This window comes from Actinoplanes sp. NPDC023936, assembly GCF_040639325.1.
GTDB lineage: Bacteria > Actinomycetota > Actinomycetes > Mycobacteriales > Micromonosporaceae > Actinoplanes.
In genome coordinates, this window is sequence record NZ_JBEZZR010000012.1 from 54868 (window position 1) to 167078 (window position 112211).

The following is a 112211-nucleotide window of genomic DNA, read 5'->3' on the forward strand; positions in this document are numbered from 1 at the left end:
AATCTCAAGCAGATCGCCAACATCCCGAAGGTCGCTCCGTTCGCCGCCGAGAACGCGCTCGGCTCGGACTGGGCGTTCCAGGGCAAATACGCGTACGGCGGCAACTACAACGGTTTCACCGTCTACGACATCCGTAACCCGCGGAGCCCGCAGGTCGCGGCCGTCGTGGTGTGCCCCGGCTCGCAGAACGACATCACGGTCTGGGGAGACCTGCTCTTCCTCTCCACCGACTCGCAGCGTTCCGACGACTCGTGCCAGAGCACTGCCGTCCCCTCCACCGCGCCGGCCGAGACGCCGCGCTGGGAGGGCATCAAGGTCTTCAACATCAAGGACCCGCGGAACCCGCAGTACGTGGCGGCCGTGAAGACCGACTGTGGCTCGCACACGCACACGGTCGTCCCGGGCAAGGGCCGGGACAAGTCGGTCTACCTCTACGTGTCGTCCTACAACCTGTCCGGCGTGAGCCTGCCGAACTGCGCGTGGCCGCACGACAAGATCTCGATCGTCAAGGTGCCGCTGAAGAACCCGACGGCTGCCAAGGTCGTTGCCACGCCGGTGCTCTTCCCGGACGGCGGTTTCCCGGGCAGCAGCTACGGCACCGCGACCAGCGGCTGCCACGACATCACCGCGTACCCGGCGAAGGACATCGCGGCCGGCGCCTGCATGGGTGACGGCGCGCTGTTCGACATCTCCAACCCGGCGGCGCCGAAGGTGATCACGACGGTGCGGGACACCGAGAACTTCGCCTTCTGGCACTCGGCGACGTTCGACAACGACGCCGACAAGGTCGTCTTCACCGACGAGCTCGGCGGCGGCGGCCAGGCCACCTGCAACCCGGTGATCGGCCCGAACCGCGGCGCGAACGCCATCTACGACATCAAGGGCAAGGGCAAGAACCTCAAGCTCGAGTTCCGCAGCTACTTCAAGATCCCGCGGGAGAACGCCGCGACCGAGAACTGCGTGGCCCACAACGGCTCGCTGATCCCGGTCAAGGGCCGCGACATCATGGTCCAGGCGTGGTACCAGGGCGGCATCTCGGTCTGGGACTTCACCGACTCGCGCAAGCCCAAGGAGATCGGGTACTGGGAGCGCGGTCCGCTGAGCACCGAGCGTGCCATCACCGGTGGCTCGTGGTCGGCGTACTGGTACAACGGCTTCATCTACTCCAACGACATCCAGAAGGGTCTGGACGTCCTGGAGGTCAGTGACCGCCGGATCGACAAGGCGGAGCACAAGCGCACCTGGCAGTTCAACGCGCAGACCCAGGACGACTACCGTCGCTGGTAAATCTGGGTGAGCAACACTGATGGGACCGTCCGTCCGGGCGGTCCCATCAGCGTCAGCCCAATCGGGTGATCAACCCGCGCGGCGCAATCGGACTTTCGGCTCAAATCGGTACGTTCGTTCCATGGCCACGACACACCGCAGCGCTCTGCTCCGGTCGTTGCCTGTTCTGCTGGCGCTCGTTCTGGCCTTCTTCACCGCGCCGGCCTCGGCCGGTCAGCCCTCCCGCGGCCCGGGCGCACACAGCATCTCCGCTTCTGCCGTGGCGGTTTCCGCGGCCTCCGCCGATCTCGGTGACGCGTCGGCGCGTACCCCCGAATCGCCGGCCACCGTGCCGGCCCCGCCCTGCTCGACCACCTGCGCTGAGCGCGTGCTGCGCGCTCAGATCGTTCCCGGCGTCGCCGGCTCGCGGGCCCCGCCCGCCGCTCTCGCCTGACCCTTATCGGACAGCACCCCGTGCTGCCTGTGGGTCCACGCATGCCGAGAGCGCAGGACTGGTCACAGAACCTCGCTCCGGCCATTTCTGACACCAGCCCCCGGACCGAGACGAGCGGACGGAACTCCTGCGATGAACATCCTTGCCGACATGCTGCTGACCGAGCCGGCCCCGATGGCGATCTGGGCCACCCTGATGCTGCTCACCCTGCCGGCCCTGGTGGTGCTGGCCAGCCCGCACAACGTGCGCAACCCGGGACGGGCCCTGATCGACACGGTGGGCTTCCTGCGCCGCCGTGCCGAGCGCAGGGACGCCGAGCGCCTGCGGCGCATCGAGGAGGCAGTCCAGGCGGTGCGTTACGCCGACGAGGTGGGTGTGGCGGCGGAACAGGCGGGGTACGCGGCGCAGCGCTGGCAGGGGCACTGGGAGGCGGCCGGGGAGTGGGTGGACGCGGCCTGGCAGGCGTGGCAGGCCGCGGACGCGCGCTGGGCCAGGAGCCGGGCCACGGCGGCCTTCGGCACGCCCTACACGGTCAAGACCCCTGCCGAGTACGCCTACCGGGAGCGCTTCCTGCACCGGGCGGTGCAGGCCGCTGCCGGCCGTGGCGAGTTGCCCGCGGTCGCGGTCGCCGACGCGCTGAACGGGCGGAACGGGTGGAACGCCCGGCTGCACCCGGCCGAGCAGGAGATGGTGGTGCACCGGGTGATCGCCGCTCACCTGGAGCGGGTGCACGAGCGGGCGGTGGAAGCCGAGCGGGCCGCCTGGCAGGACTGCCTGCGGGCCGGCCGCAACCGGGACAGCCTGGCCCGGGAGGCGGCGATCGCCACGGCACGCGCCGAAGCGGTCCGGCACCTGATCCCGGTGCGCGGCGCCGCGGCCACAGTCTTCCGGCCGGCCTTCGCCTGACCCTTCGCGGGGTCTCCGCCCGACCCTTAGCGGGTCTCCGCCCGACCCTTAGCGGGGTTTCCGCTTGACTCTTCGTGGGGTCGAGGTGACCGATTGTCATCACCTCAGTGGCGCGGCGGGGTGTCCCGCCGGCGCGTGGTGGACCGGCGCCACGGCGCCTCGCGGGGAGGCGCCGTGGCTTCCTCAAGTCGCACATCGCGAAAGTCGATCACTTGTTCACGACTTCCATCGCTGCGCGACTATCGGTTAGGCTCTCACGAGTCGATATCGAATTCGCCGTCCTTGGCGGAGTCCACGAAAGCGGTCCACTCCGCTTCCGTGAACACGAGAGCCGGGCCCGTCTGGTCCTTGCTGTCACGGACGGCAATTCCCTTGTCGAGGATTGCCACCTCGACACAGTTGTTGCCGCCGCTGCCGTTACTGCGACTGCCTTTTTTCCAGACGGCACCGTCGAGTTGGTGCGCGAGCATACTCGAGCACCTCCCTTCGATATGAGATTCTTTCGGGAGCGCTACGCGACGAGCAGACTCTCGATCATCTTTATCGTAGTCCGATGATCGAGCGCCTTCGCGCTCATTCGCTCGAACTCCTGTCGGTACCGGGCAACCTCGTCTGGTTGCTCTTCGTAATAGTCTCCCGCAAGGCCTTCGAGGTAGACAACATCCAAATGGGTAGTCTCCCGAAACTCCAAAAGTGCTGCTGACCCGCCCAGGAACGGATGTTCCCCGGCGCTGAAGGGCAAGATCTGCAACATTACATTCGGTAATCTAGCTGTATCGATCAGGTGTCGCAGTTGATCCGCCATGACGTCCTCGCCGCCGATGACCCGGCGGAGCACGGACTCGTCGATGATCGCGGAGAGCTCCAGCGGCCGATCCCCGCCGAGCCGGCTCTGCCGGGTCAGGCGCAGCGCGACGCGCCTGTCGATCTGCTGGGGCGTGTCGGTGGAGCGACCGGTGTTGATCAGGGCCCGCATGTACGCCTCGGTCTGCAGCAGCCCGGGCACGATGATCGGCTCCCAGGCCCGCATCGAGGACGCGGCCGCCTCCAGGCCCACGAAGTTGCCGGGGCGCATGATGTCGCGGTAATCAGTCCACCAGGTGCGCTCCCGCGAGAGCCGGGCCAATTCCACGAGCGCTTCGCGATATCCCTGGTCGCGCACGTTGTACAGGGTGAGCAGATCACGCACGTCGCGCGGGGTGACCGCCACGCGCGCGGTTTCGATCCGGGTGACCTTGGCGGCGTGCCATTCGAAATGCCGGGACACGTCCTGTTGCGTCAGGCCGGCGGCTTCCCGGCATCGTTTGAGCTCCGCTCCCAGTCGGCGGCGTCGTAGCGTCGGACCCTCGATATCGGACACCTGGACTCCCTACGGTCCTGATGCGGTCGATATTACGACCGGTACCTCACGATCCAGTAGCCCATTGATGATCACGCGCCCCATGATCGCCATTCTGCATGATCCATTTAGGAGTGTCAGACTGCAGGGCCTGAATAAGAAGTCTAGTACTTCTTGTATTGACCTTGGTGTTGGGTACATGATGCTGCGGACATCGAGTTCTGTCTTCTTTCCTACACATAGAGAAATGATCATTCGGAACTGGCGTCTAAGGGGCGTGGCGCAAGTGTTGGCTGACCAGTACTACCTGATCGCACACGAGGACCGTACCGGCCGGTCCAGACTCCATCCCCGCGCGACCGGTCTCGGATTGGCCGCCGCTCTGCTCTCCGAGTTAGTCCTCGAAGGCCGTGTCGGTGTGGCCGACGGCGAGCTGTTCATCGTCGATCGTCACCCGCCGCGCGACGCGCTCTCCCACGACGTCCTCGATCTGCTCAGTGCTCAGTCACAGCACACCGACGTCCGGACGTGGCTCGCCTTCCTGTCCCAGGACGCGGCTCTGCGGGTCGCCGAGCGCCTGATGCGCGTCGGCGCCGTGGAGATGGTCACCCGCCGCCGGATGCTGGGCTCGACCCAGACGCTCTACATGCCCAACACCGCACGGCAGCGCAACGCCGCGGCCTGGGCCTCCACCCGGATCGCGAACATCCTGGTCCGGGGCATGGACCTCAATCTCTCCGACCGCATGCTCGTCGGCCTGGTCGTGGCGACCGGACTCACCCGCCACGTCATGTACGGGTTCGAGAACTACCCGCACATCTACCACGCCCTCCCCAGCATGATCGCTTCGCTGCCCAACGACCTGCGTGAGCTCGTCGAATGCACCGAACAGTCGGTGGGCACCGCCCTCGCGGTGGGCCGCCGGTGAGCCCGGCCGGCCGCCATCAGCGCCGGCGCAACAACGTCGACCAGTGGGCCGGCACCATGCTGATGGATCTGCAGCGGAACTCCCGGAACGGCCCGGACATCGTCAGCCAGTCGCTGGCGAGCAACCGGCTCGGCGTCTCGTCGGTGGTCTTCTTCGGCGTGGCCGGAGCGGCGCCGCTCACCGTGATCATCGGGGCCATCTCGACGATCTACGCGGTGGTCGGCAACACGGCCGTTCCGCTGGTCTACCTCGTGGTGGCGGGCATTCTCTCGATCTTCACGGTCGGGTTCGTCGCGATGAGCCGGCACATCGTCAACTCCGGGGCGTTCTACGCGTACATCAGCCATGGTCTCGGCCGGGAGCTCGGCGTCGCGGCGGCGTTCGTCGCCCTCGCCGCCTATTCGCTCATGCAGATCGGGCTCTTCGGCCTGTTCGGGGTGGTGGCCTCGGGCATCCTCGAAGCGGTCGGCCTGACCGCGTCCTGGCTGGCCTGCGCCCTGGTGGCGTGGGCGCTGATCGCGGTGCTCGGCATGCTCTGGGTCGACCTGAGCGGCAAGGTGCTCGGCATCCTGCTGATCGCCGAGATCGCGGTGGTGCTGATCTACGACCTGGTGATGGCCGGAAACCCGGCCGAGGGCTCGGTCAGCTTCGCGTCGCTGGCGCCGCAGCAGCTGCTCACGCCCGAGGTGGTGGCCATGATGGTCCTCGCGATCGGCGGATTCACCGGCTTCGAGGCGACTGTCGTGCTCTCCGAGGAGGCGAAGGACCCGAAGCGCACGATCGCCCGGGCCACCCACCTCTGCGTGATCCTGGCCGGCATCCTCTGCGCCCTGTCGGCGTGGGCGATGTCCGTGGCCGCCGGTCCGACGCAGATCGTGGCGGCCGCCCGCACCGAGCAGACCGACCTGGTCTTCACCCTGGTCGCGCCCCATGTGCCGGACACCCTGATCACCATCGGCTATCTGCTCTTCATGACGAGCATCTTCGCCGCCCTGCTGGCGTTCCACGCCGCGGTCTCCCGGTACCAGTTCGCCCTCGGCCGGGAGCGGGTGCTGCCGAGCCGGTGGGGGACCGCTCACCCGCGTACCGGAGCTCCGGTCGTCGGCTCGATCACCCAGAGCATCCTGGCGCTCGGCGTCCTGCTGACCTACGGCCTGCTCGGCATCGACCCGCTGGTGCACCTGTTCGCCTGGCTCACCGTGGTCGGCGGACTGGGCGTGCTGATCCTGATGTGGAGCGCGTCCGCCGCGGTGATCGCGTTCTTCGTCCAGCACTCGCGCGGGGAGAACGTCTGGCGTGGCCGGGTCGCTCCGATCATCGCGTTCTTCCTGCTCAGCATCATCCTGCTGGCGACCGTCATCGGCTTCGGTGACCTGTTGCAGGTGGGCAGCGACTCGGTCTTCCACTGGGTGTTCACGGTGGGATACCTGATCTGTGCGCTCATCGGGTTCTGCTGGGCGCTGATCGTGAAGCGCACCAGACCGGACGTGTACGCGGGGATCGGCCGGGGAGCGGACGGCCGGAACGTCGTCGACTACGCCGAGCTGGCCCGGCCGCACTCACACGCACACGCGCAGACCAACGCGCAGCACACGCACGAGCATCGTGACCACCTTCCGTCGATCAAGTAGGGAAGATCCATGACGTACGCCATCCAAGAACTCGTGATCCGGAATGTGTCACCATTCGACACCGATGAGATCACTGCCCTTGTGGCCGAGGCGATGTGTGACGGCCCGGTGGCTCGTTGGATGCAGCCGGACATGCTGGTGCGCAGGCGTAACTCGCCGCGATACTTCGAGATCTTCGTGGAGCACGCCCTGCAGCACGGCGAGGTCTACAGCACCGCCGACGCCGACGGCCGGATGAGCGGGGTGGCGCTCTGGTTCCCGCTCACCGCGATGATCCCGGCGCCGGTCGACTACGAGCGCCGGCTCAAGGAGGCCTCGGACACCGCGTTCGACAGGTGCCAGCAACTGGACGCCACGCTCGACGAGCACCACCCGCTCGAGCCGCACCACTATCTGGCGTTCATGGCGGTCCGTCCCGGCCAGCAGAACCGTGGCATCGGGAGCGCGTTGCTGGACCGCCATCACGCGCGACTGGACCGGGCCGGGCTTCCCGCCTATCTCGAGGCCAACGATCCGCGCAACCGTGACCTCTACCTTCGGCACGGATACCAGGTCCGGTCCGTGATCGAGCTACCCGACGGGCCCCCGCTCTGGTGCATGTGGAGGACGCCTATGGTGTGACTGCCTCAGGAAGCCGCTGGAAACTCGTAGATCCAGAACGACTGCTGGTCCATGCACGAGGCTTGCAACGTGCCGCCGGAGAGCCGGCGCAACATCAACCGGATCACCTTTGACATGTTGCGACTGTCGTCGTTGTAACTGCAGAAGTCCAGTGCGATGATCCCGTTTCGATCCGTGGCGGTGCGGTACATGGCCTCGACCAATTCCGCGAAGGCACGGGTGGACCGGGCGTCTTCCGCGACAGCTACGAATCCGCAGTACCAGATCTTGTTCTGCGCGTAGAGGTCGGGCCACCGGCGTTCGAAGTACTCGGGTGCGATCAGCGGCATTGCGAACAGATCATTGGTGTACGTGGACAGGCCGCAGAGCTTGCCGCCGTCGTCGAGGCAGAGGTACTTGTCGACTCGGGGATCGAACATCACCTGGTCGAACTCCGCCCGATACATCAGATGGCGCTGCACGGCGAGGGCGCGAACCTCTTTGAACGCGCCTTCGTAGAGATCCCACGCGGTCTCGTGCATGTCGTCGGTGATCTGGTCGATGACTTTGACAAGCATGGCTGCTCCCCCGCGGGCCCGTGCCGAGCGGTCCCGCTTTAGTGCTCATGTGATCGCACTCAAGTCGATCGATAACAGGTGACCACAGAGTACGAACTGTAATAGGGCCACGACAATGCGTATTCCCCAAAATCATGTGCCAATCCAGTTTGGAGGGATGCCCTTGGCTACCCGATCGTGCAACTTGCGTCTTTGCAGGTAGTCGCAAGATCGACCCGTCTGAGCCCGCGCCGGCCATTCTCATCGGAGTTGCTGGAATCGGTATTCGGAAAGTGCAGTCTCTCGTGGATCAGCCTTTCTGTGGAATGCACCGAGTACTAGCCTTCGCGTTATGAGCATCGTGCGCTCGCCCGGGCGCACCCTTCGACGACGCGACGGGTCGTGGTGCGGCTGTCCGTCTGCGGGCCATCCCGGCGAGGTGCGCATCCCCCGCTCGCCCCCGGATGGCCCGCCCTCATGCGTTCATAGCCGCCGCTGCTCCGGCCGCCGCCGTGCAGCCCGGCTGGAAGCTCGGCAATACGTTCGACTCGACCGGCCGGCGACGAGACCTCGTGGGGCAAACGCCGGGTCACCCGGGAGCTGATCGCCGGCATCGGGGCACGGGGTTTCCGGCGCATCCGGATCCCGGTCATGTGGGGCCGGCACCAGGAACCCGATCGGGTGACAGGCTCGGCGCGCCTCACCCGGGTGAGGGTCGGCCGGCCCTCGATCAGGGTCTCCACGTGGACCCGGCGTGACATGCGGCGGCATCGGCACGCTGCCGGGCGGGGTCAGGTGAAGCGGATGGTCGCCGCTGTGGTGCCGCTGTCGGTGAACTGGACGAAGACGTCGTGCCGGCCGGTGCACCGCGGGATCGGCGCGGACACCTCGATCAAAGGATCCGCGCCGGCCGCCACCGGTACCGGTAGCACCGCCAGCACCGGGCCGGAGAGCGGGTCGTCCAGGCGAATGGTGATCGTGGACTCGGCCGGGGCGGCGACGGTGGCCGGGGCAGTGACGGTGGCTGAAGCGGCGACGGCGGCCAAGGCGCGGGTCGGGCCTCGCCCGAAGTCGACACCGTCGAAGACCGCCCACGCGCCGGGCATCAGGCTGCGCAGGGCCTCGCCACCGTCCGAGGCAGCCGCTCCGGGGATCGGCACGGTGGTGGTTCCGGCGTAGCCGTCGTTGTCAGTAAGGCGCAGCGTGGGGGAGCGGGCCGGTACCCGCTCCCCGTGGACGCGGAGTGTCGTGGTCTGGCGCCAGTCGGTGCTGGACCGGCCCGCCGCGACCGTGTGGGTGGCGTCCTCGATCACCCAGCGGGAGCGGGTGACGTCCCAGAACGCGAGGTCGGCGGCGGGAAGCGGGAAGCGGGCGGTGGCGCGTTCACCGGGGGCCAGGTGGACTCGCCGGAAGCCGCGGAGCTGCCGCAACGGCTGCTTCACCCGGGATCGCTGCTGGCGGGTGTAGAGCTGCACCACCTCGTCACCGGGCCGGTCACCGGTGTTGACCACGTCGACGGTGACCGTGACGGTGCCGGCCGGGTCGGTGGCCGGGGTGTCGAGCCGCAGGTTCTCGTAGCGGAACGAGGTGTACCCGAGCCCGTGGCCGAACGGGAAGAGCGGGGCGCCCCGGTAGTAGAGGTAGGTGGCGTCCGACGCGATGATGTCGTAGTCGAGCAGGTCCGGCAGATCGCCGTCGTCGGCGTACCACGTCTGGGTGAGCCGCCCGGACGGCTCGGCGAGGCCGAAGAGGATGTCGGCGAGCGCGCCGCCGTGTTCCTGGCCGCCGTGCGCGGACCAGAGCAGGGCCGGCAGGTGGTCCCGGGCCCAGCCTACGGCGTACGGATAACTGCTGGTCAGCACGAGAACGGTACGCGGGTTGACGGCTCGCACGGCCCGCATCAGATCGTCCTGGGTGCCGGGCAGGTCGAGGTCCCGGCGGTCCGCGGTCTCCCGCCCGGCGACCAGGGGATGGTTGCCGAGGGCCAGCAGCACCACGTCCGCCGCCGCGGCCACCTCGGCAGCGGCGGCGACCCCGTCGACCAGCAGGTCCACGGTGAAGACGGTGGCGCCGGCGGCCTCCTCGGCGGCGGTGCGGACCAGGCCGTCGTCGCCGGCTACCAGGAAACTGTCACTCTGGAGGTGGTGCAGCAAGACCCCGTCGGGTACGGGCACGAAGCGGAACGTCTCACGCACTTCCCAGCCGTTCGGGCCGGGGCGATCCGTCACGAGCAGATCGGCGTCGGAGCCGACGACACCGCCGGTGGACGCGGCGCGCAGCGAGATCGTCTCCTCGCCCCAGTCGAGCACGTCGAAAAGGGCTTCTTCCGGGATGTCGGCCGCCTCGGTGCCCCGTACCCCCAAGGGGTTTGCGGGGGACGCCCAGAGGAGGCCGGACGCGCAGCGCAAGGCCACGCGGTCCACGCCCTCCGCGAAGAGCGCCGCCTCCGCGCCGATCAGGCGGGTGACGCCGGCACGCAGCGTGGTGCGGTACGGCGGGGTCCCGCTGTACCAGTCCTCGAAGACCTGATCGCCGAGCGGCCCGATCACCGCGACCCGGCCGGCGGCCTGCCTGTCGAGTGGCAGGATCCCGTCGTTGCTGAGCAGCACGGCCGAGGCGCGGGCGGCTTCACCGGCCAGGTCGCGGTGCTCGCCGCAGTCGATCACCTCGGGGCCGATGTGCCGGTACGGGTCCTCGTCCGCGTTGAACTCACCCAGACGCACCCGGATCGACAGGATGTGCCGGACCGCCGCGTCGACGTGGGACTCGGTGATCAGACCCCGGTCGATCGCCGCGGTGAACCGTTCCCGCGTCGCCGTGACGTCCTCGGTCACGCAGTCGACCCCGGCGCGCAGCGCTGCCGCGAACCCGGCCACCTGATCGTCGAACCAGTGCTGGTCGCCGGCCAGATTGTGCACCGCCCACGCGTCACCGACCACCAGCACGTCCTCGTCGCACCAGGACCGCACCGTCTCGTCGATCAGCGGGCTGAGGTGCGCGGGTCGGCCGTTGACCAGGTTGTACGACGCCATCACGGCCACTGCCGCGCCGTCGGCCAGGGCGGGCCGGAACGCCTGGAGCTCGTACTCGTGCAGCACCCGCGGTGGCAGGTTGCTCGACGTCAGGCAGCGATCGGTCTCGTTGTTGTAGCCGAGGAAGTGCTTGAGGGTCGGCGCGGTGCGCAGCCACAGTGGATGGTCGCCGCGCAGCCCCCGGGAGTACGCGGTGCTGAGCACTCCGGTGAGCCACGGGTCCTCGGCGTAACCCTCCTCGTTGCGTCCCCATCGCGGGTCGCGGAGCAGGTTCACGACCGGCGCCCAGACGTTGAGGCCGACGTTCTCCCGGTCGCGGTGGTGCATGGCCCGGACCTCGGTGCCCACGGCTTCGCCGACCCGCCGCACCAGGTCCGGGTTCCAGCTGCTGGCGAGTCCGATCGCCTGGGGGAAGGCGGTGGCGGTGCCGAGCCAGGCGACGCCGTGCAGCGCCTCGGTGCCGGTGCGGAACGAGGCGACGCCGAGCCGTGGCACGGCGGCCTGGTGCTGGTTGAGCAGGGCGATCTTCTCGTCGAGGGTCAGCCGGTCGAGCAGGTCGGCGACCCGGACCGCGACTTTGTGCTGCGGGTCGCGAAAGGCGGGGGCGGGCTCATGGTCGGTGGGGGACTCGGTCACGACGCGTTCCTTCGGGGACATGTCGAAGCGCTTCGACAACCAGGCGCGCGAATGGATTTCGCGAATGTTTCGGTCGGGGTTCCCTGAGGCTCGCACCCGCGCTCGCCCGGGTCAAGCAGTAACGGGTATCGATCTGCCGTGGTCCACCCGGTCCAGATGCGACAGTGCGCCGCCCAGCGCCGCGGCGTGCAGACCCAGCTCGGAGGCGACCACGCGAACTCCGTCCGGCGCCAGCGTGTGCCCGGCCACCTCGGCCTCGGCGGTCGGGATCAGCCACTCGGCGAGTGTCGCGTAGTGGTCGCCCAGCATGATCACCGCGGGATCGGCGACGTTCGCCAGGATCGCCAGACCCTGCCCGAGGTGCCGGCCGGTGTCCCGGAGCGCGGCCAGCACGCCCGCGTCGCCGGACCGGGCCAGCACGGCGACCTGCTCGACGGCCGGCCCGAGATCGGCGAGCGACTCCGTGTCGAAGCCGGGCAGCGCGCGGCGGACCAGCGGCTCGACGCCGGCCAGGTCGTGCAGGGTGGGTGAGCCGGCGGGGCCGAGGGTGAGCCGGCCGATCTGGCCGGTGAAGCCCCGGGCGCCGTGCAACGGCCGGCCGTCGACGACGATGCCCGCCTCGATGCCGGCCGCGCCGGTCACCACGACGAGGTTGTCCTCCGCGGCCCGGTCGCGCTCCGCGAGCGCGGCCAGGCTTGCCTGATGAGAAACGGTCACGACCAGGTCGGGCTGCCGTAGCGATCCGGCCACCGGCCCGCGCAGGTCCAGGTCCGACCAGCCCAGTGCCGGGGAGAGCCGCACCGTGCCCCGATCGTCGACGAGGCCGGGAACGGCGATGGTCAGGCCCAGGACGGAACGGCCCTGTTGCCGTACCCGGGTCGCGGCTCGTTGCGCCAGCGCGATGATCGCGCTGATCGCGCGGCCGGGACCGGCCGCCTCCGGCGGGGAGGCGAAGGCGCGGTGCCAGAGCAGCAGCTGGTCACCGGCGAAGTCGAGGGCGAGCGCGGTGATCCGGTCGGCCGCGACCTGCAGGCCGATCGCCGCGTACGCGGAACCGTCCAGGGTCAGCGCGGTCCCCGGCCGCCCGATCCGGTTGCCGCTCGCGCCGGTCTCGCGCAGCAGCCGCTGGTCGATCAGGTCGCTGGTGAGGCTGGAGACGGTCGCCTTGTTGAGGCCGGTGGACGCGGCGATGGCGGCGCGCGAGCTCGGCCCGCTGGTCCGCAGGTGGCGCAGCACCACGGCGAGGTTGGTGGCGCGCACGTCGGTGAAGCCCATGGTCCTCACATCCGTCATCTTGCCATCCCCATTTGGGCGCGCTCCCATTTCGTTCTTGTCGCCCGCGCCACACGTCAGTTAGCTTGTCATCGATGTACTTAGTTTAGACGCTAACCAAACTTAGGCCATTTCGGAAGGTAGGTGCGCCGTGGGCGCGTCGACGAACAGGCGTAATTTCCTCGGGCTGGTCGGCCTCGGCGCGGCGTCCGTGGCCGGCGGCGGGCTGCTCACCGGATGCAGCAAGGAGCCGGGTGGCTCCGGCTCCGCGACCACCGCCGAGCAGGCGGCCGGTGTGGTGCCCACCTTCAAGGACTCGACGCTGGTCCCGCCCGACATCAAGGGCATCCGGCCGGTCGCCGACGGTTACCTGAAGTACCCGGCGACGCTCGCCGACGCGGTGGGCGAGAAGGCGATCACCAGCGGACAGCCGATCTCGGTGACCACGCCGTGGTGGGGACCGGCCCCGCCCACCGGCAACAAGCTCGTCGGTGCGGTGAACGCCGACCTCGGCGGCACGATTAACTTCAGCATCCAGGACGGCGTCACCTACGGCGACAAGCTCAACACCATGCTCGGCGCGCGCGACGTGCCGGACCTGACCTGCATTCCCGGCTGGGAGATCAACAAGCTGGCCCGGTTCAACGACGCGGTGCACGTGCTCTTCGAGGATCTGACGCCCTATCTGGCCGGGGACAAGGTGAACGCGTACCCGATGCTGGCCGGCCTGGACACCAAGGCCTGGGCCGACTCGGTCTGGGCCGGCAAGCTGATGGGCGTCCCGTTCCCCTCGGACAACCCGTTCCCGACGCTGCTCTTCTACCGCAAGGACGTCGCCGACCAGCGCGGCGTCGCGGTGCCGACCACGCTCGACGAGCTCTACGACTTCGGCAAGAAGATGACGAACCCGGACAAGGGCGAGTGGGCCTTCGGCGACCTCTTCCAGGAGGTGCTCCAGATCTGCGGCAACACCGGCTCGCAGAACGGCTGGGCCAAGGGCGCCGACGGCAAGGTCTACCACCGGTACGAGACCGAGAACTACAAGCGGGCCGTCGAGTTCATGACCCGCGTCTACGCCGAGAAGCTGATCCACCCGGACATCGCCAGCAGCAAGGGCGGTGACGTGAAGACGCTCTTCAAGGGCGGCAAGATCTTCATGTTCTGGGACGGTGGCGGCGCCTGGAAGGAAGTCTGGCGCCCGGCGATCCAGAACGACCCCGGGTTCACCATGCAGGCGGTCAAGGTGTTCGGGGCGGACGCGAGCACGCCGCCGGTGCGCTGGTGCAGCACCCCGTCGATCATGTGGACCTTCGTGAAGAAGGGGCTCGGCCAGGAGCGCACCCAGGAGCTGCTGCGGGTGCTCAACTACACCGCGGCGCCGTTCGGCACCAAGGAGTGGGAGCTGCAGAACTACGGGGTCGAGGGCACCCACTTCAAGCGGGACGCCAGTGGCTCCCCGGTCACCAACGACCTGTACGTCAAGGAGTTCGCCAACCAGTTCGTCTTCACCGGTGGACGCCCGCCGGTGATCGTCGGCGGGCCGGACATCCCCACTTACGCCGAGGACTTCGTGAACTGGGGCAACGACGCGACGAAGCACCTCGAGAAGAACCCGTGGGAGGGCATCAAGGTCGAGGTGCCCACCGAGCAGGCGGCGCTCGAGCAGCCCACCCAGGACAAGGTCACCGACATCATGCGCGGGCGGCGTCCCCTCTCCGACCTGGACAAGGTGGTCACCGAGTGGCGCAACGGCGGCGGTGACAAGGCGCGCGACTTCTACGCCAAGGTCCTGGCAGACAACGGCCGATGAGCGCGATCCCCTCGGTTTTCCGGAAGGCGGCGCGGTCGGAGCCGCTCCGGCAGCACATCACCGTGCGAGCGCGTCTGCGGCGGGACTGGCCGCTCCTGCTCATGTGCGTGCCGGCGATGGCGTTGCTGCTGGTCTTCCACTACGTCCCGGCGCTCGGCAACGTCATCGCGTTCCAGGACTACAACCCGTACGTCGGGGACAACCCCCTGGAGGCGTTCCTCTACAGCGAGTGGATCGGGTTCGGGAACTTCGAGTACCTCTTCACGACGTCGGCGTTCTGGGACGCGGTGCGCAACACCCTCACCATCACCGCGTTCCAGCTGATCTTCTACTTCCCGATCCCGATCGCCCTGGCGATGCTGCTCAACAGCATCCTGTCGCCGCGGATCCGCTCGCTGGTGCAGAGCGTCGTCTACCTGCCGCACTTCTTCAGCTGGGTGCTGGTGGTCTCGCTGTTCCAGATGATGTTCGGCGGCGCCGGCCTGATCGTGCAGACGGCGGGCCAGGCCGGCTTCACCGTCCCGGACATCATGACCAACCCGGACACCTTCCTGTTCCTGATCACCGCACAGTCGCTCTGGAAGGACGCCGGCTGGGGCATGATCGTCTTCCTGGCGGCGCTCGCGGCGATCGACACCAACCTCTACGAGGCGGCAGCCGCCGACGGCGCGGGTCGCTGGCGCCGGCTCTGGCACATCACCCTGCCGGGTCTGCGGCCGGTCATCATCCTGCTGCTCATCCTCCGGCTCGGCGACGCGCTCAACGTCGGCTTCGAGCAGTTCGTCCTGCAACGCGAGGCGGTCGGCCGGGACGCCGCCGAGGTGCTCGACACCTACGTCTACTACCAGGGCATCGCTGTCCAGCAGTGGGGCGTGGGCGCGGCAGCCGGCCTGTTCAAGGCGATGGTCGGGCTGCTGCTCATCGTGGGCGCCAACAAGGTGGCCCATCGGTTCGGCGAGCAAGGGATCTATTCGAAGTCATGAGCGTCCGACCAGTCTGGGAAGAGAAGCCGAGCCTGCTGGGCCGATTCGGCAAGGGGACGATCCTCACCGTCGTGGTGCTGGCCGTGCTGGTGCCGCTCTGGGTGGTCCTGGTCACGAGCCTGTCCTCGGAGACGACGATCAACGAGGCGGGCGGCTACGTCTTCCTGCCCCGAGAATTCGACCCGTCCGCCTACATCGTGATTTTCACGGGCGGGCAGATCACTGACGCGATCATGGTGAGCACGGTGGTGGCGCTGGCCGGGACCGCCCTGAGCCTGGTGGTGACGGTGCTGGCCGCTTACGGCCTGTCCCGTCCGGGCTCGCTGGGACACCGGCCGATCCTCTTCTACTTTCTTCTGACGTTCCTGATTTATCCCGGCATGATTCCGTCGTACCTGGTCGTCACCGGCCTGGGCCTCAAGGACAACCTGCTGTCCCTGATCCTCCCGACCGCGATCAGCGCCTTCAACCTGGTGGTGCTCCGCGCCTTCTTCATGAACATCCCCGGCGAACTGCTGGACAGCGCCCGCATCGACGGCGCCGGCGAACTCCGGATCCTGTGGCGGATCGTGCTGCCGCTATCAAAAGCGGTCACAGCGGTGGTGGGTCTGTTCTACGCGGTCGGTTACTGGAACGCCTTCTTCAACGCCGTCCTCTACATCGACCGCAATGATCTGCAGCCGGTACAGCGTGTCCTGCAGCAGTTCATCCTGGCCGGGCAGTCCCCGACATCCTCCGGCACCGCCGTCTACGTACCGGGCCTGGGCTCCGCCGTCCCACCCACCCTGGCGATCAAGATGGCGGTCGTGGTGGTGACGATCATTCCCGCGCTGCTGGTCTACCCGTTCATCCAGCGGCACTTCACCAAGGGCGTCATCATCGGTGCGGTGAAGGGTTAGCGGTGAAGGGTTAGCGGGGGAGTGTCACCTCGTGGGGGATGCCGGCCCGCACGGCGACGAGCTCGCGTCCTCCCGGCCAGGTCAGCTCCACCTCCCGGTCGCGGGGCGATGTCAGCGTCACCGACACCGTGCCCGGCGACCACGACAAGCCCACTGTCACCGGGCCGCGCGCGACAAGTCCGCGTACGCTGCCGGACGGCCACGCCGCCGGGAGGGCCGGCAACACGGACAGGCGCGCCTTTCCGTCCGCGCCGGCGTCGCGGCTCTGCAGCAGCATCGCCACCACCAGGGCGGGCAGCCCACCCGCCAGATCCACGTTGAACATGTGATCCCGGTTGTGGGTCGGCACCAGGTTGGACCGCCAGTACGCGTCAGCGATCCGGATCAGCGCCGCGTGCGCCTCCGCGGCCAGCCCCAGGTGCGCCGCGGCGATGCCGAGCAGGGCCAGCCCGTACCCCATCTCGTCGGAATCGGAACTCAGCCACCAGCGCAAGCGGGCCCGCACGGCCCGCACCGCGGCGGCGTGCAACGCCGGGTCTTCGCTGATCGCCGGGTCGCCGGCGTACCAGAACGGGTAGAAGTGGCTGCAGTGCCGATGCTCGTGGTTGTCGGCAAGTCGCGGGTCCAGCCATTCGGCCAGCTCGCCGGATGCGGTGATGCGGTACGGCGGCAGCGCGCCGAGCAGCGCCCGCCAGCGCGGCGCGTCGGTGGCGGCCGGGTCGAGCGTCAGCAGGGAGCGGAGCAGGTCGCCGACCACCTGCATGTCCATGGTCGCGTCGGCGCACGCCTGGGAACCGGTGCCGGCCGGGTGGTTCTCGGGGGAGTACGACGGGCTGAACCGGGCCCGGCCGCCGTCGACGACCGCGAAACTCAGGTAGAACTCGGCGGCTTCGCGGAGGAACGGGAGGGCCCGCGACTCCAGGAACTCCCGATCGCCGGTGTGCTGCCAGTGATCGACGTAGAGGCGGCCGAGCCAGGCCGCGCCGGCGGTCCAGAACGTCAGGCACCAGATCGGCCCGAAATGGTTGTGCCGGCCGTGCGTGCTGAAGTGCGCAGGAACCATGAATCCCGGCAGGCCGTATAAATCGCGAGCGTTCTCCCGGAAGTCGGGGATCAACTCGTCGACCAGGTCGAACAGCGGCTCCATCAACGATGGCGTACCCGTCGAGTGCACCGCGAGCACCGCCGCCTGCAGGTTCCCGTCCACTGTCCACCCGCTGCGCCACGGCGGCGAATACGTCCCGGTCCACACTCCCTGCAGCGTCGGCGGGCGCTCCCCGGTGCTGCTGATGATCGCGTAACGGCCCGCGTCGAAGAGCCGCTGCACCGGGTCCCCACCGAGATCCAGGCGCACCCGTCCGAAGAGCTCACCGTGGACCGCCACATGCCGGGCCAGCAGCACATCGAAGTCCCAGTCGCCCTCCGGAAGAGCTGGCTCTCCCAGGGAGACCCGAGCCACGATCAGAACCTCTTCACGGGTACGGCGGATCCGCGTCTCCACGGTCCACCCCCGCACCGCAGCCCACGGCGCGTCCGTGAACCGCCCGAGCAGCAAGCCGCCGTCCACACTGAACGAGATCGGTCGCTCCGGTTCCCCGGCAGCCGGCCCGAGAGTGACCGTCCCGGCGCATCCCGACACTCGGATCACCACCACGTCGTCGGCCCGGGAGACGAACGCGTCGCACACCACCCCGCCCCAGGACTGCCGGACCACGCCCGTGGTGAAGTCGGTTCCGCGCACGTAGTCACCGGCGGCGATCGGGGCGAGAGGCGTGAACGTCAGCGTCGCGGCGGGAATCAGCGGGTCGATCCAGCGCGTGTCCCGGTACCCATCGTGGTGGTGAACGGCGAGGTCGCAGACCGCCTGCGCCGCCTCGGTGAAGCGCCCGGCGCCGATCAGCTCGCGCAATCGCGGCAGCGCCGCAGCGGTCGGCGGCGCCGGAAGCGGTTCGGTGACCGGCTGGAAGAGGTATTCGTGGGCGAGCGTGAAGCGCAGCGCGGTGGGGGAGCCGTAACAGAGCGCGCCCTGCCGCCCATTGCCGCAGATCAGCGCGCGTTCCCAGTCCCCGGTGGCGTTGGCGTCCTGGAAGGAAGCATGGAAGGAAGCATGGAAGGACGGATTGACAGGGATCTGCACTCCTCCTACTTTGTTTAGACCTCAAACTAAAGTCAAGGCGGCAGGATGTTCTTCGGCGGCGACTACAACCCCGAGCAGTGGCCGGAAGAGGTGCAGGAGTCCGACGTCGAGTTGATGCGGCAGGCCGGCGTCACGGCCGTCACCGTCGGCGTCTTCGCGTGGTCCCATCTGGAGCCGGCCGAGGGGAAGTACGAGTTCGCCTGGCTGGACCGCGTGCTCGACCGGCTGCATGCCGGCGGTGTCAAGGTCGTCCTCGCCACGCCGACCGCGTCACCGCCGCCCTGGTTCACGCTGGCTCATCCGGAGGCGCTGCCGGTGACGGCCGACGGGGTGCGGCTCACGCACGGTAGCCGTGACACGTATTGCGTCTCGGCCCCGGCCTATCGCGAAGCCGCCCGGAACATCGCCCGTGAGCTGGGCAGACGGTACGCCCGCCACCCGGCGCTCGCGATGTGGCACGTGCACAACGAGTACGGCACGGACTGTCGCTGCGACCTGACCGCGGAGGCGTTCCGCGGCTGGTTGCGGGAGCGGCACGGCAGCCTGGACGCGCTGAACGAGGCGTGGACAACGGCGTTCTGGAGCCAGCGCTACTCGGACTGGGCGCAGATCATGCCGCCGCGCGCCACTCAGTACCTGCCGAATCCCGCGCACGTGCTGGACTTCCGCCGCTTCCTCTCGGACGAGATGCTCGGCGCGTACCGGGAACAGCGCGACCTGCTCCGCGAAGCCGGCCCGGACGTGCCGATCACCACGAACTTCGTGCAGGGCGGCTGGGTGAGCGTGGACCACGCACGATGGGCAGAATCGGTCGACGTGGTAGCGGTCGACCACTATCCGGACAGCGCCGGCATCGGCGCCGAGGAGGAGACGGCGTTCGCCGGCGACCTGGCGCGTGGCTGGGGCGGCGGATCGTGGCTGCTGATCGAGACGGCGCCGAACCTGATCTACACGCGCGGCCGGATGCACGCCAAGGAGCCGGGCCGATTGACCAGGCACAGCCTCGGTTACGTGGCCCGCGGTTCGGCCGGCGCGATGTACTTCCAGTGGCGGCAGCCGCGCGGTGGCGCCGAGTTGTTCCACTCGGCGCTGGTGCCGCACGCGGGCCCGGACAGTCCGGTCTTCCGGGAGGCGGTGCGGCTCGGGCGTACCCTCGCGGTCCTCGCACCGCAGCTCGCCGAGCTCGAGCCGCCCGCCGCGCAGGTCGCGCTGACCTGGGACGCGCCCTCCTGGTGGGCGTTGCAGGGCGCCGGCCTGCCATCCGCGGGCATCGATTACCTGGGTGCCGTCCGGCAGGCGCACCGCGCGCTGTTCCGCTCCGGCATCACCACCGACTTCGTCTTCCCGGCGCTCGCCAGCGATCTCTCCCGATACAGGATGATCGTGGTCCCCCACCTCTATCTGGCGCCGCCCGAGGTGACAGCGCTCCTCCGCGACTTCGTCGCGTCCGGCGGCCACCTGGTGGTGGGTCATCTCAGCGGCATCGCGGACGCCTGCGCGCGGGTCGGTCTGGGCGGTTACCCGGCGGCTTTCCGCGATCTCCTGGGGGTACGGGTGACCGAATGGCACCCCACGGACCCCGGGACTCCGGTCGCCCTGGACGACGGCACCGCAACCTTCGGGTGGACGGAACGGGTCGAAACGACGGGCGCCGAGGTGCTGGCGCGTTACGCGGAGGGCGTGCTCGCCGGGGTGCCGGCCGTGACCAGGAACGGCACCGCCTGGTACGTCTCGGCCGGTCTGGACGACGCCGGCTGGCAGCGGATGCTCCGGTCGGTGGCCGCCGAGGCCGGCGTCGTGCCGGTGCTCGACGACCTGCCGCCGCACGTCGAAGCGGTCCGCCGCGGCCCCCTGTTGTTCCTGCTCAACCACGGCCCGGCGGAGGCCGTCGTGCCGCTGCCCGAGCCGGGAACGGACGCTGTCACCGGCCGGCCCGTCGGCCGGTCGGCGATCGTGGAAGGCGGCGGCGTCACCGTGATCAGGACCGGTCAGGACTGAAGGCCCGGCGATAGGCGGACGGTGACGTCCGCATCGCCTGGGTGAAGTGGTGCCGGAACGTCACCGCCGTGTCGAAGCCGACGGTGGCCGCCACCTCCTCGATCGGCGCGCTGCCGGACTCCAGCAGCGGCAGGCTGGCGTGCACCCGCTGGGTGATCAGCCAGCGGATCGGGGTTGTCCCGGTGGCCCGGGCGAAGTGCCGCAGGTACGTGCGCGGCGACATGTGCGCCCGCCGGGCCAGCACGTCGACGGTGATCGGGGCGGTCAGATTCGTCATCGCCCACTCCATGCTGCGCGCCACCCGGTCGTCCTCCGGATCGGCGGGGACCGGCGCCTCGACGAACTGGGCCTGGCCGCCGTCCCGGTGCGGCTGGACGACCAGGCGGCGGGCCACCATGTTGGCCACTGTCGGACCGTGGTCGAGGCGGATCACGTGCAGGCACAGGTCGAGTCCGGCGGCGCTGCCCGCGCTGGTCAGGACCGGTCCGTCGTCGATGTAGAGGACGTCGGCGTCCACCTCCACCGCCGGGTACCGGGTGCGCAGGGCCTCCGCGTACCGCCAGTGCGTGGTGGCCCGGCGCCCGTCGAGCAGGCCCGCGCCGGCCAGGGCGAACGCGCCCGAGCAGATGGACATGATCCGGGCGCCGCGGGCGTGTGCGGCGCGCAGCGCGTCGACCAGGGCCGGTGAGACGTCGGCGTGCACGTCCGGAACCCCGGGAACGATCAGCGTCTCGGCGGCGGCGAACGCGTCGAGGCCGTGCTCGGTGTGCAGCGCCGCGCCGCCCACCACGCGCACCGGACCGGGTGTCTCGGCGCAGATGGTCATCTCGTACCACGGGAAGTCGAACTCGGGACGGGGCAGGCCGAAGACCTCGCTGACGATGCCGATCTCGAAGACCGACATCCCCTCGAAGGCGAGCACCGACACGGTCGGGCCGCGGCGACTCACACGCAGCATGGCGGGATCTTAGCGGTCGGCGTCGTTACCGCCACTGGGCCGGTCTCCGCGATCCCGGCAGGATCGGTGGCATGACCACGGATAACGCTGACGCCATCGCCTACTTCACCGCCCGGCTCCGGTTCGAGACCGACGTGAGCGACGTGCACGCCGACCTGGAAGCCGGCGTGCCGGGCATCGTCCTGATCGACACCCGCAACGACGCGTCCTGGGAGCAGGGCCACCTGCCGCAGGCGGTCCACGTCCCGACCGCGCAGATCGCGGCGCGGGCCGCCGAGGTGATCCCGCCCGGCAGCCGGGTCGTCACCTACTGCTGGGGTCCCGGCTGCAACGGGGCGACGAAGGCCGCGCTGGAGTTCGCGCGGCTGGGCTACCCGGTCCGGGAGATGCTCGGCGGGTACGAGTACTGGGTCCGGGAGGGTTTCCCGGTCCGCGACCGGAACGGTGTCAGCGCGCGGCCGGCCGACGAGCTGACCTCGCCCGCCGGGGTGGCCTGCGGCTGCTGATCCCTGTCCCAGGAACCGGTCCAGCCAGTCGTTTCCTATCCCAGGAACCGGTCCAGCCAGTCGTTGCGGAACGTGCCCTTCGGGTCGAAGCGCCGGACCAGCTCGGCGAAGTCGCCGAAGCGGGGGTACGCGGCACGCAGGTCGGCCTGCGCGGTCGTGAAGATCTTGCCCCAGTGCGGCCGGGCCGCGAACGGGGCGAGCGCCTTCTCCACGTCCGCCACCACCGGCAGCACCGCCTCGGTGTCCGCGATCCAGGTGAAGTGCAGCGCCAGACTGTCCCGCTGGTAGTTGGGGCTCAGCCAGAGCTGGTCCGCGGCGATCGTCCGCATCTCGCAGACCTGCAGGACGGCCGCGACGCGCTCGCGCAGCTCGCCCACCGCCTCGATGGCGGCCCGGGCGTGCTCGCGCGGGACGTGCCACTCGGACTGCAGCTCCTCGCCGCTGCTCGGGGTGAACTCCATCCGGAAGTGCGGCAGCCGGGCATGCCAGGGTCCGGGCACGCCGCCCTGCTCGGTGCAGTTCTCGGCGGGCATGCCGGGCACCGGGTGGCGCGGCCCGTCGGCGAGCGTGGCGCCGTGGAAGTCGCCGGCCGGCATCGGGTCGTGTCGTTTGAGCCAGATCTGGTCGACGCCCGGCCCGGTCCAGCGGGTGAAGAGGCTGACGCTGTAGCCGTCGGCGAGGATCTCGTCGAGCGCGTCGTGGAGGGCGGCGGCCGGCAGGTTCTCGTAGACGTACTGCCGCAGATCGAAAGCGGGCGACACGTCCAGGGTGAGCGCGGTGACCACGCCGAGCGCGCCGAGGCCGACCACGGCTCCGGCCAGCTCGGCGTCGGCGCGGGTCAGCGTGACCAGCTCGCCGTCGGCACGGACGATCTCACAACCGGAGACGGCGGTGGCGAGGTTGCCGTTGCGCACGCCGGAGCCGTGGGTGGCGGTGGCGACCGCGCCGGCCACCGAGATGTGCGGCAGCGAGGCCAGGTTGTGCACGGCCAGACCGGCGTCGTTCAGCGGCGTCGCCAGGTCGCCGTAGCGCAGGCCGCCGTCGACGCGGACCGAGGACCGGTCCGGTCCGATCTCGACGGTGCGGGGCAGCTCGGCGAGGGAGAGCAGGGCGCCGGTGGTGTCGGCGAGGCGGTTGAACGAGTGCCCACTGCCCAGCACGCGCAGCCGGCCGGTGGCGGCCGCCACCACCTCCTGCACCTCGGCGACCGATTTCGGTCGGTGCACCTCGTCGGTGCCGAAGACGATGTTGCCGGCCCAGTTGGTGAGTCGTTCCCGCATCGCCTCACACTAACCGTTTTCATTAGATGTATACGCTGGGGCGATGCCTATGGATGCGTCCCGGAACAGCCTGGTTCTGCCTATTCTGGGCTTGTTGACCGAACAACCCGCGCACGCGTACGACCTTGCCGGACGGCTGCGAGAGCGCTGCGGCCGGCTGCCGGTGACCCGTAGCACGGTCGCCACGCTGCTGAAATCGATGGCGCGGAGCGGGCTCGTGGCGGCTCGCGAGCCGGGCCGGGTCGGCAACCGGCCGCCGCGCACCGTCTACGAGACGACAGCCGCGGGGGTGGCCGATTTTCATCATCGGGTCGAGTCCGGGCTGCGCGACTCGCCGGTCGCCTCGATGGACTTCGTGCTGGCCGTCGGTCACGCCGGGGTGCTCCCCGCCGAGCGGGCCGCGCTGATCCTGGAGGAGCGGGCGGCGCTGCTCGCGTCGTCCGGGAGCGACCCCGCGCAGGGCGCGCTGGAAGCCGAGTACTGGCGGGGCATGGTGGCTGCGGAGATCACCTGGATCCGGGAGCTGGCGCGGCGGATCCGGGACCGCGAGGTCACCTGGGGCGCGGAGCCGGCGATGGCCGGGCAGGCAAACGCCTGATTCGCCGGGCTTGATCGGGTTAAGGTCGATCTGCCGAGCGGTGGCAGGGTTTGGTCTGACCGATGAGGAGCAACAGATGGCGTCGATCGTGGTCGCCGAGGACGACACCGATATCGCCGAATTGCTCGCGACCGTGCTGAGCAACGAGGGCCACTCGGTGCGCACCGCGTCGACCGGGTTGGACGCGCTCGCTCTGATCGCCGAGGCTCGCCCGGACCTGGTCATCCTGGACCACCACATGCCCGGCCTGAGCGGTCTCGACGTCGCCGAGCGGCTGCGCGCCGGGGATCCGGCCGGCGGCACGCCGGTGATCATGTTGTCCGCCGCGGCGCCGGCTGCCGCCCGGGGCCTGGTCGACGTCACGATCTCCAAGCCGGTACGCCCGAAACACCTGGTCGAGGCGACCAGGGAGCTGCTCGCCGCCCGCGGGTCGGGCGAACAGGCGGGCCACGACGCGGCGACCCAGCTGGTCGACGTGGAGCGGCTGCTCGCGGTCTCCGACTACCTGACCCGGCCGGCTCAGGTCGCCGCCCTGGACGCGTTCGCCGAGGAGTTGACCCGGCTGACCGGCGTGCCGATGGCGGCGATCACGCTGGTCCTCAACGACAGCGTGGTGCTGGCCGGCTCGCACGGCCTGCCGAAGTGGGTCCGCGAGGCCGGCGGGGTCCCGGTGGAGTGGTCGCCGGACACCATCGTGGTGTCCGAGGACGTGCCGGTGCTGATCAGCGACAGCAGCACGTCGGGCGACGAGTACGCGGGCACGCCGCTCTTCTCGATCAGCGGCATCCGGTCGTACGCGAGTGTCCCGCTCAACTCCGCGGAGGGTCACGTCGTGGGCACGTTGTGCGTGATGGACGATAAGCCGGGCACCTGCACCGAGGAGACCGTGCAGGTTCTCCACTCGCAGCGGGCGCCCGCGGTGAGCCTGCTGTCCCGCGCGGGCTGAACGACCCGCATCGATGGTTCGAATCGCCCAGATGTAACCCAAGGTTATATTTATGACAACCGTTATTTCTTTGTAGCGGTGTGGTTACAGATCGACATCTGAGCTTTTATCTGCAGATACAGTGCGCAGAGGGCGTAAATCGAAGATCGTCCGATCGGACGAGATCTAAATCGAGACGTGCTGCTCGTTCTCTCGTAACGAAAGCTGCGTCACAATCAGTCACGCCCATGGCGGTGGTGCGGGCAGGATGCAGCCGGCGGAAGCAAATCCCGAGAGGAACAGCGCAATGGCGGAGATCCATCACTTCGACCACGGATGGGTAACTCCGGCAGTGAGTTATCTGCTCTCCGTGCTCGGCTCGCTCCTGGGACTGACCGCCGCGGTGCGCCTGCGCCAATCGAAGTCCGGCGGTGAGCGGGCCTGGTGGCTGACGCTCGCCGCGGTCGCCATCGGCGCCACCGGCATCTGGAGCATGCACTTCGTCGCCATGACCGGCTTCAGCGTCACCGGAACGCCGATCCGGTACGACATCGGCCTCACCGTCGCCAGCGCCGTGATCGCGTTCGTCGCGGTCGGGGTCGGCCTCGCCATCGCCCTGCTGGGCAGCTCCGCACCGCGTATCCGGATCCTGATCGGTGGCGTGCTGGCCGGGCTCGGCGTGGCAGCGATGCACTACACCGGCATGGCCGCCATGCGCCTCCGTGGCGAGATCCACTACGCGGGCCGCGAGGTCGCCCTCTCGGTGGCGATCGCCGTGGTCGCCGCGACCGTCGCGCTCTGGCTGACCCTCATCGTCAAGACCCCGGTCGTCATCTTCGTCTCCGCGCTGGTGATGGGCGTCGCGGTCAACGGCATGCACTTCACCGGCATGGCCGCGATGTCGGTGCTGCCCGAGCAGTCGTTCGGCTCGGTGGCCGGCGCGACCGCCAGCGGCCTGCTCGTCCCGATCGGCGCAGCGGTGGTCTTCGCCGTGCTCGGCATGGTGTACGCGCTGGCCGCCGCCCCGAGCGAGGAGGACCGTGAGGCCGCCGCCTACCTGGCGTCCCGGCTCGAGTCGCGTCCGGCGCCGGCCGCGGGCACCCCGCCCGGCCAGCTCTGGGGCCAGCAGTCGCAGCAGAGCCGGCAGGGTCAGCCGGGCCAGGCCGCCGGTCGCTCCACGCTCGGCGGCGGCACCTGGACCTACCGCGACCGCGACCGCGCACAGTAGACAGCGGCAAAAGCCCGTTCCGGTACGCCGGAGCGGGCTTTTCGCTGTTTCGGCTGGCTTTTCCCTGCCGACCCTGCTGGCTAATCAATAAAGCTCCCTACCAGCAGATATTCGGCCTCGGCTCCCCGCGCCCCCGCGTGCCCCGCCGACCCCGCGCCGGCGTCCTGCGGCTGGCACCTCGCACCTGGCACCTCCCGCCTGGCACCTCCCGCCTGGCACCTCCCGCCTGGCACCTCCCGCCTGGCACCTCCCGCCTCGCCGATCTTGGAACCCGCCGCCCCGGCCGTAGCCCACGCATGTGATCAAGATCCGGTAACCGCTCGGGCCTACGGCTGGTGTCGCCCGGCCGTAGCTCAGGCATGTGATCAAGCCCGGGTAACCGTTCTGGCCTACGGCTGGCGTCGCCCGGCCGTAGTCCAGGCATGTGATCAAGCCCGGGTAACCGCTCCGGCCTACGGCTGGCGTCGCCCGGCCGTAGTCCAGGCATGTGATCAAGCCCGGTAACCGTTCTGGCCTACGGCTGGTGTCGCCCGGCCGTAGCTCAGGCATGTGATCAAGCCCGGGTAGCCGCTCGGGCCTACGGCTGGCGCACCCATTCCGGCAGCACTGACCCCGCTGGCTCATCCAGAAAACTCTACTACCAGCACATATGCGGCCTATACGGCTGTCGCGAGGTGGCACCCCGAGTCCTCGAGGTAGCAGAAATCGGACCTCAGCGAAGATCCATTGGCCCGCAGGGATGGCCCGGCGACTGGTCAGCGGCGGCCGCACCCACGTTTCCGCCGGTGAACGGCTTTCTTAATCAGCCAGCGGGGTTCCTGCTTCGGGGCAGCCTTTGTGCTGTTTCGGCTGGCTTGCCGTTATTTCGGCTGGATCAGCCAGTCCCAGGCCTTGCGCAGTGCCGTCGCCCGGTTCTCGGCCAGCCCGGCCGGCGCGTCGGCGCTCGGCTCGGCCAGCCGGTCGGCCGGCTCACTGACGATCACGCCGCGCTCGAAGAGGCCGTCGACCTGGTCGCCACCGGCGAAACGGTGGCCGGCGGCGGTCTTGAGCAACAGCCCGTGAAAGACGTCCTCGCGCTCGTCCGCGAGGACGTGCTCGACCGTTCCGACGCTGTCGCCGGATCGGTCGTAGACCGGTGTGCCCTCCTTCAGGACCAGGTAGGACACCGGGGCGCCGAGGTCTTCACCGTTCTCGCTCATGCCGTGCCCTTTACCCGGAAACCAACCGTTCCAGCACCCCGTTTCCAACATCATCTTTTCGGCTGAGGGGCACTAAACGTTTTGTACATAAAACGACGTTATGCCCGAAACGCCGCTGGAGCCGCAGCGCTATGTCCGGAATTCCCTTAGTGTCCGCTTGTCGCCGGATCCCCACGACGACAACAGAGGCACTGGAGGAACTCATGCAGAAGACTCGGCGATTCGGGGCGATGATTGCCCTGGCCACCGCTGCCGCCGGCATGGCGGCGGTGTCCGCGGCGGCTCCGGCGGCCGCGGCCGGCCGCGGTCCCGAGCCGGTCTCCCCCTGGCTTCAGGCGGTACGCGCGAACGCCGCCAGCTGGGTCCTCGTCCACTGGCGGACCGACCGGACCATCTGCGACGCGCGCATCCGGGTCCGCAGTGAACGGGTCAAGGTCGACTACCTCGGCTCGCGGCGGTTCACCACCTTCTCCCGCGGCCACGTGCTGCGTCCCGGCCGCTCCGACTACATCCAGCTCCGGGTCACCCCGATCGCGCGGCGCAACAGTGTCGCGACGCTGCTGGCGACCATCTCGTACTCCGAGTGTGGGCGGAGGGCCCGCACCCAGACGCGCACCTCGGTTCTCTCGATGCCGGTGGTGATGCGCGACAACGCGCCGGGTGGCATCGGCGGTCCGGGCGGCCCCGGGCACGGCCACTCGGACGGGCCCGGCCATGACGGCCCCGGCGCTCCGGGGCACGAGGGTCCGGGCCACGGCCACAGCGGTGGCGGTCCCGGCGGCCAGTACGACCAGGGCCAGGGCGGTCCCGGCCAGAGCGGCCAGGGCGGTCCCGGCCAAGGCGGCCAGAACGGCGGCCAAGGCGGCCAGAACGGCCAGGGCCAGGGCGGCCAGGGCGGCCAGGGCGGCCAGGGCGGCCAGGGCGGCCAGGGCGGCCAGGGTGGTCAGGGCGGCCAGGGCCAGGGTGGTCCGGGCCAGGGCGGCCAGAACGGCCACGGCGGTGGTCAGCGCGGTAACGGGCACAGTGGCGGCGGCCACTGATCCCCGTGACCGGGAAATGAGCGACGCGCGGCCGGGGTGCGATTCCCGGTCGCGCGTTGTCGTTCACACCGGCGAACGCCGCAGCGATTCGTCTCAGCGATTCGCCATGATCAGACCGGCCGGGTCGGTGCAGGTCAGCTCGACCGCGCGGGCGATCACGTCCGGGTCGTAGCTGGTGGCGTGGAACGTCGCCTCCAGATGCAGGACACCCGTCATCTCGCTGCTCGTCACGGTGATGGTCTGCGGCCCGCTGACGGTCGGCACGCTCAGGTTGATTCGGCTGGCCGGCACCACCGCCCACGGCAGGTCGCCCAGCATGTCGTGCCGGCCCCGATCGCTGAACGCCAGACCGGGCGGGGACTCCACCGGCGCGCCGGTCAGCACGGCCCGCCCGGCCCGGAGCATCTTGCGGGTCAGCGGCCGGCCCGAGGCCAGCTCGTCGGCGAGCGTCCGGTGGATCGCGACCGGGTCGGTGAGCGCGTCCGCCGGTAGGTGTGCCGGACCGAGGTCGAGCAGGAACGTGCCGCCGTGCGGGTCCGGTTCGAGACCGAGTTCGATCAGTGCGGCGGTGAACGCGGCGAACGTGATCGCGGCGGTGCTGACGCCTGGCGCGTACCGGTCCCGCCAGGCGGCCATCTCGTCGAGGACGCGGGCGGACCGCGCCGAGCGCATGGTCAGGCTGGGGTGCCAGGACGTCGACGGCCCGGTCGCCGGCGACTGCTGCTTCGGCAGCATCCAGCGTCCGGGATGCCGGCCGACCTGCTTCCACCAGGCTTTCGGCAGGGCCGCCTGCTGCCTGGCCGGCGAGGTGGGTATGCGTGCGGCGCGCAACTCGTACGCTGCCAGGGCGAGCTCCCGCAGCAGCGGGTTCGTGGCGCCCGCGTACGCCGAGGACACCCGCACCGCGAGATAGCCGCCACCGGCAAGGATCCGTACCGGGTGCTGGCCGGGTGGCTCGAACTGCAGCTGCCGCGTCATGGCCTCGAAGTTCACCGGGTCGTGCCCGAGGTCGGTCACCGCGCCCTCGGCGAACCGGGCGAACTCCGGGCCGTCCAGGTGTTCCCACCTGTTCGCGGAGCGGCTCAGCCGGGAGACGATCGGGTGCGCCGGGTGTGCGGCGTGCAGGCCGATCAATGCGTCGCGGACGCGGCCGGCGGTGACGCCGACGAGTGGGCCGACCGTGCGGACGTATTCGAGCGGCAGCGAGGCACGCTCGCGCAGGGTCAAGCTCGTGGTGGACATGACGTGCTGCTTTCCCCGGGGAATCCAGGGAAGATCATAGCCAGCCGTACTTCTTCAGGCTGCGATGCACGCCACCACCGATCAGCACCATGGCGAGGATCGCGCCCCAGAAGCCGTACCGGGAGTCGAGGCCGGGCATCACCGCGAAGTTCATGCCGAAGATGCCGGCGATCACAGTGGGCACCGCGGCGATCGCGGCCCACGCGGCGATCTTGCGCATGTCGTGGTTCTGATCGACCGAGATCTGCGCGAGGCGGGCCTGCAGGATCGAGTTGAGCAGCTCGTCGAAGCCGCCCACCCGGTCCGCGGCCCGGGCCAGCCGGCTACGCACGTCCACCAGGTAGGGGTGCAGCGCGGGCGGCACGTCGCGCAGCTCCAGCAGCCGCGTCATCGGCTCGCCGAGCGGCAGCACCGCCCGCTTGAACTCCACCATCTCCCGTTTCAGCTGATAGATGTGGGAGAACTCGGAGGACCGGACGGTGGCGAACGTCTCCTCCTCGATCCGGTCCAGGTCGTGTTCCACATGCCCGGCCACGTCCAGGTAGCTGTCCACCATCCGGCTGCCCACCGCGTACGCCACCGACCACGGGCCCTGCCGCAGCACCTCGGGGCGGGACTCCAGCTCACGGCGTACCAGGGCCAGCGGGCCGACCGGACCCTGCCGCACGGTGATCGCGAAAGACGGTCCGACAAGGATCGTCACATCGCCGGTCTCCACCACCTCGGAGGTGGCCGTCAACTCGTCGTGCTCCACGTACCTGGCGGTGCGCAGCACCAGCCGGGTCACGTCGCCGAGCACCTCGACGCCGGGCCGGTGCCCGCCCGACACGGCCTGCTCGACGTGCAGTTCGTGCAGGCCGAACACCTCGGCGACGGCGGTCATCGTGGAGCGGCTCGGCTCGTGCAGGCCGAGCCAGACGAAGCTGCCGCGCCGGCCGGCCAGGCGAGCCGCTTCCCCGTACGGAATCTGTCGTGGCCCGGACCGGCGCGCTCCGCCGGCGTAGACCGCGCAGTCCACGACCGCGTCCTGATCACCGTGCCGGGCCTGCGGGGCCGGCGTCGGGGGACGGACGATGTTCTCCAGCAGCCGGCCGAGCGCGCCTCTCATGGGGGAGAAGGTATCGCTCAATCCGATCGCTGCATGGCCCGGACGCCGACGAACAACCCCAGCGCCCCGACCAGCACCGCGGCGATCAGACCCTCGGCGGTGTGCCGGGCCCAGACGTCGCCGGCGAACAGGGCGCGTTCCGCGTCCACCACGTACGTCATCGGGTTGGCCTGGGAGAGCGCCTGCAGCCAGCCCGGACCGTTCTCGATCGGCAGCAGCACCCCGGCGAGCAGCAGCAGCGGGAAGAGCAGCGTCTGCTGGACCGTCCAGAAGAGCCACTCCTTGTTCTTCGCGGCGAGCGCCAGCGTGTAGGAGAGCGCGCCGAGCCCGACGCAGAAGCCGGCCAGGATTCCCAGGCCGATCAGGGCGCCCGGCAGGTGCAGCTCGAATCCGAACGGGATGCAGACGACCACGATCAGGGCGGCCTGCGCGAGCATCGGGACGATCTCCTTGAGCGCCCGGCCGATCAGCAGGGCGGGCCGTCGCAGCGGGGTGACCAGCATCCGCTCGTGCGAGCCGGTCTGCATCTCGAAGAGCAGGTTGGACCCGGTCATCGAGGAGCCGAAGAGGCAGGACATCACGATGATCCCGGGGACGAACCACTGGAGCGACGAGTCGCCCGGGAGCAGCGGCGCGAAGAGCGCGAGGAAGAAGAGCGGCTGGACCATCGAGAAGATCACGGAGAACGGGTCGCGGATGACCGGTCGCAGCTCACGGCTGAAGACGACGCGGGTGTCGGTGACGAGCGATGTCATGATCAGGCCTCCACGAGCTCGGGCTGGGTGTCCGCCGCGCCGCCCTCACGCAGGCTGCGGCCGGTCAGGGTGAGGAAGACGTCGTCCAGGGTGGGTCGTCTGACCTCGATGGAGTCCGGGGCCAGGTCGTGCCCGCGCAACTCGTCGATGATCTTCGGGGCGTGGCGGGGGCCGTCTTCGGTGGAGATCACGACACGTCCGTCGGTTTCCGTGCCGCCGCTGAGGCGTGCCGCGGACACTGTCTCGCCCGGGGTGGGGAAGCCCAGGATCACCCGGTCACCCACGTGCTTCGCCTTGAGCTCCCGCGGGTGGTCGTCCGCGATGATCCGGCCGTGGTCGATGACGATCACCCGCTCGGCCATCGAGTCCGCCTCGTCGAGATAGTGCGTGGTCAGCACGATCGTGGTCCCGTGCTCGGCGCGCAGCCGCACGATGTGCTCCTGCAGGTTGGCCCGGTTCTGCGGGTCGAGCCCGGTCGACGGCTCGTCGAGGAAGAGCAGCTCAGGGGCGTGGATCAGGCCCATCGCGATGTCCAGGCGGCGGCGCTGGCCGCCGGAGAGGGTGGAGACGGTACGGTCGGCGACGTCGGTGAGCCCGAGGGAGTCGATCAGCTCGGCCGCCCGGGCACGGGCCGCGCGCACCGTCATCCCGTACGCCCGGCCCTGGCTGATCAGCTCGTCCCGCCCGCGCTGGCTGTGCCCGGCGCCGTTGCCCTGTCCGATGTATCCGATCCGCAGCCGCACGTCGCGCTGCCGGCGGACCACGTCGAAGCCGGCGACCTGCGCGCTGCCCGAGGTGGGCGGGATCAGCGTGGTGAGCATCCGCAGCGTGGTGGATTTGCCGGCGCCGTTCGGCCCGAGCAGGGCGACGAGCTCGCCGCGAGCCACCGTCAGGTTGATGCCGTCGACCGCGCGGACGTCCTTGAACAGCTTCGTCAGCTCTCTCGTCTCAATCATCATGGTGTCGACGCTAGAGTTCGAAGCGGCCACTTTCTGACCGCAATGTGATGGAGTCTGAGGACATGGCGAACACGAGTGCTCGGATGCTCCGGCTCCTGTCGTTGCTGCAGACCCATCGCTACTGGCCGGGATCGGAGCTGGCGGGCCGCTTGGAGGTCAGCCCACGGACCCTGCGCCGTGACGTCGACCGGCTGCGCGAGCTCGGCTACCCGGTCGACGCCAGCCGTGGCGTGGCCGGCGGTTACCAGTTGCAGGCCGGCGCGGCGATGCCGCCGCTGCTGCTCGACGACGAGGAGGCGGTCGCCATCGCGGTCGGGCTGCGCAGCGCCGCAGCCGGCGCCGTGGCCGGTTTCGAGGAGACGTCGGTGCGAGCCCTCGCCAAGGTGATCCAGCTGCTCCCGCCCCGGCTGCGCCGCCGCATCGACGCGCTCCAGGCGGTCACCGCGCCCGGTGTGTTCGGTGGCGGCCCGGTGCTCGACGCGGAGACCCTGACCACGATCGCGATGGCCTGCCGGGGTGAGGAACGGCTGCGGTTCGATTACGCGCCGCGCGACGGCGAGGCGATGCGCCGGCACGTCGAGCCGCACCGGCTGGTCTCGCTCGGCCGCCGGTGGTACCTCGTGGCGTGGGACCTGGACCGCGGAGACTGGCGCAGTTTCCGGGTGGACCGGTTCAGCGATCCGTCGCTCACCGGCGCGCGGTTCCGCCCGCGCGAGCTGCCGGGCGGCGATCCGGTGGCCTGGTTGCGCTCGCGGCTGGCGACCATCCCCAACCGTTACGACGTGTCGGTGCTGATCGAGGCGCCGGAGGAGACGGTGCGATCCGTCGTCGGCGACTGGGGCGTGGTGACGGCGGTGACCGCCTCGTCCTGCCGGCTGGCCATGAGTGTGGACGACCTGGGCTGGCCGATCATGGTGCTCGGGGTGCTGTCGGCGCCGTTCGTCATCGAGTCACCGGCCGAGCTCCGCGACGGCGCCCGCCGGGCGGGAGAGACGCTGATCAAGAGCACTGCGATGCCGTGAGAGCAGCTGTGCCGTGAGGGCCGCTGTGCTGTGAGAACCACGATGTCCTGATTGGACGGTTCGGCGCCCCCGTGGCGCCGAACCGCACCTTCAAGGTATCGACGGGGTACGACAATTCTTCGTCGCTTTGAAGCGCCGGCTCAGATGAATTTCCGCAGGAGCCACGACCAGGCGTCCTCGGCGTCCGTCGAGCCGTACGCCCGGCGCTTGCTCTGGATCGTGAAGCCGCGCGCCTCGTAGAACGGCACCCCGAGGTCGTTGCCGACCACCGCGGCCACCCAGAGCTCGGTCGCGCCCAGGTCGCGGACCTGCTCGGTGATCCGGTCCAGCAGCAGGGTGCCGAGACCGCGACCGCGTTCCGACGGCTCCAGATAGATCATGAAGAGCTCCGCGGCGCCGGGGTCGGTGAGACCGCCCGCGGCGACGCCGAGCATCCGGCCGTCCTCCTCGACGAGCTGATAGCCGAGCCAACCCGGCGGCTCGGGAGCGATCCGCCCGGCGATCCGGTCCGGGGCGTAGAACTCGGCAAGCATGCGGCCGACATAGCCCGCCGGGAGAGTGTCCCGGTACGTGGCGTGGAACGCCCTGGTGCAGATGCCGTGGATCGCCGCGACGTCAGTGGCGTGCGCTGCCCGTACCTCAGCCATCCCGCGAGGATAGATCCCGCTGCCGGATGTGGTCGTCGCACCACTCGGAGCCGACCAGGAACCGTTTCACCCCGATGATGTCGAATCCGTGCTTCGCGTAGAACTTCGCAGCTCGCACGTTCTGCTGGTTCACGCCGAGCCAGCAGGTGCGCGCGCCGGTCCGCGCCGCCGTGGAGATCGTCTCGGTCATCAGCGCGTGCGCCGCCCCGCTGCCGTGCGCCTCGGCCAGCAGGTAGAACTTGCTCAGCTCGATGCTCGTCGCCTCGTCGACCACGGCTGCCACGTCCGGATCGGTGATCCGGTCGCGGACCAGCATCGCGTAACCCACCGGCTGATCGCCCTCGGACACCAGCACGATGATCCGGTTCGGGTCGGCCAGGTATCGGGTGAAGCTGTCGACCGACAGATTCGCCGCGACGAACGCGTCGACGTCCGCCTGCGCCATGCCCGGCGGGCAGGCCAGGCCGAACGTCCGGGCGGCAAGGCCGTGCAGCAGCCGCTCATCGCCGAGGAGGCCATGACGCGTGGTGATCGCCATGGAGAAACAGTTTAGAGTCTTCAGAGTGCGCCCTCTGACGAAGCGACTCGGCGATGTGATTCCTCACCCCGCCTCCGTGCGGCCCGTTCCGGCCGCATCGTTCACGATCATTGACGGTACGGCGGTGAGCGCGGTCCCCGAGGCCGCCGCCGTCGCCGCCCACCTCGCCGCGGAGCTCGCCGGTGTCACCGGCGTGGCGATCCCGATCGGTCCCGGCGGCGCGATCCGTCTCGAGCTCGACCCGTCGCTCGCCGCCGAGGGCTACACCTGTGAGATCACCGGCGAGTCGGTGACCCTGCGCGGCGGCACGCCACAGGGCCTGTTCTGGGGTGTGCAGACGCTGCTCCAGCTGGCGCCGGTCCTGCCCGGCGGGGTGATCGAGGACGCGCCGCGCTACGAGTACCGCGGCGCGATGCTCGACATCGCCCGGCACTTCTTCACCGCCGACGAGATCAAGGCGCACATCGACCTGCTCGTCCAGTTCAAAATCAATCACCTGCACCTGCACCTCACCGACGACCAGGGCTGGCGTCTGGAGATCCCGGGCTGGCCGAGGCTCACCGAGATCAGCGGCGGCGCCGGGACCGGGGTGGACGGCGCCGGGCCGGGCTTCCTCACGCTCGCCGAGTACACCGGGATCGTCGACTACGCGGCCGCCCGCTTCGTCACGATCGTTCCCGAGATCGACATGCCGGGACACGTGAACGCCGTGCACCACGCGTACCCGGAGCTGACCGCCGACGGGCAGCCGGTGCCGCAGCGCACCGACGCCGAGGTGGGATACAGCTCGCTGGTGGCCGGCAAGGAGGAGACCTACGCGTTCGTCGAGGACGTGATCCGGACGGTGGCCGACGTGACGCCCGGGCCGTACCTGCACATCGGCGGCGACGAGTGCCACTCCACGCCGGTCGAGGACTACCGGGCGTTCCTGACCCGGGTGCTTCCGCTGCCGGGCAAGTACGGCAAGCGGGCGATCGGCTGGCACGAGATCGCCGCGGTCGAGCTGCCGGAGAACGCGGTCGTCCAGTACTGGCGGACCGAGGCCGCCGACGACGACACGGCACGGGCCGCCGCGGACGGCCGGCGGATCATCATGGCCCCGGCCGACCGGGTGTACCTCGACATGAAGTACGACGCGGACACCCGGATCGGGCTGGACTGGGCCTGTCACATCGACGTCCGGCGGGCGTACGACTGGGACCCGGCCGACCGCCTGCCCGGTGTGCCCGAGTCGGCGCTGCTCGGCGTGGAGGCGCCGCTCTGGTCGGAGACCCTGCGCAGCGTCGCCGACGTGCAGTACCTGACGTTCCCCCGGCTCCCGGCGATCGCCGAGGTGGCCTGGTCGCCGCGCAGCGTCCGGGACTGGGAGTCGTTCCGCACCCGCCTGGCCGCTTTCGGCCCCCGCTGGACCGCAGCAGGGGTCACCTACCACCCGTCGGCCGACATCCCCTGGCCCCGCTGACCCGCCCGATCTTGGCGACTTGCACAACAACAGGAAATCGCCAAGATCGCGGAAGGTCAGGGGACTACCAGCTTGATGCGGCTCTGGGGGATCGCGGGGATTCGGGAGAGGTTGATCGAAGTGTCCTGCGGCGGCAGGTAGTAGTCGAGCCGGGACAGGTGCTGGACCAGCGTTCCCAGCAGGGCGATCGTGATCTTCTCGCCGGGGCAGCGGTGGCCGGTGCGCGGGTCGCCGCCGCCCTGCGGAATCAGATCGAAGTCGCCGATCTCGCGGCCCAGGAACCGTTCCGGGCGGAACGCGTACGGGTCGTCCCAGAGGTCCGGGTCGTGGTTCTGGCCGTAGACGTCGAGCAGCACCAGCGTCCCGGACGGGATCGGCTCACCCTGGAAGAACAGGTCACGGGCGGCGCGTCCGCCGAGGAACGGCGCGAACGGGTAGAAGCGGCGCACCTCGTGGACGAACGCCAGCGTGTACTCGTCGTCGCCGGCCCGCAGCCGGGCGGCGTGCCACGGCCAGCGGTCCAGGGCGTGCGCGGCGAACGCGACGAACCACGCCACCGCGGTCGACGGGCGGATGACGTTGAGCAGCTCGACCGCCGCCGTGCGGGGATCCAGCAGGACGCCGTCGTCGGTGTGGTGCGCGATCACCGAGATCGGCTCCGGCGTGGGAGCTTCCGCCCGTACCCTCGCAATCGTCTTCGACAGGATGCGCTCCTGCCGCTCGCGTGCCGCCAAGGCCCGCGCGAAGCGCGGACCCACTGTCGCGAATCCGTCGACCATCGCGACCAGATCCCGGGCCAGGGCGGTCAGCTCACGCTCTTCCTCGGGTACGCCCACCCAGCGCGTCACCGCCTTCGCGATGATCCGGGCCGTCTCGTCGAAGAGCGTGACCTCCCGGCCACCCCGCCAGCCGGCCGCTGCCACGTCGAACGCCTCGCCGGTCAGTTTCGCCAGCGTGTCGATGCCGTTCTCACCGAGCAGCAGGCTGGAGAAGAGGGCCTTGCGGTGCCGGTGCGCCGACCCGTCCAGCGTGTGCACCGCGCCCTCGCCGAACAGCGTGTGCACGACCAGGCTGGGCAGCGCCGTGTGCCGTTCCAGGTTGCCGGCGCCGTAGAAGAACTGGGCGGCGGCGGGGCCGCAGATGCCGACGGCGGGCTGTCCCATGACGCGGGTCCGCACCGGTCGGCCGGAGGCGCGGCGGCGTAGATCGGGCAGCCACGCGTACCCCTTGAGAGCGACGGCGAGGGTCTGATCGAGGTGGGCCATGGCGCACGTATATCCGGTTGCAAGGACGTGAAACTAGGCTGTGACGGTTTCTCGGGGAGGACGACGGTTTGAGCAAGGGTGCACGATCGGCGGCGGCGCTTGCCGGATTCGTACTGGTGGCCGGGGCGCAGCTCGCCCTCGTGCTGCTGGCGCTCGGTGCGGTGCTGTGGATGCTGCCGAGCACCGTGGCGCTGCGGGCCGGGGTGCCGCTGAGCATCGCCACCTTCGGCGCCGCCGGGTACGCGACCTGGCGCGCCCTGCACACCCGCCGGCGCCTGCCGGCCGGGGTGACGGTGACCCGTGACCGCGCGCCCCGGCTCTGGGACCTGGTCGACGCCGCGGCCGTGGCCGCCGGCGTGGCCGTCCCGGACACCCTGATCGTGGTCGCCGACGCAGGCGTCACGGCCGGCGTTCGGACCCGCCTGCTCGGCCTCGTCGGCGGCCGCCGCGACCTGTACCTGGGACTTCCGCTGCTCCAGGCCTGGGGTCCGGACCGGCTGAGCGCCGCTGTCACCCACGAGCTGGCGCACTACTCGCCCCGGCTCAGCCGGTGGGCGCCGCTCGCCTACCGCGGGCGGGTGGCCGTCGGCCGGGTGGTGCCCCGGATCTCCCGCCGCAATCCGGCCGGGATCGCGCTGCGGGCCTGGGCCGCGCTGTACCGGCGGATCGATACACCGTTCAGCCGTGAACAGGAGCTGGCCGCCGACCGGATCGCGGCCCAGCACGCCGGTGTGGAGTCCGTCGCCGCCGTGCTGCGCGATCTGCCCGCGCTCGCCGGGATGCAGCGGTTGTTCCACGCTGAGTACCTGGGGCCGGGGTGGCAGGCCGGATATGTGCCGGACGACGTGTTCGGAGGGCTGCTGCGGGTGCTTGCCGCACGGTCGGCGGAGATGACGCTGCTGCGCGGACAGGAACCGGAGCCGGCCGGTCCGTGGGACACCCATCCGCCGCTGGCGGAACGGCTCTCGTCATTGCCGCCGTCGTCCATACCGGCGGCCTCGGAATCGTCGGAATCTCCGGAGGCTTCCGGCTCTCCGGAGGCTTCCGACTGTCCGGATGAGACCGTGGAGCTCGTGCCCGACCTGCCGCAGCTCGGCCGGGCTCTGCAGGAGGTCGCCTATCCGGTCGGCGGTCGCACCATCGTGACCTGGGACGAGTGCCTGAGCATCGCCCGGACCGCGGAGATGGAGCGGGAGGCCGAGGCCGCGCTCGCGACCATCTCCCGAGCGGTGGGCGCCGAGATCACCGGTCCGGCGCAGGTGCTCGACCTGGCCGCCGACGGCCGGCTGCGGTCGGCGGCGGAGACGCTGTTCCCCGGCGCCTCGCCCGGCGCGGCCACCGACCGGATCATCGACCTGCTCGGGCTGATGATGGCGCTCGCTGCCCTGCGCAGCGGCATCGTGCGGTGGCGGCACAGCTGGACCGGGGCGGCCGAGGTGGTCGGTGTCGACGGCGCCTACCTCAACCTCGCCGAACTGGCACAGGCCGCGGCCGAGCCGGAGACCGTCGCCTCGGTGCTCGAGTACCTGGAGAAGATCGGCGTCGACCTCGCGGCGCCGGCCGGGGACGGCGGGCCGGCCCGTCCGGTCCTGGGCGGGCTGATCAACCTGACGGTGGACGGCGCGCGTACCGACATGCTGATCACGGATCTCGGGTTGTTGCTGGTGCCGGGACTGCCCCGGGGCCGCGAGCCGGAGTCGAAGCGGCGGCTCGCCCGGATCGCCGCCGACGGGGTGCCGGTCGCGTCCCGACCCGAGCCCGCCTCCGCGCCGGAGCCGGGCAGCCGGTTCCTGCCGTTCGCCGACGTGACCGGGGTGACCGCGCTGCCCGGCCGCCGGAAGGGCTGGACGATCGAGGTGCGCGACGGCGACGGGGTGACGCTGCGCCCGGCGCTGGACGCGGACGAACTGCTCGGCGGCTGGAAGGCCTGGGACGATGCGGTGAGGTTCCTCACCGGGACGCGGCCGGTGGTGCCCGCCGCACGGCCCTCGGCGGAGGGAGTGGCTGAACCCGGTGCGGTGGATGCCCGTATCCACGGCTAGGACAGTCTCATCCCCGACGGATGAGCAACCATTACGTCACTTTGGGTCACAATGACCTCGGAGATTGTTCGCTTCGCCGGCACCTGAAATGGGTAGCACGACTGCTGGGGAGGCGCGACGATCGTCTCCAAACCCGGGGGAGGGCGCCATGGCACGAGGTCCGTCGACGCTCTTCGGGGCAATCGTGGCGGTCGGTGTCGGACCGGCCCTCTGGCTCGGCGCTCAGCTCGGCACCGCCGACGTCGCCCCGAACGAACGACCCTCGGCCGTGGTGGGCGAGCAGTACTCGGAATCGGACATGGACTTCGGCGGTGTCGGTGCCGGCGAGACTCCGGACCGGGCCGACTGGATCCGGGTCTACCCCGATCGCGACGACAGCGAAACCACGTCGAGCCCGGCGCCGAAACGGACGTCGATGAGCCCGGCCGCGGTCGTCGTGACGCCTGGTTCCCCGTCCCCGTCGCCGTCCTCGCCGGCCGTCCCGTCGTCACCGCCGCCGCCCAGTGACCCGGCCGTCTCACCGAGCCCGAGCCTCGAGGAGGAGCCCCCGCCGTCGCCGTCCGCGGAGCCGAGCGAGGAGGTCAGCGAGGATCCGGAGCCGTCGGCCTCCACTCCACCGGAGGACGACACTCCGGAGCCGCGGTACTCCGCGCACCAGCACGAGTAAAGGGGAGCCGATCGGCTCCCCTTTCTCATGTCCTCGCTGTTCAGAGACCCAGCAGCCGGTCCAGGATGTCGCGGTAGGCGCGCAGCTCCACCCGGAGGGCCTCGGTGTCGTCGTGGCCCTTCGCCAGGGCGCCGCGCTGCTCGCGCAGTGCCGTGGTGAGCCGGTCCACTGCCTCGTCCACCAGTTGTGCCGCCTCCCCGGTGGCCGCCTTCGGATCGTCCACGAACCGCAGCTGCACGTCGCGCCAGCGGTCCTTGAGCGCCTGCACCTCGGCGGTGGGGAAGAACGGCGCCGGACCGGCGGACTGATCGGTCTCGGTCGTGGGGGTGGGCGCCGTGACCACCTGCGGGTCCGCGAAGGTGCCCTTGTCGGCGAGGGCCGTGTCCACCGGGTCGACCCGCTCGGCCTCGTCGAGAACCTTCGGATCCTCGAAGGTGCCGCGGTCCTCGATCACCGAGGCGGCGGCCGCGTCGCTGTCGTCGGTGCGTCGCCCGTGCGGCGGCCCGTCCAGGTCCAGCGGCAGGTCGAGGTCGTCGTGGGTGTCCGCCGGGCTCTGACCGATCGGCACGGTCCGGTCCTGGTCGGTGGTGTCGGCCCGGTCCCGGCCGGTGGTGTCGATGGCCACGGTTCGATCGGCCTCCGACTCCTGCGGCCGGGCGTCGGTCTGCTCCCGCAGCCGGGCGTCAGCCTGCTCCTGGGGCCGGGCGTCCGCCTGCTCCCGGGGCCGGTCGTCCAGCGCCACCGTCCGGTCGTCGGCGACACCGGAGGCGGCGTCGGTGGTGCGATCGGTGGGCCGGCCGTCGTCGTCACGGCCTCCGGCCGGACGCGGCTCGGCCATGGCCGACGCGGCGACCGCACCACCCACAGTGGACGCTCCGAACGCGGTGGGCTGCGGCGCCGGCTCGGCGATCGGCCGGTCCGCGTCGGCCGGCCCGTGCTGCCACGGCGATCCGGCGCGCTGCTGAGGCACCACCGGCTCGCTCTGCTGCGTACGCTCGGCATCCTGCGTACGGACGTCGTCCTGGTCCTCGGCGTTGTCCTTGGCCTCGTTGGAGAAGAAGCGCATCGTCGGGTGCTCCTCAGCGGCTGGTGGCGTCGGGGCGGGAACGCGCGACGCCGGGTTCGGTGGCGGTGTCCTCAGTGTCGGTCACGGTGCGGGCCGGCGCATCGTCGGAGATCGAGTCGTCGGCGGCCGGGCGCGACGCCGGGGTGCTCGCGTGCGCGACCGGGTTCTCGCCGAGCAGGTCGGCGAAGAGGGCGCGGTAATGGACCAGGGCCTGACGCAGATCCTCGGTCTCGGCCTCGTCGTTCCGGCTGCGCCGGCTGATCTCGTGGGCGGAGCGGTAGTGCTCCAGGGTGGCGGCGTGCTCGACCGAGAGGTTGGCGAGCCGCTCGTCGTAGTCGCCGGTCGGGTACCCGCGCTCGGCGATCAGCGCGGTGACCAGCTCGTCGGCGGTGGAGACCGCCTCCTTGGGGTTGTCGACGAACCGGATCTGGACCTCTTCCCAGGCGGTGGCGTACTTGGCACGCGACTCGCCGGACAGTGGACGCAGTTCGAGCTGTGCGTGCCGCTTGGTGCGTTCGTGCAGCTCACGCTCGGCTTCGGTGCGGTTTCCGGTATCGGCGACCACTCGGTCGTACTCGGGTCCGAAGGTCTGCTGGAGCTTGCGGCGCCGCATGGCCCGGACACCCAGCACGATCGCTGCCAGCACGAGTAGGACGACGACGATCAGGACGATGGTGACGGTGGCGGACATCAGGTTCCTCCTTCTTCCACTGGAGGTATGCCCAACTCGTACCGGCCGCCAATCCTCATGTTCACTCACTGCGCCGCGCGGCGGACTGTCGTGCACCCGACGATCTCTCAAAAAAGATCGCACACCGATCTGGCTGGACAAACAGGACGGATGCACCACATCCGGGAGATCGAGGAACTAGCTGAGACGCACGTCATTACGTATTCTTCGCCGAGCGCATGACTCAGGCGTGGTGGCCGTCCCATTCTGATCGGTCGCCGGGCTGGCCGGCGTATTGATCGTTTCCTACCGAACCCTCGGGCGGAGCCTGATGAGAAGCCGCAACTGGTCCATCCGTTCGAAGATCACCGCGATGGTCGCGGTGCCGCTCGCGGCACTGCTCGCCCTCTGGGTCTTCGCGACGGTGGTGACCGCCGGTCCGGCGCTCAACCTGCTCGAGGCCCGCGACGCCGTGCACAAGCTCGGCAACCCGGGACTGCAACTGATCGCGCAGTTGCAGCGCGAGCGGCACTTCTCGGCGATCTACGTCTCCGCTGCCAAGCCCACCGCCACCGATTTGAACCGGGAGCGGGCCGCGACCGACGAGGCGGCCACCACCTTCCGCCGGGCCGTCGCCGAGGCCGACCTCACCGAGCCGGTGCGCGCCCGCGTCGGCGAGATGCTCGTCCTGCTCGACGAACTGCCGGAGACCCGCGCCGGGATCGACGACCGGCTGATCAAGGACGTCCTCCCGGTGGTGCGGGACTTCAGCGCGGTGATCGACGCCGCGTTCGAGGTGTCCGCCACCGCGGCGATCTTCTTCCACGAGCGGGTCGACCGGGAGGTCCGCGGCCTGATCAGCGCGCTGCGCGGGCTGGAGCACCTGAGCCGGGTCGACGCGATGCTGGCCGGTGCGAACGCGGCGGGTTACATCCACGCGATCAACCGGGGCATCCTGATCGAGGACATCGCCAACTCGCGCTACCTGCTCAAGTCCGGTGTGGAGGACATGCCGGACGACGCCCGTGGCGACTACTCGCGGGTGATCACCAGCCCCGCCTTCGTCGACCTCGACATCATGCAGAACTCGCTCATCGGCGACAGCTACGCGGGCGGGCCACCGCCGGTCAGCGGCGAGAGCTGGCAGCCGACGTACGACCGGACGAACGCCGAGCTCAGCGACTTCGTGCTGCGGTCGGTCGACGAGGTGGCCGAGGACGCCATCCCGCTGGCCGTGAACGTCCTGCTCTGGCTCGGCATCGCCGGCCTGCTCGGCCTCGTCGCGTTCGTGCTCTCGATCTTCGTGGCGGTCCGGTTCGGCCGGTCGATCGTCGGGCGCCTGATCCGGCTCCGGCGTGAGGCCCTGGAGCTGGCGTCCGAGCGCCTGCCGGCGGTGGTCCGGCGGCTGCAGCGCGGCGAGGCCGTCGACGTCGAGGTGGAGACACCCCCGCTGGAGTACGGCGGCGACGAGATCGGCCAGCTCGGTCACGCGTTCAACGCGGTGCAGCGTACGGCCGTGCAGTCGGCGGTCGACGAGGCGAACGTCCGGCGCGGCATCAACGAGGTGTTCCTCAACATCGCCCGCCGCAGCCAGACCCTCCTGCACCGCCAGCTCTCGCTGCTGGACAGGATGGAGCGCCGGGAGACCGAGCCGCAGGAGCTGGAGGACCTCTACCGGGTCGACCACCTCGCCACCCGGATGCGGCGGCACGCCGAGGACCTGGTCATCCTGGCCGGCGCTGCGCCCGGCCGCGGCTGGCGCAACCCGGTGCCGATCATCGACGTGGTCCGCGGCGCGATCAGCGAGGTGGAGGACTACAAGCGGGTCGACATCCGCGCGATCACCTCCTCGGCGGTGCTCGGCCGGGCGGTCGGTGACGTGATCCACCTGCTCGCCGAGCTGATCGAGAACGCGGCGTCGTACTCGCCGCCGCACGCGCGGGTCCAGGTGATCGGTCAGGTGCTGCCGAACGGCTACGCCATCGAGATCGAGGACCGCGGCCTCGGGATGACCCCGGAGGCGATCGAGGAGACGAACCGCCGGCTCGCCGAGCCGCCGGACTTCGACCCCACCGACAGCGCCCGGCTCGGCCTGTTCGTGGTGGCCCAGCTGGCGAACCGGCACCAGATCCGGGTCTCGCTGCGGGCCTCCGCGTACGGCGGCATCACCGCGATCGTGCTGCTCCCCGGGGAACTGGTGACCAGCGTCTCCGGCCCGGCGCTGCCGATCGGCCCCGCCTCCGGCGGGCTCGACGCGCCGCTGGTCGGATCCGGCAGCGAGGATCCGCTGCGGCAGTCGCTGGCGTCGCTGCAGTGGCAGGGCACCGGTGAGCTGCGTGAGGTCACCGTGCCGGGCCGGCGTGGGGCGGCCGAGGAGACGCCGGCCGAGGCCACCGCCGATCCGGGTGGCCCGGCGCCGAGCCTGATCGCCGACGAGTTGAGCGCCGAAGGCCTGGTGCAGCGACGCCGGGTCCGCCGCAAGCCGAACCCGGCGATCGAGATGCCGGCCGGGAGCACGGGCGTGGCTCGGGCCGTACCCAGGAATTCCGGTCCTTCCGAGCCGCCGCCGGAAGCGCCGGTCGTGCCGGCCCAACGCGGTCCGTCCGCAGTGGAGACCCCGGACGACGACGGCCTGCCGAAACGGGTCCGCCAGGCGAGTCTCGCGCCGCAGCTGCGTCAGCCGGCCGTGGATCAGGAGTCCACCGCCCCCGCTCGCAGTCCGGAGCAGGTTCGCACGCTCATGAGCGCCCTGCAGCTCGGCACCCATCGCGGGCGCCTCGACGCTGCACGCACAGAAACGGACGCCGCACGCACAGAAACGGCCGCCGCGGAAACCGAGCGCGCGGACGATACGGTCAGTTTCCCGGCTCTCGTGGACGTCACGGCGACCCGGGACAACGCACCATCCGGGACCGAGGCGGCGGATGGCGACCGCGCGTACGGCACCGGAGAGAACCTCAGGCTGGAGAAGGACGCATAGTGGCACAGACGAAGCAGAGCGCGAACCTCACCTGGCTCCTCGACGATCTCATCGAACGGGTGCCAACCGCGGAGCAGGCCGTGGTGCTCTCGGCCGACGGGCTGATGCTCGGCGCCTCGGCGGCGATGAGCCGGGAGGACGCCGAACATCTCTCCGCCATGGCGGCCGGCTTCCAGAGCCTCGCCAAGGGCGCGAGCCGGCACTTCCAGGCGGGTCAGGTCCGGCAGACGGTGGTGGAGATGGAGGAGGCCTTCCTCTTCGTGACCGCCGCCGGTCAGGGCGCCTGTCTCGCCGTGCTGGCCTCCGCCGACGCCGATCTGGGCCTGATCGCCTACGAGATGGCGATGCTGGTGACCCGGGTGGGACAGATCATGAGCGCGCCGGAGCGGTCGGTGCTCGCGCCGTCCGATGCCCTCTGAGCAGCCGCGTGTGACACACGACTGGCTGGACTCCGACGCGGGGCCGGTGGTCAGGCCGTACGCGATGACCGGAGGCCGGGTCGCCCCCTCGGACGGCGACTTCGACCTGGTCGCGTTCGTGGTGGCCACCGTTCCCGACCTGCCGATCGGTCCGCAGCTGCAACCCGAGCACCACGCCATCGTCGCGGCGGCGTGGGAGCCGATCTCGGTGGTCGAGCTGGCGTCCCAGCTGGACCTCTCGATCGGCGTGGTCCGGGTCTTTCTCGGTGATCTACGCTCAGCGGGGCTCATCTCGCTGTACGAACCTCCGGCGGCCACACAGCCGCACGACGTCGACGTTCTCAAGGCGGTTGTCAATGGACTCCGTGCGCTCTGACCGCAACGGCGGCTCGTCGCGCATCCCGGTCGCGCTCAAGATCCTGATAGCCGGTGGTTTCGGCGCGGGCAAGACCACGATGGTCGGGTCGGTCAGCGAGATCCGGCCCCTGCAGACCGAAGAGGTGCTCACCGGCGCCGAGGGCGCCGACGACGTCTCGGGCGTGGAGGGTAAGACCACCACCACCGTGACCATGGACTTCGGCCGGATCACCATCACCGAGGACCTCCAGCTGTACCTCTTCGGCACACCCGGGCAGGACCGTTTCTGGTTCCTCTGGGACGAGCTGTCGCAGGGTGCGCTGGGCGCCGTGGTGCTGGCCGACACCCGGCGGCTGGCCGACTGCTTCCCGTCGATCGACTACTTCGAGCAGCGGGGCACGCCGTTCGTGGTGGCGGTGAACTGCTTCGACACCCAGCAGCGTTTCGCTCCGGACGCGGTGAGCCGGGCGCTCGACCTGGACCCGGGCGTCCCCGTCGTGCTCTTCGACGCCCGTGACCAGGTGGCCGCCCGCAACGTGCTGATCGAGCTGGTGGAGTACGTGGCGCGCCGCCAGCTGGCCGCCGCCGGAAGCCGCTAGCCGGGCCTGCCCCGGCCCGGCGGGACGCAGATCAGCCAGCGTTCGATCCGGCGCAATACCGACGCCGGGACCAGCCCGCGGGTCACCAGATCCGCGGGCTGCCGGTACGGCCCGTGCTCGTACCGATCATGGATGATCCGCTGCGCCTCGGCCGGCCCGATGCCGCGCAGCCGGGCGATCTCCTGCACCGGCGCGTGGTTGAGGTCGAGCAGCCCGCCGTCGTCGAACGCGCGGAGAAGGTCCGGCCGTCCGATCCCCGCCTGCCGGGCGCCGTCCGGGTTGACCGCCGCGAACTGACGGGCCAGATCCCGCCGGGCACGAGCCCGCCGGGTGTCGCCGGGGTGCGCGGCGAGGACCGCGCCGTGCAGCGCCGCGGTGAGCGAGAGCAGGATCGCGAGCAGGATCGCGGCGTCCTCGGCCGAGCTCGTCGTCGGGCTGTCCACCGGGCTCGGGTCGGTCGCGAACAGGAAGACCACCGCGAGGACGCCGAGGAAGTAGCCGATCGCCGCGATCAGCTCGTGCCGGGTCCGTCGCTGCACGGCCGCCCAGGCGAACCAGATCCAGCTGCCGAACGTGCAGATGAAGATCGGCAGCAGCGCGGCGACGACGACCTCGACGGCGCGCACGTCCCGCCGATGTGGCGTCAGCACAAGGGGCGCCGAAGAGGCCGGGGCGGGAAAGGGGGGCAGCGGGTCCGGCGGCGCCGGTGACACCACCGGCGCCGGTGACACCATCGGCACCACTGTGACCTGCGGCGTCACATCCCGCCCGGCCCACGGGTCGACCGCCTCGACATAGACCGCCTCGTCCCGCAGGATCCGCCGGTGCGCCTCCTGCATTCGCTCGCCCGGCTCCGCGCCGAGCTGGTCCAGGAAGTACTCCCGGGCGTCCCGGAACGCGGCGAGCGCCTCGGCCTGCCGCCCGGCGCGCTGCAACGCGATCATCAGCTGCGCCCGCAGTCCCTCGCGCAGCGGGAACTGCTCCACGAGCCGGCCCAGCTCGGAGATCAGGCCGCTGTCCACGCCGTGGGCGACCTCGAGTTCCGCCCACAGTTCCCAGGCGCTGGCCTGTTCCTCGGTCAGCCGGTTCCGGGCCGTCTCGAAGACCGGGCCGGTCAGCCCGCCGAGAGCTTCGCCGTGCCACATGTCGAGCGCGACGCGGGCGACCCGGGCGGCCTCGGTCGTGTTGCCGGCCCGGCGTTCGGCGTCGGCGCGGGCCAGCCGGGCCCGGAAGTCGTCGGCGTCAAGGGTGACGGCTCTCAGCACGTACCCGCCGTCGGTGAGGGCGAGCAACTGGCCGGGCGTGCGCGGGGAACGGTCCGGGTCGAGCACGCGGCGCAGCCCGGCCACGTACTTCTGTACGACGTTCGGGCCGTTCTCCGGCGGATCGTCGCCCCAGACCGCGTCGACGATCCGGTGGACCGGCACCGGCCGGCCCGGGTTCAGGAGAAGGACCGCCAGGACCGCACGCTGCTTGGCCGGACCCAGATCGACGGGTTCGGCATCGCGGAAGGCCCGCACCGGACCGAGGATCGCGAACCGCAGCGGGACGGCAGCAGGGCTGTCTGTCACCCCGGTGCCCCTCCTGTTGAGCAGCAGTTTCAGCGGACGGCAGCGGAACCGCAGCCGGCAGCAGCATAGCCGCAGCGCATCGGCAGTGGTGACCACGAGTCTCGGGGCAGCACACCGATGAAAGGACATGCCATGACCCGCACCCGACGCCTCGTCGCCGGAACCCTGATGATCGCCGGCACCGCCCTGACCGCCGGCACTGCCCTGACCGCCTGCGGTGCGGCCGGCACCGATGCCGCGACCACGGCGCAGAGCCCGGCGCCGACCGCGAGCGAGACGATCCTGAACGCGATGCCGGACACCGCGACGCCGGCCTACCACTACGCGATCAAGGGCGGCACGCAGCCGTTCTCCGGCGTGATCGATCCGGCCGGCAAGGCGCTGACCGCCGAGATCTCGGAGAAGGTGCCGGACACCCCGATCACGTTGTCGATGAAGTTCCTCGTGGTCGAGGAGAAGATCTGGACGAAGGTCGCGTTCACCGGCGCGACAGCGGACATGGGTCTGCCGAAGCTGCCGAAGAAGTGGATGGTCCTGGACCCGGCGAAGACCGGCGACTCGGACTTCGCTGATCTCAAGTACAGCGAGGCGGAACTCGACCCGGGTTACGTGGGGGCGCTGGTGCGGGCCGCCGACGGTCTCAAGGAGACCTCCCCGGGCCACTTCACCGGCACCACCGACCTGACGAGGAGCACCGAGGCCGGGATCGTCGAGGAGAAGACCCTGACCGCGCTCGGCGACAAGGCCACGGCCGTCCCGCTGGAGGTGGTCGTCGACGGCGAGGGCCGCGTCTCCACGGCGACCGTGCGGATCCCGGCGGCCGGCAAGGTCAAGGCCGGTACGTACGCGGTCACCTACGACAGGTACGGATCGGCTGACGCGCTGACCGCCCCGGAGGACGCGGTGAAGGCCCCGGCCGCGGCGTACGACCTGCTGAAGGGCTGAGCTGTCGCCGAGAGCGGCGGGCCGGCGGCGCGGATCAGACGGGGGTCCGCGGCGCCGGCCCGCTGCTGTCGCGTACCACCAGCTCGGTCGGCAGCATGATGTGCGGCACCGGCCCGGCCACGCCGCCCCGGGAGCGCCGGATCGCCTCGGCCAGCGCGGCCGCGGCGGCCTGCCCTTTCGCCACCACGTCCTGGCGCACGGTGGTCAGCGCCGGCTGCATCCGCACGGCGTCCGGCCCGTCGTCGAACCCGACGATCGACAGGTCCTCCGGAACCCGCAGGTGGAGGTCCTCGGCTGCCTGGCGGACCCCCACCGCCGTGGTGTCGGAGAAGCACAGGAACGCGGTCGGCCGATCCTCGGCGGAGAGCAGGGTGCGTGCGTCCCGCCGTACATCCTCGGTCTTCTCCAGAGGGTGACGGAGGAACGCGGGCTTGATGCCCGCGGGTTCCAGGACGTCGGACCAGCCGAGCCGCCGCTGGTGGGAGGCGTGGCCCTCGACCAGCGTCGACGGGTCCGCGATGAAGCCGTGCCGGCCGTTCTCACCGTTCATCGCGATGGCGAACCGCCGGTGGCCGAGGTCGACCAGGTGCTGGGCGGCGGCGCGGGCGCCCGCGCGGTCGGCGATGTTGACGCTCGCCACGTCGTCCACGCGGTCCTGGTCGACGAAGACCATCGGCAGGTTGCGCCGGCGCAGCCAGGAGACGGCCGGCGAGGTGGGATCGCAGGAGTAGACCACCGCGCCGTCGATAGCGACGTCGCGCGCGGGCACGACGTCACCGGCGGCCGCGGACGTGAGCAGGGTGATCGCCAGGCCGGTCGGCGCGAGCTCCCCGGCGATGGCGGCCAGGAACCGACCGGCGACCAGGTCGGTGAAGGCGTATCGCAGCGAGTCGGTGAGCAGGATGCCGACCGCGCCGGTGGTGCCCTTGGCGAGGGCGCGGGCGGTCGGGTCGGGACCGACGTATCCGAGGTCCTGCGCGGCGGCGAGGATCCGCTCGCGCAGGGCGGGGGAGAGCTGGTCGGGGCGGGAGAACGCGTTGGACACCGTCATCCGGCTCACGCCGACCCGGTCGGCGATGGTCTGCAGCGTCACCCTGGGCATGTCCACACGGTATCCCCGGGAACCGGGATCGCCTCTCATCGGACGGTGACGGAAGGCGATCCCGGTCCCGGTGGCGAGGAAAGATCAGGCTGGGCGGTGGCCGGCGGGGGCCACCGCGCAGGACGCGCGGTAGAGAGCGTTGGCGAGCGAGATCCGCAACCGCGGCGTACGGGCGGCGGGCTCGGCGGCCGCCACGACGGGTGCGTCCGGCCGGGCGCTCAGGACCTCACGGGTCATGTCCTGGACGCCACGGAGGTACGCGGCAGGTAGTTCCATGACTTGCCTCCTGTTTCGGTCTGTACCGGTACAGTAGCCAGTGCATCTGTACCGGTCAAGAAGGCGAGGCAAACGGACGGGGACGCTTCGGTGTGATGGGATCGGACCATGGTCTCCAGCGCGGAATACGTCTTCGTCGGCTGCTACACCGGTGACAAGGGAGGTGAGGGCGACGGCATCACGCTGCTCCGCCGCGACCCGGCCACCGGTGATCTGACCCGGCTCGGGCTGGCGGCGCGCACCCCGTCGCCGTCCTTCCTCGCGCAGCATCCGACCCTTCCGGTCCTCTACGCGGTGAACGAACTGGACCAGGGCACGATCACCGCCTTCTCGGTCGCGCCGGACTGCTCGCTGATCCCGCTCGGGGTGCAGAGCACCGGCGGCGCCGACCCGTGTCATCTGGCGGTGACCGGCGACGGCCGGCACCTGGTGGCGGCGAACTACGGCAGCGGATCGGTCGCGGTCTTCCCGCTGGACGCCGACGGCGTCCCGGCCGGGCGCAGTGATGTGCTCCAGCTCCAGGGTTCCGGTCCGAACGCGGAGCGCCAGTCCAGTCCGCACGCGCACCAGGTCGTCCCGGACCCGAACGGCGCCGACGTGCTCATCTCCGACCTGGGCTCGGACCGGGTGTGGCGCTCCCGGCTGGACCCGGTGTCCGGGCGCCTGTCGCTGCCCGACCCGGCGGTGGAGGCGAAGCCGGGCACCGGCCCGCGTCACCTGGTGCGCTCGACCGGCGGCACGCTTCTGCTCGCCGGCGAGCTGAGCGGCGACGTGAGCTGGTACCGGCCGGCCGGTGGGCCGACCCTCGCGTTGTCCGGCGCGGTCGCCGCCAGCCAGTCGTCGGGGGCCGTCCACCCATCGGAGATCGCCATTCGCACCGATGGCAGGCACGTCTATGTGGCTAACCGGGGACCGGACACCGTTTCCGCGTTCTCCTGGGACGGCGAGTCGCTCACCCTGATCGCCGAGGTGCCCACCGGAGGGGTGTGGCCGCGGCACATGGTTCTGCTCGGGGATCACCTGTACGTAGCCAATCAGCGTTCACACAACGTGACCGTTTTCCGCGTGGACCCGGACACCGGAATTCCCGGTTCGCAAGGTGAGCCGACCGGTGAGCCCAGCCCCACCTGTCTGCTGCGCTGGAATCCTCCGGTGATCAGGCCATAGGCGAGATCGGTCAGGCAGGCACGTCCGTGATCTTTTCCCGCAAATCCGGCGTGCCTGGACCGGAAGTCGATACTGATCGAGACGGAGTCGTCACGCAGAGTGTTACCTAGATAGGGAAACGCCAATCTGAGTAATTTTCGTCCGAACGTATATGGCATTCGGCTTCCGGGCTCGACACTATGGAGCGCGTGTCTGGCCGCCATCGTAGAAACTTCAACGCAAAGGGAGCGGGCGTCGTCGGAGGTGCGATGGCGATAGTCGTCGTAATTGCGGGGACGTGGCTCGGCTATCAGCAGTTAGCGGACTCCGCTTGCACCGGATCCGTGCGACTGACGGTTGCCGCCGCTCCCGAAATCGCGCCCGCCGTCCAGCAGATCGCTCAGCAGTGGACGGCTGGCGGAGCCGAGGTCTCCGGGACGTGCGTCGCTGTCGACGTCGCCGACGAGAACCCCGCCGACATCGCCGGCGCGGTCTCCCGCGACCACGACGTGGCCCTCGCCGGCCTGGGCACCGCACCGGAGTCGGTCGCGGTTCCCGATGTGTGGCTGCCGGATTCGTCGACCTGGCTGCTGCGCCTGCAGCAGGAGGCCCCCGGCTTCAAGCCGACGAAGGTCGCCTCGGTCGCGCAGAGCCCACTCGTCCTCGCGATGCCCGAGCCGGTGGCGAAGAACTTCGGCTGGCCCGACAAGAAGATGGCGTGGAAGGACCTGCTCGCCCAGTTCGGCACGGAGAGCACGCTCCAGGTCGGCATCGTCGACCCGACGCGTGACGCGGCCGGTCTGACCAGCCTGCTCTCGGTCGGCCTCAACGCCGGCACCACCCAGGAGGGCAAGCTCAAGAAGGTGCAGGTGCTGACCGCGCTCGCCGAGAACCGGTCCGCGCTGCGGGAGGAGCTGCTCCAGCAGTTCCCGAAATCGACCGACGCCAACGACCTGGGCAACAGCCTGCAGGCCGCGCCGCTGTCCGAGGAGGACGTGGTGGCGTACAACGCGCAGCGTCCCGCGGTCCAGCTCAGCGCGCTCTACATGGAGCCGGCGTCGCAGCCCCTCGACTACCCCTACGCGGTGATGCCGCAGGTGGTGGACACCCAGAAGGCGGCCGCCGCCGACGCTCTGCTCGCCCAGCTGGCCGGCTCCGGCTTCAAGGACAACCTGGCCACGGTGGGCCTGCGCGCGCCGGACGGCACCTACGGCTCGGGCTTCCAGGCCCCGGTCGGCGCGCCGGCCGCCTCGCCTGCGGTGAAATCGCCGAGCGGCACCGAGGGTGGTGGCAAGGCCGCGTCCGGCGTCAGCGGCAAGGAGCTGAGCCAGGCGGTCGGTTCCTGGGTGGCGACCACCCTGCCCGGCCGGGTGCTGGCGGTCTTCGACGTCTCCGGCTCGATGGACAAGGCCGTGCCGTCGGCCGGTGGCGCGACACGTGCCCAGGTGACCCAGGAAGCGGCGCGCGGCGGTCTGGCGCTGTTCAACAACAAGTGGGCGGTCGGCGTCTGGCGCTTCTCCACCAAGCTGGACGGCAACCGGCCCTACAAGGAGCTCGTGCCGATCACGCCGCTCACCTCGGGCCGGCAGCGGCTGCAGGAGTCGATCAACGACCTCGACCCGGTTCCGGCGGGCAACACCGGTCTCTACGACACGGTTCTCGCGGCGTACCAGGAAGTCCAGAAAAACTGGAAGGCCGGCCGCAGCAACTCGGTCATCCTCTTCACCGACGGCGAGAACGAGAACGAGGACGGCCTGGAGCAGGGCGAGTTCCTGGACCAGCTCCAGAAGGCCGTCGACCCGAAGAAACCGGTCCGCCTCGTGCTGATCGGCATCGGCAACGAGGTCAACAAGGCCGAGCTCGACAAGATCTCCGCAACGGTCAAGGGCAGCGGCGTCTTCGTCGCCGAGGACCCGGCCCAGATCAGCGACATCTTCCTCGAGGCAATCGGCACCCGAACCGGCGCCAGCTGATCCCCACGCACTCCGAGCGACCGCCGTCCATCCGGGCGGCGGTCGTTCTTTTTCAGACATGTACGGAAATAGCCGCCCCTGCCGGGCCGACCCCGTCACCGTGAGTCCACGCGACCCCCTGCCGTCCCCAGGCCGTCCGGCGACTTCCGCTACCGCTGCAACGCAGGCCCGAATGCCCGCCCGGCGAGGCACGCCGCTAGCCATCGGCCCCCGCGCTGCGTTCCCGCCGCTGTCGGCCCCCGCGCTGCGTTCCCGCCGCTGTCGGCCACCGCGCCACGTTCCCGCCGCTGTCGCGGTGGCTCCGCGCGGGCTCCTGCTCCGCCGCGATCTTGGCAACTCAGGGTCGCCCCCCGCCCGGCGTCCGCCGAGTTGCCAAGATCGGGGCCGAGGACGTGGTGAGGGCACACACAACGCCATCGTGAGCTTCCACCTGTGCCAGGACCAAGACGCGGTCACACGCACCGCTTCGGTGTGCTCTCATCCACGCGCCGGAACCGCATCGTGTGCCCCTGACCCCGTCGCAGCGCGGACAAGCAACCAGCCGCGTTGATCACATGCGTGGGCTACGGCTCGGTGGGTCGAGCCGTAGGTGGGGGCGGTTATCCGGGCGTGGTCACGGGCGTGAGCTACGGCGGGGTGTCGCGAGCCGTAGCCGGCGCAGGTTATGGGCGGGCGTGGTTACCAGCTACGGCCCGGGATGTCTCGACGCCACCTGGCGTCGGCGGCCACCCCGGGAATCGAACGTCACTCACCGGCGGGAGGGCGTCAGCGGCGGAGCCAGGCTGCCGGGTCGTCGCGTACCGCGCGGATCACCGTGTCTGCGGCGCCCCGCATCGCGGCGTCGGCGCCCAGCGCGGCCGGGCGCAGGGCGACCGGAGCGAGGCCTGAGGTCAGCACCCGGCGGGTGAGTTCCTCCTCGATCCCGGCGCGCAGTTCGGCGAAGAGCGGAGCGTAGGCGCCGCCGAGCACGATCACCGGCACGTCGAGCAGGTTGACGACGGCGGCCAGTGCGATGCCGAGGGCGGCCGCGGCCAGGGGCTCGTCGCCGGTCAGGGCCTCCTGGCCGGCGTACTGCTCCAGGCAGCCCCGCGCGCCGCACCGGCACGGCCGGCCGTCGGGGTAGACGGTGACGTGCCCGATCTCGCCGCTCCAGCCGCGCACGCCCCGGTAGAGCTCGCCGTCGAGGACCAGCCCGGCGCCGATGCCGACTTCGCCGGAGACGTACAAGAACGTCGGGCGGCCGCCGGCGCTGAGAAATGTCGGGTCACCTCCGGCGACCAGCAGTTCGCCGAGCGCCGCCAGGTTGGCCTCGTTGTCCACGCTGATCGGCAGGTCGGCCAGCTCGGGGACGGCGCGCAGCAGGGCCGGCGCGTTGACGTCCTGCCAGCCGAGGTTGGGCGCGACCCGGACCAGGCCGTCGCCGGCGACCAGGCCGGGGACGGCGAGGGCGGCCCCGGCGACGATCAGCCCGTCGGCTTCGGCGGCCAGCCGGGCCCGAGCGGCGAGGCGGCCGAGGGCCTCCAGTGAGCCGGCGGCGTCGGAGCGGCGCTGGTCGGCGTGCTCGACGAACCGCTGGCGGACGCTGCCGGTGAGGTCGACCACGCAGGCCGCCAAGTAGTCGACGTTGATCTCGCAGCCCAGCCCGGCCGGACCGGCGGCACTGAGCGCGAGACCGACGGCGGGGCGGCCGGCGCCGGTGCGGGGCGGCGGGTCGAGCTCGGTGAGCAGACCGCCGGCCACGAGGTCGTCGACGAGTGCGGAAACGGTGGCCCGGGTGAGCCCGGTGACGGCCGCAACTCCCGCGCGAGAGAGCCGATCTGTGCTGTTTGCCACGGTATGCAGCACCAGCGCGAGATTATGGGCTCGCACGCTCGACTGCCGGACGGGGGCACTGGAACGAGAAGTCAGGCGGGCCGTCACGCCCTTGACAATGCCACACCCTCGGCAAATAATTCAACCAATAAACAAATCAACCGCGTTTCCCGGAGGTAACCGTGTCGGTCCAGGCCACACGCGAAGACAAGTTCTCCTTCGGTCTCTGGACCGTTGGCTGGCAGGCTCGTGACGCGTTCGGTGACGCCACGCGCACGGCCCTCGACCCGGTCGAGGCCGTGCACAAGCTCGCCGAGATCGGCGCTTACGGCATCACCTTCCACGACGACGACCTGGTGCCCTTCGGCTCGGACGCCCAGACCCGCGACGGCATCATCGCGGGCTTCAAGAAGGCGCTCGACGAGACCGGCCTGATCGTCCCGATGGTGACCACCAACCTCTTCACCCACCCGGTGTTCAAGGACGGCGGCTTCACCAGCAACGACCGCTCCGTGCGGCGTTACGCGATCCGCAAGGTGCTGCGCCAGATGGACCTCGGCGCCGAGCTGGGCGCGAAGACGCTCGTGCTCTGGGGCGGCCGCGAGGGTGCCGAGTACGACTCGGCCAAGGACGTCAGCGCCGCCCTCGACCGCTACCGCGAGGCGCTCAACCTGCTCGCGCAGTACTCCGAGGACCGCGGTTACGGCCTGCGCTTCGCCATCGAGCCGAAGCCGAACGAGCCCCGCGGCGACATTCTGCTCCCGACCGCCGGCCACGCCATCGCCTTCACCCAGGAGCTGGAGCGTCCGGAGCTGTTCGGCATCAACCCGGAGACCGGCCACGAGCAGATGGCCGGCCTCAACTTCACCCACGGCATCGCCCAGGCGCTGTGGCACAAGAAGCTGTTCCACATCGACCTGAACGGTCAGCACGGCCCGAAGTTCGACCAGGACCTGGTCTTCGGCCACGGTGACCTGCTCAACGCGTTCTCGCTGGTCGACCTCCTGGAGAACGGACCCGACGGCGCCCCGGCGTACGACGGCCCCCGGCACTTCGACTACAAGCCGTCCCGCACCGAGGACTACGACGGCGTCTGGGAGTCGGCGAAGGCCAACATCCGGATGTACCTGCTGCTCAAGGAGCGGGCCAAGGCGTTCCGCGCCGACCCCGAGGTGCAGGAGGCGCTCGCCGCCAGCAAGGTCGCCGAGCTCACGACCCCGACCCTGAACCCGGGTGAGGGCTACGCCGAGCTGCTCGCCGACCGCAGCGCGTTCGAGGACTACGACGCCGACGCCGTGGGCGCCAAGGGCTTCGGCTTCGTCAAGCTGAACCAGCTCGCGATCGAGCACCTGCTCGGAGCCCGCTGACCATGGCATTGATAGCCGGGATCGACAGCTCGACCCAGTCCTGCAAGGTCGTGATCCGCGACGCCGAGACCGGCGAGCTGGTCCGGCAGGGCCGGGCGAGCCATCCGGACGGCACCGAGGTGCATCCGGACGCCTGGTGGTCCGCGCTGCAGTCCGCGATCGAGGAGGCGGGCGGTCTCGACGACGTCGCCGCCGCCTCGGTCGCCGGGCAGCAGCACGGCATGGTCGCGCTGGACGATAACGGTGAGGTGGTCCGCCCGGCGCTGCTGTGGAACGACACCCGCAGCGCCGGCGCGGCCGCCGACCTGATCGCCGAGCTGGGCGGCGGGGAGAAGTGGGCGGAAGCGGTCGGTATCGTGCCGGTCGCCAGCTTCACCCTCACCAAGCTGCGCTGGCTGGCCCGGCACGAGCCGGAGAACGCGGCCCGGGTCGCCGCGGTCTGCCTGCCGCATGACTGGCTGACCTGGAAGCTGTCCGGCTCGACCGACATCGCGGACATCAAGACCGACCGCAGCGACGCCAGCGGCACCCTCTACTGGTCCGCGAAGACCAACGAGTACCGGATGGATCTGCTGGAGCTCGGCTTCGGCCGTACCCTCGCAGTTCCTGAGGTTCTCGGACCGACCGGCATCGCCGGTCGCCTGCCGAACGGCGCGCCGCTCGGTCCGGGCGCCGGTGACAACGCGGCGGCCGCCCTGGGCACCGGCGCGCTGCCCGGCGACGTGATCGTGTCGATCGGCACGTCCGGCACGGTCTTCGTCTCGTCGGACGTCGCGCCGATCGACCCGACCGGCACGGTGGCCGGCTTCGCCGACACCACCGGGCGGTTCCTGCCGATCGTGGTGACGCTCAACGCGGCCCGGGTGCTCGACGCGGCCGCCAAGCTGCTCGGCGTGGATCACGACGAGCTGTCCCGGCTCGCGCTGTCCGCCCCGGCGGGCGCCGACGGGCTGGTCCTGGTGCCGTACCTGGAGGGTGAGCGGACCCCGAACCGGCCGGACGCCACCGGCGCGATCCACGGGCTGACGCTCAAGACCTCGGACCCGGCGCACCTGGCCCGGGCCGCCGTCGAGGGGATGCTCTGCGCCCTCGCCGACGGTCTGGACGCGCTCGTCGCGCACGGCGCCGAGGCCAACCGGATCGTGCTGGTCGGTGGCGGTGCGCGCAGCGAGGCGGTCCGCCGCATCGCGCCCGCCCTGTTCGGCAAGCCGGTGCTGGTCCCGCCGCCCGGTGAGTACGTCGCCGACGGCGCGGCCCGCCAGGCCGCGTGGGTCACTCGCGGCGGGGACACTCCGCCGGCGTGGTCGGCGGCCAGCCCCGAGGTGTACGAGGACAAGCCCGTCCCGTTGATCCGGGAGCAGTACGCGGCAGCCCAGAACGCCGTGATCGACCGCACCCGCTGACAGGTTTCCCGGCCGGCTCTCGATAAAAAATCAAGAGCCGGCCGAAAACTTGTTGTCCCCTCGCCACCGCGGCATCTACATGGCATCCCCATGTAGGAAGGACCCGCAGTGGCAGAGAGAAGATCTCGCAAGCGGACCGTGCTCGGCTTCGCGGCCGCGCTGCTCGTACCCGCCGGACTCGTCGGCTGGGCCGTGCTCCCGTCCAACGCCGCGGCCGCCCCAGCCGCCGGCGTGACGTACACGCTTGCGGTGAAGAAGAGCGGCAAGTGCGTCGATGTGCCGGCCGCGTCGAAGGACAACGGTGCGTTGTTGCAGCAGTGGGGTTGTGCCGCGAATGCGGCGTGGCAGCAGTTCAAGCTGGTGGCGTCGGGGAGCAACTTCCTGATCCAGAACGTCAGCAGTGGTAAGTGCATTGATGTGCCGGGTGGTTCCAAGACCTCGGGGCAGCGGTTGCAGCAGTGGGGTTGCGCGAGCGGGCAGACCAACCAGCAGTGGAAGCTGACCGCGTCGGGCACTGACACGTTCCAGATCATCAATGTGAACAGCGGTCTGTGTGTCTCGGATCAGGGGGCGTCGACGGCGAACGGCGCGTCGATCATCCAGGAGACGTGCACCGCGAACTCCAACAAGCAGTGGGCGTTCACCCCGGTCAGCGGATCGAGCACCGGAAGCTTCACTGTCGCTGCCGACGGCTCGGGCAAGTACCGGACCGTCCAGGCCGCGATCGACGCCGTCGCCGCGAACAACACCGCCCGGCAGACGATCACCATCAAGCCCGGCACCTACCGGGAGATCGTCACGGTCCCGTCGAACAAGCCGTTCATCACGCTCAAGGGTGGCGGTGACTCGTCGGACGACGTGGTGATCGTCAACAACCGCAGCAACGCCGGTGGCTACGGCACGTCGGGCAGCGCCACGCTCTTCGCGGGCGGCAAGGAGTTCAACGCCGCCAACCTGACGATCGCGAACGACTACGGCGAGGGCAGCCAGGCGGTGGCGGCCAACCTGAACGCCGACAAGCTGATCTTCGACAACGTCCGGTTCCTCGGCGCCCAGGACACGCTGCTCGTCAACAGCGGCCGGTCGTACGTCAAGAACTCGTATGTCGAGGGCACTGTCGACTTCATCTTCGGTGGCGGCACCGCGGTCTTCAACGCCACGAAGATCTACCAGAAGCGCAGCAGCGGCGGACCGATCACCGCGGCCCGGACCGACGCGGGCAACCCGTACGGCTTCCTGATCTACAAGTCGACGGTGACCGGCGCGACGAACAACACCACGCAGCTCGGCCGCCCGTGGGGCGCCGACGCGCAGGTGCTGTACCGCGAGACCAGCCTGAGCGCCACGATCAAGACCGCGCAGCCGTGGACCGACATGTCGTCGAACTCGTGGCAGAACGCCCGGTTCTTCGAGTACGCGAACACCGGCGCGGGCGCGACCACGAACGGCAACCGCCCGCAGATGAGCGCGTCGACCGCTGCCAACTACACCCCGCAGAAGTACCTCGCGGGCTCGGACAACTGGAACCCGGTGGGTTGATCATGAACTTTTCCAAGAAGCGTGCCGCTCTGACGGCCGTGGTGCTCGCGGTCCCCGCCGCTGTCGTCGGCTGGGCCGTGCTGCCCTCCAACGCGGCGGCTGCCCCGGCCGCCGGCGGCACCTACCAGCTGGTCGTGAAGAAGAGCGGCAAGTGCGTCGATGTGCCGGCCGCGTCGAAGGACAACGGTGCGTTGTTGCAGCAGTGGGGTTGTGCCGCGAATGCGGCGTGGCAGCAGTTCAAGCTGGTGGCGTCGGGGAGCAACTTCCTGATCCAGAACGTCAGCAGTGGTAAGTGCATTGATGTGCCGGGTGGTTCCAAGACCTCGGGGCAGCGGTTGCAGCAGTGGGGTTGCGCGAGCGGGCAGACCAACCAGCAGTGGAAGCTGACCGCGTCGGGCACTGACACGTTCCAGATCATCAATGTGAACAGCGGTCTGTGTGTCTCGGATCAGGGGGCGTCGACGGCGAACGGCGCGTCGATCATCCAGGAGACGTGCACCGCGAACTCCAACAAGCAGTGGGCGTTCACCCCGGTCACCGGCGCGACGGTGGCGCCGACCGCGTCGTCGAGCGGCCGGACCTGGGCCTCGACGCCGGACGGCTTCGCATCGACCGGCGGCGGCACCACGGGCGGCGCGGCCGGCACGACGGTCACCGTGAAGACCCTCGCCGACCTGACCAGGTACGTCACGGCCACCGAGCCCTACGTGATCAAGGTGGCCGGCGCCATCACGATCACCCCGAAGGGCACCGAGCTCAAGGTCAAGTCGAACAAGACCATCGTCGGCGTCGGGACCAGCGGTGAGATCGTCGGCGGCGGCTTCTTCCTGGGTACGGGGGTGAAGAACGTCATCATCCGGAACCTCACCATCCGGGACACCCAGATGACCGAGGACGACCCGGACGACAAGGACTACGACTACGACGCCATCCAGATGGACACCGCCGACCACATCTGGATCGACCACAACAAGATCACGCGGATGAACGACGGCATGATCGACAGCCGGAAGGACACCACGTACCTGACCGTGTCCTGGAACCTGCTGGACACCGGTAACAAGGCGTTCGGCATCGGCTGGACCGAGAACGTGACCGCGCGGATGACGATCCACCACAACTGGATCAGGAACACCAACCAGCGGAACCCCAGCACCGACAACGTGGCGCTCGCCCACCTCTACAACAACTACATGCAGAACATCACCTCGTACGGCAACCTGTCGCGCGGCAGCACCAAGATGGTTCTGGAGAACAGCTACTTCGACAAGGTCGCCAACCCGTACAACGTCGACGACCTGACGAAGGGCCAGCTCAAGCAGAGCGGCAGCATCGTGAGGAACTCCACCGGCAAGCAGGTGACAAACGGGTCCGCCTTCAACCCGAAGAGTTACTACGCGTACACCCTGGACGCGGCAGCGGACGTCCCCGCGCTGCTCGCCAAGTACGCCGGGCCGCAGGCCAACATCGGCAACTGATCCGGAGCAGGGAAGGAGGACGGCGCTGCCACGGGCGGCGCCGTTCTCGGTACCTATACCGAAAGGTGGAGACGGAACCCGCCTGTGGACAGATCCGGCCGAGGGTGGTGGGCCGACAGAATCTCCCTGTCGGAAGATCAACCACCTTCGGAGGTACCCCACTCATGCGTCGCTGGATCAAAGCGCTCGCCGTCGCCGGAGCCTCGGTCACGGCAGTCGTCGCCACCATGCCGGCCGCCCACGCGGCCACGGCGCGCGACTACGAGGCCATCGGCGACTCGTACGCGTCCGGCCTCGGCTCCGGCAATTTCGTCGACAACGCCTGCCTCCGCACCGACGCGTCGTACTCGCGCTTCTGGCTGAGCCGCAAGGGCCGTGCCTCCTTCGGCTCGGTCGCGAACCGGGCGTGCAGCGGCGCGACCACGGCTGCGGTGCGCACCAAGCAGCTCGGCAACCTGGACGCGAACACCGGATGGGTCACGATCAGCGCCGGTGGCAACGACGTCGGGTTCACCTCGGCCATCTCCACCTGTGTGATCTCCTCGGAGGCGGCCTGCAGCACCGCCGTCCAGGCCGCGATCACCAAGGCCAACACGCAGCTCCCGGGCTCGTTCAACCAGCTCTTCACGGCGGTCCGGGCCAAGGCGCCGAACGCCCGGGTGTACGTGCTCGGCTACCCGCGCCTGCTCGCCGCCGCCACCTCGACGGTGAACTGCGGCACGCTGACCCCCGCCAAGCGAGCGGTGATCAACCACGCGGCCGACGTGCTGGCCGACGTGACCCGGAACAGCACGACGGGCCGCACCGGCTTCACCTTCGTCGACAGCCGCGCCCGGTTCGCCGGCCACGAGGCGTGCACCGCCACTCCCTGGATGCAGGGCCTGCGGATGGACGCGCCGGCGAAGTCCTTCCACCCCAATGTCTCCGGCCACAAGCAGTACGCGGACCTGCTTCTCTCGGTGACCGGCTGACGGCGCCCGGAGACCGAGCCGGCGGAACGGGGTTGGCGTGGCCGGGTAGCGGATACCCTCTACCGCGTGATGGGCAGGGGTGGGACCGTGCACCGCGCCTACAGCGTGGTGGTGTTCGTGATCCTGGCCGCGCTCGACAACGTCGCCATCGGCATCGTCCCCCCGCTCTACAGCAGCATCGGCACGGACCTCGGCGTCAGTGAGGGGCACATCGCGCTGGCGACCACTGCCATGTTCCTGATCAGCGCGGTGGCGGCGATCGGCTTCGCGTACGTCGGGGACCGTACCGACCGTAAACCGGTGCTCGTGGCCGGCACCGCGATCTGGGTGCTCGGCACCGCCTGGTCCGGCCTGGCCGGCAGCTATCCGTCGTTCCTCACCGCGCAGGTGGTCGCGGCGTTCGGTCTCGGCGGGGTGGCGTCGGTCAGCTTCGCCGTGGTGAGCGACCTGATCTCACCGCGCCGGCGGGGACTGGTGATGAGTTTCTGGGGTCTGTCGCAGGGCGTCGGCACCCTAGCGGGCACGCTCGTCGGCGGCATTCTCGGACACGACGACTGGCGCCGGCCGTTCCTGGTGACCGCGGCGGCTGGCGTGCTCGCCACCTGCGCGTACCTGTTCACCTACAACGTGCCGCGGGGCGAGAGCCAGCCCGAGCTGGCGGGCGTCGACTACGACGAGCGGATCCATCATGAGGATCTTCCGGTCATCCTGCGACGCCGTACCAATGTGTGGTTGATCCTGCAGGGCGGCACCGCGCAGATAGCGTTCGGCTCGCTGGTCTGGCTGCCGATCCTGTTCCGGGCGCGGGCCGAGGATCAGGGGTACTCGGCGGGCACGGCGGTGCTGGTCGGCAGCGTCTTCGCGACGATCTTCCAGCTGGGCGCGGCGCTGTCGATCCTCGGCGGGCTGGCCGGCGACCGGTTGCAGCGGCGCACCCCGCGCGGCCGCGCCCTCGTCGCCTCGGTCGGCGTGCTCGCCGCGGTGCCCTTCTACGTGGTGCTCTTCTTCGTCCCGATGGAGATCACCGTGACCGACGGCGCGGCCACCGGCACGCTGATCCGTGAGGTCCTGGTGAACGTGGTGACCGAGCCGACCGTCGCGGCCTGCCTCGCCATCGCCGTGTTCGCGCTGATGCTGACGTCGGCGAACTCGCCGAACTGGTTCGCGATGATCGCCGACGTGAACCCGCCGCAGCACCGCGGCACCGTCTACAGCCTCGGCAACCTTGTCAACGGCGTCGGCCGGGCCGGCGGCAACGCGCTGGTCGGGGTCGCGTTCCGGGGGCTGGCCGGAGCGTTCCCGCCGCCGCTGAACTACGCGGTGGGGCTGGCCGCCTTCCAGTTCTTCTTCATCCCGACCGGCATCATGTACTGGCTGGCCAGCAGGACGGTGGCGGCGGACATGGCCGACACGCACAACGCCCTGCTGGCCGTGGCGGCCGAATCAGACGAGCGCCCAGACGGTGACGTCGAGCGGGACCCGGCCCTCGGCGTCCAGGGGCTCGCTGGACAGCAGGACTCGGGCGCCGGCCGGTAGGGCCACCGGCTCGGCACCGAAGTTGGTGACCACGAGCAGCCCGCCGTTGCGGAACGCGAGCGAGCTCTCCCCGGTGTCCGCCCACGCCAGCGAGCCGGAGCCGAGCGCGTGCTCACGCCGGGCGGCGAGCGCCGACCGGTACAGCTCGTACGTCGAACCGGGCACGTCGGCCTGCCGGTCCAGCGCGTACTCCGCCCAGACCGCCGGCTGCGGCAGCCAGCTCGCGTCCGAGGGGCCGAACCCGTAGGACGGGGCGTCCGCCTCCCACGGGATCGGGACCCGGCAGCCGTCCCGGCCCTTCTCGGCGTGACCCGACCGCTCCCAGGCCGGGTCCTCGCGGACCTCGTCGGGCAGCGTGGTGTGCTCCGGGAGCCCGAGCTCCTCACCCTGGTACAGGTAGGCCGAGCCGGGCAGGCCGAGCATCAGCAGCGTGGCGGCGCGGGCCCGGCGCAGGCCGAGGGCGACGTCCGGCTGCGGGTCGTCGGCGCCGATGCCGGGCTTGCGCGGCTCGCCGGCCGGGAAACCGAGCCGGGAGGCGTGCCGCACCACGTCGTGGTTCGACAGCACCCAGGTGGTGGTCGCGCCGACCGTGGCGTTGGCGGCGAGCGACGAGTCGATGATCGCGCGGAGCTCGGCCGGCTTCCAGGGCGCCTCCAGGTACGGGAAGTTGAACGCCTGGTGCATCTCGTCGGGCCGCACGTACCGGGCCAGCCGCTCCTCGGGCTGTACCCAGGCCTCGGCGACCAGGATCCGGCCGCCCGGGTACTCGTCGAGGACGGCCCGCCACTGCCGGTAGATCTCGTGCACGCCCTCCTGGTCCCACATGGGCGGCGGTGGGCCGACCGGCTCCAGGCCGCCGAGCACCGTCGCCGGGCTGGTCCAGTCGGTCAGCTCGGCGTCCTTGATCAGGCCGTGCGCCACGTCCACCCGGAAACCGTCGACGCCCCGGTCCAGCCAGAACCGCAGGATGTCGAGGAACTCGGCGCGGACCTCCGGGTGGTCCCAGTTCAGGTCGGGCTGCGAGACGTCGAACAGGTGCAGGTACCACTGGCCGTCGTCCAGGCGCTGCCACGCGGAGCCACCGAACACGCTCTGCCACGAGTTGGGCGGCTCGCTGCCGTCCGGCCCCTTGCCGTCGCGGAAGATGTAGCGCTCGCGCTCCGGGCTGCCCGGCGCCGAGCGCAGCGCGGCCTGGAACCAGACGTGGTCGCTGGAGGTGTGGTTCGGCACCAGATCCACGATGATCTTGAGGTCGAGCTCGTGTGCGGTGGTGATCAGCTTGTCGGCGTCGCCGAGCGAGCCGAACCGCGGGTCGACGCCCCGGTAGTCGGCGACGTCGTACCCGGCGTCGTGCTGCGGACTCGGGTAGAACGGCGAGAGCCACACGGCGTCGACGCCGAGCCGGCGGAGCTGAGGCAGGCGCGCGGTGATACCGGGCAGGTCGCCCATGCCGTCACCGTTCGAGTCGGCGAACGAGCGTGGGTAGATCTGGTAAATGACGGCGTCACGCCACCAGGCTTCTGTGGAGGGCATGCGCCCAGGTTAGGCGGCGGCCCCGGTCAGACGTCCAGAATGGCCGCGAATCGCTCCTCGGCCAGGTCGAGCTGATCGAGGATGTGCTCCTTGGCCTGGGTGGAGAGCGGAGTGTCCGGCCGGCCGACGAGTTCCCGCAGCGTAGGCACGAGAGGGCGGTACTTCGTCGCGGCCCGGAACGCCTTGTCCAGGCTCGTGTGGATGACACCCACGCCGTTGTCGGTGAAGTCCGAGATCTTGATCACTCGCGCCCACGGATCTCGATCCAGGTTCTCCGTCACGTGCTCCCGGTACTGCTCGTGGCGGTCCCGTGCCGGGTCGTACTCCGGGTTGGTGACCGAGCGGACGAGGTCGGCGACCCGGCAGTTGAACCGGCGGGCCAGCACGGTGAGCGCCGCCTCGGTGGCCTCCGGGTACGGGGTGGCCGCCGGCACGCCGCCCAGCTCGGCCGGGTGGTCCTCGACCGCGTCGTGCAGCAGCGCCGCGATCAGCACGTCGGTGTCCCGCACCCCGTAGTACTTGATGATCCGGATGGCGACCCGGAGCAGATGGTTCAGGTACGGCTCGCGGACCCGCCGGTCGCCGGAGTGCAGAGTGGCGGCCAGGTCCAGCGCATCGGTCAGCTTCTCTCGGTCGGCATCGGGGAAGGACTCCAGTTCGAGAGCGAACCGGTCGCGTAACCCGGCCTCGCCGTACACCTCCGTGATCGCGTGCAGTGGCATCGAGAGCAGCATCCGTGGTGCCATGCCGATCAGATATACCCGATCAGAGCCGTTCGCGGGTTTCGCTCAGCCCCCGGACGTGGCGGGTGGCACGACAGCCGGCGGGGCGGCGGGCCCCGCGGGAGTGACTTCCGGTGCGGCGGTTGCCGCCGGAGTGGGACGGGGCGAGGGGCGCGGGCCCGGGGACGGTCGGGTGCCGGCGGCGGCGCGGCCGGACACCACGGCGCGGGCGGCCGGGGAGAGCCGCACGGCGCCCATCGAGGTTCCCTTCCGGGACCAGGGCTGCGGGTTCTCCGCGTGCACGCCGCGTTTCGGCGTGCCGGCGCCGTCGGTGAACTCCTCCTCGGTCATCGCCTGCAGGGCGCTCAGCGCGACCCCGATGATCGTGGCAGCGGTGATCACGGTGATCGGGACGAGCATGGTGAGCGGGCGGATGCCGCCGGGCGCGGTGCCGGCCGGGTCCAGCTCGATCGACATGGCGGCCATCCCGGTGTAGTGCATGCCACAGACCGCCACGGCCATCACCGCTGCGGCGCCGGTGATCCGCGACCAGCCGCGGACCGAGACGGCGAACCAGAGCGCCACAGTGCTGGCCGCGAGCGCGATCGCCGCCGACGCGATCACCAGCGCGGGGGAGTAGTGGATGGTGGCCGCGATCCGCATGCCCTCCATGCCGGTGTAGTGCATCGCGATCACGCCGCTGCCGGTCAGGGCGCCGGCCGTGAGGATCCGGCCGGTGCTGCGCTTGCCATGTCCGACCACGATCAGCCCGACGCCGACGGTCAGCACCGCGAAGGCGAGGCTGAGCAGGGTCAGCGTGAGGTCGTACCGGACCGGGCTGTCCGGGACGTCGAAGCCCAGCATCGCGGAGAAGTGCATCAGCCAGATGCCGCCGCCACCGATCGCGAAGGCCGCGATCACCAGCCAGCGGTTGCGCCGGCCCCGGCTGTGCGCGTCACGCGCCCGTCCGGTGCAGAGCAGCCCGAGGAACGATCCGAGAAACGCCAGGAGATAGGCGGCTATCGGATTGAACGCCCCATAGGTGAAGTGATGCACGTGAGCCACTGGTTACCTCGCGGAAGTCGGCGATCGTCCGCGGGGGATTCAGTCAGAAATCAGCGACCGTGCATCGCACCTCATGTGCGTCGGCAAACCAAAGAGAACCGGGACCACCGTCGCCCAGTCCCAGGTGGACGAGGCGGCGGCGATCCCGGTTCGCGGTGAGGGCCGTGTCAGACCACGGCGTCATACATTGAAGATGCTGACACCGCCGGGGCCGACGAGCAGACCGACGATGATCAGGACGACCCCCCAGAGGATCTGCCGCCGGAACAGCGCGAGGATGCCGGCGACCACGAGAATTACGGCGAGAATCCAAAGCAGAAGAGCCATGTCCATCCGATACCCGAAGCCGGGAAATCGAAAACCTGTGATCCTCAGACGTGGGCGAGCTCGGTGTCGACCGATTCGGACAACAGCTGGTACACGTTGTACGCCTGCTTGATCACCGGGTGCGCCACGTTGCGGACGGGCACGCCGCCGGCCGTGCGGCCGCGCTCCGAGCCGTGGTGCGCGTGCCCGTGCAGGGCGAGCGCGGTCGGCGCCGAGTCGATCGCCTGCCCGAGCTGGTAACAGCCGAGGAAGGGGTAGATCTCCAGCGGCTCGCCGACGAGCGTCTCCGGCACCGGCGCGTAATGGGTGAGCGCGACGAGCGCGTCACACTGGACCGAGCGCAGGGCCTCGCCGAGCCGAGCCGAGAGGTCCTCGGTGGTGCCGACGAAATCCTTCATCTCCCGCTCGCCGAAGTTGCTCGCGCACGCACCGGCGAAGCCGCCGCCGAACCCCTTGGTGCCGGCGATGCCGAGCCGGTGCCCGCGGATCTCCAGTACGGTCGCCGAGCACTCCAGCACGGTGATGCCGGCGTCGGTGAGCGTCTTGGTGACGTCGTCCTGCAGGTCGCTCTGATGGTCGTGGTTGCCGAGCACCACCACGACCGGCACGGCGAGGCCGCCGAACTCCTCCGCGAAGCAGCGGGCCTCCTCCACGGTGCCGTGCCGGGTGAGGTCACCGGCGATGAGCAGCGCGTCGGCCCGCTCGGGAAGCTCCTCGAGAGCGGGCCGGTACCGGCCGACCACGTCCTTGTCCACGTGGACGTCGCCCACGGCAGCGATCCGGATCATGAAATCTCCTCCACCTCGCTGGGCGCCTGGGCCCGGGTGATGCCGATGTCACAGGTGATATCGATATCCGGGAAGTGGTCGTTGAGCTGCCGGCAGATCTCGTCGCGGCGCTCCGCGCTCTCCACCTCCCCGCCGAGGACGATCTCGTGCTCCCGGCGCTGGACCGTGATGCCCTGCTCGGCGATCCGGTCATGCTCGGTGAGCAATCGCTGGATCTCGGCCTCCAGGTCGATCTGATGGGTCATCTCATCCCCCTACCCCAAGCTCGTGTGCCGGGAACGAGACGACGTCGAGCCGGTCGAGGAGCACGAAGAACGCGTCCGCGTACGGCGATTTGGCGGTCTCCCGGCGTACCCGGTCCCAATCGATCTGCTCGCGCAGCGAGCGGGCCACCGGAAGGCCGGTGGCGAAATTGCAGTAGTGCTGGCTGTAGCTGAGCAGCTTGTGAATCATCAGCTGGGTGGCGGAGAGCACCGGCATGTAGATCGCCTCGACCGAGATCTGATCGGTGTCCTGCAGCGTCTCGTCGGTGACCGGCGACTCCACCGGACGGTAGATCAGATCGGCCATCCGGCCCTCGTCATAAACCTTGACCAACCAGTCCTCGGGTGGCTGTTCGGTCTCGAATCCAACACTCGACAGCTCTTGCAGCGCCCGATCCTTGTCCTGTTCCCGGATCAGAAAGTCCACGTCGTGATCGCTGGAGTAACCCCCGCGCGCGTAGACCGCGAAGCTCCCGCCGAGCGCGAACGGGATGTCCGCGCCTTTGAGCGTGGACGCGACGCGCTTCAAGGTGACGGCCAATCCTTCGTCCACACGGTGTGGCATGGCGACCTCCTGGTCCCGTGTCCGGTCCGTGAACGACTACCCGGAGTCGCCCCACCTTGAACCCCCGAGGCCATTCTGGCCCGGCCCAGGTGTTCCGGGGTGCGAAACGGAACGTGCAGGCCGGAGCTACCGTAAGTTGGTATGGCTCTCCGCGAGAAGCAAACCGGCGTCCGGACCGTCGCCCTCATCGGCATCGACGGTTCCGGAAAGACGACTCAGGCGCACCGGCTGGCCGAGGAGCTGACCGCGGCCGGGATCCCAGCCGGGTACCGCCGTAACGCCGGCGGCCGGCACTGGGTGGGCCGGGTCGCCGGGCTGCTGGGCCGCGACGACGCGGAGGCGCTGGTCGGCCGCCGGGGGATGCTGGCGATCGAGTCGGTGCTGCGCTGGCTGGCGATCCTGCGCACGATGCTGCGCCGCACGGTCTCCCGGAAGATCGCGGTGATGGACCGGTACGCGTACTGCCAGTACGCGAGCCTGCGGGCCCGGGGCGCGCGACCGGCCGCCGAGCGTCGGGCCCGGCTCGCCTACCGGCTGTTCCCCGCGCCGGACGTCACGTTCCTGCTCGCTGTCGACCCGGCGGTCGCCCAGCAGCGGATCGACCGCCGCGGCTACGACCACGAGTCGATGGACTACCTGAACGCGGCGGACCGGGCCTACCGCTCGCTGCCGGAGTACACGAGCTTCGTGGTGATCGACGCGAACGGCACCCCGGACCAGGTCGCCGCCCAGATCCAGGCCGAGCTGGCCGCACGCCGGGCGCAGCAGGCCAGGGTGGTCCCGGCGCCGCGCCGGCGTCCGGTCGTGCGGGCGCTGGTGCTCGCGGCGGGACCGCTGCTCGCGGCGTTCGCGGTGCTCGGCTTCCAGCTGGCCGAGGTGTTCTGACCGGGCCCGGCCGGAAATCAGGCCTGGCCGTAAACCGGGATGCGGGCGCCGCTGGTCGGGGTGGAGGCGTCCGACGCCAGGAAGAGGATCACCTCGGCGATCTCCTCGGGCGCCACCCAGCGGCTGGCGTCGGCGGTGGGCTGAGCGGCTCGGTTCGCCGGGGTGTCGATGACGCTGGGCAGCACCGTGTTGGAGCGCACGCGCTGCTTCCTGTACTCGACAGCGACCGTCTCGGCCAGCGCCAGGACGGCGGCCTTGGAGGCGACGTAACCGGCCGCGCCGGGGAACGGCGCGACGGCTGCCCGCGACGACACGAAGACCACCGAGCCACCTCCGGCGGCCATCAGGTACGGCAGGGCGGCCGCCGTGGTGAGGTAGGCCGGCCGCAGGTTGGCGGCGAACATCGCCTCGAAATCCTCGACCGGGGTGTCGGCGATCAGCCCGCTTCCCCCGTACCCACCGGCGAGATTGACCACCGCCTTGAGCGGGGCGCCCTGGTCGCTCGCCGCCCGGCCGGCCGCGGCGGTGACCTGATCCGCGTTCGTGAGGTCCGCGTCCACGGCGATCGCGCCGGCCGGAAGCCGTCCGGCGGTCCCGGGCCGGACCGGTGCCACCACCCGCCACCCCGCCTCGAGAAACGCGGAGACGGTCGCGGCGCCCAGTGCGCCGGTCCCGCCCGTGATCAGAGCCGTACGCGTGTCCGTCATATGGCGAAGCTTGTCACACGACCGTGGCTGTGCTTTTGCTCACTGAACCCGCCCACCTGGCTGTCACCTGGGAATATTCGGCGCTCCTGCGGCGTCACCCGTGCGGGCGAGTGAACTGTGGCGCGGCGTGGCGCATTGTGACCGGTGGTCCCGAACGGCTCGGTGAGACGGGACTTCGCGGTGGCGTTTGTTTCAGGCCCGACGTCGACCGGCCGATGCTGCACATGAACCCGGCGAGTGCGATTCCCGTACTTGGGGGTGACGAGCATCGCGCAGCCCAAGGTGATGCCCGTCGCTGTGATCGATGAGAGGCCGATGGTGTTATGAGACGCGCGAGGGGTATCCGGCTGTCTACGAGACGAGCCGCCGGAGAACGCACTCAGCTACCCCGCACTGGGCTCTCAGGTAGCACCCAGGCATTCGTGACACTTTCGATCTGCCGGTCGGAATCAGCGCTGGCAGCAATTTGTTGTTCTGAAGGAATGCAGGCAGCAGGCAGCAACCGCAATGCACGAGCTGCGGACGTTACGGGAGAGGGCTGATGGACGCAGGTAATGCCCGTAACAGGGTTAGTGACGGCAATGAGGGGACCGTGGGCAACGTGGAGAAGAGCACCGTGATGCGTACCGATCAGGTCGCCGAAGAGCGCGACCTCGTCGGAGTCTACCTGCACGAAATCTCCCGGACGCCGCTGTTGGACGCCGAGCGAGAGGTCGAGCTCTCCCGGACGATCGAGGCGGGCCTCTACGCCGAGCACCTGCTCGAGCAGGGCGAGGAGCGGCGCGGCGTGAGCCGGGAGGAGTTGGAGCGGCTCGTCACCGAGGGCCAGCGTGCCAAGGACCTGTTCATCCGCGCGAACCTGCGCCTGGTCGTCTCGATCGCACGACGCTACGTGCGGTCCGGCATGCCGATGCTCGACCTGATCCAGGAGGGCAACACCGGCCTGGTCCGCGCCGTGGAGAAGTTCGACTACGAAAAGGGCTTCAAGTTCTCCACCTACGCCACCTGGTGGGTGCGTCAGGCGATCAGCCGGGCCATCGCCCAGCAGGAGCGCACCGTGCGCCTCCCCGTGCACCTGGTCGAGGACGTCAACCGGATGCGCAACGTCACCCGCCAGCTCGTCCGTGAGCTGGGCGGCGACCCCGAGCCCGAGCAGATCGCTGCGGCGCTCGGCGTGACCGTCGAGCGGGTCAACGAGCTCACCCGCTGGGCGCAGGACACCGTCTCGCTCGACACCCCCGTCGGCGACGACGGCGACACCAACCTCGGCGACCTGGTCGCCGACAGCGACGCGCCGTCCCCCGAGGACATCGTGCTCAGCGCTCTGGAGCGCCAGCGCATCGAGGGCCTGCTGAACCACCTGGACGACCGGTCCGCCGGCATCATGCGGGCGCGTTACGGCCTGGAGGACGGCCGTGAGCACTCGCTGACCGAGGTGGCCTCGCGCTTCTCGCTGAGCCGCGAGCGCATCCGCCAGCTGGAGATCCAGGCGCTCGGCCGGCTGCGCGAGCTGGCCCGCGCCGAGGGCCTGCAGGCCGCCTGACCTTCCTTCCCGCCTACGACGACTCCCCTGGACAATTCCTCCCAGGACAACGAAAAGGCCGGTGCCCCGACGGGGCACCGGCCTTTTTCGCGCGGGTGTTACTTGACCCGGCCGTAGCCGTTGGGGGTCATGATGTTCATCGAGCGGTGGAGCACGTCGCGACCCGCTGAGGGCGCGTCGATGATCTTGCCGCCGCCGACGTATATGGCGACGTGCGCGTTCGAGCGGTAGAAGATCAGGTCGCCCGGCTTCAGTTCGGACTTGCTGATCCGTACCGTGGCGCGGTACTGCGCGGCCGCGTTGTGTGGCAGCGACTTGCCCGCTGACGCCCAGGCCGCCGAGGTGAGGCCGGAGCAGTCGTAGGAGCTCGGACCGTCGTCGCCGAAGCCGTACGGCTTGCCGATGGCGCCGAAGGCGTAGGAGACCGCCTTGCCCGCCGAGCCGGCGATGTTCGGAACCTTGCCGGTGTACGACCCGGTGTCCTCGGTGGCGCTGCCGTACGCGGTCTCCCGCATGTCGTACAGCTTCTCGAGGTCCGACTCGATCTTCTTCTTACGGTCGGCGAGTTCCTTGACCTGAGCGGACTGCTTGGCCTGAGTGGTCTTCAGGGCGGCCTTGCGCTCCGCGAACGTCTGCGTGGTCTCGGTGAACTCGTCGATGTCCTGCTGGTTCTCCCGGGCGATCTGCTCGATGAACGTGAGCCGCTCCAGCAGGTCACCCTGCTGGCCGGAGACCAGCACTGTCACGCCGCCGGTCCGGCCCTGCATGTAGGTGGTGGTCGCGATCGTCTCCACCTTGGCGCTGGCCGCGGCGAGGGCGATCTGGGTCGGCTTCAGCGACTCTTCGAGCTGCTTCACTTCGGCCTTTGTCGCTTTCACGTCGAGCCGCATCTTGTTGTACGACTCGGTGACGTCTTCCAGCTTCTCCTCGGCCGCCTTGATCTTCTTCTTGAGCTCGGCGGCGGACGGGGCCGCGTGGGCGGCGGTGGCTCCCGACAGGGTGATCGCGAACGCGGTCAGTGCGACCACGACTGCCCGGAACCTGGTACGGGGGTGTGGCACTGGTCAGAGGGCCTTTCTTCCGCTGCGCCGCCTACCGGGGTGTCAGCTGACGGCAGTGGGCGGGAAGAAGGCCCAGCCGTCCCCGGTTGGGATCGCGACGGCCGGCGCCGTAGGGGGATGGCGCCGGATGGCCGCGATTGATTCGGCGGCGTTGGCCGGCGCCACCCGAGGGTTTGTGGCTGCGGACCGGACCAACCGCATCAACTTATCGGGGCAAGAAAAGAAATCAAGGCCCGGCCGAGTGATTTACGCCAATAGCCCTAGTTGCGAAGTTAATCCCGATAACGCGCTGTCATTTCATCGCAGCTAAGCGTGAATTCGGCGCGGGGATCCGGACTAATTGCTCAGTGCCGGTTCGGGAGAGACGCCCGGAACCCAGCGCCGCGTCACCTGTCGTTCTGCCCAGAACGAGAAGAACGGAATGGTGCCGGCCAACATGACGATCACCATTCGGCCGAACGGCCACTTCGCCCGGCGCGCCAGGTCGAACGTGAGCACCAGATACACCATGTAGAGGAAGCCGTGCAGCGGGCCGACCATCGCGACCACCGTGTCGTTGTCCGCCAGGTACTTCAGCGGCATGCCGATCAGGACCAGGACGATCAGGAACACACCGACGATCCAGGCGATGGTGCGGTAACGGGTCAGGGCTCCCTGCACGGCTTGTTTCTCCTTGGTGATGGCGCCGGCTTGTCAGCGGGCGGGTCGCTCGGCTGAGGCTTGGCGGGGATAGTCGGCCGGGCGGGCGCCCGGGTGGGCGGCCATCCAGGCCAGATAGTCGTTGTAGGCGGCCAGCTCCGGGTCGTCGGCCTCGGTGACGGCCGGGCGGTTCCCGACGCGCACCGGGCGGCTGAACGTGACCGGGGCGTCCGGCGTGCGAGGCGCGGGTTCCGGGGCCGGGGTGCTCTCCTCGACCGGCTCGCCCGCGGCCCTGCGGCGCGCGAGCTGCACCTCGCGGAACCAGACGAAGACCACGAAGCCGCCGAAGACCGGCCACTGGAACATGTAGCCCCAGCTGATCGAGTTGCCGTCGGCGGCGCGGCTGTACTGCCACCAGCCCAGGCCGAGGCAGCCGGCGGCGAGCACCAGCGCGAGCAGATGAGCGGCCATCCACCTCGGAGTCCACAGCCCTCTCATGCCCCCGAGCGTACCGGCGCGGGTTTGGCAGCCGCAGGGTCGGGCAACCGTGGTCTCGGAGCGAAGCCGAAAGATCGGAGGTACGCGATGACTGATGCGCGATTCGAGGACGGCGCGCCGGTGGTGTTCGAGACCGGGATCGACCCCGCGGGGCTGGCTGACGACGATTTGTTCCGGGAACTCGGCAGCCTGTACCGGACCCGCCTGCAGACGCTGCGGCACGGGCCGGACGCCGCGCTGGAGAACCACTTCAAGCGCACGGCCGAGCTGGAGACCGAGTACATGGCCCGGTACCCGGGGCGTGAGGTCGACCCGAGCCGCCTCACCCAGGACTTCTGACATGGCCCTGCCACGACCCACCCTCACCCGGATCGCCCGGGAGTACGCGCCGCACGAACACCGGCCGCTGGACGGTTACCTGGTGGCGATGGGCGCCTTCGGCACCCTGTCCGCGGCCCTGGTGGCCGCCACCAAGCTGACCGGCCGGCCAGTGCCGGAACGGCCCGCCCTGGCCGATGTCGCGCTGCTGTCGATCGCCACCCACAAGCTCAGCCGGCTGGTCGCCAAGGACGCGGTGACCAGTCCGCTGCGTGCCCCGTTCACCCGATACGCCGAACCGGCCGGCGCCGCGGAGCTCAACGAGGAGGTCCGGGACGAGGGCAGCAGTGTCCGGCACGGCATCGGCGAACTGATCACCTGCCCGTTCTGCCTGGCCGTCTGGGTGGCGACCGGGCTGACCGGCGGACTCGTGCTCGCTCCGCGGTTCACCCGGCTCGCGGCGACGGTTCTCACCGCCACCGCGGTCTCCGACTTCCTGCAGATGGCGTACTCGATCTCCAAGGAGAAGGCCGAGGGCTGACGCCCCCGCACAGGAAGCGCGCCGAGGGCTGACGCCCCCTCACAGGGAGCGCAGGGCCTCGGCCGCCTCGTCCTGGGCGTACTCGCCCTCGGGCAGCGCGTCGATCCGGGTCAGCGCCTCGGCGGGCAGGTCCGCGGCGATCGCCCGGCGCTGCAGGTCGCCGCTGGACAGGCGCTCCTGGGCGTCGTAGGCGGCGTCCAGGAACTCGGTCAGCTCACGGAAGTCGTCAGTCACGGGCACGGACTACCCACGGCGGATCCGGGCAAACACGTGGTAGTGATCCAGGTCACAATCACTGCAGGAATCGGGCGGGACGGCCGACAGTTGATTACGAATGCCGGTGTGCCCAGTGTCCCCGGGCCTCACCCTTTGCCTGCACGGAATACCAGTTCGGCTGGAGCCGTGTTGAGCCGCTCGCCGCGAGGCGACCTGCACACCGGCATTCGCGCCGCCCCTCGGTTCGCCGAGGGGCGGCGTTCTGCTATCTCCGGGATTTTTCGAACTTTTCGGGTTTACTCGATGAGTCAGACTTTTCGCTTCGCCCAGACGAGAAGGTTTATCCGGACGAGAAGGTTTATCCGGGCGAGAGCCCCCGAACGGGGCACCTCCCCGCCCACGATCCTCGATCGACGTGGCAGTATCCCTGGCGTGTCCGCACCGCAACGTCGCGTCCCGGCCGTGCCCTCGGGCGCTCGCTCGCTCCGGCGTACCCTCACCTCCCGCAGGTCCCGACGATCGGCGTCCGCGCTGGTCACGATCGCCGGCGGGCCGCATCCGGTGGAACTCGCCGGGCTTCTGCACGAACTGACCGTCCGGCTCCTCTCGGCGGACACGCTGCCGCGTGCCCTGGACCGCCTCAGCGCTCTCGCGGTGGGCTCGCTGCCGGGCGCGGTGCGTTGCTCGGTCGCGCTGATCGGCGAGGGTGGCCCCCTCATGGAGGCCACGTCCGGCTCGGCGGGGGAGGCCTTCGATCGTCAGCAGTACGAGGGGAGCCTCGGACCGGGTCTCGAAGCAGCCCGGACCCGATCCCTGGTGACCGCCGGTGACCTGTGCAACGACGATCGCTGGCCGCAGTTGCGTGAGGCGGCGGCCGCGAGCGGGGTTCGTGCCGTGGCGGCGGTCCCCCTCGACGTGCGGCGCACCGCTGTCGGGGCGCTCAGCGTCTACCTGGAGAACCCCGGTGAGCCTGCGCCGGAGCTGCTGGTCACCGCGATGGCCCTGGCCGGGCAGGCAGAGGTGCTGCTCGGCGAATTGGTGCGGCGTGCGGCGCTCACCGAGGGCGCCGAGGTCGACCGGGCGGTCGGAGTGATCATCGCGCAGCGCGGGTGCGGGGTGCAGGAGGCGTACGCGGTGCTGCAGGAGAGCGCTCAGCGCCTCGGCCTGGACCGCAGGGTGGTCGCCGAGCGGCTGGTGGCCGCGGCGGCCCGCAAATCCGGCAGCTGACCGCCGGCCGAACCAACCCGCGTGTTGACTTCAGGTGCGGAGCGCGCCCGAAGTCAACACGCGGGTGAGTTTCCTGGTTGCGTGGGGACTTGAGGTGCGGAGCGCGCCCGAAGTCAACACGCGGGTCAGGGCTTCTGGACCTGCTGGACCACCTCGAACTCCAGCAGGCTCGCGCCGGACGCGACCGGGCGGCTGCGCTCGCCGGCGTGTGCCTCCTTGGCGCTGCCGTTCGCCCAGTTCTGGAAGTCCTCCTCGGACTCCCAGCGGGTGTAGACGAAGTACCGGTTGTCGCCGGCCACCGGGCGCAGCAGCTCGAACCCGAGGAAGCCGGGTGAGTTCTCCACGGCGCCGTGCCGGGCCGCGAACCGCTTCTCCAGCTCGGGGCCGGCGCCCTCGGGGACTTCAATCGCGTTGATCTTCACAACAGCCATGAGGTCACGCTACGCGCCCGACACGCGGGCGCTCTGATCACCCGTACCCGGGGAAGTCGCGTGGTTCTCCGCCTGCAGGGCGTCCTCGGCGCGGGCCTGCTGGGCGGAACGCTGCTGGAGCGGCAGCTCCGGCAGGAACAGGACCACCACGAGGCCGATCAGCATGATGCAGAACGCGATCAGGTAGACCACGTGCACGCTGTCCGAGAAGCCCACCTTGAACGGGTGCGCCACCACGTCGGACAGCTTGCTCACGAACGAGGTGTCGCTCAGCGCGTCGCTGCTCTGCGCCTGTGCGAGCAGCGCCTGCTGCGTGGAGTCCGCCGCGGCCTCCTGGAACGCCGGGTCCTTCGCGGCCTCTTGATAAGCGCTGCTGATGTTGCCGGGCAGCAGGTTGAAGAGCACCGACAGGAAGACCGCGGTGCCGAGCGTGCCGCCCATCGAGCGGAAGAACGTCACCGCTCCGGTCGCCACACCGATCTCCCGGGGGGAGACCGCGTTCTGCACCGCCGTGATCATCGGCTGCATGTTGCTGCCCAGGCCGAGGCCCATCAGCACCATGACCAGCATGGTCTGCCAGAGCGGGGTGTCCGCGCCGACCCGGGAGAAGAGGAAGAGCGCGGCCACCATGAGCGTGCTGCCGACGATCGGGAAGATCCGGTAGCGGCCGGTCCGGGAGATCAGCTGGCCGGAGACGATCGAGCCGGACATGATGCCCACCACGAACGGGATCATCTGCAGGCCGGCCATGGTGGCGGTGGAGCCCTTCACGATCTGCAGGTACAGCGGGACGGTCATCAGGCCGCCGAACATCGCCATGCCGAGGATCGTGCTGGACGCGGAGCCGACCGCGACAGTGCGGTTGCCGAAGAGCCGCAGCGGCAGCAGGGCCTCGTCCTTGTACGCCCGCTCGGCCAGCACGAAACCGATGATGCCGAGCACGCCGACCACGTAACAGGCGACCGACCGGCCGGAGCTCCAGCCCCAGTCGCGGCCCTGCTCGGCGACGGTCAGCAGCGGGACCAGGCCGATGATCAGGGTGAGCGCGCCGGGCCAGTCGATCCGGTGGCTGACCCGCTGGTGCGGAAGGTGCAGGACCCTCGCGACGACGGCCATCGCGGCGATGCCGATCGGCACGTTGATGAAGAACACCCAGCGCCAGCCGGCGATCCAGAGGATCTCGTCGGCGCCGGCGAAGAAGCCGCCGAGGATCGGGCCGAGGACGCTCGCGGTGCCGAAGACGGCCAGGAAGAAGCCCTGGTACTTGGCGCGCTCGCGGGGCGGGACGATGTCGCCGATGATCGCCAGCGCGAGCGACATCAGGCCGCCCGCGCCGATGCCCTGGATCGCCCGGTAGCCGGCCAGCTGCCACATGTCGGTGGCGAGGCCGCAGAGGAACGAGCCGACGATGAAGATCCCGATGGCGAAGAGGAAGAACGGGCGCCGGCCGTAGATGTCGGACAGCTTGCCGTACAGCGGCGTGGAGATCGTCGAGGTGATCAGGAACGCCGTGGTGGCCCAGGCCTGCAGGTCGAAGCCGTGCAGGTCGTCAGCGATGGTACGGGTCGCGGTCGCCATGATCGTCTGATCGAGCGCGGCCAGGAACATGCCCATCATCAGGCCGCCCAGGATCGTGAGGATCTGGCGGTGGGTGAATTCCACCGGTTTGGCTGCCGGTGGGCTGGGGTGACTCACGGATTCTCCCGTGGGGACGCGGTGGGATCGAGCCGTAGATGCGCCTCGATCAGGTTGTTGAACTCCTCGAACATGTCGGTGAAGACGGCGACGCGGTCGGCCGGCCACCCGTCCAGCGCCTGGCCGAGCAGGGCCACCCGGGCCTCTCGGAGGCGGTCGCAGGCGGCCTCGCCGGCCTCGGTGACCGCGAGCCGTGAGGCCCGGCCGTCCAGCGGGTCGGCCTCACGGCGAGCCAGGCCGGCTTTCACCAGCTGCGCGACCTGGCGGCTGATCGTCGACGGGTCGGCCTGCTTGATCTCGGCGAGGTCGGTGACCCGCATCGGGCCCTGGGCCCGCAACGGAAGCAGCAGCATCAACGCGGAGAACTCCGCACCGAGATCTCCGACCTTGAGCATGCCCCGGAAACGGGCGCCGGATCGGACGAACCGGGCGATCTCGTCGGCCAGCCGAGCCGTGTCCTGTTCCACCGTCGTGTCGTCTTCCTCGAGGTTTGCTTGCAGCCTACAAGTGCTTGCGCGATGAACGCATTTCATTTGAGGCGCCAGACGCCGGTCACCAGGGACTCGGTCTCCTCCAGCGCCGCGGGCACCGGAACGGTGTACTCGGTGACCAGCTCGAAGAGGCGTTCCGGGAAGTACCCGCGCCCCGGGTCGCCAACCAGAACCGTGGCGCCCGCCCTACCGGCTGCCCGCAGGAACGACGTCATCTGCGGGGCGACAGCGGGGCTGTAGAAGACGTCACCGGCCAGGACCAGCTGCGGCTCGGGCTCGTCGCCGGTGACTGTCACGCCGTTGGCGGCGGCGTTGCGCCGCGCGGCGGCCACGGCGGCCGGGTCGATGTCGCTGACGGCCACCGACGCGGCGCCGCACAGCGCGGCCGCTATCCCGGCCACCCCGGAGCCGGTGGCGACGTCCAGGACGCGCTTGCCGGCCGCCTCGGCGGGGTGATCGAGCAGGTAGCGGGCCAGGGACTGGCCGCCAGCCCAGACGAACGCCCAGAACGGCAGCGGCTGGTCGCTGTGGAACTCGCCGCCGAACAGGCGCTGATCGCGGCCGGCCAGGTGCAGGCGGATCTCCGGGGCGAGTGGTACGGGTCGTAGTTCGGTGGTGGGGAGCACCCCCGGAGTTTGTCAGCTCCGGATCGGCTGAACGCTCATGATCAGCTTGGCGCGGTACTCGGCGCGGGCCTCGGCTGCCCACGGCGTGTCGACGTCCTCGAGCAGGGGACGGGTCGCCAGGTGCGCCGCGGCGGTCAGCGGACGGGCGGCACGCTCGGCGGTCCGGCCGGCGGCGGCCGCGATCAGCTCGTCGAACGTCGCGACGTCGACGCGGACCCGGTCCGGCGCCAGGGACAGCCGGTTGCGGCGAACGGTGATCACCGAGTCGCGGGTGCGCACACCGGGCTCCAGGCGGTCGCGCAACACGGCGAGGTCGTCCCGGACCGTGGTGGCCGGCACGGCCAGCAGGTCCGACAACTCCACAAGCGACCGCTCACCACGCAGCGCCAGCAGCGCGAGAAGGTGCCGGGCGCGCACGCCGCCGAAATCGGCCCCGGCGAGGCGGATGCCCCGCGTGCGGACCTCGAGGCGGCCGAAGAGCTGGATGTCGAACATGATCACAAACTGTGCGCCGGGGGACCGGGACGGACAAGGCCCCAAAGCGAGGGGGAGACTCGGCCGAAAGACTGGTTATCGCGTCCAGTCGGTGGCAACCCGGCGTCGGGTGTACCGGCTGTGTCAGGCTCGGTGCCGCAACGCCCGTCTGTTGGTAGGGCGGGCATCGAGTCGGGTACTCCTTAGACTGCGCGGAGCCCGCACGGGTGGATAGAGGAAGGTGGCGCATGGACAACGGCGAGACGATTCGGGTCCTCGTCGTCGACGGTCACCAGACCTTCGCGGAGCTGCTCGGGCACGCTCTGGCAGGTCAGGGCGACCTCCAGTGGGTGGGGCACGCACGGACCGGGCAGGAGGCGCTGAACCTCGCCGCGGAACTGACGCCGGACGTGATCCTGCTCGACCCGGAACTGTCCGATGCCGACGGCATCGCGATCGCCGAGCTGATCCGGGTCCGCCAGCCGGACTCGCGTGTGGTGATCCTCACGGCCAGCGAGGAACAGGCCCTCGTGCACCGGGCGACAGCCGCCGGATTCGCCGGCTTCCTCTCCAAGAACGGTGCGCTCGGTGACGTGTTGAACGCGCTGCGCACCGCGCACGGCGGCGGAATGACCGTCTCCACCGACATCCTGGCCCGTCTGCTGCGCAGCACCTCGCCGGTGACAGTGCCCCGGGGCAGCGGGCTGACCGCCCGCGAGGACGAGGTGTTGCAGCTGATGGCGGCCGGTTTGGACGCCCGCGCGGTGGCGCGGCGGCTGGGGATCAGCGTGCACACCTGCCGGGGATATCAGAAGGCCGTGCTCGCCAAACTGGGCGCGCACAGCCAGCTCGAGGCGGTGGCGATCGCCACTCGGCGCGGGCTCGTCCGACCTGACCCGCGGTAAACCGTCTCGTCACTCATCCGCGAAGCGATTCCTTCCGTACTCCATTCGGGGGCCTTACCCGAGAGGCGTTGCAGGGAGGAACCGCAGTGGACCGTACCGCTGTCGGCACGTCGTCCGAGACGGGCGTGACCGACACCGATCTGCCTCAGCGTCGTCCGGGGGCGACGATGCCGGAGGCCAAGCAGTCCGAAGCACCAGCCGGGGGTTGGTTCGGCGCGGGGGCGTCGGGGTCAGCAGGCTCCGCGCCCGTTGTGGCGGATGACGAATCGTTCCTTCCCAAGCCGTTCGTGCCGGCGAAGAAAGCCGCCGAGTCTCCGGGCCTGCCCACCCGGACCTCGGCCCGGTCCGCAACGCGCACGACGATTCCGCCGCGGCATCCGATCAGCCCGGCCGCGCCGTCCAGCTCCGGGACGGCGGCGTTCGGTTCCGGGACGGCGGCGTTCGGTTCCGGGACGGCGGCGTCCTCGGGGTTCTCCGCAACGCCGGCATCCGCCGCCCCGGGAAGCCCGGCTTCTTCCGCCTCAAGCCGGGCGTCCTTCGCTTCAAGCCCGGCTTCTTCCGTTTCGAGCCCGGCCTCGATGGGCTCGGCCGGGCGGGCCTCGTTCGGGTTCGGTGATGGGCCGATCGGCGGCAGCCGCCGGACCGGTGGGGCCGACCTGCCGGATGCCGGGTCGTCCGGAGCGCTTCCGGTCGTCCGTAAGGGAGCGTCCTCGGCCGGGAACACCCAGGTTCCCTGGTCTCCGGCGCCCGCCGCCGGGCAGGGGGCCGGTTCGGCGGAAACGCTTGGCCCGCCCGCCGAGCCCTGGGCGAGCGGCAGCTCCTGGGCGCCGATCTCCTTCGACACCGGCGACCGTTCACCCTCCTCGGTGGACGCGGCCGAACAGCCGCCGTCCTGGCCGGCCGGCGACTCCCGCCAGCCGGCCCATAACGAGCCGGCGGGCCGCAACGAGCCGGCGGGCCGCAACGAGCCGGCGGGCCGCAACGAGCCGGCGGGCCGTAAGGAACCGACGGGCTGGAACGAGCCCGGGGTCTGGAACGAGCCGGTGGTGTGGGGCGAGTTCGCCCCGGCCAACGCCGGATCGGCGGCCACCGGACAGAGCACAGCGGTACGGGAACGGCCCCGGCAGTCCCGCATGGTGACGTTCGGGATGATCGTGCTCGGCGTGGTGGCGCTGGCGGCGATCACGCTCACCGGGATCATCTACTACTCCGGTCCGGACTCGCGGATCCCCGAGATGCTCCAGCTCGGGACCGGCGGCGCCGGCGGCAACGACCAGGCGGTCAGCGCGCCGCTGGACGGGCGGACCATCGGGTCGTTCGAGCTGCTGGCGGCGACCGACCGGGTGCGGCTGCGGATCGCGGACCTGGGTGCCGACCTGTACCGGATCAGCGCGGCCGGCGACTCCGGCATCTACCCCAATCCGGAGTTACGCGACGACGCGGTACGCCTCGACCTGTCCCGGGACGGTGCCAACGCCGGCGGGGAGATCGAGGTGCTGCTCTCCGCGGAGGTGCGGTGGACGCTGCGCTTCTCCGGGTACGCCGCCGAGCGGTTCCTGGACCTGAGCGAGGGCCGGGTCAGCAGGATCGAGGTGGTGGGCGGGACACGCCGGGCCGAGGTGACTCTCGCGAAGGCGTCCGGGACCGTACCCATGAAGATCACCGGTGGGATGGAGGAGCTGCTTCTGCGTGCTCCGGTGACCAGTCCGGTGCGGGTCAAGGTGGGTGGTGGAGCGGCCACGGTGACGGCCGGGACCCGTACCCTCAAGGATGTCGCACCCGGGTCGACGCTGACGCCGAAGGACTGGCAGAACGCCGACCGCTACGACGTCGACGCGGTGGCGCCGATCACGCTGCTGACGGTCGAGAACGCGAGATGAGCGAAGCGCCGCCCTCGCACACGAGGGCGGCGCTTCCCGGCAGGATCAGGACAGGACGCGCAGGCGAACCGTCTGCTCCATGGCGCGGAGCTGGTCGAGCACGTCGTCGCTGTAACCGGCGGCGATGTCGGTGATCAGGTAGCCGTACTCGCCACGGGTGCTGAGCAGCTGGCCCTCGACGTTGACGTTGTGCTCGGCCATTATCCGGTTGACCTGGGCGAGCACGCCCGGCGTGTTGAGGTGGACGTGCACGATGCGGTGCAGTCCGGGGTTCTCCGGCAGGGCGACGCCGGGCAGGTTCACGCTGAGCGTGGTGTTGCCCTCGGTCACGAATTTCGCCAGCTTGTTCGCCACGAAACCGCCGATGTCGGACTGCGCCTCCTCGGTGGAGCCACCGATGTGCGGCGTGAGGATCACGTTCGGCAGGCCGCGCAGCTCGGAGACGAACTCGTCACCGCGGCCCTTCGGCTCCTTCGGGAACACGTCGACCGCGGCGCCGGCCAGGTGGCCGCTCTTCAGCGCGTCGCGCAGGGCCACGTGGTCGACCACGATGCCGCGGGACAGGTTGAGGAAGAGGCTGCCGGGGCGCATCTTCGCGAACTGCTCGGCGCCGAAGAAGCCGGCGTTGCCGGGGCGGCCGTCCACGTGCATGGTGACGACGTCGCTGGTCTCCAGCAGCTCGTCCAGGCTGGCGCAGCGGTGGGCGTTGCTCAAGGCCAGCTTGTCGGCGGTGTCGTAGAAGGAGACCGACATGCCGAGGTTCTCGGCGAGCACCGACAGCTGGGTGCCGATGTTGCCGTAACCGATGATGCCGAGACGGCGGCCGCGGATCTCGTGCGAGCCGTCCGCCGACTTGTCCCACACGCCGTTGTGCATCAGCGAGTTCTTCTCGGTGAGCCGGCGGGTCAGCGCGATGATCTCGGCGATTGCGAGCTCGACGACCGAGCGGGTGTTGGAGAACGGCGCGTTGAAGACGGCCACACCGGTGGAGGTCGCGCTGGTCAGGTTGATCTGGTCGGTCCCGATGCAGAACGCACCGATCGCCACGAGCTGGTCGGCGGCCGCCAGGACCTTCTCGGTGACCTGGGTCTTGGATCGGATACCGAGCAGGTGCACGCCCGGAATGCGCTCGATCAGCTCGGACTCGTCGAGAGCGTTACGGAGGGACTCGACCTGGAAGCCGTCCTCCTCGAGCCGGGAAACCGCGTCGGGGTGGATGCTTTCCAGAAGCAGGACTCGCACCTTGGCCTGGTCGATCATCATCTTCCGTTCCATGTTTCGGTGGGCTGCCCGGGCCGCCACGCCGAAGCCCAGTTCACAGCGGTCAAGCCTAGTCCTGGCGGTGTGGCGGTCCCGAACGGTGTGCTGGAGGTCCCACCTGCCGGTCAATGCGGTAACTGTTACGAGCCGCCGGCGGGTGTGGTTCAGGCGGGTTTTGTGATGTTGCGTTGCGGCCACGTCCGGCCGGGAAGATCCGCCCAGCCGATGCGCATGCCTTTCGCCGCCACCATGCGGCGATGCTGGCAGGTTGCCGACAGTCGCGAAACACAATTACGAATGGGCGTTTTGACGGTAATGCTGCGCTCCGCGCTCGGTATGTTCGATGGAACGGCTTTCGAGAGGCGGGTGCGATGGGGTCGCTGGGGTGGGCCGTCGGGCTCTCCCTGCTCTCTGCCGCCAGTTACGCGACGGCCGCCGTCGCACAGGAGCGTCTCGCCGAGCACGGCCATCGAGGGTTGTCCCGCTGGGCCGTCGCGCTGCTGCTCACCGGCGCCGGAGTCGTGCTGCACGTGATCGCGCTCAACTTCGGGACGGTCGCCGTGGTGCAGGCGCTCGGCACGCTGACCCTGCTCTTCGCGCTGCCGATCCAGAAGATGCGGTACCGGACGCCGATCAGCCGGGCCGCCTGGATGGACGCCGGGCTGACCGTTGTCGGACTCGCGCTGATCTTGTCGCTCTCCGTGGAGGATCCCCGGCCGGCCCTGCTCGGCGAGGGGAGCGTGCGCGGCCTCGCCGTGATCACCGCAGGGGTGGTGTTCGCCTGCTCGCTGGCTGCCTTCTGGGCCGGGCCACGGGTGCGGGCGATGCTGCTGGCCGCCGCCTCGGGGGTGGCGTTCGGCATCGCGTCGGTGCAGTCCAAGGCGGTGCTGGCGTCGTTCACCACCGGTGGCGCGACGGCGGTGTCCGGGCTGGCGGTCGGGATGGTGCTGGCGTTCTCGATCAGCGGTTACCTGATCGGGCAGTTGTCGTACCGGGGTGCCGGGCTGGCTGTTCCCCTCGCGACGGTGAGCGTGACGAACCCGCTGGTCGCGGCGCTGGCAGGGGTCGTGCTGTTCGGCGAACGGGTGCGGTTCGGCGCGGTCGGGCTGGTCGCCGCGGGGGTGGCGGCGGTGGTCATGACGTGGGGAGTCGTCGGGCTGGCCCGGCACACCACGGGCGGTTCGGGGCAGCGGGGATCCGGGTCCGATGCCGCGGCGCCGGAGGGTGAAGGTGGGATCGAAACCGGTCAGGGGGTGGATCCTGGGCCGGCGGTTCAGCGTGGGTGAGGGCACACGCATCGTCAGGCACGGCGGTCCAGCGTGGGTGAGAGCACACGCATCGTCATCGTGAACCCTCACCCACGCCGGGGCAGCGGTGGAAGCACACGCAGCGGTTCGGTGAGTCCTCGTCTCGGCCGGCGCGGCCTTCGGTGTGCCGCCATCGCGGCTGGCGCGGTCTGCGGTGTGCTGCCATCTCGGTCGGTGCGGTCGGTGCGGTCGGTGCGGTCGGTGCGGTCGGTGCGGTCGGTGCGGTCGGTGCGGTCGGTGCGGTCGGTGCGGTTGCTGCGGTCGGAGCGGCCGAGGCGGTCCGGGCGGCCGTTCGGTGGGGCGCCGGCTGGTCAGGCCGTGGCCAGCGCCTCGGTCGGCGCCAGCCGGGCGGCTCGGATCGCCGGGTAGAGGCCCGCCGCCGCGCCGATCACCACTGTCGCGCCCAGGCCGCCCACGATCGCCCAGAGCGGCACCACCACCGGCCACCCCCGGGTGCCGGCGTAGAGCAGCGTGACAGCGAAGCCGCCGAGCACCCCGGCCGCGCCGCCAAGCAGCGACAGCAGCAGCGACTCGGCGACGAACTGGGTGCGGATCTGGCCCCGGGTGGCGCCGAGCGAACGGCGAAGACCGATCTCGGCACGGCGTTCCAGGACCGAGATGACCATGGTGTTGGCGACGCCGATGCCGCCGACGAGCAGGGCCACCGCGCCGAGGCCGAGCAGCAGCGCGTTGAACGCCCGGGTGGCGGCCCGCTGCGCGAGCAGCGCGTCGGACGGGTTGGAGACGTCGACCTCGTCGGGGCTGGCCGGGTTCGCGGTGGCGGCCAGCACGGCACGGACCGCCTCCACCCTCTCTTTCGCCGCACGGGTGTAGACGGTGGTGGCGTGCCCGTCGAAGTCCAGGTAGGACTCGGCGGCGGCCCAGCCGATCAGGACGGCGCTGTCGAGCTCCGACGCGAGCGGCACGTTCTTCAGCACGCCGACCACCGGATAACGGCGTCCGTCGATGTAAACGGCCGGCACCTCGCCGAGCCGCTGTGCCGCGGTGGCGCCGAGCACCACGGCCGGGTACCGGGCGGTGGCCGCGTTCAGCCAGCTGCCGCCGGCCAGCTCCGCACCGACCGTCTCCAGCAGGTCGAGTTGCGCGGCCAGCAGTGCCAGGCCGCTGGTTTCGCCCTCCGGGATCCGGTCGGAGCGGTAGACCGGGGTGTCATCGACCAGGCCGGTCGCGGTCGCCGAGCTCACCGGGCCGATCCGCTCGATCATCGGAAGCGCCTCGTCCGGCAGGCTCGCCTCGTCGCCGAACATGGTCTGGCCCGGTGAGACCCGCAACATGTTGGTGCCGAGGGCGTCGAGCTGACGGTCCAGTTCGGCGCCACTGGACGAGGAGATGCCCACCACGGCGATCATCGCGGCGATGCCGATCGCGATGCCCAGTGCCGAGAGCACCGCGCGCAGGGGGCGGGCGCGTAGGCCGTACCCACCAAGCCTCAGCAGGTCGGAAGCGCCGATAGGCGCTGGCCGCAGCGTCACCTAGACCACCTGCCCGTCGCGCATCGGCACCTGCCGGGGAAGCGAGGCGGCTATCTCGTGATCGTGCGTGATCACCAGAACCGTGGTTCCTGCCGCGTTCAGCTCCCGCAGCAGATCGACCACCCCGGCGCCGGCGTGCGAGTCCAGGTTGCCGGTGGGTTCGTCGGCGAGCAGCACCGCCGGGTCACCCGCCACCGCCCTCGCCACCGCGACACGCTGCCGTTCCCCGCCGGAGAGCTGATCCGGCCGATGCCGCAGCCGATCACCGAGACCCACCCTGACGAGGGCGGCCTCCGCGCGCCGCTCACGCTCCTTCCTGGGTACGCCCATGTAGAGCAACCCGTCAGCCACGTTGGCGATCGCGTCCCGGCCCGGAGCGAGGTGGAAGGACTGGAACACGAAGCCGATCCGTCGTGCCCGCAACGCCGACAGCTGCCGGTCGGAGAGCCGGGACACGTCGTGACCGTCGATCCGCACGGTCCCGGCCGAGGGCCGGTCCAGCGTGCCGATCAGGTGCAGCATCGTGGACTTGCCGGACCCGGACGGGCCGACGATCGCGATCAGCTCGCCGTGGCCGACGGTCAGGTCGACGTCGCGCAGCGCCGTGACGCCGCCGGCGTACCTCTTGGTGACGGCCGAGAGTTGGATCACCGGTTCGCTCATTCCGGCACACCCACCTTCATCCCCTCGGTGAGGCCGCCCCCGCTGACCTCGACCCGGCCGTTCGCGAACAGCCCGGTCTCGACTGCCACGATCCGGGTGGCGCCGCCGTCGACGACCTCCAGGCCGTACCCGCCCTCGGCGAGCGCGAGCAGCGCGTTCACCGGGACGGTCAGCACGTTCTCCCGCTGGGAGGAGGTGAACCCGACGGTCACGCCGGCGCCGTCGAGGCCGTCCACCGGCTTGTCGAAGGTGATCGTCAGGGTGAGGACCGTGGTGTCCTCCTCGGCCGGGTTCTCCGCGGTCTCGATCGTGCTCTCGACGTCGGCGACCCGGCCGGGCGCCACCTTGCCGTCGGGGAGGGTGACGTCGACCTTCGCGCCCTTCTTGGCGAGCCGCTGATCGGCGACCTCCAGGTCGACGGTGACGACCCGGCGCACCCCGGAGATTTTCAGGATCTCGGTGCCGGGCTGGGCCGTGTCGCCGGGTGCGGCGGTGCCGGACTCGACCCGTACCGCGGAGGGTTGGAAAATGACCCGGCCGAGCGGGACCGTGCCGGTCTCGGAGATGCCGAGGTCGTCCTGCCATTCCTCGACCGCGTCGGCGGTCGCCGAGGTGTACTCGTCGTCCACGGTGAACCCCCGGTAGCCGAGCGCCCGGAGGTTCTTCTCGAACTGCTTCACGTCGGCGCCCTCGACGCCGGGCGAGAGATCCCGGTACGCGGGCAGGCTGCCGTAGAGCAGCACGACCGGATCGTTGTCGAGGCTGTACAGCGGCTCGCCCCGTTTCACCGTGGCGCCGTTGCCGGGAATCGACGTGACAGTCCCGGCGAGTTTCGTGGTCAGCGCGGCCGGGTCGCCGAATCCCAGTTCGCCGTCGTGCTCCTCGGTGTCGACGAGCGTCTCCTCGCGTACGTCCGCGGTGGCCGCCGGCATGTCGCTCTCCGGCTGCGCCCCGGCCTCGCCCCCGGGCAGCCCGGCCACGAAGACCGCCGCCGCTGCCGCTCCCGCCGTCAGCACCGCGGCCACCGCCGCGGTGGTCCGTCCCCGCCGGCTCATGCGCCGCTCTTCTTCTCGGTACGCCCCTTCGGCAGGTACTGCGAGCAGAGCTCCTCCGCCTTGTCGAACGCCGGATCACCGGGACCCGTGCCGAGCTTGTCGCCGTTGATCGAGATCGAGCCGTCCGGTTTCGGGTCGGGGAAGTTCGGCACCCCGTTCTCCCGCATGCACTTGGACATCTGCCGGGCCTTCTCCAGGTCCTCGGCGCTCATCCGCGGTTTCTCCCCGGCGTCCGGCGCCCACCGGCGGCAGGCCTCCTCGGCCTTCTTCAGGTCTTCCTGGTTCACGTTCGACGGCACCCGGACGGCCATCCGCCCGGAGGTGTCCGGGTCCGGGAACCAGGTCATCCCGTTCTCGCGCATGCACTGCGAGTACTTGAGGGGTGAGTCCGGGTCGATGCTCACGGACGGGCTCGGTGTGGTCGGCGCGTCCGGGGCGGCGCTCTGCGCGGTCGCCACATCCGGGCTGCTCGTGGCCGGGCCTGCGCATCCGGTCGCCAGAGCGGCGAACAGCGCCCCCGCGGCCAGGGCTCTCAACGGTATAGGTCTCATGACAGGCAGTGAAGCGACGGACGGGTTTCCCGGGCGTCACGAAAAACGATGACGGCGAATTGACGCGCCGCCGGTCCACTATGGGGGAATGCGGATCCTGGTGGTGGAGGACGAGCCGCTGCTCGCCGACGCGGTCGCGCTCGGGCTGCGGCAACAGGCACACGCGGTGGACGTCGTCTACGACGGCGGCGCGGCCCTGGAACGAATCGACGTCAACGAGTACGACGTGGTCGTGCTGGACCGGGACGTGCCGGTCGTGCACGGCGACAAGGTGTGCCAGGTGCTCGCCGAGCGCAAGGCCGGCATCCGGGTGCTGATGCTGACCGCGGCCGCCGGGATCGACGACCGGGTCACCGGCCTGGCCCTGGGCGCCGACGACTACCTGCCGAAACCGTTCGCGTTCCGGGAGCTCTCGGCGCGGGTGGCGGCGCTCGGCCGGCGGGCCCGGCCGGCTGCGCCGCCGGTCCTGCGCCGGGCCGGGATCAGCCTCGATCCCTACCGCCGGGAGGTGCATCGGGACGGCCGGTACGTCCCCCTGTCCCGCAAGGAGTTCGCGGTGCTCGCCGAGCTGCTCCGGGCCGACGGGATCGCGGTCTCCGCCGAGACGCTGCTGGAGAAAGCCTGGGACGAGAACGCGGATCCGTTCACCCACGCGGTCCGGATGACGATCCTCAAGCTGCGCCGCAAGCTGGGCGACCCGCCGGTGGTGCTGACCGAACCGGGAGTGGGGTACCGGATCCGATGAGACTCACCGTGCGTGGCCGGCTCACCCTCGTGTACGGCGGCCTCTTCGTCGCCGCAGGCCTGCTCCTGCTGGGCGCGATCTACGTCCTCGTCGACCAGGGCCCGGCCGGTGCCAAGACCGCGGTCTTCACCGATCAGTTGGCAGCGCCGCCGCCCGACGGCGAGAGGTACCTGCAGAAGGTGGTCGAGGGCACCCAGGCGAGCACCCTGCACACCATCCTGACCCGGGGCGCGATCGCCTTCGTCGTGATCAGCGCGGCCGCCATCGCGCTCGGCTGGCTCATCGCCGGCCGCCTGCTGCAGCCGCTGCACCAGATCACCGCGACGGCCCGCCGCATCGCCGAGTCACCGGCCGCCGACCGCGGCCTGCACGAGCGGATCGCCCTGGCCGGCCCGGACGACGAGGTGAAACGCCTGGCCGACACGTTCGACCTGATGCTGGCCCGGCTGGACCAGTCGTTCGACGGCCAGCGCCGGTTCATCGCCAGCGCCTCCCACGAGCTGCGCACCCCGCTCACCCTGAACCGGACGCTGCTCGAGGTGGCGCTGGAGCCGGCCGAGGTGTCACCCGAGGTCAAGCAGCTGGGGACCACGCTGCTGTCGATCAACGATCGCCATGGCCGGCTCATCGACGGGTTGTTGCTGCTGGCGCGGTCGGATCGGGAGGTGACCGAGCGCTCCTACGTTGATCTGGCGGACATTGTGGACCATGTCGCGGTGTCGGACACCGTGAAGGTGCTGGCCGAGCCGGGTGAGGCCGCCGTCCTGGGGGATCCGGTCCTGCTGGAACGCCTCGTGGAGAACCTGGTGGAGAACGGGATCCGGCACAACGTCGCGTCGAACGGGTGGGTGCAGGTGACGTCCCGGACCCGCCCGGACGGGTGGGTGGAGTTGCGGGTGGGCAACTCCGGGCCGATGATTCCGCGATATGAGGTGCCGGGGCTTTTCGAGCCGTTTCATCGGTACGGGCGGGAACGGCTCGCGTCGCCCGGGGCGGGACTGGGGTTGTCGATCGTGCGGGCGGTGGCGCGGGCACACGGTGGCGGGGTGCGGGCCGATGCCCGGGACGAGGGCGGGTTGATCGTGACGGTGCTGCTGCCGCGAGCGCCGTGAGCCGTCAGCTACGATGCGGTTCTCTCCTTTCGGAGGGGTCTCAGGAACACCCCGGTCGTTTTCGCCCGGGGTGTTTCGTATTTCGGGAGCCGCCGGGGGTGTTTCGTTGCCGGGGCTCGCTCGCCGGTTCGCAGAGTGCCGGGGTTTTCGGTCTGCGGGACCAAGCAGCTCACTCGGTGTCACGGTGGGTCGTCGGCCACGGCGGCGCGCTGCCGGTCTGCGTCATTCTGTGAGGCGTGGGGCGTCCGCGGCTTTCCGCGAAGCGCGAGGTTTACCTCGGTTGCCGGCACGTGGGGTGACTGTTTGTGCGTGGGGGCGGGTGGGTGTCCGTCCCGCGCGAGCGCGAAGTCCGCACGCCCACGACAGCGGCGCGAGGTGACGTCGGCTGCACGGGTGCTTGCTCGCCGGCTTGCGCGCGATCACCGGGCAGTGTTCTGGTATCGACGAGTTCACCATGACGATGCGTGTGCCCATCCCTGCGCGAGGCGTCCGTCGATCCGGCATCACGTGGTGTCACGCCGGGTCACCGGACAGGCGGAGCGTTACGGGGTATGCGTCATTCTGTGGGGCCTGGGACGTCCGCGGCTTTCCGCGAAGCGCCGGGTTTACCCCGGTGACCGGCACCGCGCGTGACGATCACGGGCTTTCTGCACACCCGGCACGATTCGAACCTGCGATCGCCGCGTCCCGCCCACGAAGCGTGAGGTCATGCCCGGTGCGCTCGCAGCCCCTCGCGCGTGGATGGGAGCACACCGAAGCGGTTCATCATCGTCCTGGCAGGGACGCGAGTTCACGATGACGATGCGTGGGCTCTCATCCTCGGGGCGCCGCTGGCCCGGACGGCGCGCGCCCTGCTGGGCCGGTGTGGGCCACGCATGGCCGGCGGCCGCGCTGCGGCCTTGAGCGGCACTTGGTCGCGGGGTAGTCAGAGGAGCGCCACTGCTTTTCGGGAGCAGTGGCGCGTACCCAATAAGGGTTTTGCGCGCCCGGCAGGATTCGAACCTGCGACCGACGGATTAGAAGCACGGTCTGGCCGGTGATGGGGTGTGGTCGCGGGTTCGTAGGAGTGCCTGCCCGTCCAGGTGGGCACCCCTACCACTGTGTCCCTGTGACCGGCTGTGCCGACAGGTCTACAGGCGTCCGGGCTCACGATGGCCTTCGACCGCTGACGTGTATCGATGCTGCTGGAACCTGGAACCTGGAACCTGGAACCTGGAACCTGGAGCTCCGCCGGTTTAGCGTCCGGTTCGCCAGACTACGTGCCGCGCCCATGTCGATCATAATGCCGGTATTTCGGCGGTGGGCGTTTGCTTGGAGCAGGCCGGCCGCTACCCGGTTATTCCCTTAACGCGGTTGCGTGCTCACTTTCCTTATAGCCCGTATTGCAGAAGGGGTGCGTGAGTTGTGCGTTCTCAGGGTTTCCCATGCCTCCATCCTGTTTCCTGGTCTTGTGGTCAAAGGAGGCAGAGGTGTATGGCAGGCGGGCGCCGCAGATCCCGCACAGTGAGGCTCGCTCCAAGATATCTTTCAGCATAATCGAGTTGCGAGTCTCGGCTGAAAAATTCTTCCCATGCAACCGGTCATCCTCTGTTATCTCTTTAAGGAACTTGAGGGACGGGGTCGATTGCAAGCTGGAGATAACCGCAGCGGAATTGCTGCCAGCCTCCAGTGATCGGAACACAGTTTCATACATCGTGTATACGTGGGGGGCTGCCTTGCTGAAGCTGCCGTAGTTTCGAACTACTTGGTTGAGGAAGTGCTTATTTGCCACCATAAAGGTTTCAAACTCGGATCGAACCTTCGTAAATTTAGAGAACGACCGGGTCGTCTCCAGATTCACTATAAAACGAACGGACGCCAAGAAGGCTGCGGGCTGAAAACGGCCGGTCGCGCCATAGAAATAGACTGCGGGGTGCAAGCCCAGAGAACCCGGCTCCTTGCCAGCGATCTTGCCCGCCACCTTGCGAACGGCCTGCATGAATTTGATAGTTTGAGCACCGTCTGAGTCATCAACTAGATAGGCCGTGAGGGGATCCCCCGCCCTGTTCTTAGGCGCCTTTCCGTCGCCTTCGCGCCACATCTCAGGAGTTAGGCCATTCACGAAGTTGACCAGCTCAAACACCATTTTTAGACTGTCAGAAGAATATCCCTTGCCTGCTACAGGGAGGTCCGCTGAGCGGATCACCGACTCCGTATCCGGCTTAAAAATAAGCGAATAGACTTCTTTGGCCAGAGTTTCGATCCTTTCCCGATTTTCCTCATTGAAGTCGGACCAATATTTGTGCCCGGTTCCTGCGCGAATGAATGCGCGAGCCGCCAATGCGTTCGGCTTCCTCCGAGCCTTGATGAGACTGAGTTCAGTCTCGTCGATGGGAGTAGCTTTCTGATTGATCCGGAAGAATGAGTTCTCGGCCTTCTCAGCACCACCGGCTACCCACTGGAGATCAAGTGCCAGGATGCTAAGGTTGCGAGCAAGCCGCAGACGATCTCTACTAGCCGTATCTGGGTTCCTTAAGGCGAGAGATAGGTCGCCGTATGATCCGACTGTCTGATCGATAGCCTTGCGAGTGATCTCTGCGGCTCTCAACTGATCTGGAACAATATTATTCTCAAAGAAGCGCATTGAGGTGTGGCTGTCGCCGTAATCATTCTGAACCCATGCTATGAGGGCGCTAAGTCGGTGCGCTCCATCGATAACGAAGATGTTGCCGCTTTTGGGGGAACGCCACAAGATGATGGCCGGAATGAGGTCGCCCTCCAAGAAACTCTTGACGAGTTCAGCAACCTTGTCGGGGGTCCAATTAGCGGTTTCGCGCTGGAAGTCAGGCTTGCGAAGAACGTGGAAGATAAGGCTACTTTCTGCCAAGTCCGTGATGCGCATTGTCTGACCCAGATTCGATTGCTCCATCAAGGGTTCGTCCGAGTCGACCTCGAAGTCGTCACGCTTGATCAGGGCGTCTAAGTTAACGAACTGGGCGGCCAAGTTTCCTCCCCGAAACTCAGAACTCATGCGCGCAAAAATAGGTCGGCATGATATCGGTATAGCGCGTCTGGTGCTGCTTTCCGCGCAGCCTACCGTGCGTCAGCGATGATTCATAGGTCACGTCAACGGCAGTAAGTAAATTGATCGTGCTTCCATGCGCATTTGGTTGGGTGTACTTCCCTGTGCCAGCACACCGACCTGCAGCGGCTTCGCCGAAACACACACTTCAACGCTCTCGCCAACTGAGCGGAGAGAGGGCGACGGCGGCGTCCGCGATGCGCCTGCTCGTCTCGGTCTTGAGGTCCTTGCGGGCGGAGTCGATCCAGCCTTCGACTCGGCGGATGCCGGTGTCGCGGTACTCGACGGCTTGGAGCAGCATCTCCAGCTTGTCGGCGTCTTTCGCGCACTGCGCCTCGAGTGTCTGGCGCGCCTCGTACTCGTCGACCGCAGCGCGCACTGTCTCGCGAGACCGCTCGGGCAGGTCGTTCGTCTGGTCGGCGGTGATCTGGCGCGGGTCGGGCTTGGTCAGGTAGGCAGCTGCGGTGTGCGGTAGGTCGCCGGTGCGGGTCTCCTGGGTGTCGTGCCAGAGCGCGAGGAATGCGGCGCGAGCTGGGTCGGCGCCCTCTTCGGCGGCGATGAGTGCTGCAAGCTGTGCTGTCCGCATGGTGTGCTCGGCTACCGACTCGGGGTCGCGGACGCCGGCGTGCCACCAGCCGGTGCGGCGGACACGCTTCAGCAGGCCCAGCTCGTATCCGAATGCGGCGATTGCCTCGGCGTCCTCTGGCACGGTGGGTCCTTCCTACCGGTCGGCGATGCGGATCGCGTACTCGAGGCCGGCGAGCTGGTCTCGCTCTGAGCCGCTCAGGTCAGCGGTGGAAGCGAGCCTATCGAGCACTTCGGTGAGCGATGTGCGAACGGCTTGCCGTCCGCTGAGCAGCTCTGGACGCGAGGCTATGAGCGCGTGCAGGGTGCAGATGTTCAAAGGGCGCTGCGGCGAGGCTGGGTCGAGGCGTTCCATGAGGTGCCGTAGGAGCCGGCTTCCAGCCCATGATCGGGTGTCGGCGGTGAGCATGAAGTCGTCGTTGGTCTGCTCGTCGCTGAGTTCGCCGATCCAGTAGGCCCAGTAGTTGAGATTCGCTACCTCTGCGGCCTGGTCGGTCATGTGATCGACGAAGTCGTAGAGGTGGGTGCTGTCACCGGCGACTGCCAGGGCCACCGATGCGGAGCGGGCCTCCAGGAGTTCCGCGATGTCGTGGTCTCGGGGCCGGTGGCGTCCCGCGCGGTTCCACTCGGTGCGAAGCCAGTCGACGACCTCCGGCCGTCCGTCGAAACCGAGCAGGTAGACGGCCTGTCGGCGCAATAGTGCCTCGTCGGAGCGCTGTGCGCGGTCCGCGATGGTCAGCAGGTGGTCGAGGAAGCGAGTGCGTGCCTCGGTGCTCAGCTTGGGTTGGGTTGGCGTTGGGCCGCGCCGGGGGGATCCAGAGGCAAGCTCGTGCAGGTGCCTCGGCATTCGTCCGAGGAGCGGCCACAAGATCAGATTGGTGATCGTCCAGCGGTGGACGCTGGCGGCGAGCGGGTGGCTTTCCGGATCTACCCAAGCGTCGCCCGCGACGATGCCGGTCGTGAGGACCTGGTCGGCTTCGATCGCCTCGCGGAGATGGCGGCCTATCGCTGCGGGCGCACCCAGTCTGGACAGCCGGCCGCACAGTTTGAGGAAGTCGCCCGCACTCATCGCGGAGAGTGGGCGGCGGCCGGACTCCCATCCCTGAACGGTGGTGACATCGACCGCCAGTTCTTCAGCGAATCGCTCCTGGGTCAACAAGGCGGAGTGGCGTGCGAGCTTCAGGACAAAACCCGAGACGAGGCCGTTTGTTCGTGAGCTCTGACCGTCGGTCAGGGTTGTGGATCCTCGCGCCACGGAAGCCTCCCTCGGCATTCCTCTTTCTGTACCGCCCACTCGTACTGACAGTCAGTTCTGCGCTTCGCCGTCTGATCGTACCGTCATTAAGCGACGGAGCGAAGAGCCGTTGACCAGCAGGAATGAGGCTTGCTGTGGGTAACACCTACTACGCGAAATCGGCGGAATCGCTACTCAGCGACGCGCTGAAGATACTTGATGATCACGTGACTTCGAGTGCCTCCGGGCGCTGCCTGGCTTGCGATTCCGTCGGGCCGTGTTGGCGGCGAGAGAACGCGGTGGCGGTGTTCTCTCGAAGTCTGCGGCTGCCTCGTGCGTCAGCCTTGCAGACCTCGTCGCAGCTTTAGCGGCGAGCCAGAGATCCGACAGCGTGGCGGACGGGTACAGGTTCGCCCGTGGTCGAGTTGAGGCCTGGAGCAGTCACAGTGCTCCAGGCCTTGACTAATGCGTAACATTCGTCACGGTGCTTTGGTTGGTGGTCCTCGCAGTTTTTCGCGGGTGGATGGGAGCACACCGAAGCCATTCACCACTGTCCTGGCCGGGACGCGAGTTCACGATGACGATGCGTGGGCTCTCATCCTCGGGGCGCCGCTGGCCCGGACGGCGCGCGCCCTGCTGGGCCGGTGTGGGCCACGCATGGCCGGCGGCCGCGCTGCGGCCTTGAGCGGCACTTGGTCGCGGGGTAGTCAGAGGAGCGCCACTGCTTTTCGGGAGCAGTGGCGCGTACCCAATAAGGGTTTTGCGCGCCCGGCAGGATTCGAACCTGCGACCGACGGATTAGAAGTCCGTTGCTCTATCCGCTGAGCTACGAGCGCTGGCCTGCACATACTAGGCGGTCGTGCCGGATCTGTCGTCCGCCTCGTCGCTGGTGGCGTGCTCGACTGCTGCCTCGGCTGCCTCCAGGACCATGGCGGCGCCCGCTTGGTCCTCCGGCGCGGGAGGCACCCGGACTTCCGGGGTGCCGGGGGCGGGCAGGAAGGCGTCGGTCCAGCGTCCCAGCTCACGGAACACTTCGGTGCGCACTTCCTTGCCGGAGAGGGTGAGGTCGTGCATGCCGCCGTCGAAGCGGGCGATCGTCACCCGGGGGCCCAGGCCGGGCGACCATCGGGTGATGTGATCCACGTCGAGGACGGCGTCGGCCATCCGGACGTCGTCGTGCCATTGCCGGCCGCGGAACGTGCGCTCCGAGCAGGCGACCAGGACCGGGACGTCTATCGCCAGGCCGGCGCGGAGGCGGCGCTGGCCGCGGCGGATCGCGTCCAGCCAACCCATCCGGACCGGGAAACCGAGTATGGGTTTCCAGGCCAGGTCGTAGCTCCACTCCCCATGATGCTCGCTGTGCAGGCTCTTGCCGTAGAGGCCGAGGGAGGCGGTGGGGATTTTCCGGTACGGGGACCGGCCGTTCACCGCCAGCACCAATGACATCAGCGGACGCCGGACCAGCCACGGCAGATTGAAGTCGAAGAACGGGCTGTTCAGGAACAGGCCGTCGACCAGCCCTCGGCCGGAGCGCGCATGCGCCCAGAGCGACGTGATCAGGCCGCCCGTCGAGTGGCCGGTGACCAGCAACTGGTCGTGGCCGTCGTCCTCGCGGATGATCCGGGCGGCCTCGTCGAGCTCGGGGAAGTACTCGGTGAGGCTGCGGGTGAAGTTCGGTGTCTGGTGGGGCAGCAGGCTGCGGCCGTACTTACGCAGGTCTAGGGCGTAGAAGTCCCAGCCCCGCTCGACGAAGAAGTCGGCCATGTGGGTCTGGAAGAAGTAATCCACGAAACCGTGGACGTGCAGCACGGCCCGCCGGGACGGCCGGTCGGCCCGGCGCCGGACCAGGGTGGCCACGACCGGACCCTCGTCGTCGTGGCCCAGGTCGATGGTGTGCCGCTCGTACGGCGCGCCCAGAACATCGGTCTCCACGATCACAGGCTACCCACGAGTAGGCCGCCGCGCGCCATAACAGATCGACAGCTGTGCCGGGATGCCATCCACATTCCGGGGTCCTCCACAGGGCCGAACCGCAAGATCCGCAGGCCGGGGCCGGGAACGGCGAAGCTGGCCGCCGACCGATGCGCTCGACGTCCTGAGGAGGAAATCGTGTTCGAAACCAACATCGTGATCGTCGGCAACGTGCTCACCGCACCGGAGTGGCGGCGGATCGAGAGCAGTCAGCAGCTCGTGGCGAACTTCCGGGTGGCATCCACGGCCCGCCGCTGGGACCGGGAGAACAGCCGCTGGGTCGACGGCCACAGCATGCGGGTGCGGGTCACCGCCTGGCGCAAGCTCGCCGAAGGGGTGGCCTCGTCGATCGGGGTCGGTGACCCGGTGATCGTCTACGGGCGGATCTTCACGCGTGACTGGACCAACGACCAGAACCAGAAACGCATCTCGTACGAAATGGAGGCGTTCTCGATCGGCCACGACCTGAGCCGGGGCCGGGGCAAGTTCTTCCGCAACCGGCCGGCCGCGTCGCTCGCGGTCATCGAGGACGCGGAGGCCGACGCCCTGGTGCGCGGTGAGCCGTCCGTCCCGGTCGATGAGGCCGAGGCCCCGGTGACGTACGGCGACGGCATCGGCGAGCCGCTTCCCGTCGAGATGGAGCCCGGCTTCCTCGAAGTGGTGGCCGGGCTGCCCGACGAGCCGGAGCCGGAGGAGGAGGAAGAGGAGGAGACCGCGCCGCGGCGTACCCGGCGAGGCGCCAAGCGGGAACCCGTCGCGGCCTGAGGCATTACTCCGCCGCCGCCCGGAGGCATTCTCCCGGTGAACTCCGGCGCGGTGGCGCCCGGCGGTCCGGCTCGGTAGGGGTCACCGGGCCGGGCCGCCGGTGCCGCGATATGCCGGCGGCGTGCGGGCGCGCGTGCCGACTTTGCGCACGTGGACATGTTCCTTCGAACAGGATGGGCCGATCGTGCCGATGCTTCCGGCCGCCAGTCGGAGCGGCCCGGGTGGGAATCCGGGGCCCCGACCCGGCAAACTGGACGCGTGCTGCTTAAGGACATCCGCGCCATCGTGAGCCAACCGGTGGTGCTCTCGCCGGAGGACCCGTCGGCTGAGAACGCGAACACGAACTGGTTCGGTGCGCCACCCCACGAGCGTCTGGGACTCTCCGCCGACGAGGTGGTCGCCACGCTGGAGGAGACCGCCTCCGTGCTCCGCGAGCAGGTGGCCGGGGCCGGGCACCAGGGTTCCGCCACGTTCTACGTGTGGCATGACACGGTGGCCGGGCAGCTGCGGTGCTCGGCCGGCACGTGCAAACCGAGCGACCTCCCGTTCGAGGTGCCTTACCAGGTGACCGACGACCTGCGGGCCATCGTCGTCGAGTTCCTGGAGGACCGGGCGCCCGGCTCGATCGCGTGGGGCCAGCTGGAGCCGGTGCCGTACCCGGAGGAGACCGACGAAGGGGCCGGCCTGGCGGTGTGGGCGTTCGATCTGACGCCGTTCGGCCGGTGAAGCCGGTCGCGCTGGTGACACCGGTAGCGGCCGCCGACGCGGCCGGGCTGATCGCGGGGTACCTGCTGGACGCGGCGATCGGCGATCCCCGGCGGTTCCACCCGGTCGCCGGGTTCGGCACCGCGGCGGGCGCCCTGGAACGGCGGATCTATCGGCCGAACCGGGCGGCGGGCGCCGTGTACACCGCGATCGCGGTCGGTGTTCCGGCGCTGGCCGGTCTCGCGGCGGCGCGGGCCATCAGGCGTCACCCGGCTGCCCGGTTCGCGGTCACCGCGGCGGCGACCTGGACGGTGCTCGGCGCCCGTACTCTCCGGCGCGAGAGCCGGACGATGGCCCGGCACCTGACCGCCGGCGATCTGCCGGCCGCGCGCGGCCGGCTCGGTCACCTCTGCGGGCGTGATCCGTCGGCGCTGGACGAGCCGGAACTCGCCCGCGCGACGGTGGAGTCGGTCGCGGAGAACACGTCCGACGCGGTGGTCGCGCCGCTCTTCTGGGGTGCGCTGCTCGGGCCGGCCGGGCTGCTCGGTTACCGGGCCGCCAACACGCTCGACGCGATGGTCGGGCACCGGTCGCCGCGATACGCCCGGTTCGGCACGGCGTCGGCCCGGCTCGACGACGTGCTGAACCTGGCGCCGTCCCGGCTCACCGGCCTGCTCACTGTCGCGGTGGCGCCGGTGGCGGGTGGAACGCCCGCGGAGACGCTGCGGGTGTGGCGCCGCGATCGCAACGATCATCCGTCGCCCAACGCGGGCCAGTGCGAGTCGGCGATGGCCGGCGCGCTGGGGGTACGCCTGGGCGGGCGCAACGTCTATTTCGGGCGGAGCGAGGTCCGGCCGTTCCTCGGTGACGGCCCGCGCCCGAAAGCAGTGCACCTGCGGCGGGCCGCGCGGGTGTCCGGCGCGGTGGGCGCGGCCGCTGCCCTGCTGGCCGCGGCGTTCGCCGCAGCCCGAGGATCAATTGCCGGGGGTACGCGCTAAGCCCGCCCGCCCGAGGCGGCAGCTCGCTGTTCGGCATGCATCTCCCAGGGTGCCTGAGGCAGCACCCGCCCGGTTTCCAGAAGCGATTTCAGGTTGGCCATCACCGCGGGCCAGCCGGCCGAGACTTCGTCAGCGTCCTCGGCGCTCGGGATGTTCTCGTGGGTGACGGTCAGCCGGACGATGTCGTGGTGCGGCTCGACCAGGAACGTCACAGTCGTCGCGTCCGGCCCCGCTCCGGAACCGGCCTCACCGAAGGTCATCACCAGGCGGGCGGGCGGCTCCACCTCGAGGACCACACCGCCGCCGTCGGCGATGCCGGAGCCGTCGGTGCGCCGGTGCTCCCAGGCCGAGCCGGGCTGCCAGTCGGAGACGTTGCTGTGCCCCCAGAACTCGCCGGTCAGGTCGGCTGAGGTCAGCGCCTCCCAGACCCGCTCGGGGGTGGCGTGGATGTAGGTCACGTACACGAAGCTGGGTTTCATCGGTGGCTCCTCCGCTTGTCGGCGAATCGCATCGAGGGTCCGCAGCCGGGGCTCCTCGAACGGGCTGATCCATCGCTGCTGCAACTCGTGGATGGGAACCGGGTTGAGGTAGTGCAACCTCTCCCGGCCCCGCCGGACGGTGCTGATCAGGTTCGCGTCCGCCAGCACGTCGAGGTGCTGGGTGACGGACTGCCGGGTCATGTCGAGGCGGGCGCAGAGCCGGCCGAGCGTCTGACCGTTCTCCGCGCGCAGGCTGTCGAGCAGCCGACGCCGGCTCGGATCGGCGAGCGCCTTGAAGACCCTGTCCATCTCACCGGCCATGACCTGCATTGTGCAGGCAGATGACTGCATGTTCAAGCGGGAAGTAGAGTGACCGGGTTGTCGTCGTGCGAGCCTCGGAGGCCAACTTGAAGAGCGGTGGCCTTCTGGTCGCCGGCACCACATCGGACGCCGGCAAGAGCGTTGTCACCGCCGGTGTCTGCCGCTGGCTGCAGCGCAACGGTGTGCGGGTGGCGCCGTTCAAGGCGCAGAACATGTCCAACAACTCGGTGGTCGTGCTCGGCGCCGACGGGCGGGCCGGCGAGATCGGGCGGGCGCAGGCGATGCAGGCGGCGGCCTGCGGCATCGAGCCCGACCTGCGGTTCAACCCGGTGCTGCTGAAACCGGGCAGCGACAGGTCCAGCCAGGTGATCCTGATGGGCGAGGCGGTGGACACCGCGACGGCTGCCAACTATCGGTCACTGAAGCCGAAGCTGGCCGAAACCGCCTATGCCGCGCTGGCGGAGCTCCGTGCCGAGTACGACGCGGTGATCTGCGAGGGCGCGGGCAGCCCCACCGAGATCAATCTGCGCGACAACGACTTCGTCAACATGGGGCTGGCCCGGCGGTTCGACCTGCCCACGCTGGTGGTCGGCGACATCGACCGGGGTGGCGTGTTCGCGGCGTTCTTCGGGACGCTCGCGCTGCTGTCGGCCGAGGACCAGCGACTGGTCGCGGGCTTTGTGATCAACAAATTCCGGGGCGACCTCGACCTGCTGCGGCCGGGTCTCGACATGATCGGTTCGGCGACCGGGCGGCCGGTGCACGGTGTGCTGCCGTTCCATCTCGACGTCTGGCTGGACGCCGAGGACTCGCTGGCCTACGGGCGGGTTCTCGGGCGGCCGGGCCCGCCGCGCGGGGCCGACTGGCTGCGGGTCGCGGTGATCCGGCTGCCCCGGATCTCGAACGCCACCGACGCCGAGGCGCTCGCCGCCGAACCGGGCGTCCAGGTGCGGCTAACCATCGAACCCGGTGAGATCGCCGACGCCGATCTGGTGGTGCTGCCCGGGTCGAAGGCGACCGTTAGTGATCTGGAGTGGCTGCGGACCACCGGGCTGGCCGGCGCGGTGCGTGCACACGCCGCCGCGGGCAAGCCGCTGCTCGGCGTCTGCGGCGGTTTCCAGATGCTCGGCGAGCGCATCCACGACGAGGTGGAGAGCGGTCGCGGCTCGGTGTCCGGCCTGGGCCTGCTCCCGACCGAGGTGACGTTCGCGGCGCGCAAGACGCTGGCGCGGTCGGCGGGCGCCGGCCTGGGTGCGCCGGTGCGCGGCTACGAGATCCATCATGGGTACGTGTCCGCGGGCGCCCCCGAGCCGCTGCTGCACGGCGCCGACGGCCGTCCGGAGGGCGCGATGTCCGGAAACGTCTACGGCACGCATTGGCACGGGGCGTTCGAGTCGGACGAGTTCCGCCGCCGCTTCCTGACCCGGGCCGCGGCACAGGCGGGCCGGCACGGTTTCAGTGTCGCCCCGGACACCCGCTACGCCGCGATCCGCGAGCGGGCCCTGGACGTGCTCGGTGATCTGGTCGCCGAGCATCTCGACACCGACGCGCTGTGGCGACTGATCGAAAACGGCCCGCCGACCGGGTTGCCGTTCGTCCCGCCGGGCGCCCCGTAAGGGTTCGTCCCTGACGACAGGGTTGCGCCTCGCGCGTACGTTGGTCCCGGACGCAGCCATGACTGCCGCGCTGGCGGCGGGGATCGGGGTGAGACCGATGACGACTTCCGATGATGCCAACCCGCCGGTACGACGCCGGGTGACCCTGACCGGCATCAGCTCGCGGGCCTGGGAGCACCCGGCCGACCGGGGCGCCCTGTCCGCGCTGCGCGAGCTGCGCGGTTTCGACGACGTGGTGAAGACCTTCTTCGGCATGTGGAACGAGCGCGGTTTCCGGCTCGCCTTCCTGGCCGGCTCGATCCGCGTCGACCACCGGCAGTACCCACGCGTCTACCAGCGCTTCACCGAGGCCGCCGCCACGCTTGACGTGCCGAGCCTCCCGGAGCTCTACGTCACTCAGAACCCGATCATCACGGGCCAGGCGATCGGCCTCGACAAGCCGTTCATCGTGATCAGCACGGGCGCTGTGGAGCGGCTCGACGACGACGAGCTGCGCGCCCTGCTCGGCCACGAGCTGGGTCACGTGGGCAGCGGCCACGCCGTTTACAAGACCATCATGTCGATCCTGACCAGCTGGGCGGCGAACCTGAGCTGGCTGCCGATCGGCGCGATCGCGCTGCGGGCGATCATCGCGGCGATGCTGGAGTGGTGGCGCAAGGCCGAGCTCTCCGCCGACCGGGCCGGCCTGCTCGCCGGCCAGGACCCGGCGGCCTCGCTGCGCCTGCTGATGAAACTGGCCGGTGGCGGCGACCTGTCGCAGATCGACACCGCGGCGTTCCTGGAGCAGGCCGGGGAGTACGAGGGCGGCGGCGACCTGCGCGACAGTCTCCACAAGCTCGGCATGGTCGCGTGGAGCACGCACCCGGTCCCGGTGGCCCGCGCCTCCGAGCTGCGCAAATGGGTCGACTCGGGGGAGTACGCGCGGATCATCGGCGGCGACTACCCGCGCCGCGACTCGGACGGCGACGCGTCGGTCTCCGAGGACGTCAAGGAGGCCGCGAAGGCGTACCGGCAGGACTTCGCCGAGTCGCAGGACCCGCTGGTCGGTCTGCTGCGCCGGGTCGGCGGCGGCGCGTCGGACATGGCGGGCATGGCCGCCGGCCGGGCGATGAACTGGGCGGCTGACGCCCGGCGCCGCAGCCGCGGCTCCGACGGCGGGACGAACGGCGGGACCGACGGCGGGACCAACGGGAGCGACAGCACCCCGGAGGCTTGATCCGCCGACGCGGGCCGGTGCGGGCCACCGCACAGGCCTACGATCGGCGGCATGAGCCTGAGTGAATCCGATCTGCGCGCTGCGATCCAGCGCGAGCTGCCCGGTGTCCGCGCCGACCTGGAACGGTTGGTGCGGATCCCGGGCATCGCTTTTGAAGGTTTCGACCACTCGCACGTCGAGCGTTCCGCCGAGGCGGTCGCCGAGCTGTTGCGCGGGTGCGGGCTCGACACCGAAATCGTCCGGCACGGCGGCCAGCCCGCCGTGATCGGCCGTAAGGCGGCACCGGCCGGCGCGCCGACCGTGCTGCTCTACGCGCACCACGACGTCCAGCCGGCCGGTGACCCCGCGCTCTGGACCAGCGACCCGTTCGAGCCGGTGGAGCGGGACGGCCGCCTCTACGGCCGGGGCGCGGCCGACGACAAGGCAGGTGTGATGGCGCACGTCGCGGCGCTGCGCGCGTTCGGCGACCAGCTGCCGGTCGGCGTGGTGGTCTTCGTCGAGGGCGAGGAGGAGTACGGCTCCGACTCCCTCAACACGATCATCCACGAGCACCTGGAGGAGCTGCGGTCCGATGTCATAGTGATCGCCGACTCCGGCAACTGGGACATCGGGCGGCCCGCGCTGACCACCTCTCTGCGCGGTCTGGTCAACATGTTCGCCGAAGTTCGCGTGCTGAAGAGCGCGGTGCACAGCGGCATGTTCGGCGGCCCGGTCCCGGACGCGCTGATCACCCTGGTCCGGCTGCTGGCGACGCTGCACGACGACTCCGGTGAGGTCGCGGTCGAGGGCCTGGTCGGCCGGGAGGGCGCGAGCGTCGACTACCCGGCGGACCGGTTCCGGCACGAGGCCGGGATGCTCGACGGGGTCGAGTTCATCGGCAAGGGGACGATCACCGACCGGATCTGGACCAAGCCGGCGATCGCGGTGCTCGGCATCGACGCGCCGCGCACGCTGGAGGCGGCGAACGCGTTGCAGCCGTCCGCCCGCGCCAAGATCAGCGTCCGGCTGGCGCCCGGTGAGGATCCGGCGTCGGCTTTCTCGGCCGTCTCCGAGCACCTGAAGCGGAACGTCCCGTGGGGCGCCGCGCTCACCATCGAGCTGGAGAGCGACGGTCAGCCGTGCGTGATCGACGCGACCGGGCCGGCCTACGACGCGGCTCGCGCCGCGTTCCGTGCCGCCTGGGACGGCACCGAGCCGGTCGACATGGGCGTCGGCGGATCGATCCCGTTCATCGCCACGTTCCAGGAGCTCTTCCCGGAGGCGGCGATCCTGGTGACCGGCGTGGAGGACCCGTACTCGAGCGCGCACGGGCCGGACGAGAGTCTGCACCTCGGTGAGTTCGAGCGCGTCTGCGTCGCCGAGGCCCTGCTCCTCAAGAACGTCGCGGAGACCGTGACCGGAAACTGAACGGAGTGGCCGATGGCCGAGTTGTCGTGTGAGGTCCTGGTGGTGGGCGCCGGTCCGACCGGCCTGATGCTCGCCAACTGGCTGACCCGTCTCGGGGTGCACGTGATCGTCACGGACACCAAGGACGGGCCGACCAGGGAGTCCCGGGCACTCGTGGTGCAGGCACGCAGCCTGGAGATATACGACCAGCTCGGCATCGGCGACCAGGTGCTCGACGCGGCCCGGCGGGCCGAGGCAATAGCGCCGGGTTTCGGCCCGCGCGCGTTCGGCCGGATCCCGCTGGGACCGCTCGGCACCCGGATCACGCCGTACCCGTACATCGAGGTTCTCGAACAGAGCCGCAATGAGGAGATCCTCTACGACAACCTGCGCAAACTCGGGCGCGAGGTGTTCTGGGAGACGCCGCTCACCGCGGTCGTGCAGACCGAGCAGGGCATCGAGGCGAAAGTCGGCAACGACACCGTACGGGCCCGGTTCTGCGTGGGATGTGACGGGGCGAACTCGATGGTGCGCAAGATCCGGCGGATCGGGTTCGAGGGGGTCACCAATCCGCACCAGTTCTTCGTGCTCGATGCGTCGGGCACCCGTGGCCTGGTCGAGCGTGCGATAAACGTGCGGCCGAACGGCACCGACTTCATGGTGGCGTTCCCGATGCAAGGCGAGGGGAACTGGCGGCTGATCGGGGCGGTGCGCGGGGCCGACCTGGAGGAGGACGACGCGCGCCGGCGGCTGCGGCAGACGTTCGGCGTCAGGTACGAGAACTCGCGCTGGTACGCGACGTATCGGGTGCACCATCGGGTCGCGGTGGCGTTCCGGGACGGCCCGTTCTTCCTCGCCGGTGACGCCGCGCACGTGCACTCGCCGGTCGGCGGCCAGGGCATGAACACCGGGCTGCAGGACGCGCACAACCTCGCCTTCAAGCTGGCCGACGTGCTGCACGGCGTGGCCCGCGACGGCTGGCTGGACAGGTACGAGGCCGAGCGCCGGCCGGTCGCCCGCAAGCTCGTCGCCACCACGGACCGGCTCTTCGGGCTGATCACGTCCAACCGGCTGCCGGCCCGTACCCTGCGCCGCCTCGTCGTTCCGCTGATCGCGCCGGTCGGGGTGCGCGTGCTGCCGCGCTCGTCGGCGGGATCACGGCTGTTCCAGTACGTCTCGCAGACTCGGATCCACTATCGGATGACCCCGGACGAGGGACGCCGGGACGCCGTCGTGGGCCGCCGGCTGCCGTGGTCGGGCGGCAATCACGCGGTGCTGCGTGCCGCCGAGTGGCAGGTGCACGCCTACGGTGGCGTGGACGCTTCGGACGTGCCCGATCTGGGGGTTGCCGTGCATCTTTTCCCACCCGCGCCGGGCACGGCGCTGCGTCCCGGGCTGCTCTACCTGGTCCGTCCGGACGGGTTCGTGGCGGCCAAGGCCGAGCCCGCCGAGGCGGAGCCGCGCTTCCGTTACGCGCTGGCCCGGTGACGCCGCACGCCTGGCTCGGGGACGATCAATCCTGTTAGGATTCGAACATGCGTTCGAATGCTGCGCCTGCGCCGACCAGCCGCGTGGTCCGGGCTCTGCCCGCCGGCCCGCGGGACACGCTCGATCGCCTGCGGATCCGGGATCGGATCGAGTCGATCGCCCGATTGCGTGCCGCCGCCCGCGCGCTGGGCGACGTCGACGTCTCCGGGTGGGACGACGACACTCTCCACGACCATCTGGAGGATCTCTCCAAGGTGCTCTGTGCGCTCGACGCCGAGCTCAGCCGGGTGGCCGACTCGGTGCGTGCCCGGGGCTTCCGCGTCAGCGAGCCGAAAGCGGCGTGATCCTGCCAGGATGGGTCACGTGCGGTTCCTCGACATAGCTGCCACATCGGCGGCCGTCAGCTCGACCTCGGGGCGGAAAGCCAAGATCGAGCTGCTGGCCGACGCCCTGCGCCGCCTCGATCCGGAGGAGATCACGGCCGGTGCGGCGTTCCTCGCCGGCGAGCTGCGCCAGCGGCAGACCGGTGTGGGCTACGCCGGCCTGCGCGACCTGCCACCACCGGCGGCCGAGGCGAGCCTCACCGTCGCCGGGGTGGACGCCGCGATCGCCGAGATCTCGGTGGTCGCCGGCGCCGGATCGCAGGCCCGCCGGCGTGAGCTGATCGGCGCGCTCTTCGGCGCGGCCACCGCCGACGAGCAGCGGCTGCTCGTCGGCCTGTTCGGTGGCGAGCTGCGCCAGGGCGCGCAGGCCGGCCTGCTGGCCGAGGCGGTCGCCTCGGCCGCCGGGGTGCCGGTCACCGCGGTCCGCCGGGCGCTGCTGCTCTGCGGCGATCTGAAACAGGTCGCCGTGGCGGCGCTGACCGGCGGCGCGCCCGCCCTCGCCGAGATCAGCCTGCGGGTGGGCACCCCGCTGAGCCCGATGCTGGCCAGCAGCGCGCCCGACGTCGGCGCCGCGCTGCTCGCCACCGGCACGCCGGCGGTCATCGACACCAAGCTGGACGGCATCCGCATCCAGGCGCACCGATCCGGCGACGACGTGGCGATCTTCAGCCGCAGCCTCGACGACATCACCGCCCGGCTGCCCGGCGTGGTGCGGGCCGTCCGCGCCCTGCCGCTGCGCGAGGCGGTGCTGGACGGGGAGGCGATGGCGCTCGGCTCCGACGGCCGGCCCCGGCCGTTCCAGGAGACGGTGACCAAGGGCGTCACCCTGGTGCCGTACTTTTTTGATCTTCTGCACCTCGACCGGACGGACCTGCTCGACGAGCCGGGCCGGGTGCGCTGGGCGGCGCTCGCCGACGCGGTTCCGGGGGAGCTGACCGTCGGCCGGTCCACCGCCGAGACCGAGGAGGAAGCCGCCGCCGTCTTCGCCGCCGCGCTCGCCGCCGGGCAGGAGGGTGTCGTGGTCAAGGCGCCCGACGCGGCGTACGACGTGGGCCGGCGCGGCGCCGCCTGGGTGAAGGTGAAGCCCCGGCACACCCTCGACCTGGTGGTCCTCGCCGTCGAATGGGGAAACGGCCGCCGCAAGGGCTGGCTGTCCAACCTGCACCTCGGCGCCCGTGACCCGTCCACCGGCGAGTTCGTGATGCTCGGCAAGACGTTCAAGGGGCTCACCGACGAGTTGCTGCGCTGGCAGACCGAGCGGTTCAAGGAGCTGGCCGTCTCCGACGACGGCTGGGTCGTGCGGGTGCGGCCGGAGCAGGTCGTCGAGATCGCGTTCGACGGCGTGCAGACCTCGCCTCGCTATCCGGGTGGCGTGGCGCTGCGGTTCGCCCGGGTGCTGCGGTACCGCGACGACAAGCGGGCCGCCGAGGCGGACACGATCGACGCGGTCCGCGCCTTCCACGTCCCCTAGAGGCTCCTAGAGGGCGGCCAGACTCCGGACGTAATTGACCTGCTGGTTGATGGCGGCGGCGTCGGACTCGTGGCGGATCGGGACACGAGCCACGTACTGCCGGGTGCCGCTGGTGACCGTGACGTGGACCGTACCCTGGGGAATTGTCTCCTTGTAGAGCAGGAGGAACAGGCTCAGGCCGGCGGTCACGCAGATGCCGACGAACGCGAGGATTTTCGCCCAGGCCGGGGTGCTGCGCTGCCCGAACCAGTGATCGGTGACCTGCCAGATCGAGCCGGCCAGCGGGAAGTCGCCGACCGGTGTGCGGACCAGCGACGAGGTGACCTCGATCTCGGCGATCTGCACGATCACCGGGCCGGTCATGCCCGTTCCCCGGTCTTCTCCGCGCGCCGCTGATCGGCGGCCGCGACGCGATCCAGGGGCTTCTCCGCTTTCGGTACGGGTGTGGCCCGCTCAGCCGGTTTCTGCTCGTCACCCGCGTCGAAGCCGTGCGCCTCGCGCCGGGCCTGCCAGCCGAACAGCACGAAGGCCATCACCGCGAACAGCCACCACTGGACCGCGTAGCCGCCGTTCTGCCAGGCGTCCTCGTGCGAGATGGGAATCGGGACGAACGCCGGGTCGGCGGCTGGTGTCTGCTCGCGCAGCAACACGTAGGCCCCGTAGACCGGGAACGGGAGCTCGCCCGCCAGACGCGGAATGTTGAGCCGCCGGGTGTCCAGCCGGCCGTCCCGGCGTTCCACCGCGGCGGGTCGGCTTTCCGACAGGTGAACCTGGCCGACGACCGTGACCTGCCCGGACGGGGCGGCCGGCGCCTTCGGGGCGGCGAGCGCCCCACCCTCACCGGCGGGCACCCAGCCGCGGTCCACGAGAACCGCCGTGCCGTCCTCCAGGATCAGCGGCGTGACGATCTCGAAGCCCACCTCGCCATCGACCGTCCGGCCGCGGGCCTGGATCTCGTGGTTCGGGTCGAACCGGCCGGTGACGCTCACCTTTGTCCAGGCCAGGGACTTGCCGGGGGCGGCGCCGGGAGCGCCGGCGGCGGCCGGGGCGGCGAGGATCGAGCTGATCGGGACGGCCTGGACCGAGTTCGCCGAGTCGATCCGGTCATTGATGTCGGCACGCTCGTGGTACCGCCGGAGCTGCCAGTTGCCGAGCATCACCATGACCACCGCAGCGACGACGGTCAGCGCGAAGGCAGCGAGCCAGCGGGGTGAAAGCAGGAACCGGTACACCCCCCGAGGCTACCTGGCGCGACGGTAACGCCCGCCGCAGCCAGGTAGTCTGCGACATCCGGCAGTCGTCACCACGCGGCCGCCGACTGCGGAATCCTCGGGGGAGACATTGATCACCCAGCCTCGTCTGGTCGTGAGCGCGCCGGCGTCCGGCCACGGCAAGACAGCCATCGCTGTCGGGCTGCTCGCCGCCCTCGCGGCGCGGGGCATCCCGACGGCGGGCTTCAAGGTCGGCCCGGATCACACCGACGCGGCGTACCTCGGTCTGGCCGCCGGCCGGCCGGGCCGCAATCTCGACCCCCGCCTGGTCGGCGCCCAGCGGGTCGCGCCGCTCTTCGCGCACGGCGCGGCCGGGACCCAGCTGGCCGTCGTCGAGGGCGCGATGGGCCTCTTCGACAGCCTCACCGGCCAGCCCGAGGTGGACGGCACGGCGGCGGTCGCGGCAGCGCTGCGCGCCCCGGTTGTGCTCGTGGTGGACGTGGCCGCGATGGGTCACTCGCTCGCCGCGCTGGTGCACGGGTTCCGGATGTTCGACGAGATGGTCCACCTGGGCGGTGTGATCCTGAACCGGGTGGCGTCGGCCCGGCACGAGCAGATGCTGCGCAGCGCCATGGACGACATCGGCATGCCGGTGCTCGGCGCCCTGCACCGCGGCGAGCTGCCCAACGTGCTGCCGGCCCGCGCGCACGGCCTGGTGCCGGTCGCGCACCGCACGGTCGAGGCCGGCCGGGCGGTCCGCCGCCTCGGCGAGGCCGTCGCGACGATGCTCGACATGGACCGGCTGATGGCCCTCGCCGGGTCCGCGCCCGCCCTGCCCGGCCCGATCTGGACGCCGTCCGAGGCGGCCGGCGCTCTCGGGGGTTCTGGCGCTCTTGCCGGTGACGGCTCCGAGCAGCGGCCGATCATCGCCCTGGCCGGGGGCCAGGGCGCCCCCTATACGTATGTGGAGACCGCCGAACTGCTGGCCGCCGCCGGCGCCGACGTCGTGGTGGTGGATCCGCTGCGCGACGAGTCGCTCCCGCCGGGCACGCGCGGGCTGATCGTCGGCGCGGGCCTCCCCGAGGGGTACGCCGAGGAGCTCTCCGCCAACCACCGGCTCAGTGCGGCCGTCGCGCAGTTCGCCCGGGACGGCTGGCCGGTCGTGGCCGAGGGCATCGCCTTCCCGTGGCTCACCCGCGAGCTCGACGGCCGGCCGATGTGCGGCGTGCTGGACGCGACGGCGACCACCGGGGAGCAGACCGTCGCCGGCTACCGCGAAGCCACCGCGCCGGGCACGTCGGTGCTGGCTCCGGCCGGCGCGCGGATCACCGGGTACAAGCAGCACCGGGCGATCGTGGCGCCGCGCGCCGGTTCCACGCCGGCCTGGACCTGGTCCGGCGGGAACCCGGAAGGCTTCGTCTGGCGTCAGGTGCACGCCTCGCAGCTCGGGTTGCACTGGGCGGCGGCGCCGGAGATCGCCAGGCGGCTGGTGGCGGCGGCGCTGGCCGGGCCGGGCCAGCCGGGCGGGCCGGCCGCACCGTCTCAACCGATGCCGCCGAGCGTGCCGCAGCCGATGCCGCCGGGGGCGCCTCAGTCCATGCCTCATGGGGTGCCGCAGCCCGTGCCGCATGGGGTGCCGCAGCCCGTGCCGCACGGGGTGCCGCAGCCCGTGCCGCAGAGCCCGTCTCAGCCCGTGCCGCCGGCCGGGTCTCAGCCGATGCAGCCGGTGGGCTCTCAGGGCATGCCGCCGGCCGGGTCCGCGCCGATGTCTGCCGGGCCGCCGCAGGGCATGCCGCCGATGAGCCCGCAGCCGGGCAACGGGCCGACCGGTCCGGTGCCGCCGATGCCGGTGCCTCCCGGTTCGATGCCGCCGGTGCCGATGCCGCCGGTGCCGATGCCGCAGGGTCCCCCGCAGGCGGGCGCGGGGCCGGCGATGCAGCACAGTCCCGGTCCGGTCCTGCATCCCGGCTCGGGCCCGGGGATGCCCGCTCCGCAGACCTCCGGTCCCGGGATGCCGGGTTCGCACATGCCGGGTTCGCACATGCCTGGTTCGCACATGCCGGGTCCGCAGATGGCTGGTCCTCAGATGGCCGGGCATGGGATGGCGGGGCCGGGGATGGCGCCGCCGAATCAGGGGCCACACCAAGGGCCGCACCCGACGCCGAACCAGGGGCCGGGCGCGCCCTCGAACCCCGAGAACCGGCCCACCGCTGACATCCCGATCCACTCCTGAACGGCTGCCGGGGCGGGCGCCGGACCGTCCCGGAAGTGCCCCGGAAGCCGGAAACCGCCCAGCGTGCGAAAGCTGATCGCCGTGCCCGGAAGTTGTCGTACCCCCCTCGTACCGTGAGGCATACGGCAAATTCGAGGAGGGCGTCGTGGCCGATCGTGTGCCGCTGGATTTCGATCCGCAGGTTCGTCAGATCAGGGCTCTGCTGCTCGGCGTCGACGAGAGTGACCTGGCCGGGCCCACACCATGCCCCGGCTGGCCGGTCGCGGCTCTTCTGGATCATCTGATGGGGCTGGCCTACGCGTTCGCTCAGGGCGCCCGCAAGCGTGACGGCGGGCCCGCGCCGGAGCCGTCCGCCGATCACCTGTCGCGGCATTGGCGCAGCCGGCTCCCGGTGCTGCTGGAG

At 70.1% G+C, this 112211-nt stretch carries 105 protein-coding genes and 1 tRNA gene (2 of these 106 only partly in view); 53 read left to right on the top strand and 53 right to left on the bottom strand.

Annotated features, from left to right (window positions below):
• From AB0F72_RS18015 to AB0F72_RS18025, 3 genes are all read left to right on the top strand, one after another.
• A protein-coding gene (locus AB0F72_RS18015; protein WP_360432004.1) for a hypothetical protein crosses the window boundary here: on the top strand, positions 1 to 1287 show its 3' portion. It extends 144 nt beyond the left edge of the window; 1287 of the gene's 1431 nt are visible here — the last part of the coding sequence; its start codon lies beyond the left edge, outside the window; it ends in the stop codon at positions 1285 to 1287.
• Between the two features lie 121 nt (positions 1288 to 1408).
• Positions 1409 to 1720, top strand: coding sequence for a hypothetical protein (locus AB0F72_RS18020; protein WP_360432007.1), 312 nt, complete (start codon positions 1409 to 1411; stop codon positions 1718 to 1720).
• Between the two features lie 132 nt (positions 1721 to 1852).
• Entirely contained in the window at positions 1853 to 2626 is a 774-nt protein-coding gene (locus AB0F72_RS18025; protein WP_360432010.1) for a hypothetical protein, read from the top strand.
• A 254-nt stretch (positions 2627 to 2880) separates the two neighbouring features.
• Here AB0F72_RS18025 and AB0F72_RS18030 read toward each other — a convergent pair whose 3' ends face one another.
• Positions 2881 to 3096, bottom strand: a complete 216-nt coding sequence (locus tag AB0F72_RS18030) for a DUF397 domain-containing protein (RefSeq protein WP_360432013.1) — start codon at positions 3094 to 3096, stop codon at positions 2881 to 2883.
• Positions 3097 to 3137: 41 nt separating this feature from the next.
• The gene (locus tag AB0F72_RS18035; protein WP_360432016.1) at positions 3138 to 3986 is read right to left on the bottom strand and encodes a helix-turn-helix transcriptional regulator; all 849 of its coding nucleotides are present in this window, start codon (positions 3984 to 3986) and stop codon (positions 3138 to 3140) included.
• A gap of 265 nt (positions 3987 to 4251) precedes the next feature.
• On the opposite strand from AB0F72_RS18035, the gene AB0F72_RS18040 reads away from it, so the two are divergent.
• The 3 genes from AB0F72_RS18040 to AB0F72_RS18050 are packed head-to-tail and all read left to right on the top strand — an operon-like array spanning position 4252 to position 7145.
• Positions 4252 to 4893, top strand: a complete 642-nt coding sequence (locus tag AB0F72_RS18040; protein ID WP_051041841.1) for a GPP34 family phosphoprotein — start codon at positions 4252 to 4254, stop codon at positions 4891 to 4893.
• Complete coding sequence (locus AB0F72_RS18045; protein ID WP_360432019.1) at positions 4890 to 6524, top strand: APC family permease; 1635 nt, start codon at positions 4890 to 4892, stop codon at positions 6522 to 6524. Before AB0F72_RS18040 ends, AB0F72_RS18045 begins: the two co-directional genes overlap by 4 nt.
• 9 nt (positions 6525 to 6533) lie before the next feature.
• A complete protein-coding gene (locus AB0F72_RS18050; RefSeq protein WP_360432022.1) occupies positions 6534 to 7145 on the top strand; it encodes a GNAT family N-acetyltransferase in 612 nt (203 codons plus the stop codon).
• A 5-nt stretch (positions 7146 to 7150) separates the two neighbouring features.
• On the opposite strand, the gene AB0F72_RS18055 is transcribed toward AB0F72_RS18050, so the two are convergent.
• From AB0F72_RS18055 to AB0F72_RS18065, 3 genes are all read right to left on the bottom strand, one after another.
• On the bottom strand, positions 7151 to 7702 hold the full coding sequence (locus AB0F72_RS18055) for a hypothetical protein (protein WP_360432025.1): 552 nt from the start codon (positions 7700 to 7702) through the stop codon (positions 7151 to 7153).
• 770 nt (positions 7703 to 8472) lie between these two features.
• Entirely contained in the window at positions 8473 to 11349 is a 2877-nt protein-coding gene (locus AB0F72_RS18060; RefSeq protein ID WP_360432028.1) for a glycoside hydrolase family 3 C-terminal domain-containing protein, read from the bottom strand.
• 111 nt (positions 11350 to 11460) lie between these two features.
• Positions 11461 to 12642 (bottom strand): ROK family protein, encoded by a 1182-nt coding sequence (locus AB0F72_RS18065; protein WP_360432031.1) that lies wholly within the window; start codon positions 12640 to 12642, stop codon positions 11461 to 11463.
• A gap of 130 nt (positions 12643 to 12772) precedes the next feature.
• Here AB0F72_RS18065 and AB0F72_RS18070 point away from each other — a divergent pair, with 130 nt between their 5' ends.
• Genes AB0F72_RS18070 through AB0F72_RS18080 form a run of 3 tightly spaced genes read left to right on the top strand, consistent with a single transcriptional unit; the run spans position 12773 to position 16313 of the window.
• Positions 12773 to 14431, top strand: coding sequence for an extracellular solute-binding protein (locus tag AB0F72_RS18070; protein WP_360432033.1), 1659 nt, complete (start codon positions 12773 to 12775; stop codon positions 14429 to 14431).
• On the top strand, positions 14428 to 15414 hold the full coding sequence (locus AB0F72_RS18075; protein ID WP_360432036.1) for an ABC transporter permease subunit: 987 nt from the start codon (positions 14428 to 14430) through the stop codon (positions 15412 to 15414). Before AB0F72_RS18070 ends, AB0F72_RS18075 begins: the two co-directional genes overlap by 4 nt.
• Positions 15411 to 16313, top strand: a complete 903-nt coding sequence (locus AB0F72_RS18080) for a carbohydrate ABC transporter permease (protein ID WP_360432039.1) — start codon at positions 15411 to 15413, stop codon at positions 16311 to 16313. Before AB0F72_RS18075 ends, AB0F72_RS18080 begins: the two co-directional genes overlap by 4 nt.
• A gap of 10 nt (positions 16314 to 16323) precedes the next feature.
• On the opposite strand, the gene AB0F72_RS18085 is transcribed toward AB0F72_RS18080, so the two are convergent.
• A complete protein-coding gene (locus tag AB0F72_RS18085) occupies positions 16324 to 18450 on the bottom strand; it encodes a glycoside hydrolase N-terminal domain-containing protein (protein ID WP_360432043.1) in 2127 nt (708 codons plus the stop codon).
• A gap of 45 nt (positions 18451 to 18495) precedes the next feature.
• Here AB0F72_RS18085 and AB0F72_RS18090 point away from each other — a divergent pair, with 45 nt between their 5' ends.
• Entirely contained in the window at positions 18496 to 20448 is a 1953-nt protein-coding gene (locus AB0F72_RS18090) for a beta-galactosidase (RefSeq protein ID WP_360432046.1), read from the top strand.
• On the opposite strand, the gene ftrA is transcribed toward AB0F72_RS18090, so the two are convergent.
• Entirely contained in the window at positions 20429 to 21406 is a 978-nt protein-coding gene (ftrA, locus tag AB0F72_RS18095; RefSeq protein WP_360432049.1) for a transcriptional regulator FtrA, read from the bottom strand. The genes AB0F72_RS18090 and ftrA overlap by 20 nt on opposite strands.
• Positions 21407 to 21477: 71 nt before the next feature.
• Here ftrA and AB0F72_RS18100 point away from each other — a divergent pair, with 71 nt between their 5' ends.
• A complete protein-coding gene (locus AB0F72_RS18100) occupies positions 21478 to 21912 on the top strand; it encodes a rhodanese-like domain-containing protein (RefSeq protein ID WP_360432052.1) in 435 nt (144 codons plus the stop codon).
• Between the two features lie 35 nt (positions 21913 to 21947).
• Here AB0F72_RS18100 and AB0F72_RS18105 read toward each other — a convergent pair whose 3' ends face one another.
• On the bottom strand, positions 21948 to 23192 hold the full coding sequence (locus tag AB0F72_RS18105; protein WP_360432055.1) for a D-arabinono-1,4-lactone oxidase: 1245 nt from the start codon (positions 23190 to 23192) through the stop codon (positions 21948 to 21950).
• A gap of 94 nt (positions 23193 to 23286) precedes the next feature.
• On the opposite strand from AB0F72_RS18105, the gene AB0F72_RS18110 reads away from it, so the two are divergent.
• The 3 genes from AB0F72_RS18110 to AB0F72_RS18120 all read left to right on the top strand — a co-directional run bounded on the left by AB0F72_RS18110 (position 23287) and on the right by AB0F72_RS18120 (position 25943).
• Positions 23287 to 23790, top strand: coding sequence for a helix-turn-helix transcriptional regulator (locus AB0F72_RS18110; RefSeq protein ID WP_360432058.1), 504 nt, complete (start codon positions 23287 to 23289; stop codon positions 23788 to 23790).
• Positions 23791 to 23866: 76 nt separating this feature from the next.
• Complete coding sequence (locus AB0F72_RS18115; RefSeq protein WP_360432061.1) at positions 23867 to 24736, top strand: response regulator; 870 nt, start codon at positions 23867 to 23869, stop codon at positions 24734 to 24736.
• A gap of 286 nt (positions 24737 to 25022) precedes the next feature.
• Positions 25023 to 25943 carry an MHYT domain-containing protein gene (locus AB0F72_RS18120; protein ID WP_360432063.1) on the top strand — a complete coding sequence of 307 codons (921 nt, stop codon included), beginning with the start codon at positions 25023 to 25025 and terminating at the stop codon, positions 25941 to 25943.
• Positions 25944 to 26803: 860 nt separating this feature from the next.
• Here the strand turns inward: AB0F72_RS18120 and AB0F72_RS18125 are convergent.
• A complete protein-coding gene (locus AB0F72_RS18125; RefSeq protein ID WP_360432066.1) occupies positions 26804 to 27142 on the bottom strand; it encodes a PRC-barrel domain-containing protein in 339 nt (112 codons plus the stop codon).
• A gap of 203 nt (positions 27143 to 27345) precedes the next feature.
• Here AB0F72_RS18125 and AB0F72_RS18130 point away from each other — a divergent pair, with 203 nt between their 5' ends.
• Positions 27346 to 28182, top strand: coding sequence for a hypothetical protein (locus tag AB0F72_RS18130; protein ID WP_360432068.1), 837 nt, complete (start codon positions 27346 to 27348; stop codon positions 28180 to 28182).
• Between the two features lie 93 nt (positions 28183 to 28275).
• Here the strand turns inward: AB0F72_RS18130 and AB0F72_RS18135 are convergent, their stop codons facing one another.
• Genes AB0F72_RS18135 through AB0F72_RS18150 form a run of 4 tightly spaced genes read right to left on the bottom strand, consistent with a single transcriptional unit; the run spans position 28276 to position 32246 of the window.
• Positions 28276 to 29424 (bottom strand): hypothetical protein, encoded by a 1149-nt coding sequence (locus tag AB0F72_RS18135; protein WP_360432071.1) that lies wholly within the window; start codon positions 29422 to 29424, stop codon positions 28276 to 28278.
• A 34-nt stretch (positions 29425 to 29458) separates the two neighbouring features.
• Positions 29459 to 30532: a magnesium and cobalt transport protein CorA gene (locus AB0F72_RS18140; protein WP_360432074.1), complete on the bottom strand. Its 1074-nt coding sequence runs from the start codon at positions 30530 to 30532 to the stop codon at positions 29459 to 29461.
• Positions 30533 to 30549: 17 nt separating this feature from the next.
• Positions 30550 to 31287: an ABC transporter permease gene (locus AB0F72_RS18145; RefSeq protein ID WP_360432077.1), complete on the bottom strand. Its 738-nt coding sequence runs from the start codon at positions 31285 to 31287 to the stop codon at positions 30550 to 30552.
• Positions 31288 to 31289: 2 nt separating this feature from the next.
• Complete coding sequence (locus AB0F72_RS18150) at positions 31290 to 32246, bottom strand: ABC transporter ATP-binding protein (RefSeq protein WP_360432080.1); 957 nt, start codon at positions 32244 to 32246, stop codon at positions 31290 to 31292.
• Positions 32247 to 32308: 62 nt separating this feature from the next.
• Between AB0F72_RS18150 and AB0F72_RS18155 the strand changes: the two genes are divergently transcribed.
• Positions 32309 to 33268 carry a YafY family protein gene (locus AB0F72_RS18155; RefSeq protein ID WP_360432083.1) on the top strand — a complete coding sequence of 320 codons (960 nt, stop codon included), beginning with the start codon at positions 32309 to 32311 and terminating at the stop codon, positions 33266 to 33268.
• 140 nt (positions 33269 to 33408) lie between these two features.
• Here AB0F72_RS18155 and AB0F72_RS18160 read toward each other — a convergent pair whose 3' ends face one another.
• Positions 33409 to 33915 carry a GNAT family N-acetyltransferase gene (locus tag AB0F72_RS18160; RefSeq protein ID WP_360432086.1) on the bottom strand — a complete coding sequence of 169 codons (507 nt, stop codon included), beginning with the start codon at positions 33913 to 33915 and terminating at the stop codon, positions 33409 to 33411.
• Complete coding sequence (locus AB0F72_RS18165) at positions 33908 to 34453, bottom strand: GNAT family N-acetyltransferase (protein ID WP_360432089.1); 546 nt, start codon at positions 34451 to 34453, stop codon at positions 33908 to 33910. Before AB0F72_RS18165 ends, AB0F72_RS18160 begins: the two co-directional genes overlap by 8 nt.
• On the opposite strand from AB0F72_RS18165, the gene AB0F72_RS18170 reads away from it, so the two are divergent.
• Positions 34452 to 35915, top strand: a complete 1464-nt coding sequence (locus AB0F72_RS18170) for a family 20 glycosylhydrolase (RefSeq protein ID WP_360432092.1) — start codon at positions 34452 to 34454, stop codon at positions 35913 to 35915. The genes AB0F72_RS18165 and AB0F72_RS18170 overlap by 2 nt on opposite strands.
• Before the next feature lie 56 nt (positions 35916 to 35971).
• Here AB0F72_RS18170 and AB0F72_RS18175 read toward each other — a convergent pair whose 3' ends face one another.
• Positions 35972 to 37180: a cytochrome P450 gene (locus AB0F72_RS18175; protein WP_360432095.1), complete on the bottom strand. Its 1209-nt coding sequence runs from the start codon at positions 37178 to 37180 to the stop codon at positions 35972 to 35974.
• Between the two features lie 68 nt (positions 37181 to 37248).
• Between AB0F72_RS18175 and AB0F72_RS18180 the strand changes: the two genes are divergently transcribed.
• Both AB0F72_RS18180 and AB0F72_RS18185 read left to right on the top strand, forming a co-directional pair.
• Positions 37249 to 39222 (top strand): M48 family metallopeptidase, encoded by a 1974-nt coding sequence (locus tag AB0F72_RS18180; protein WP_360432098.1) that lies wholly within the window; start codon positions 37249 to 37251, stop codon positions 39220 to 39222.
• Positions 39223 to 39370: 148 nt separating this feature from the next.
• Positions 39371 to 39889, top strand: a complete 519-nt coding sequence (locus AB0F72_RS18185; RefSeq protein ID WP_360432101.1) for a hypothetical protein — start codon at positions 39371 to 39373, stop codon at positions 39887 to 39889.
• A gap of 40 nt (positions 39890 to 39929) precedes the next feature.
• On the opposite strand, the gene AB0F72_RS18190 is transcribed toward AB0F72_RS18185, so the two are convergent.
• Positions 39930 to 40955, bottom strand: a complete 1026-nt coding sequence (locus AB0F72_RS18190) for a hypothetical protein (protein WP_360432104.1) — start codon at positions 40953 to 40955, stop codon at positions 39930 to 39932.
• A gap of 13 nt (positions 40956 to 40968) precedes the next feature.
• Positions 40969 to 41646, bottom strand: a complete 678-nt coding sequence (locus AB0F72_RS18195) for a hypothetical protein (protein ID WP_360432107.1) — start codon at positions 41644 to 41646, stop codon at positions 40969 to 40971.
• 310 nt (positions 41647 to 41956) lie between these two features.
• Here AB0F72_RS18195 and AB0F72_RS18200 point away from each other — a divergent pair, with 310 nt between their 5' ends.
• Genes AB0F72_RS18200 through AB0F72_RS18215 form a run of 4 tightly spaced genes read left to right on the top strand, consistent with a single transcriptional unit; the run spans position 41957 to position 45980 of the window.
• Positions 41957 to 44605, top strand: coding sequence for a nitrate- and nitrite sensing domain-containing protein (locus AB0F72_RS18200; protein WP_360432110.1), 2649 nt, complete (start codon positions 41957 to 41959; stop codon positions 44603 to 44605).
• The gene (locus AB0F72_RS18205) at positions 44602 to 45024 is read left to right on the top strand and encodes a roadblock/LC7 domain-containing protein (protein WP_360432427.1); all 423 of its coding nucleotides are present in this window, start codon (positions 44602 to 44604) and stop codon (positions 45022 to 45024) included. The genes AB0F72_RS18200 and AB0F72_RS18205 overlap by 4 nt, the downstream gene beginning before the upstream one ends.
• Positions 45014 to 45400, top strand: a complete 387-nt coding sequence (locus AB0F72_RS18210) for a DUF742 domain-containing protein (RefSeq protein WP_041829565.1) — start codon at positions 45014 to 45016, stop codon at positions 45398 to 45400. Before AB0F72_RS18205 ends, AB0F72_RS18210 begins: the two co-directional genes overlap by 11 nt.
• Positions 45381 to 45980 (top strand): ATP/GTP-binding protein, encoded by a 600-nt coding sequence (locus tag AB0F72_RS18215; RefSeq protein ID WP_360432114.1) that lies wholly within the window; start codon positions 45381 to 45383, stop codon positions 45978 to 45980. Before AB0F72_RS18210 ends, AB0F72_RS18215 begins: the two co-directional genes overlap by 20 nt.
• On the opposite strand, the gene AB0F72_RS18220 is transcribed toward AB0F72_RS18215, so the two are convergent.
• Positions 45977 to 47551: a BTAD domain-containing putative transcriptional regulator gene (locus tag AB0F72_RS18220; protein WP_360432117.1), complete on the bottom strand. Its 1575-nt coding sequence runs from the start codon at positions 47549 to 47551 to the stop codon at positions 45977 to 45979. The genes AB0F72_RS18215 and AB0F72_RS18220 overlap by 4 nt on opposite strands.
• Positions 47552 to 47683: 132 nt before the next feature.
• On the opposite strand from AB0F72_RS18220, the gene AB0F72_RS18225 reads away from it, so the two are divergent.
• Complete coding sequence (locus tag AB0F72_RS18225) at positions 47684 to 48496, top strand: hypothetical protein (RefSeq protein WP_360432120.1); 813 nt, start codon at positions 47684 to 47686, stop codon at positions 48494 to 48496.
• Positions 48497 to 48530: 34 nt separating this feature from the next.
• Here the strand turns inward: AB0F72_RS18225 and AB0F72_RS18230 are convergent, their stop codons facing one another.
• On the bottom strand, positions 48531 to 49598 hold the full coding sequence (locus AB0F72_RS18230; protein ID WP_360432123.1) for a substrate-binding domain-containing protein: 1068 nt from the start codon (positions 49596 to 49598) through the stop codon (positions 48531 to 48533).
• Between the two features lie 84 nt (positions 49599 to 49682).
• The gene (locus AB0F72_RS18235) at positions 49683 to 49874 is read right to left on the bottom strand and encodes a hypothetical protein (RefSeq protein WP_360432126.1); all 192 of its coding nucleotides are present in this window, start codon (positions 49872 to 49874) and stop codon (positions 49683 to 49685) included.
• Positions 49875 to 49982: 108 nt separating this feature from the next.
• Between AB0F72_RS18235 and AB0F72_RS18240 the strand changes: the two genes are divergently transcribed.
• Both AB0F72_RS18240 and AB0F72_RS18245 read left to right on the top strand, forming a co-directional pair.
• The gene (locus AB0F72_RS18240) at positions 49983 to 51041 is read left to right on the top strand and encodes a lactonase family protein (protein ID WP_360432129.1); all 1059 of its coding nucleotides are present in this window, start codon (positions 49983 to 49985) and stop codon (positions 51039 to 51041) included.
• Between the two features lie 323 nt (positions 51042 to 51364).
• Positions 51365 to 52993, top strand: a complete 1629-nt coding sequence (locus tag AB0F72_RS18245; protein ID WP_360432132.1) for a substrate-binding domain-containing protein — start codon at positions 51365 to 51367, stop codon at positions 52991 to 52993.
• 765 nt (positions 52994 to 53758) lie between these two features.
• Here the strand turns inward: AB0F72_RS18245 and AB0F72_RS18250 are convergent.
• On the bottom strand, positions 53759 to 54913 hold the full coding sequence (locus tag AB0F72_RS18250; protein ID WP_360432135.1) for an ROK family protein: 1155 nt from the start codon (positions 54911 to 54913) through the stop codon (positions 53759 to 53761).
• A gap of 74 nt (positions 54914 to 54987) precedes the next feature.
• Between AB0F72_RS18250 and xylA the strand changes: the two genes are divergently transcribed.
• The 6 genes from xylA to AB0F72_RS18280 all read left to right on the top strand — a co-directional run bounded on the left by xylA (position 54988) and on the right by AB0F72_RS18280 (position 63099).
• Positions 54988 to 56172 (top strand): xylose isomerase, encoded by a 1185-nt coding sequence (xylA, locus tag AB0F72_RS18255; protein WP_360432138.1) that lies wholly within the window; start codon positions 54988 to 54990, stop codon positions 56170 to 56172.
• Positions 56173 to 56174: 2 nt separating this feature from the next.
• On the top strand, positions 56175 to 57575 hold the full coding sequence (gene xylB, locus AB0F72_RS18260; protein WP_360432141.1) for a xylulokinase: 1401 nt from the start codon (positions 56175 to 56177) through the stop codon (positions 57573 to 57575).
• 108 nt (positions 57576 to 57683) lie between these two features.
• A complete protein-coding gene (locus AB0F72_RS18265; protein WP_360432144.1) occupies positions 57684 to 59114 on the top strand; it encodes a pectinesterase family protein in 1431 nt (476 codons plus the stop codon).
• A 2-nt stretch (positions 59115 to 59116) separates the two neighbouring features.
• Positions 59117 to 60592 carry an RICIN domain-containing protein gene (locus tag AB0F72_RS18270; RefSeq protein WP_360432147.1) on the top strand — a complete coding sequence of 492 codons (1476 nt, stop codon included), beginning with the start codon at positions 59117 to 59119 and terminating at the stop codon, positions 60590 to 60592.
• A 164-nt stretch (positions 60593 to 60756) separates the two neighbouring features.
• Complete coding sequence (locus AB0F72_RS18275) at positions 60757 to 61563, top strand: SGNH/GDSL hydrolase family protein (RefSeq protein ID WP_360432150.1); 807 nt, start codon at positions 60757 to 60759, stop codon at positions 61561 to 61563.
• Positions 61564 to 61632: 69 nt separating this feature from the next.
• Positions 61633 to 63099 carry an MFS transporter gene (locus AB0F72_RS18280; RefSeq protein ID WP_360432430.1) on the top strand — a complete coding sequence of 489 codons (1467 nt, stop codon included), beginning with the start codon at positions 61633 to 61635 and terminating at the stop codon, positions 63097 to 63099.
• Here the strand turns inward: AB0F72_RS18280 and AB0F72_RS18285 are convergent.
• The 7 genes from AB0F72_RS18285 to AB0F72_RS18315 form a co-directional block, all read right to left on the bottom strand.
• Positions 63007 to 64632, bottom strand: a complete 1626-nt coding sequence (locus tag AB0F72_RS18285; RefSeq protein WP_360432153.1) for a glycoside hydrolase family 13 protein — start codon at positions 64630 to 64632, stop codon at positions 63007 to 63009. The genes AB0F72_RS18280 and AB0F72_RS18285 overlap by 93 nt on opposite strands.
• A 26-nt stretch (positions 64633 to 64658) precedes the next feature.
• Entirely contained in the window at positions 64659 to 65378 is a 720-nt protein-coding gene (locus AB0F72_RS18290) for an HD domain-containing protein (RefSeq protein WP_360432156.1), read from the bottom strand.
• A gap of 42 nt (positions 65379 to 65420) precedes the next feature.
• Positions 65421 to 66419, bottom strand: a complete 999-nt coding sequence (locus AB0F72_RS18295; protein ID WP_360432159.1) for an MHYT domain-containing protein — start codon at positions 66417 to 66419, stop codon at positions 65421 to 65423.
• Positions 66420 to 66599: 180 nt separating this feature from the next.
• A complete protein-coding gene (locus tag AB0F72_RS18300; protein WP_172666564.1) occupies positions 66600 to 66746 on the bottom strand; it encodes a GPGG-motif small membrane protein in 147 nt (48 codons plus the stop codon).
• A gap of 44 nt (positions 66747 to 66790) precedes the next feature.
• Complete coding sequence (locus tag AB0F72_RS18305; protein ID WP_360432162.1) at positions 66791 to 67534, bottom strand: metallophosphoesterase; 744 nt, start codon at positions 67532 to 67534, stop codon at positions 66791 to 66793.
• Positions 67531 to 67779: a hypothetical protein gene (locus tag AB0F72_RS18310; protein ID WP_360432165.1), complete on the bottom strand. Its 249-nt coding sequence runs from the start codon at positions 67777 to 67779 to the stop codon at positions 67531 to 67533. The genes AB0F72_RS18305 and AB0F72_RS18310 overlap by 4 nt, the downstream gene beginning before the upstream one ends.
• Before the next feature lies 1 nt (position 67780).
• Positions 67781 to 68362, bottom strand: coding sequence for a nucleotidyltransferase family protein (locus tag AB0F72_RS18315; protein WP_360432168.1), 582 nt, complete (start codon positions 68360 to 68362; stop codon positions 67781 to 67783).
• A 141-nt stretch (positions 68363 to 68503) separates the two neighbouring features.
• Between AB0F72_RS18315 and AB0F72_RS18320 the strand changes: the two genes are divergently transcribed.
• Entirely contained in the window at positions 68504 to 69247 is a 744-nt protein-coding gene (locus AB0F72_RS18320; RefSeq protein ID WP_360432171.1) for a thymidylate kinase, read from the top strand.
• Between the two features lie 17 nt (positions 69248 to 69264).
• Here the strand turns inward: AB0F72_RS18320 and AB0F72_RS18325 are convergent, their stop codons facing one another.
• Entirely contained in the window at positions 69265 to 69954 is a 690-nt protein-coding gene (locus AB0F72_RS18325; protein ID WP_360432174.1) for an SDR family NAD(P)-dependent oxidoreductase, read from the bottom strand.
• 541 nt (positions 69955 to 70495) lie between these two features.
• On the opposite strand from AB0F72_RS18325, the gene AB0F72_RS18330 reads away from it, so the two are divergent.
• The gene (locus AB0F72_RS18330; protein WP_014441168.1) at positions 70496 to 71497 is read left to right on the top strand and encodes a sigma-70 family RNA polymerase sigma factor; all 1002 of its coding nucleotides are present in this window, start codon (positions 70496 to 70498) and stop codon (positions 71495 to 71497) included.
• Positions 71498 to 71595: 98 nt separating this feature from the next.
• Here the strand turns inward: AB0F72_RS18330 and AB0F72_RS18335 are convergent, their stop codons facing one another.
• The 3 genes from AB0F72_RS18335 to AB0F72_RS18345 all read right to left on the bottom strand — a co-directional run bounded on the left by AB0F72_RS18335 (position 71596) and on the right by AB0F72_RS18345 (position 73695).
• Entirely contained in the window at positions 71596 to 72525 is a 930-nt protein-coding gene (locus AB0F72_RS18335) for an NlpC/P60 family protein (RefSeq protein WP_360432177.1), read from the bottom strand.
• Positions 72526 to 72894: 369 nt separating this feature from the next.
• Complete coding sequence (locus tag AB0F72_RS18340) at positions 72895 to 73218, bottom strand: DUF3817 domain-containing protein (protein WP_360432180.1); 324 nt, start codon at positions 73216 to 73218, stop codon at positions 72895 to 72897.
• 33 nt (positions 73219 to 73251) lie between these two features.
• Positions 73252 to 73695 (bottom strand): hypothetical protein, encoded by a 444-nt coding sequence (locus tag AB0F72_RS18345; RefSeq protein ID WP_360432183.1) that lies wholly within the window; start codon positions 73693 to 73695, stop codon positions 73252 to 73254.
• Between the two features lie 87 nt (positions 73696 to 73782).
• Between AB0F72_RS18345 and AB0F72_RS18350 the strand changes: the two genes are divergently transcribed.
• Together AB0F72_RS18350 and AB0F72_RS18355 are read left to right on the top strand one after the other, a co-directional pair.
• A complete protein-coding gene (locus AB0F72_RS18350) occupies positions 73783 to 74034 on the top strand; it encodes a DUF6158 family protein (RefSeq protein ID WP_360432186.1) in 252 nt (83 codons plus the stop codon).
• Between the two features lies 1 nt (position 74035).
• Positions 74036 to 74554 carry a DUF1360 domain-containing protein gene (locus tag AB0F72_RS18355; RefSeq protein WP_360432189.1) on the top strand — a complete coding sequence of 173 codons (519 nt, stop codon included), beginning with the start codon at positions 74036 to 74038 and terminating at the stop codon, positions 74552 to 74554.
• A 39-nt stretch (positions 74555 to 74593) separates the two neighbouring features.
• Here the strand turns inward: AB0F72_RS18355 and AB0F72_RS18360 are convergent, their stop codons facing one another.
• Positions 74594 to 74794, bottom strand: a complete 201-nt coding sequence (locus AB0F72_RS18360) for a hypothetical protein (RefSeq protein ID WP_360432192.1) — start codon at positions 74792 to 74794, stop codon at positions 74594 to 74596.
• A 408-nt stretch (positions 74795 to 75202) separates the two neighbouring features.
• Between AB0F72_RS18360 and AB0F72_RS18365 the strand changes: the two genes are divergently transcribed.
• On the top strand, positions 75203 to 75997 hold the full coding sequence (locus AB0F72_RS18365) for a GAF and ANTAR domain-containing protein (RefSeq protein ID WP_360432195.1): 795 nt from the start codon (positions 75203 to 75205) through the stop codon (positions 75995 to 75997).
• 125 nt (positions 75998 to 76122) lie between these two features.
• Here the strand turns inward: AB0F72_RS18365 and AB0F72_RS18370 are convergent, their stop codons facing one another.
• From AB0F72_RS18370 to AB0F72_RS18390, 5 genes are all read right to left on the bottom strand, one after another.
• Positions 76123 to 76428, bottom strand: a complete 306-nt coding sequence (locus AB0F72_RS18370) for an antibiotic biosynthesis monooxygenase (protein ID WP_360432198.1) — start codon at positions 76426 to 76428, stop codon at positions 76123 to 76125.
• A gap of 9 nt (positions 76429 to 76437) precedes the next feature.
• Positions 76438 to 78123: an MDR family MFS transporter gene (locus AB0F72_RS18375; RefSeq protein WP_360432201.1), complete on the bottom strand. Its 1686-nt coding sequence runs from the start codon at positions 78121 to 78123 to the stop codon at positions 76438 to 76440.
• The gene (locus AB0F72_RS18380; RefSeq protein WP_360432204.1) at positions 78120 to 78590 is read right to left on the bottom strand and encodes a MarR family transcriptional regulator; all 471 of its coding nucleotides are present in this window, start codon (positions 78588 to 78590) and stop codon (positions 78120 to 78122) included. The genes AB0F72_RS18375 and AB0F72_RS18380 overlap by 4 nt, the downstream gene beginning before the upstream one ends.
• Before the next feature lie 62 nt (positions 78591 to 78652).
• Positions 78653 to 79240, bottom strand: a complete 588-nt coding sequence (locus AB0F72_RS18385; RefSeq protein ID WP_360432207.1) for a 50S ribosomal protein L11 methyltransferase — start codon at positions 79238 to 79240, stop codon at positions 78653 to 78655.
• A 12-nt stretch (positions 79241 to 79252) separates the two neighbouring features.
• Positions 79253 to 79735: a hypothetical protein gene (locus AB0F72_RS18390; protein WP_360432210.1), complete on the bottom strand. Its 483-nt coding sequence runs from the start codon at positions 79733 to 79735 to the stop codon at positions 79253 to 79255.
• 227 nt (positions 79736 to 79962) lie between these two features.
• Here AB0F72_RS18390 and AB0F72_RS18395 point away from each other — a divergent pair, with 227 nt between their 5' ends.
• Positions 79963 to 80619, top strand: coding sequence for a response regulator transcription factor (locus AB0F72_RS18395; protein ID WP_360432213.1), 657 nt, complete (start codon positions 79963 to 79965; stop codon positions 80617 to 80619).
• A gap of 145 nt (positions 80620 to 80764) precedes the next feature.
• On the opposite strand, the gene AB0F72_RS18400 is transcribed toward AB0F72_RS18395, so the two are convergent.
• Entirely contained in the window at positions 80765 to 81463 is a 699-nt protein-coding gene (locus AB0F72_RS18400; RefSeq protein ID WP_360432216.1) for a hypothetical protein, read from the bottom strand.
• A 22-nt stretch (positions 81464 to 81485) separates the two neighbouring features.
• Here AB0F72_RS18400 and AB0F72_RS18405 point away from each other — a divergent pair, with 22 nt between their 5' ends.
• On the top strand, positions 81486 to 82499 hold the full coding sequence (locus AB0F72_RS18405; RefSeq protein WP_360432219.1) for a hypothetical protein: 1014 nt from the start codon (positions 81486 to 81488) through the stop codon (positions 82497 to 82499).
• A gap of 45 nt (positions 82500 to 82544) precedes the next feature.
• Here AB0F72_RS18405 and serA read toward each other — a convergent pair whose 3' ends face one another.
• Positions 82545 to 83774: a phosphoglycerate dehydrogenase gene (gene serA / locus AB0F72_RS18410; protein ID WP_360432222.1), complete on the bottom strand. Its 1230-nt coding sequence runs from the start codon at positions 83772 to 83774 to the stop codon at positions 82545 to 82547.
• Between the two features lie 356 nt (positions 83775 to 84130).
• On the opposite strand from serA, the gene AB0F72_RS18415 reads away from it, so the two are divergent.
• The gene (locus AB0F72_RS18415; protein WP_360432225.1) at positions 84131 to 85045 is read left to right on the top strand and encodes a DMT family transporter; all 915 of its coding nucleotides are present in this window, start codon (positions 84131 to 84133) and stop codon (positions 85043 to 85045) included.
• Positions 85046 to 85377: 332 nt separating this feature from the next.
• On the opposite strand, the gene AB0F72_RS18420 is transcribed toward AB0F72_RS18415, so the two are convergent.
• Genes AB0F72_RS18420 through AB0F72_RS18435 form a run of 4 tightly spaced genes read right to left on the bottom strand, consistent with a single transcriptional unit; the run spans position 85378 to position 88828 of the window.
• Positions 85378 to 86559, bottom strand: a complete 1182-nt coding sequence (locus AB0F72_RS18420; protein WP_360432228.1) for an ABC transporter permease — start codon at positions 86557 to 86559, stop codon at positions 85378 to 85380.
• Entirely contained in the window at positions 86560 to 87222 is a 663-nt protein-coding gene (locus AB0F72_RS18425; RefSeq protein WP_360432231.1) for an ABC transporter ATP-binding protein, read from the bottom strand.
• A complete protein-coding gene (locus tag AB0F72_RS18430; RefSeq protein WP_360432234.1) occupies positions 87219 to 88277 on the bottom strand; it encodes a peptidoglycan-binding protein in 1059 nt (352 codons plus the stop codon). The genes AB0F72_RS18425 and AB0F72_RS18430 overlap by 4 nt, the downstream gene beginning before the upstream one ends.
• Entirely contained in the window at positions 88274 to 88828 is a 555-nt protein-coding gene (locus AB0F72_RS18435; RefSeq protein WP_360432236.1) for a hypothetical protein, read from the bottom strand. The genes AB0F72_RS18430 and AB0F72_RS18435 overlap by 4 nt, the downstream gene beginning before the upstream one ends.
• Positions 88829 to 88916: 88 nt before the next feature.
• On the opposite strand from AB0F72_RS18435, the gene AB0F72_RS18440 reads away from it, so the two are divergent.
• Positions 88917 to 89573: a response regulator transcription factor gene (locus tag AB0F72_RS18440; RefSeq protein WP_360432239.1), complete on the top strand. Its 657-nt coding sequence runs from the start codon at positions 88917 to 88919 to the stop codon at positions 89571 to 89573.
• Positions 89570 to 90685, top strand: coding sequence for a HAMP domain-containing sensor histidine kinase (locus tag AB0F72_RS18445; protein WP_360432241.1), 1116 nt, complete (start codon positions 89570 to 89572; stop codon positions 90683 to 90685). The genes AB0F72_RS18440 and AB0F72_RS18445 overlap by 4 nt, the downstream gene beginning before the upstream one ends.
• Before the next feature lie 1336 nt (positions 90686 to 92021).
• Here the strand turns inward: AB0F72_RS18445 and AB0F72_RS18450 are convergent.
• The 5 genes from AB0F72_RS18450 to AB0F72_RS18470 form a co-directional block, all read right to left on the bottom strand.
• Positions 92022 to 93695 (bottom strand): DUF262 domain-containing protein, encoded by a 1674-nt coding sequence (locus AB0F72_RS18450; protein ID WP_360432244.1) that lies wholly within the window; start codon positions 93693 to 93695, stop codon positions 92022 to 92024.
• A 199-nt stretch (positions 93696 to 93894) separates the two neighbouring features.
• Positions 93895 to 94455: an HD domain-containing protein gene (locus tag AB0F72_RS18455; protein WP_360432247.1), complete on the bottom strand. Its 561-nt coding sequence runs from the start codon at positions 94453 to 94455 to the stop codon at positions 93895 to 93897.
• A 12-nt stretch (positions 94456 to 94467) separates the two neighbouring features.
• Positions 94468 to 95586: a helix-turn-helix transcriptional regulator gene (locus tag AB0F72_RS18460; protein WP_360432250.1), complete on the bottom strand. Its 1119-nt coding sequence runs from the start codon at positions 95584 to 95586 to the stop codon at positions 94468 to 94470.
• 742 nt (positions 95587 to 96328) lie between these two features.
• Positions 96329 to 96401, bottom strand: a tRNA-Arg gene (locus AB0F72_RS18465).
• 13 nt (positions 96402 to 96414) lie between these two features.
• Positions 96415 to 97497: an alpha/beta hydrolase gene (locus AB0F72_RS18470; RefSeq protein ID WP_360432252.1), complete on the bottom strand. Its 1083-nt coding sequence runs from the start codon at positions 97495 to 97497 to the stop codon at positions 96415 to 96417.
• Positions 97498 to 97674: 177 nt separating this feature from the next.
• Between AB0F72_RS18470 and AB0F72_RS18475 the strand changes: the two genes are divergently transcribed.
• The 3 genes from AB0F72_RS18475 (at position 97675) to AB0F72_RS18485 (ending at position 100004) form a co-directional block, all read left to right on the top strand.
• A complete protein-coding gene (locus AB0F72_RS18475; RefSeq protein ID WP_360432255.1) occupies positions 97675 to 98301 on the top strand; it encodes a single-stranded DNA-binding protein in 627 nt (208 codons plus the stop codon).
• A 258-nt stretch (positions 98302 to 98559) separates the two neighbouring features.
• Positions 98560 to 99027 (top strand): hypothetical protein, encoded by a 468-nt coding sequence (locus AB0F72_RS18480; protein WP_360432258.1) that lies wholly within the window; start codon positions 98560 to 98562, stop codon positions 99025 to 99027.
• Positions 99024 to 100004 (top strand): cobalamin biosynthesis protein, encoded by a 981-nt coding sequence (locus tag AB0F72_RS18485; RefSeq protein ID WP_360432261.1) that lies wholly within the window; start codon positions 99024 to 99026, stop codon positions 100002 to 100004. Before AB0F72_RS18480 ends, AB0F72_RS18485 begins: the two co-directional genes overlap by 4 nt.
• On the opposite strand, the gene AB0F72_RS18490 is transcribed toward AB0F72_RS18485, so the two are convergent.
• Positions 100001 to 100804: a metalloregulator ArsR/SmtB family transcription factor gene (locus AB0F72_RS18490; RefSeq protein ID WP_360432264.1), complete on the bottom strand. Its 804-nt coding sequence runs from the start codon at positions 100802 to 100804 to the stop codon at positions 100001 to 100003. The genes AB0F72_RS18485 and AB0F72_RS18490 overlap by 4 nt on opposite strands.
• A gap of 65 nt (positions 100805 to 100869) precedes the next feature.
• On the opposite strand from AB0F72_RS18490, the gene AB0F72_RS18495 reads away from it, so the two are divergent.
• The 6 genes from AB0F72_RS18495 (at position 100870) to AB0F72_RS18520 (ending at position 108364) form a co-directional block, all read left to right on the top strand.
• Complete coding sequence (locus AB0F72_RS18495; RefSeq protein WP_360432267.1) at positions 100870 to 102420, top strand: cobyric acid synthase; 1551 nt, start codon at positions 100870 to 100872, stop codon at positions 102418 to 102420.
• A gap of 97 nt (positions 102421 to 102517) precedes the next feature.
• Positions 102518 to 103636 carry a M48 family metallopeptidase gene (locus AB0F72_RS18500; protein ID WP_360432270.1) on the top strand — a complete coding sequence of 373 codons (1119 nt, stop codon included), beginning with the start codon at positions 102518 to 102520 and terminating at the stop codon, positions 103634 to 103636.
• Between the two features lie 51 nt (positions 103637 to 103687).
• The gene (locus AB0F72_RS18505) at positions 103688 to 105043 is read left to right on the top strand and encodes a dipeptidase (protein ID WP_360432273.1); all 1356 of its coding nucleotides are present in this window, start codon (positions 103688 to 103690) and stop codon (positions 105041 to 105043) included.
• Between the two features lie 12 nt (positions 105044 to 105055).
• Positions 105056 to 106510, top strand: a complete 1455-nt coding sequence (locus AB0F72_RS18510; RefSeq protein WP_360432276.1) for an FAD-dependent monooxygenase — start codon at positions 105056 to 105058, stop codon at positions 106508 to 106510.
• Positions 106511 to 106656: 146 nt separating this feature from the next.
• Positions 106657 to 106854: a hypothetical protein gene (locus AB0F72_RS18515; RefSeq protein WP_360432433.1), complete on the top strand. Its 198-nt coding sequence runs from the start codon at positions 106657 to 106659 to the stop codon at positions 106852 to 106854.
• Between the two features lie 10 nt (positions 106855 to 106864).
• A complete protein-coding gene (locus AB0F72_RS18520; RefSeq protein ID WP_360432279.1) occupies positions 106865 to 108364 on the top strand; it encodes an ATP-dependent DNA ligase in 1500 nt (499 codons plus the stop codon).
• A 6-nt stretch (positions 108365 to 108370) separates the two neighbouring features.
• On the opposite strand, the gene AB0F72_RS18525 is transcribed toward AB0F72_RS18520, so the two are convergent.
• Together AB0F72_RS18525 and AB0F72_RS18530 are read right to left on the bottom strand one after the other, a co-directional pair.
• On the bottom strand, positions 108371 to 108727 hold the full coding sequence (locus AB0F72_RS18525; RefSeq protein WP_360432282.1) for a hypothetical protein: 357 nt from the start codon (positions 108725 to 108727) through the stop codon (positions 108371 to 108373).
• Positions 108724 to 109596 carry an SURF1 family protein gene (locus tag AB0F72_RS18530; protein WP_360432285.1) on the bottom strand — a complete coding sequence of 291 codons (873 nt, stop codon included), beginning with the start codon at positions 109594 to 109596 and terminating at the stop codon, positions 108724 to 108726. The genes AB0F72_RS18525 and AB0F72_RS18530 overlap by 4 nt, the downstream gene beginning before the upstream one ends.
• 133 nt (positions 109597 to 109729) lie before the next feature.
• Here AB0F72_RS18530 and AB0F72_RS18535 point away from each other — a divergent pair, with 133 nt between their 5' ends.
• Positions 109730 to 111808, top strand: coding sequence for a cobyrinate a,c-diamide synthase (locus AB0F72_RS18535; RefSeq protein WP_360432287.1), 2079 nt, complete (start codon positions 109730 to 109732; stop codon positions 111806 to 111808).
• Positions 111809 to 111953: 145 nt separating this feature from the next.
• On the top strand, positions 111954 to 112211 hold the beginning of the coding sequence (locus AB0F72_RS18540) for a TIGR03086 family metal-binding protein (protein ID WP_360432290.1). The gene runs 351 nt beyond the window's last position; the window shows 258 of its 609 coding nt (coding positions 1–258); the start codon lies at positions 111954 to 111956; its stop codon lies beyond the right edge, outside the window.

What these genes read in the sequence shown, in the direction of transcription:
- AB0F72_RS18355 (WP_360432189.1), top strand. Translation starts at nt 74,036, where the DNA reads ATGGCCCTGCCACGACCCACCCTCACCCGGATCGCCCGGGAGTACGCG.
- AB0F72_RS18195 (WP_360432107.1), bottom strand. Translation starts at nt 41,646, where the DNA reads ATGTCCGCCACCGTCACCATCGTCCTGATCGTCGTCGTCCTACTCGTG.
- AB0F72_RS18105 (WP_360432055.1), bottom strand. Translation starts at nt 23,192, where the DNA reads ATGCGGGAACGACTCACCAACTGGGCCGGCAACATCGTCTTCGGCACC.
- serA (WP_360432222.1), bottom strand. Translation starts at nt 83,774, where the DNA reads ATGGAACGGAAGATGATGATCGACCAGGCCAAGGTGCGAGTCCTGCTT.
- AB0F72_RS18290 (WP_360432156.1), bottom strand. Translation starts at nt 65,378, where the DNA reads ATGGCACCACGGATGCTGCTCTCGATGCCACTGCACGCGATCACGGAG.
- AB0F72_RS18170 (WP_360432092.1), top strand. Translation starts at nt 34,452, where the DNA reads ATGGAGAAACAGTTTAGAGTCTTCAGAGTGCGCCCTCTGACGAAGCGA.
- AB0F72_RS18125 (WP_360432066.1), bottom strand. Translation starts at nt 27,142, where the DNA reads ATGAGCGAGAACGGTGAAGACCTCGGCGCCCCGGTGTCCTACCTGGTC.
- AB0F72_RS18230 (WP_360432123.1), bottom strand. Translation starts at nt 49,598, where the DNA reads ATGCCCAGGGTGACGCTGCAGACCATCGCCGACCGGGTCGGCGTGAGC.
- AB0F72_RS18225 (WP_360432120.1), top strand. Translation starts at nt 47,684, where the DNA reads ATGACCCGCACCCGACGCCTCGTCGCCGGAACCCTGATGATCGCCGGC.
- AB0F72_RS18210 (WP_041829565.1), top strand. Translation starts at nt 45,014, where the DNA reads ATGCCCTCTGAGCAGCCGCGTGTGACACACGACTGGCTGGACTCCGAC.
- AB0F72_RS18310 (WP_360432165.1), bottom strand. Translation starts at nt 67,779, where the DNA reads ATGACCCATCAGATCGACCTGGAGGCCGAGATCCAGCGATTGCTCACC.
- xylB (WP_360432141.1), top strand. Translation starts at nt 56,175, where the DNA reads ATGGCATTGATAGCCGGGATCGACAGCTCGACCCAGTCCTGCAAGGTC.
- AB0F72_RS18445 (WP_360432241.1), top strand. Translation starts at nt 89,570, where the DNA reads ATGAGACTCACCGTGCGTGGCCGGCTCACCCTCGTGTACGGCGGCCTC.
- AB0F72_RS18025 (WP_360432010.1), top strand. Translation starts at nt 1,853, where the DNA reads ATGAACATCCTTGCCGACATGCTGCTGACCGAGCCGGCCCCGATGGCG.
- AB0F72_RS18135 (WP_360432071.1), bottom strand. Translation starts at nt 29,424, where the DNA reads ATGTCCACCACGAGCTTGACCCTGCGCGAGCGTGCCTCGCTGCCGCTC.
- AB0F72_RS18300 (WP_172666564.1), bottom strand. Translation starts at nt 66,746, where the DNA reads ATGGCTCTTCTGCTTTGGATTCTCGCCGTAATTCTCGTGGTCGCCGGC.
- ftrA (WP_360432049.1), bottom strand. Translation starts at nt 21,406, where the DNA reads ATGCTGCGTGTGAGTCGCCGCGGCCCGACCGTGTCGGTGCTCGCCTTC.
- AB0F72_RS18145 (WP_360432077.1), bottom strand. Translation starts at nt 31,287, where the DNA reads ATGACATCGCTCGTCACCGACACCCGCGTCGTCTTCAGCCGTGAGCTG.
- AB0F72_RS18215 (WP_360432114.1), top strand. Translation starts at nt 45,381, where the DNA reads ATGGACTCCGTGCGCTCTGACCGCAACGGCGGCTCGTCGCGCATCCCG.
- AB0F72_RS18235 (WP_360432126.1), bottom strand. Translation starts at nt 49,874, where the DNA reads ATGGAACTACCTGCCGCGTACCTCCGTGGCGTCCAGGACATGACCCGT.
- AB0F72_RS18510 (WP_360432276.1), top strand. Translation starts at nt 105,056, where the DNA reads ATGGCCGAGTTGTCGTGTGAGGTCCTGGTGGTGGGCGCCGGTCCGACC.
- AB0F72_RS18525 (WP_360432282.1), bottom strand. Translation starts at nt 108,727, where the DNA reads ATGACCGGCCCGGTGATCGTGCAGATCGCCGAGATCGAGGTCACCTCG.
- AB0F72_RS18390 (WP_360432210.1), bottom strand. Translation starts at nt 79,735, where the DNA reads ATGTTCGACATCCAGCTCTTCGGCCGCCTCGAGGTCCGCACGCGGGGC.
- AB0F72_RS18320 (WP_360432171.1), top strand. Translation starts at nt 68,504, where the DNA reads ATGGCTCTCCGCGAGAAGCAAACCGGCGTCCGGACCGTCGCCCTCATC.
- AB0F72_RS18325 (WP_360432174.1), bottom strand. Translation starts at nt 69,954, where the DNA reads ATGACGGACACGCGTACGGCTCTGATCACGGGCGGGACCGGCGCACTG.
- AB0F72_RS18270 (WP_360432147.1), top strand. Translation starts at nt 59,117, where the DNA reads ATGAACTTTTCCAAGAAGCGTGCCGCTCTGACGGCCGTGGTGCTCGCG.
- AB0F72_RS18345 (WP_360432183.1), bottom strand. Translation starts at nt 73,695, where the DNA reads ATGAGAGGGCTGTGGACTCCGAGGTGGATGGCCGCTCATCTGCTCGCG.
- AB0F72_RS18030 (WP_360432013.1), bottom strand. Translation starts at nt 3,096, where the DNA reads ATGCTCGCGCACCAACTCGACGGTGCCGTCTGGAAAAAAGGCAGTCGC.
- AB0F72_RS18370 (WP_360432198.1), bottom strand. Translation starts at nt 76,428, where the DNA reads ATGGCTGTTGTGAAGATCAACGCGATTGAAGTCCCCGAGGGCGCCGGC.
- AB0F72_RS18275 (WP_360432150.1), top strand. Translation starts at nt 60,757, where the DNA reads ATGCGTCGCTGGATCAAAGCGCTCGCCGTCGCCGGAGCCTCGGTCACG.
- AB0F72_RS18330 (WP_014441168.1), top strand. Translation starts at nt 70,496, where the DNA reads ATGGACGCAGGTAATGCCCGTAACAGGGTTAGTGACGGCAATGAGGGG.
- AB0F72_RS18130 (WP_360432068.1), top strand. Translation starts at nt 27,346, where the DNA reads ATGCAGAAGACTCGGCGATTCGGGGCGATGATTGCCCTGGCCACCGCT.
- AB0F72_RS18050 (WP_360432022.1), top strand. Translation starts at nt 6,534, where the DNA reads ATGACGTACGCCATCCAAGAACTCGTGATCCGGAATGTGTCACCATTC.
- AB0F72_RS18190 (WP_360432104.1), bottom strand. Translation starts at nt 40,955, where the DNA reads ATGCGCTTCTTCTCCAACGAGGCCAAGGACAACGCCGAGGACCAGGAC.
- AB0F72_RS18490 (WP_360432264.1), bottom strand. Translation starts at nt 100,804, where the DNA reads ATGGCCGGTGAGATGGACAGGGTCTTCAAGGCGCTCGCCGATCCGAGC.
- AB0F72_RS18065 (WP_360432031.1), bottom strand. Translation starts at nt 12,642, where the DNA reads ATGACGGATGTGAGGACCATGGGCTTCACCGACGTGCGCGCCACCAAC.
- AB0F72_RS18500 (WP_360432270.1), top strand. Translation starts at nt 102,518, where the DNA reads ATGACGACTTCCGATGATGCCAACCCGCCGGTACGACGCCGGGTGACC.
- AB0F72_RS18160 (WP_360432086.1), bottom strand. Translation starts at nt 33,915, where the DNA reads ATGGCTGAGGTACGGGCAGCGCACGCCACTGACGTCGCGGCGATCCAC.
- AB0F72_RS18185 (WP_360432101.1), top strand. Translation starts at nt 39,371, where the DNA reads ATGGCACGAGGTCCGTCGACGCTCTTCGGGGCAATCGTGGCGGTCGGT.
- AB0F72_RS18155 (WP_360432083.1), top strand. Translation starts at nt 32,309, where the DNA reads ATGGCGAACACGAGTGCTCGGATGCTCCGGCTCCTGTCGTTGCTGCAG.
- AB0F72_RS18350 (WP_360432186.1), top strand. Translation starts at nt 73,783, where the DNA reads ATGACTGATGCGCGATTCGAGGACGGCGCGCCGGTGGTGTTCGAGACC.
- AB0F72_RS18055 (WP_360432025.1), bottom strand. Translation starts at nt 7,702, where the DNA reads ATGCTTGTCAAAGTCATCGACCAGATCACCGACGACATGCACGAGACC.
- AB0F72_RS18150 (WP_360432080.1), bottom strand. Translation starts at nt 32,246, where the DNA reads ATGATGATTGAGACGAGAGAGCTGACGAAGCTGTTCAAGGACGTCCGC.
- AB0F72_RS18075 (WP_360432036.1), top strand. Translation starts at nt 14,428, where the DNA reads ATGAGCGCGATCCCCTCGGTTTTCCGGAAGGCGGCGCGGTCGGAGCCG.
- AB0F72_RS18090 (WP_360432046.1), top strand. Translation starts at nt 18,496, where the DNA reads ATGTTCTTCGGCGGCGACTACAACCCCGAGCAGTGGCCGGAAGAGGTG.
- AB0F72_RS18415 (WP_360432225.1), top strand. Translation starts at nt 84,131, where the DNA reads ATGGGGTCGCTGGGGTGGGCCGTCGGGCTCTCCCTGCTCTCTGCCGCC.
- AB0F72_RS18395 (WP_360432213.1), top strand. Translation starts at nt 79,963, where the DNA reads ATGGACAACGGCGAGACGATTCGGGTCCTCGTCGTCGACGGTCACCAG.
- AB0F72_RS18240 (WP_360432129.1), top strand. Translation starts at nt 49,983, where the DNA reads ATGGTCTCCAGCGCGGAATACGTCTTCGTCGGCTGCTACACCGGTGAC.
- AB0F72_RS18175 (WP_360432095.1), bottom strand. Translation starts at nt 37,180, where the DNA reads ATGGCCCACCTCGATCAGACCCTCGCCGTCGCTCTCAAGGGGTACGCG.
- AB0F72_RS18440 (WP_360432239.1), top strand. Translation starts at nt 88,917, where the DNA reads ATGCGGATCCTGGTGGTGGAGGACGAGCCGCTGCTCGCCGACGCGGTC.
- AB0F72_RS18165 (WP_360432089.1), bottom strand. Translation starts at nt 34,453, where the DNA reads ATGGCGATCACCACGCGTCATGGCCTCCTCGGCGATGAGCGGCTGCTG.
- AB0F72_RS18280 (WP_360432430.1), top strand. Translation starts at nt 61,633, where the DNA reads ATGGGCAGGGGTGGGACCGTGCACCGCGCCTACAGCGTGGTGGTGTTC.
- AB0F72_RS18430 (WP_360432234.1), bottom strand. Translation starts at nt 88,277, where the DNA reads ATGAGCCGGCGGGGACGGACCACCGCGGCGGTGGCCGCGGTGCTGACG.
- AB0F72_RS18120 (WP_360432063.1), top strand. Translation starts at nt 25,023, where the DNA reads ATGGCGGAGATCCATCACTTCGACCACGGATGGGTAACTCCGGCAGTG.
- AB0F72_RS18435 (WP_360432236.1), bottom strand. Translation starts at nt 88,828, where the DNA reads ATGAGACCTATACCGTTGAGAGCCCTGGCCGCGGGGGCGCTGTTCGCC.
- AB0F72_RS18450 (WP_360432244.1), bottom strand. Translation starts at nt 93,695, where the DNA reads ATGAGTTCTGAGTTTCGGGGAGGAAACTTGGCCGCCCAGTTCGTTAAC.
- AB0F72_RS18285 (WP_360432153.1), bottom strand. Translation starts at nt 64,632, where the DNA reads ATGCCCTCCACAGAAGCCTGGTGGCGTGACGCCGTCATTTACCAGATC.
- AB0F72_RS18140 (WP_360432074.1), bottom strand. Translation starts at nt 30,532, where the DNA reads ATGAGAGGCGCGCTCGGCCGGCTGCTGGAGAACATCGTCCGTCCCCCG.
- AB0F72_RS18020 (WP_360432007.1), top strand. Translation starts at nt 1,409, where the DNA reads ATGGCCACGACACACCGCAGCGCTCTGCTCCGGTCGTTGCCTGTTCTG.
- AB0F72_RS18305 (WP_360432162.1), bottom strand. Translation starts at nt 67,534, where the DNA reads ATGATCCGGATCGCTGCCGTGGGCGACGTCCACGTGGACAAGGACGTG.
- AB0F72_RS18080 (WP_360432039.1), top strand. Translation starts at nt 15,411, where the DNA reads ATGAGCGTCCGACCAGTCTGGGAAGAGAAGCCGAGCCTGCTGGGCCGA.
- AB0F72_RS18115 (WP_360432061.1), top strand. Translation starts at nt 23,867, where the DNA reads ATGGCGTCGATCGTGGTCGCCGAGGACGACACCGATATCGCCGAATTG.
- AB0F72_RS18315 (WP_360432168.1), bottom strand. Translation starts at nt 68,362, where the DNA reads ATGCCACACCGTGTGGACGAAGGATTGGCCGTCACCTTGAAGCGCGTC.
- AB0F72_RS18425 (WP_360432231.1), bottom strand. Translation starts at nt 87,222, where the DNA reads ATGAGCGAACCGGTGATCCAACTCTCGGCCGTCACCAAGAGGTACGCC.
- AB0F72_RS18200 (WP_360432110.1), top strand. Translation starts at nt 41,957, where the DNA reads ATGAGAAGCCGCAACTGGTCCATCCGTTCGAAGATCACCGCGATGGTC.
- AB0F72_RS18505 (WP_360432273.1), top strand. Translation starts at nt 103,688, where the DNA reads ATGAGCCTGAGTGAATCCGATCTGCGCGCTGCGATCCAGCGCGAGCTG.
- AB0F72_RS18520 (WP_360432279.1), top strand. Translation starts at nt 106,865, where the DNA reads ATGGGTCACGTGCGGTTCCTCGACATAGCTGCCACATCGGCGGCCGTC.
- AB0F72_RS18100 (WP_360432052.1), top strand. Translation starts at nt 21,478, where the DNA reads ATGACCACGGATAACGCTGACGCCATCGCCTACTTCACCGCCCGGCTC.